This is a genomic window from Nakamurella aerolata, from assembly GCF_013002705.1.
GTDB classification, from domain to species: domain Bacteria; phylum Actinomycetota; class Actinomycetes; order Mycobacteriales; family Nakamurellaceae; genus Nakamurella; species Nakamurella aerolata.
The window spans coordinates 230,687-346,029 of sequence record NZ_JABEND010000004.1 but is presented as its reverse complement, the minus strand read 5'-3'; the positions used below and the strand labels follow the sequence as shown (position 1 = coordinate 346,029).

Annotated in this window: 80 protein-coding genes (2 of these 80 running past the window's edge); 39 read left to right on the top strand and 41 right to left on the bottom strand. The window is 70.0% G+C overall.

Going from position 1 to position 115,343, the window contains the following annotated elements; all coding sequences use genetic code 11:
• The 4 genes from HKD39_RS09910 to glpK form a co-directional block, all read left to right on the top strand.
• Window positions 1-2,650: the 3' portion of a ribonucleoside-diphosphate reductase subunit alpha gene (locus tag HKD39_RS09910; RefSeq protein ID WP_246232396.1), read on the top strand. It extends 413 nt beyond the left edge of the window; 2,650 of the gene's 3,063 nt are visible here — the last part of the coding sequence; its start codon lies off the left edge, out of view; its stop codon occupies window positions 2,648-2,650.
• Complete coding sequence (locus HKD39_RS09905; protein ID WP_212754363.1) at window positions 2,647-3,939, top strand: ribonucleotide-diphosphate reductase subunit beta; 1,293 nt, start codon at window positions 2,647-2,649, stop codon at window positions 3,937-3,939. The genes HKD39_RS09910 and HKD39_RS09905 overlap by 4 nt, the downstream gene beginning before the upstream one ends.
• 282 nt (window positions 3,940-4,221) lie before the next feature.
• Window positions 4,222-4,917 carry an MIP/aquaporin family protein gene (locus tag HKD39_RS09900; RefSeq protein WP_171199741.1) on the top strand — a complete coding sequence of 232 codons (696 nt, stop codon included), beginning with the start codon at window positions 4,222-4,224 and terminating at the stop codon, window positions 4,915-4,917.
• Window positions 4,918-5,018: 101 nt separating this feature from the next.
• Window positions 5,019-6,629 carry a glycerol kinase GlpK gene (gene glpK, locus HKD39_RS09895; RefSeq protein WP_171199685.1) on the top strand — a complete coding sequence of 537 codons (1,611 nt, stop codon included), beginning with the start codon at window positions 5,019-5,021 and terminating at the stop codon, window positions 6,627-6,629.
• Window positions 6,630-6,704: 75 nt separating this feature from the next.
• On the opposite strand, the gene HKD39_RS09890 is transcribed toward glpK, so the two are convergent.
• Window positions 6,705-8,255 carry an MFS transporter gene (locus HKD39_RS09890; RefSeq protein WP_171199684.1) on the bottom strand — a complete coding sequence of 517 codons (1,551 nt, stop codon included), beginning with the start codon at window positions 8,253-8,255 and terminating at the stop codon, window positions 6,705-6,707.
• A 177-nt stretch (window positions 8,256-8,432) separates the two neighbouring features.
• Here HKD39_RS09890 and HKD39_RS09885 point away from each other — a divergent pair, with 177 nt between their 5' ends.
• Entirely contained in the window at window positions 8,433-9,194 is a 762-nt protein-coding gene (locus tag HKD39_RS09885; protein ID WP_171199683.1) for a TetR/AcrR family transcriptional regulator C-terminal domain-containing protein, read from the top strand.
• 101 nt (window positions 9,195-9,295) lie between these two features.
• Here the strand turns inward: HKD39_RS09885 and HKD39_RS09880 are convergent, their stop codons facing one another.
• Window positions 9,296-10,192 carry a hypothetical protein gene (locus HKD39_RS09880; RefSeq protein WP_171199682.1) on the bottom strand — a complete coding sequence of 299 codons (897 nt, stop codon included), beginning with the start codon at window positions 10,190-10,192 and terminating at the stop codon, window positions 9,296-9,298.
• 208 nt (window positions 10,193-10,400) lie between these two features.
• Between HKD39_RS09880 and HKD39_RS09875 the strand changes: the two genes are divergently transcribed.
• On the top strand, window positions 10,401-11,849 hold the full coding sequence (locus tag HKD39_RS09875; protein ID WP_171199681.1) for a GuaB1 family IMP dehydrogenase-related protein: 1,449 nt from the start codon (window positions 10,401-10,403) through the stop codon (window positions 11,847-11,849).
• Window positions 11,850-11,871: 22 nt separating this feature from the next.
• Here the strand turns inward: HKD39_RS09875 and HKD39_RS09870 are convergent, their stop codons facing one another.
• Complete coding sequence (locus tag HKD39_RS09870) at window positions 11,872-13,293, bottom strand: NAD(P)H-quinone dehydrogenase (protein WP_171199680.1); 1,422 nt, start codon at window positions 13,291-13,293, stop codon at window positions 11,872-11,874.
• A gap of 113 nt (window positions 13,294-13,406) precedes the next feature.
• Between HKD39_RS09870 and HKD39_RS09865 the strand changes: the two genes are divergently transcribed.
• Window positions 13,407-13,883, top strand: coding sequence for a gamma-glutamylcyclotransferase family protein (locus HKD39_RS09865; RefSeq protein WP_171199679.1), 477 nt, complete (start codon window positions 13,407-13,409; stop codon window positions 13,881-13,883).
• A gap of 13 nt (window positions 13,884-13,896) precedes the next feature.
• Here HKD39_RS09865 and HKD39_RS09860 read toward each other — a convergent pair whose 3' ends face one another.
• Window positions 13,897-15,180 carry an amidohydrolase gene (locus HKD39_RS09860; RefSeq protein ID WP_343074664.1) on the bottom strand — a complete coding sequence of 428 codons (1,284 nt, stop codon included), beginning with the start codon at window positions 15,178-15,180 and terminating at the stop codon, window positions 13,897-13,899.
• Between the two features lie 113 nt (window positions 15,181-15,293).
• Here HKD39_RS09860 and HKD39_RS09855 point away from each other — a divergent pair, with 113 nt between their 5' ends.
• Genes HKD39_RS09855 through meaB form a run of 4 tightly spaced genes read left to right on the top strand, consistent with a single transcriptional unit; the run spans window position 15,294 to window position 21,928 of the window.
• Window positions 15,294-16,802 carry a glutamate-cysteine ligase family protein gene (locus HKD39_RS09855; RefSeq protein ID WP_171199677.1) on the top strand — a complete coding sequence of 503 codons (1,509 nt, stop codon included), beginning with the start codon at window positions 15,294-15,296 and terminating at the stop codon, window positions 16,800-16,802.
• Window positions 16,803-16,855: 53 nt separating this feature from the next.
• Window positions 16,856-18,685: a methylmalonyl-CoA mutase family protein gene (locus HKD39_RS09850; protein ID WP_171199676.1), complete on the top strand. Its 1,830-nt coding sequence runs from the start codon at window positions 16,856-16,858 to the stop codon at window positions 18,683-18,685.
• Window positions 18,682-20,877: a methylmalonyl-CoA mutase gene (scpA, locus tag HKD39_RS09845; protein WP_171199675.1), complete on the top strand. Its 2,196-nt coding sequence runs from the start codon at window positions 18,682-18,684 to the stop codon at window positions 20,875-20,877. Before HKD39_RS09850 ends, scpA begins: the two co-directional genes overlap by 4 nt.
• 19 nt (window positions 20,878-20,896) lie before the next feature.
• Window positions 20,897-21,928, top strand: a complete 1,032-nt coding sequence (gene meaB / locus HKD39_RS09840) for a methylmalonyl Co-A mutase-associated GTPase MeaB (RefSeq protein ID WP_171199674.1) — start codon at window positions 20,897-20,899, stop codon at window positions 21,926-21,928.
• Here the strand turns inward: meaB and HKD39_RS09835 are convergent.
• The 13 genes from HKD39_RS09835 to HKD39_RS20460 all read right to left on the bottom strand — a co-directional run bounded on the left by HKD39_RS09835 (window position 21,889) and on the right by HKD39_RS20460 (window position 37,427).
• On the bottom strand, window positions 21,889-22,701 hold the full coding sequence (locus tag HKD39_RS09835; RefSeq protein ID WP_171199673.1) for a serine hydrolase: 813 nt from the start codon (window positions 22,699-22,701) through the stop codon (window positions 21,889-21,891). The genes meaB and HKD39_RS09835 overlap by 40 nt on opposite strands.
• On the bottom strand, window positions 22,694-23,464 hold the full coding sequence (locus tag HKD39_RS09830) for a glutamine amidotransferase-related protein (protein ID WP_171199672.1): 771 nt from the start codon (window positions 23,462-23,464) through the stop codon (window positions 22,694-22,696). The genes HKD39_RS09835 and HKD39_RS09830 overlap by 8 nt, the downstream gene beginning before the upstream one ends.
• Complete coding sequence (locus HKD39_RS09825; protein WP_171199671.1) at window positions 23,461-24,570, bottom strand: ABC transporter ATP-binding protein; 1,110 nt, start codon at window positions 24,568-24,570, stop codon at window positions 23,461-23,463. The genes HKD39_RS09830 and HKD39_RS09825 overlap by 4 nt, the downstream gene beginning before the upstream one ends.
• Window positions 24,539-25,546, bottom strand: a complete 1,008-nt coding sequence (locus HKD39_RS09820; protein ID WP_171199740.1) for an ABC transporter ATP-binding protein — start codon at window positions 25,544-25,546, stop codon at window positions 24,539-24,541. Before HKD39_RS09820 ends, HKD39_RS09825 begins: the two co-directional genes overlap by 32 nt.
• Window positions 25,547-25,551: 5 nt before the next feature.
• Entirely contained in the window at window positions 25,552-26,496 is a 945-nt protein-coding gene (locus tag HKD39_RS09815) for an ABC transporter permease (protein WP_171199670.1), read from the bottom strand.
• The gene (locus HKD39_RS20465) at window positions 26,489-27,493 is read right to left on the bottom strand and encodes an ABC transporter permease subunit (RefSeq protein WP_171199669.1); all 1,005 of its coding nucleotides are present in this window, start codon (window positions 27,491-27,493) and stop codon (window positions 26,489-26,491) included. The genes HKD39_RS09815 and HKD39_RS20465 overlap by 8 nt, the downstream gene beginning before the upstream one ends.
• 29 nt (window positions 27,494-27,522) lie before the next feature.
• Window positions 27,523-29,280, bottom strand: coding sequence for a peptide ABC transporter substrate-binding protein (locus HKD39_RS09805; RefSeq protein ID WP_171199668.1), 1,758 nt, complete (start codon window positions 29,278-29,280; stop codon window positions 27,523-27,525).
• Between the two features lie 126 nt (window positions 29,281-29,406).
• Entirely contained in the window at window positions 29,407-30,165 is a 759-nt protein-coding gene (locus HKD39_RS09800; protein WP_343074663.1) for a response regulator, read from the bottom strand.
• Window positions 30,162-32,765, bottom strand: a complete 2,604-nt coding sequence (locus HKD39_RS09795) for a sensor histidine kinase (protein WP_212754361.1) — start codon at window positions 32,763-32,765, stop codon at window positions 30,162-30,164. The genes HKD39_RS09800 and HKD39_RS09795 overlap by 4 nt, the downstream gene beginning before the upstream one ends.
• Window positions 32,766-32,827: 62 nt before the next feature.
• Window positions 32,828-33,424: a potassium-transporting ATPase subunit KdpC gene (gene kdpC, locus HKD39_RS09790; RefSeq protein ID WP_171199738.1), complete on the bottom strand. Its 597-nt coding sequence runs from the start codon at window positions 33,422-33,424 to the stop codon at window positions 32,828-32,830.
• Window positions 33,425-33,535: 111 nt separating this feature from the next.
• Complete coding sequence (gene kdpB, locus HKD39_RS09785) at window positions 33,536-35,677, bottom strand: potassium-transporting ATPase subunit KdpB (protein ID WP_171199667.1); 2,142 nt, start codon at window positions 35,675-35,677, stop codon at window positions 33,536-33,538.
• Window positions 35,674-37,347 carry a potassium-transporting ATPase subunit KdpA gene (gene kdpA / locus HKD39_RS09780; protein WP_171199666.1) on the bottom strand — a complete coding sequence of 558 codons (1,674 nt, stop codon included), beginning with the start codon at window positions 37,345-37,347 and terminating at the stop codon, window positions 35,674-35,676. The genes kdpB and kdpA overlap by 4 nt, the downstream gene beginning before the upstream one ends.
• Complete coding sequence (locus HKD39_RS20460) at window positions 37,344-37,427, bottom strand: potassium-transporting ATPase subunit F (RefSeq protein ID WP_171199737.1); 84 nt, start codon at window positions 37,425-37,427, stop codon at window positions 37,344-37,346. The genes kdpA and HKD39_RS20460 overlap by 4 nt, the downstream gene beginning before the upstream one ends.
• Window positions 37,428-37,614: 187 nt before the next feature.
• Here HKD39_RS20460 and HKD39_RS09770 point away from each other — a divergent pair, with 187 nt between their 5' ends.
• From HKD39_RS09770 to HKD39_RS09750, 5 genes are all read left to right on the top strand, one after another.
• The gene (locus HKD39_RS09770; RefSeq protein WP_212754359.1) at window positions 37,615-39,225 is read left to right on the top strand and encodes a serine/threonine-protein kinase; all 1,611 of its coding nucleotides are present in this window, start codon (window positions 37,615-37,617) and stop codon (window positions 39,223-39,225) included.
• Between the two features lie 87 nt (window positions 39,226-39,312).
• The gene (locus HKD39_RS09765; protein ID WP_212754357.1) at window positions 39,313-40,155 is read left to right on the top strand and encodes a sugar phosphate isomerase/epimerase family protein; all 843 of its coding nucleotides are present in this window, start codon (window positions 39,313-39,315) and stop codon (window positions 40,153-40,155) included.
• The gene (locus tag HKD39_RS09760) at window positions 40,152-41,285 is read left to right on the top strand and encodes a Gfo/Idh/MocA family protein (RefSeq protein ID WP_212754355.1); all 1,134 of its coding nucleotides are present in this window, start codon (window positions 40,152-40,154) and stop codon (window positions 41,283-41,285) included. The genes HKD39_RS09765 and HKD39_RS09760 overlap by 4 nt, the downstream gene beginning before the upstream one ends.
• Before the next feature lie 16 nt (window positions 41,286-41,301).
• On the top strand, window positions 41,302-42,132 hold the full coding sequence (locus HKD39_RS09755) for a purine-nucleoside phosphorylase (RefSeq protein ID WP_171199665.1): 831 nt from the start codon (window positions 41,302-41,304) through the stop codon (window positions 42,130-42,132).
• Window positions 42,133-42,182: 50 nt separating this feature from the next.
• Complete coding sequence (locus tag HKD39_RS09750) at window positions 42,183-43,874, top strand: phospho-sugar mutase (RefSeq protein ID WP_171199733.1); 1,692 nt, start codon at window positions 42,183-42,185, stop codon at window positions 43,872-43,874.
• Between the two features lie 4 nt (window positions 43,875-43,878).
• On the opposite strand, the gene HKD39_RS09745 is transcribed toward HKD39_RS09750, so the two are convergent.
• Window positions 43,879-45,069: an META domain-containing protein gene (locus tag HKD39_RS09745; protein WP_171199664.1), complete on the bottom strand. Its 1,191-nt coding sequence runs from the start codon at window positions 45,067-45,069 to the stop codon at window positions 43,879-43,881.
• Window positions 45,070-46,219: 1,150 nt separating this feature from the next.
• Here HKD39_RS09745 and HKD39_RS09740 point away from each other — a divergent pair.
• Entirely contained in the window at window positions 46,220-48,088 is a 1,869-nt protein-coding gene (locus HKD39_RS09740; protein WP_171199663.1) for a DUF222 domain-containing protein, read from the top strand.
• On the opposite strand, the gene upp is transcribed toward HKD39_RS09740, so the two are convergent.
• From upp to HKD39_RS09725, 3 genes are read right to left on the bottom strand one after another with little or no spacing between them, the layout of a single operon-like run.
• The gene (gene upp, locus HKD39_RS09735; protein ID WP_246232384.1) at window positions 48,070-48,642 is read right to left on the bottom strand and encodes a uracil phosphoribosyltransferase; all 573 of its coding nucleotides are present in this window, start codon (window positions 48,640-48,642) and stop codon (window positions 48,070-48,072) included. The two genes, HKD39_RS09740 and upp, sit on opposite strands and share 19 nt — an antisense overlap.
• Window positions 48,643-48,677: 35 nt before the next feature.
• Window positions 48,678-49,895, bottom strand: coding sequence for a glycosyltransferase family 39 protein (locus HKD39_RS09730; protein WP_171199661.1), 1,218 nt, complete (start codon window positions 49,893-49,895; stop codon window positions 48,678-48,680).
• Window positions 49,892-51,064: a glycosyltransferase 87 family protein gene (locus HKD39_RS09725; protein ID WP_171199660.1), complete on the bottom strand. Its 1,173-nt coding sequence runs from the start codon at window positions 51,062-51,064 to the stop codon at window positions 49,892-49,894. Before HKD39_RS09725 ends, HKD39_RS09730 begins: the two co-directional genes overlap by 4 nt.
• 54 nt (window positions 51,065-51,118) lie before the next feature.
• Here HKD39_RS09725 and deoC point away from each other — a divergent pair, with 54 nt between their 5' ends.
• Genes deoC through HKD39_RS09710 form a run of 3 tightly spaced genes read left to right on the top strand, consistent with a single transcriptional unit; the run spans window position 51,119 to window position 54,531 of the window.
• Window positions 51,119-52,126, top strand: coding sequence for a deoxyribose-phosphate aldolase (gene deoC / locus HKD39_RS09720; RefSeq protein ID WP_171199659.1), 1,008 nt, complete (start codon window positions 51,119-51,121; stop codon window positions 52,124-52,126).
• 3 nt (window positions 52,127-52,129) lie between these two features.
• Entirely contained in the window at window positions 52,130-53,629 is a 1,500-nt protein-coding gene (locus tag HKD39_RS09715) for an aldehyde dehydrogenase family protein (RefSeq protein WP_171199658.1), read from the top strand.
• Window positions 53,626-54,531: an aldehyde dehydrogenase family protein gene (locus HKD39_RS09710; protein WP_171199732.1), complete on the top strand. Its 906-nt coding sequence runs from the start codon at window positions 53,626-53,628 to the stop codon at window positions 54,529-54,531. The genes HKD39_RS09715 and HKD39_RS09710 overlap by 4 nt, the downstream gene beginning before the upstream one ends.
• An 11-nt stretch (window positions 54,532-54,542) precedes the next feature.
• On the opposite strand, the gene HKD39_RS18785 is transcribed toward HKD39_RS09710, so the two are convergent.
• Window positions 54,543-54,872, bottom strand: a complete 330-nt coding sequence (locus tag HKD39_RS18785; RefSeq protein WP_212754351.1) for a hypothetical protein — start codon at window positions 54,870-54,872, stop codon at window positions 54,543-54,545.
• A gap of 213 nt (window positions 54,873-55,085) precedes the next feature.
• Here HKD39_RS18785 and HKD39_RS09700 point away from each other — a divergent pair, with 213 nt between their 5' ends.
• The 3 genes from HKD39_RS09700 to HKD39_RS09690 all read left to right on the top strand — a co-directional run bounded on the left by HKD39_RS09700 (window position 55,086) and on the right by HKD39_RS09690 (window position 58,032).
• Window positions 55,086-56,507 (top strand): FAD-dependent oxidoreductase, encoded by a 1,422-nt coding sequence (locus HKD39_RS09700; RefSeq protein WP_171199657.1) that lies wholly within the window; start codon window positions 55,086-55,088, stop codon window positions 56,505-56,507.
• The gene (locus HKD39_RS09695) at window positions 56,504-57,043 is read left to right on the top strand and encodes a YbaK/EbsC family protein (RefSeq protein ID WP_171199656.1); all 540 of its coding nucleotides are present in this window, start codon (window positions 56,504-56,506) and stop codon (window positions 57,041-57,043) included. The genes HKD39_RS09700 and HKD39_RS09695 overlap by 4 nt, the downstream gene beginning before the upstream one ends.
• A 794-nt stretch (window positions 57,044-57,837) precedes the next feature.
• Window positions 57,838-58,032 carry a hypothetical protein gene (locus HKD39_RS09690; RefSeq protein WP_171199655.1) on the top strand — a complete coding sequence of 65 codons (195 nt, stop codon included), beginning with the start codon at window positions 57,838-57,840 and terminating at the stop codon, window positions 58,030-58,032.
• 9 nt (window positions 58,033-58,041) lie between these two features.
• Here the strand turns inward: HKD39_RS09690 and HKD39_RS09685 are convergent, their stop codons facing one another.
• The 11 genes from HKD39_RS09685 to HKD39_RS09635 all read right to left on the bottom strand — a co-directional run bounded on the left by HKD39_RS09685 (window position 58,042) and on the right by HKD39_RS09635 (window position 84,259).
• Window positions 58,042-59,463: an RDD family protein gene (locus HKD39_RS09685; protein ID WP_171199654.1), complete on the bottom strand. Its 1,422-nt coding sequence runs from the start codon at window positions 59,461-59,463 to the stop codon at window positions 58,042-58,044.
• Window positions 59,460-61,823, bottom strand: coding sequence for a transglutaminase-like domain-containing protein (locus HKD39_RS09680; protein WP_171199653.1), 2,364 nt, complete (start codon window positions 61,821-61,823; stop codon window positions 59,460-59,462). Before HKD39_RS09680 ends, HKD39_RS09685 begins: the two co-directional genes overlap by 4 nt.
• Window positions 61,824-61,826: 3 nt before the next feature.
• Window positions 61,827-63,140 (bottom strand): DUF58 domain-containing protein, encoded by a 1,314-nt coding sequence (locus tag HKD39_RS09675; RefSeq protein WP_171199652.1) that lies wholly within the window; start codon window positions 63,138-63,140, stop codon window positions 61,827-61,829.
• A gap of 4 nt (window positions 63,141-63,144) precedes the next feature.
• The gene (locus HKD39_RS09670; protein ID WP_171199651.1) at window positions 63,145-64,110 is read right to left on the bottom strand and encodes an AAA family ATPase; all 966 of its coding nucleotides are present in this window, start codon (window positions 64,108-64,110) and stop codon (window positions 63,145-63,147) included.
• A 13-nt stretch (window positions 64,111-64,123) separates the two neighbouring features.
• Complete coding sequence (locus tag HKD39_RS20455; RefSeq protein ID WP_171199650.1) at window positions 64,124-71,308, bottom strand: fibronectin type III domain-containing protein; 7,185 nt, start codon at window positions 71,306-71,308, stop codon at window positions 64,124-64,126.
• A 153-nt stretch (window positions 71,309-71,461) separates the two neighbouring features.
• Window positions 71,462-78,613, bottom strand: coding sequence for a fibronectin type III domain-containing protein (locus HKD39_RS20450; protein WP_171199649.1), 7,152 nt, complete (start codon window positions 78,611-78,613; stop codon window positions 71,462-71,464).
• A 98-nt stretch (window positions 78,614-78,711) separates the two neighbouring features.
• Window positions 78,712-79,395 (bottom strand): FHA domain-containing protein, encoded by a 684-nt coding sequence (locus tag HKD39_RS09655; RefSeq protein WP_171199731.1) that lies wholly within the window; start codon window positions 79,393-79,395, stop codon window positions 78,712-78,714.
• Between the two features lie 189 nt (window positions 79,396-79,584).
• Window positions 79,585-81,138 (bottom strand): serine/threonine-protein kinase, encoded by a 1,554-nt coding sequence (locus HKD39_RS09650; protein ID WP_171199648.1) that lies wholly within the window; start codon window positions 81,136-81,138, stop codon window positions 79,585-79,587.
• 25 nt (window positions 81,139-81,163) lie between these two features.
• Window positions 81,164-83,083, bottom strand: coding sequence for an FHA domain-containing protein (locus tag HKD39_RS20445; RefSeq protein ID WP_171199647.1), 1,920 nt, complete (start codon window positions 83,081-83,083; stop codon window positions 81,164-81,166).
• On the bottom strand, window positions 83,080-83,913 hold the full coding sequence (locus HKD39_RS09640) for a protein phosphatase 2C domain-containing protein (protein WP_171199646.1): 834 nt from the start codon (window positions 83,911-83,913) through the stop codon (window positions 83,080-83,082). Before HKD39_RS09640 ends, HKD39_RS20445 begins: the two co-directional genes overlap by 4 nt.
• Window positions 83,914-84,031: 118 nt before the next feature.
• Window positions 84,032-84,259, bottom strand: a complete 228-nt coding sequence (locus HKD39_RS09635; protein ID WP_171199645.1) for a DUF5302 domain-containing protein — start codon at window positions 84,257-84,259, stop codon at window positions 84,032-84,034.
• Window positions 84,260-84,509: 250 nt separating this feature from the next.
• Between HKD39_RS09635 and HKD39_RS09630 the strand changes: the two genes are divergently transcribed.
• Window positions 84,510-85,985 (top strand): aminobutyraldehyde dehydrogenase, encoded by a 1,476-nt coding sequence (locus HKD39_RS09630; protein ID WP_171199644.1) that lies wholly within the window; start codon window positions 84,510-84,512, stop codon window positions 85,983-85,985.
• Window positions 85,986-86,077: 92 nt separating this feature from the next.
• Window positions 86,078-87,748, top strand: a complete 1,671-nt coding sequence (locus tag HKD39_RS09625; RefSeq protein ID WP_171199643.1) for a hypothetical protein — start codon at window positions 86,078-86,080, stop codon at window positions 87,746-87,748.
• A gap of 561 nt (window positions 87,749-88,309) precedes the next feature.
• On the opposite strand, the gene HKD39_RS09620 is transcribed toward HKD39_RS09625, so the two are convergent.
• Window positions 88,310-89,410, bottom strand: a complete 1,101-nt coding sequence (locus tag HKD39_RS09620; protein WP_171199642.1) for an adenosine deaminase — start codon at window positions 89,408-89,410, stop codon at window positions 88,310-88,312.
• Window positions 89,411-89,488: 78 nt separating this feature from the next.
• On the opposite strand from HKD39_RS09620, the gene HKD39_RS09615 reads away from it, so the two are divergent.
• Window positions 89,489-91,099: an LLM class flavin-dependent oxidoreductase gene (locus HKD39_RS09615; RefSeq protein WP_171199641.1), complete on the top strand. Its 1,611-nt coding sequence runs from the start codon at window positions 89,489-89,491 to the stop codon at window positions 91,097-91,099.
• 48 nt (window positions 91,100-91,147) lie between these two features.
• Here HKD39_RS09615 and HKD39_RS09610 read toward each other — a convergent pair whose 3' ends face one another.
• The 5 genes from HKD39_RS09610 to HKD39_RS09590 form a co-directional block, all read right to left on the bottom strand.
• Window positions 91,148-92,458 (bottom strand): thymidine phosphorylase, encoded by a 1,311-nt coding sequence (locus tag HKD39_RS09610; protein ID WP_171199640.1) that lies wholly within the window; start codon window positions 92,456-92,458, stop codon window positions 91,148-91,150.
• Window positions 92,455-92,907 carry a cytidine deaminase gene (locus tag HKD39_RS09605; RefSeq protein WP_343074662.1) on the bottom strand — a complete coding sequence of 151 codons (453 nt, stop codon included), beginning with the start codon at window positions 92,905-92,907 and terminating at the stop codon, window positions 92,455-92,457. The genes HKD39_RS09610 and HKD39_RS09605 overlap by 4 nt, the downstream gene beginning before the upstream one ends.
• Window positions 92,908-92,910: 3 nt before the next feature.
• Entirely contained in the window at window positions 92,911-95,496 is a 2,586-nt protein-coding gene (locus tag HKD39_RS09600; RefSeq protein WP_171199639.1) for an ABC transporter permease subunit, read from the bottom strand.
• The gene (locus HKD39_RS09595) at window positions 95,493-97,094 is read right to left on the bottom strand and encodes an ABC transporter ATP-binding protein (protein WP_171199638.1); all 1,602 of its coding nucleotides are present in this window, start codon (window positions 97,092-97,094) and stop codon (window positions 95,493-95,495) included. The genes HKD39_RS09600 and HKD39_RS09595 overlap by 4 nt, the downstream gene beginning before the upstream one ends.
• A gap of 150 nt (window positions 97,095-97,244) precedes the next feature.
• Complete coding sequence (locus tag HKD39_RS09590; RefSeq protein WP_171199637.1) at window positions 97,245-98,600, bottom strand: BMP family lipoprotein; 1,356 nt, start codon at window positions 98,598-98,600, stop codon at window positions 97,245-97,247.
• Window positions 98,601-98,853: 253 nt separating this feature from the next.
• Here HKD39_RS09590 and HKD39_RS09585 point away from each other — a divergent pair, with 253 nt between their 5' ends.
• Genes HKD39_RS09585 through HKD39_RS09575 form a run of 3 tightly spaced genes read left to right on the top strand, consistent with a single transcriptional unit; the run spans window position 98,854 to window position 101,156 of the window.
• Window positions 98,854-99,264, top strand: coding sequence for a hypothetical protein (locus HKD39_RS09585; RefSeq protein WP_171199636.1), 411 nt, complete (start codon window positions 98,854-98,856; stop codon window positions 99,262-99,264).
• Window positions 99,261-99,653: a succinate dehydrogenase/fumarate reductase transmembrane subunit gene (locus HKD39_RS09580; protein WP_171199635.1), complete on the top strand. Its 393-nt coding sequence runs from the start codon at window positions 99,261-99,263 to the stop codon at window positions 99,651-99,653. Before HKD39_RS09585 ends, HKD39_RS09580 begins: the two co-directional genes overlap by 4 nt.
• Window positions 99,654-99,689: 36 nt before the next feature.
• Entirely contained in the window at window positions 99,690-101,156 is a 1,467-nt protein-coding gene (locus tag HKD39_RS09575; RefSeq protein ID WP_171199634.1) for a D-alanyl-D-alanine carboxypeptidase family protein, read from the top strand.
• Window positions 101,157-101,225: 69 nt separating this feature from the next.
• Here the strand turns inward: HKD39_RS09575 and yhjD are convergent, their stop codons facing one another.
• Both yhjD and trpS read right to left on the bottom strand, forming a co-directional pair.
• On the bottom strand, window positions 101,226-102,551 hold the full coding sequence (gene yhjD / locus HKD39_RS09570) for an inner membrane protein YhjD (RefSeq protein ID WP_171199633.1): 1,326 nt from the start codon (window positions 102,549-102,551) through the stop codon (window positions 101,226-101,228).
• Window positions 102,552-102,589: 38 nt separating this feature from the next.
• Complete coding sequence (gene trpS, locus HKD39_RS09565; RefSeq protein ID WP_171199632.1) at window positions 102,590-103,639, bottom strand: tryptophan--tRNA ligase; 1,050 nt, start codon at window positions 103,637-103,639, stop codon at window positions 102,590-102,592.
• Between the two features lie 131 nt (window positions 103,640-103,770).
• Here trpS and HKD39_RS09560 point away from each other — a divergent pair, with 131 nt between their 5' ends.
• The 10 genes from HKD39_RS09560 to HKD39_RS09515 all read left to right on the top strand — a co-directional run.
• Window positions 103,771-104,364 carry a hemerythrin domain-containing protein gene (locus HKD39_RS09560; RefSeq protein ID WP_171199631.1) on the top strand — a complete coding sequence of 198 codons (594 nt, stop codon included), beginning with the start codon at window positions 103,771-103,773 and terminating at the stop codon, window positions 104,362-104,364.
• A gap of 64 nt (window positions 104,365-104,428) precedes the next feature.
• Entirely contained in the window at window positions 104,429-105,709 is a 1,281-nt protein-coding gene (locus HKD39_RS09555) for an aspartate aminotransferase type Ic (RefSeq protein WP_171199630.1), read from the top strand.
• A gap of 20 nt (window positions 105,710-105,729) precedes the next feature.
• The gene (gene xth / locus HKD39_RS09550; RefSeq protein WP_212754347.1) at window positions 105,730-106,584 is read left to right on the top strand and encodes an exodeoxyribonuclease III; all 855 of its coding nucleotides are present in this window, start codon (window positions 105,730-105,732) and stop codon (window positions 106,582-106,584) included.
• A gap of 57 nt (window positions 106,585-106,641) precedes the next feature.
• Window positions 106,642-108,813 carry an alpha-galactosidase gene (locus HKD39_RS09545; protein WP_212754345.1) on the top strand — a complete coding sequence of 724 codons (2,172 nt, stop codon included), beginning with the start codon at window positions 106,642-106,644 and terminating at the stop codon, window positions 108,811-108,813.
• A gap of 76 nt (window positions 108,814-108,889) precedes the next feature.
• Entirely contained in the window at window positions 108,890-109,360 is a 471-nt protein-coding gene (locus tag HKD39_RS09540) for an SRPBCC family protein (protein ID WP_171199629.1), read from the top strand.
• Window positions 109,361-109,532: 172 nt separating this feature from the next.
• Entirely contained in the window at window positions 109,533-111,431 is a 1,899-nt protein-coding gene (locus HKD39_RS09535) for an ABC transporter substrate-binding protein (protein WP_343074661.1), read from the top strand.
• A gap of 41 nt (window positions 111,432-111,472) precedes the next feature.
• Window positions 111,473-112,297, top strand: coding sequence for a maleylpyruvate isomerase N-terminal domain-containing protein (locus HKD39_RS09530; protein ID WP_171199628.1), 825 nt, complete (start codon window positions 111,473-111,475; stop codon window positions 112,295-112,297).
• Between the two features lie 99 nt (window positions 112,298-112,396).
• Entirely contained in the window at window positions 112,397-113,722 is a 1,326-nt protein-coding gene (locus HKD39_RS09525) for an enolase C-terminal domain-like protein (protein ID WP_171199627.1), read from the top strand.
• A complete protein-coding gene (locus HKD39_RS09520; protein ID WP_171199626.1) occupies window positions 113,719-114,729 on the top strand; it encodes an NAD(P)-dependent oxidoreductase in 1,011 nt (336 codons plus the stop codon). The genes HKD39_RS09525 and HKD39_RS09520 overlap by 4 nt, the downstream gene beginning before the upstream one ends.
• A 124-nt stretch (window positions 114,730-114,853) precedes the next feature.
• Window positions 114,854-115,343 carry the 5' portion of a phospholipase A2 gene (locus HKD39_RS09515; protein ID WP_171199625.1) on the top strand. The gene runs 89 nt beyond the window's last position, so 490 of the gene's 579 nt are visible here — the first part of the coding sequence; the start codon lies at window positions 114,854-114,856; the stop codon falls past the right edge of the window.

The following is a 115,343-nucleotide window of genomic DNA, read 5'->3' as shown; positions in this document are numbered from 1 at the left end:
CCGCGCCCCGCTCGACACCCAGCGGCTGGTCACCGTGATTACCGAAGCCTGCCAAGGACTTTCGGATGCGGATCCGCAGGCGGTGCTGACCGCGACCGACGCCACCGTCTACGACGGCATCAGCGTCAAGGAGTTGCAGCAGGCCCCGGTGCTGGCGGCCCGCACCCTGGTGGAGCGTGAACCGGCGTACTCGACGGTGGCAGCCCGGCTGCTCGCCGACAGCCTGCGCAGCGAAGCGCTGAGCTTCCTGTCCGGCAGCCCCGAGTCGGCCACCGCTGCGGACATGGCCGAGCGGTACCCTGGCTACTTCGCCGGCTACATCCAGCGCGGAATCGAGCTGGAACAACTGGATCCGCAGCTGGCCGAGTTCGACCTTGACGCGCTGGGCGCCGCCATCGAGGCCGAGCGCGATCTGGACTTCACCTACCTCGGCCTGCAGACCCTGTACGACAGGTACTTCCTGCACCACCGGGGCACCAGATACGAACTGCCGCAAGCGTTTTTCATGCGGGTGGCGATGGGTCTGGCCGTCAGGGAGATCGACAGGGACGCGGCCGCCATCGAGTTCTACCGGTTGCTGAGCTCGTTCGACTTCATGTGCTCGACGCCGACGCTGTTCAACTCGGGTACCACCCGGCCGCAGCTGTCGTCCTGCTTCCTGACCACCGTCGACGACGATCTCTCCGCCATCTTCGCCGGCATCCGCGACAACGCACTGCTTGCCAAGTTCTCCGGGGGCCTGGGGAACGACTGGACGCCGGTGCGCGGGATCGGCGCACACATCAAGGGCACCAACGGAAACTCCTCAGGTGTTGTGCCATTTCTGAAGATTGCCAACGACACCGCCGTCGCGGTGAACCAGGGCGGCAAGCGCAAGGGTGCGGTGTGCGCCTACCTGGAGACCTGGCACGTCGACATCGAGGAGTTCCTCGAGCTGCGCCGCAACACCGGTGACGACCGCCGCCGCACCCACGACATGAACACCGCCAACTGGGTGCCGGACGAGTTCCTGCGCCGGGTGGAGTCCGGCGAGCAGTGGACGCTGTTCTCTCCGGACGAGGTTCCCGATCTGCACGACCTGTACGGCACTGCCTTCGCCGAGCGCTACCGCGAGTACGAGGCCGCCGCCGATCGCGGCGAGCTGCGGGTGTTCCGCCGGGTTCCGGCGTTGGACCTGTGGCGCAAGATGCTCACCGCCCTGTTCGAGACCGGGCACCCGTGGATCACCTTCAAGGACGCCTGCAACCTGCGCTCGCCGCAGCAGCACGTCGGGGTGGTGCACTCGTCGAACCTGTGCACCGAGATCACCCTGAACACCAAGCCGGGGGTCGGACAGACCCGCGACGGCGCCGAAACCGCCGTCTGCAACCTGGGTTCGGTGAATCTGGCCGCCCACGTCCGGCTGCTGCAGGACGGCCCCGGGGCCGGCACCGTCGGCCTTGACACCGAGAAGTTGCGGCGAACGGTCACCACCGCGGTGCGGATGCTGGACAACGTCATCGACATCAACCTGTACACGATCCCGTCGGCACGCCGGTCGAACCTTTCACACCGGCCGGTCGGTCTCGGGCTGATGGGTTTCGCCGACTGCCTGTACCGGCTCGGCATCCCTTATGCCTCGGACGCCGCGGTGGCCTTCGCCGACGAGTCCATGGAACAGCTGTCGTACTGGGCCATCTCGGCATCGTCCGACCTGGCCGTGCAGCGCGGCCGCTACCCCAGCTTCGAGGGTTCGCTGTGGAGCCGGGGGGTGCTGCCGATCGACTCGATCGAGCTGCTGGCCGAGGCCCGTGGCGGCGAGCTGCAGCAGGACCGGACCCAGCGGATGGACTGGGATGCGTTGCGCAGCAAGGTGATCAGTCAGGGCATGCGCAACTCGAATGTGATGGCGATCGCGCCGACGGCGACCATCTCGAACATTGTCGGGGTGTCGCAGTCGATCGAGCCGACCTACCGCAACCTGTTCGTCAAGTCGAACATGAGCGGCGACTTCACGGTGATCAACGAGCATCTGGTCGCCGAGTTGAAGCGCCGCGACCTGTGGGACGAGGTGATGGTGGGTGACCTGAAGTATTTCGACGGTTCGCTGTGGGAGATCGACCGCATCCCGGCCGATGTGAAGGAGCTGTTCGCCACCGCCTTCGAGATCCACGGGTCGTGGTTGATCCAGGCGGCGTCGCGCCGGCAGAAGTGGCTGGACCAGGCGCAGTCGCTGAACCTGTACATCGCGGCGCCCAGCGGCCGAGACCTTGACGAGCTGTACCGGATGGCCTGGCACACCGGCTGCAAGACCACCTACTACCTGCGCTCCACCTCGGCGACGCACGTGGAGAAGTCGACCCTGCGCGGCACCGACGGCAAGCTGAACGCGGTGTCCGCCAACGCTTCCGCCGCGCCCTCGGCGAGCGCAGCGATGCCGAGCCCTGGCCCGATTGCCGCCACGCCGGCAGCCGCCGCTCCCTCGGCGAGCGCAGGCAAGCCGAGCCCTGGCCCAATCGCCGCGACGCCGGCCGTCACCGTTCCCGCGGCGAGCGCAGCGATGCCGAGCCCTTCGGCATCGGTTGCTGCATCCGACATTCCGACCGTGTTGCCCGGCAGCGACGTCGCTGCCTGCTCCATCGACAACCCCGATTGCGAGGCCTGCCAATGAGTTCCCTGTCGTGGGACGATCCCGTCACCGATGCCGCCGCCGGCGAAGCACCTGCTGCCCGGCCGACCGCGCCGGCCACCGGCTCGGACGCCACCGGTTCGACCAGCACCGGTTCGACCAGCACGGCGGACGGCGGGCTCGCCGTCTCCCCCGACGTCCCCGTCACCGCCACACCCCCCGCTGATTCCGCCGCCGACCCGGCCGAAACGGCCGAAACGGCCGACACCAGCGGCCTGGGCGACATCGACCGCAGCCTCGGCACCGCGGGGCGGGTGAACGTGTCGGAGAAGGCGATGATCAACGCTCGCGCCGACGTCAACCAGCTACTGCCGCTGAAATACGAGTGGGCGTGGGAGAAATACCTGGCCGGCTGCAACAACCACTGGATGCCGACCGAGGTGTCGATGCAGGCGGACATCGCCTGCTGGCGCTCCAGCGATCCGGCCACCGGTCTCACCGACGCCGAGCGGATGATGGTCAAACGCAATCTCGGGTTCTTCGCGACCGCGGAATCGTTGGTGGCCAACAACATCGTGCTGGCGGTGTACCGGCAGCTGACCAACCCGGAGTGCCGGCAGTATCTGCTGCGGCAGGCCTTCGAGGAGGCCGTGCACACGCACACCTTCCAGTACATCTGCACGTCGCTCAACCTCGAGCCCGGCGAGCTGTTCAACATGTACCGCGAGGTGCCGTCCATCACCGACAAGGACGCCTGGGCGCTGCAGTACACGAACTCGTTGGAGGACCCCGGGTTTCGCACCGGGACGCAGGAGTCGGACCAGGCATTCCTGCGCGACCTGATCGCCTTCTACGTGATCTTCGAGGGCATGTGGTTCTACACCGGGTTCGCACAGATCCTGTCGCTGGGCCGGCGCAACAAGATGGTCGGCATCGCCGAGCAGTACCAGTACATCCTGCGGGACGAGTCCATCCACCTGAACTTCGGCATCGACGTGATCAACCAGATCAAGATCGAGAACCCGCACCTGTGGACGCCGGAGTTCCAGGCCGAGGTGCGCGACATGCTGGCCAAGGCGTGCGAGCTGGAGATCTCCTACGGCCGCGACACCATGCCGACCGGCATGCTCGGCCTCACCGCCGAGCAGTGCGCGCAGTACATGCACTTCATCACCAATCGGCGGTGCGCCCAGATCGGCCTGGCTCCGCTGTTCGACGACACCGACAACCCGTTCCCGTGGATGAGCGAGGCCATGGATCTCAAGAAGGAGAAGAACTTCTTCGAGACCCGCGTCATCGAGTACCAGACCGGCTCGCAGTTGCAGTGGTAGGGCCGCATTTACATCCAAGCTACTGACCGGTAACTTAACGGCCGCACGCCCGGTTCCACCCATGGAGCCGAGCGTGCGGCCGTTTTCATTTCGTCCCCGCTCGACTAGCTTTGTGATGGTCGTCACCTCAGGGCACCGACGCGGACGATCCCGGCGCGGCGCCGCAACAACCCCAACGGCAGGGACGATCCCGGCCGTCCTGTACAGGAGGTCAGCGTGGATCAGGCCACGATCGGGCACATCTTCACCTACGAGATTCTCGGCACCGCGATCCTGCTGCTGATGGGCTGCGGTGTGGTCGCCAACGTCGCGCTGGCCAAGACCAAGGGCAACGCCGGCGGCTTCCTGATGGTCAACTTCGGTTGGGGCCTCGGCGTTTTCGCCGGTGTGTATGCCGCGTTCCCGACCGGCGCGCACCTGAACCCGGCCGTCACCCTCTCGCAGCTGATGCTCGGCAACATCGATTTCGGGCACGCGCTGGCGTACTGGGCGGCCGAGATGATCGGCGCCTTCCTCGGCGCGGTGCTCTGCTGGCTGGCCTACAAGCAGCACTTCGACGACGAGCCCGACCCGGCCAACAAGCTCGGCGTCTTCTCCACCGGTCCGGCGATCCGCAGCTACCCGTGGAACCTGGTCACCGAGATCATCGCCACCTTCGTGCTTGTCATCGTCATCCTGGTGCTCGGCGGCACCCCGGCCGCGATGATCGGCGCCCCGCTGGCCGTCGGCCTGCTGGTGGTCGGCATCGGCGCCTCGCTCGGTGGCCCCACCGGTTACGCCATCAACCCGGCGCGTGACCTTGGCCCGCGCATCGCGCACGCGGTGCTGCCGATCAAGGGCAAGGGCTCGTCCGACTGGAGCTACTCGTGGATTCCGGTGGTCGGCCCGATGGTCGGCGCTGCCATCGCCGTCGGCGTGTACAAGCTGATCGACGCGCAGGCGCTGATCGAGCAGATCCAGCGCGCCTTCAACGGCTGACCCCCGGCAAGGCGGCCCGCCGCCGCCACCGGCACACTTGATCATCCAGCAACAGCAAGCCGACAACCTCAGACAGCTGAACCGACAGCGAAGGGAACCCCATGGCTGACAAGGACTCTGCAAGCGACTCCGGAAAAGACCTGTCCGGCAAGTACATCGCCGCGATCGACCAGGGCACCACGTCCACCCGATGCATGATCTTCAACCACGAGGGCAGGGTGGTCGCCGTCGACCAGAAGGAGCACGAGCAGATCTTCCCGCAGGCCGGCTGGGTCGAGCACGACGCCAAAGAGATCTGGGAGAACACCCGCACCGTCACCGCCGGCGCGCTGGCCAAGGCCGACCTGTCGGCCTCCGACATCGCCGCGGTCGGCATCACCAACCAGCGCGAGACCGCGCTGGTCTGGGACAAGAACACCGGCGAGCCGGTGTACAACGCGATCGTCTGGCAGGACACCCGCACCGACAAGATCGTCGAGCGCCTTGCCGGGTCGGACGGTCAGGACAAGTACAAGGCCAAGGTGGGGCTGCCGCTGGCCACCTACTTCTCCGGCCCGAAGGTGGCCTGGATCCTGGAGAACGTCGACGGCGCAAGGGAAAAGGCGGAAGCCGGCGACCTGATCTTCGGCAACATGGACACCTGGGTGCTGTGGAACCTCACCGGCGGGCCCGACGGCGGCCTGCACGTCACCGACCCGACCAACGCCTCCCGCACCATGCTGATGGATCTCGACACCCTGGACTGGGACGCCGACATCGCCAAGGACATGGACATTCCGCTGTCGATGCTTCCAGAGATCCGCTCATCCAGCGAGGAGTACGGCCACGTCCGCCCGCGCGGGGTGCTGGCCGGGGTACCGATCGCCGGCATCCTCGGCGACCAGCAGGCCGCCACCTTCGGGCAGGCCTGCCTGTCCCCCGGTGATGCCAAGAACACTTACGGCACCGGCAATTTCATGCTCATCAACACCGGCACCGAGAAGAAGATGAGCAGCAACGGACTGCTCACCACCATCTGCTACAAGATCGGCGACCAGGACACGGTCTACGCCCTCGAGGGCTCCATCGCCGTCACCGGTTCGCTGGTGCAGTGGGTGCGCGACAACCTCGGCCTGATCCCGGCCGCGCCGGACATCGAGAAGCTGGCCAAGACCGTCGACGACAACGGCGGCGCCTACTTCGTTCCCGCGTTCTCCGGCCTGTTCGCGCCGTACTGGCGCTCCGACGCCCGCGGCGCCATCGTCGGGCTGACCCGTTACGTGAACAAGGGGCACCTGGCCCGCGCTGTCCTTGAGGCAACGGCCTTCCAGTCCCGCGAGGTGCTCGACGCGATGAACGCCGACTCCGGTGTCGACCTCACCGAGCTCAAGGTGGACGGCGGCATGGTGGTCAACGAGACCCTGATGCAGTTCCAGGCCGACATCATCGGGGTGCCGGTGATCCGCCCGGTCGTCAACGAGACCACCGCGCTCGGCGCGGCATACGCCGCCGGGCTGGCCGTCGGCTACTGGGAGTCAGAGGACGACATCCGCAACAACTGGGCGGAAGACAAGCGCTGGGACCCGCAGATCGACGACGCCGAGCGGGAAAAGCTGCTCAAGCAATGGAAGAAGGCCGTCACCAAGACCTTCGACTGGGTCGACGCCGACGTCAAGGAGACCGAGGACGCGGTGGCCGAAGAAGCGACCTCCGAAGAGGCGGCCAGCACATAGCAGCCAGATAGCTGTTGGTCAGCAGCGGCGGCGCCGGTCCTTGGGGATCCGCGCCGCCGCTGCTGCGTCCGGGCCTCAGCGGCCGGCGGTCTGCAGTTCCGCACTCGGGTCGGGCTTCGTCGCCGCCGGCGGGCGGCGCAGCACCAACCCGGCGACCACGGCCGCCACCACACCGGCGCAGACGCCGATCACCGCCGTCACCGACATGGCGCTGACAAACGATTGCTGAGCAGCGGCAGCCAGCGCGTCGTCACCGGTGGCCCGCGCGGTTTGCATGGCGGCGCCGACCGAGTTGCGCACCGCCGCAGGGGCGTCGCCGGGCATCTCGGACCGGAACACGGCGGTGAGGACGGTGCCCAGCACCGCGATGCTCAGCGCCTGGCCGACCTGCTGCACGGTGTCGTTGACCGCCGAGCCGACGCCGGCCCGATCTTTGGGCAACGACCCGAGCAAGGTGCCGTAAGCCGCCGGCCCCGCGATGCCGCTGCCGGCGCCGAGCACAACAAGGGCAACGGTGAGGGTGCCGTAACCATCGCCGGTGTCGATCAGCAGCAGCGAGGCAAATCCGGCCGCCAGCAACAACAATCCCGTCGATACCGCCACCCTGGCACCGAACTTCTTGTCGACAATCACGCCGACGCCGTTGAACGCCATGCCCACCACCACCAGCGGGGTGAGGGCGAGGCCGGCCCGCAGCGGGCTGAACCCGAGCACGAACTGCAGGTATTGGGTCAGCGCCAGCAGGATCCCGCCACTGGCCAGCGCGAGCAACACGATGGACAAGCTGGCGCCGGAAAAGTTGCGCTCGCGGAACAGGCTCATCGGCAGCATCGCGTTGGGCGCCTTGGATTCTCGGATGACGAACAACAACAGCAGCACAACAGCAGCCGCCAGGAAGGCCAGCACGGTGCCGTCCGCCCAACCCCGCTCGGACGCCTCGATGATGGCCCAGATCAGCGCCGCCAGACCCAGGGTCGAGGTGATGGCGCCGGGCACGTCCGGCGGCAACGCCGCACCTCTGGACTCCGGAATGATGATGAGTGCGGCGATGATGCCCACCGCGGCGATCGGCACGTTGATCAGGAAAACCGAACCCCACCAGAAGTGTTCGAGCAGAACACCTCCAAGGGTCGGTCCGGCCAGCGCACCCAGCATCAGCACGCTGCTCCAGATCGCTATCGCCTTCTTGCGCTCGGCGTCGCTGAACACCGTTGTGATGATGGACAGCGTTCCGGGCATCAGGAACGCGGCGCCAAGACCCATCACCGCTCTGGCGATGATCAGCTGCGTCGGATTGACCGCGAACGACGCGGCCAGCGACGCGGCACCGAACACCACAAGGCCCACCACCAGTCCGAGGCGGCGGCCGTGCCGGTCGGACAGGCTGCCTGCGGTGAGCAGCAGCCCGGCGAACACCAGGATGTAGGAATCCAAGATCCACTGGATCTGCGAACTGCTGGCGCCCAGCTCGCTGACCAGACTGGGGATCGCGACGTTCAGCACGGTGTTGTCGATCACCACCACCATCAGCGAAAGACACAGTGCAGCAAGGATCCACCACCGCCGTGGCGACTGCTGGACCTCACGGAGTTCGTCCGTGACCTGCTCGGGCTCTGACACCTTCATCACGCCTTCGATTCACTCGGGCAAGAGCCCAACGCCCTCGCACACTGTTCGAGTAACTCGCACACTGTACGTCTCTCGAACGCTGTGCGATAGAGTGAGGGCCGCGGTTTCGCGATGATCCGCGGCACAGCCGGGCTCGGCGCTGGATAACCTGGCAGCTCACCGAAGGGGGATCAGATGGCCAAGCAGAATCCGATCGCCTCGTCGTTCTGGTCGACACACCGGCCGGCGCGCAGCGACCGGCCGAGCCTTGACCGCGACCGCATCGTTGCCGCGGCCATCGAGATGCTCGACGAGGACGGCATCGACAAGCTGAGCATGCGGCGACTCGGCTCCCGGCTGGGATCCGGTGCCACCAGCGCCTACTGGCACGTCAAGAACAAGGACGAACTGCTCGACCTGGTGCTGGATGCCACCATGGGTCAGGTACCGCTGCCGACTGACAAAGACTGGATGGCGGCGCTGCGCAACTACGCGGCCGACCTGCGCCGGGTGGTGCTCAGCCACCCATGGTTGATCAACGTGTTCGGCTCCCGCGCGAACCTCGGCCCGAACGCCCTGCGGCTGTCCAACCATCTCTTGGGGGTGCTGTATGCCGCCGGTCTCAGCACCGCGATGGCCACCCAGGCATCATCGGCGGTCGGGGCGTTCGTACTCGGCGCGACCATGACCGAAGCGGCGTGGGTTGACCTGAAGAACCGCTCAGGGATGACGGAACAGCAGATGGAAGCGGCGATGACGGAGTTCTACGCCGACCAGCTCCCCGGAGCCCCGCACCTGCAACAGTGGTGGGCCGAGAACGACGCCTCCTTCGACGATCTGCGCCGCCGGAACTTCGAGATCGGCCTCGACGCGCTGATGCAAGGCCTTTCGCTGATGGTCAGCGCGGGCGGTGATGGACGACCCAGGCATCGGCGCACGCCAACAGGGCAGGGATGAGGCAGCTCAGCTCGCCCGGTTGTACCTCAGCTGCGTCCAGCGGCGGGAGCAGCCCAGTTTTCCGCCATTCGGCGCGACTGGACGCAGCTCAGGTACAAACGTCAGTTGGCACGTAGCAACGGTTCGGCGATCGGCCTGGCGAGTGCCAGCCCGCGGCGCACCTGACTCAGGAACTCCGCCTCGTTGTTGATCAGCTCCCACCCCGACGGCAGCACCAACCAGCCGGCCAGCGTCATGTCGCGCCAACGGATCCGGTCGTTGATGAACGACGTCCGTGTGTGGTGGAACTGAAAGCTGTCGAACTCCATCACGAACCGGACCCGCTTGCCCCGCAGGTCCGGTAGGTATTGCCTGCCGTTGAACAGGTATGGCTCGTTCGCCACCCAGTCGGTGATCCGGTTCCGCCGCAGGATCCGATGTGCTCGGCGCTCGAACTCGGAGAACGGACCGTAGGCGGAATCCTCGACAAGTCGCCGACGTTGCTTGTTGCCGTCGCGATCGGGCCACACCTGCAACACGTGTGACAGCTCGGCGGGGCGAACCGCCCGAGAGCGGAGGGCCCGATCGATAGGGTCGCCCCCGAGCGCACCCCCTGCCAGGTCGACCGCGGTGAACGCCGGCCTACTGACTCGCACCCCGTTACGCAACTCGATCAGTTCGGCGGGGATGACCCTCCGAGAGAACTGAAACCCCTCGTAGGGGCGACCGCTGAAACGTCGGTGCGCCACCGAGATGACGGGCACCTCCAACTCCGGCCAGAAGGTCAGCGCGGCCGCCGCCGCACCACAGATCACCGCATGCGGCTCGAATGCCATCACCGCCAACACCCTCGTGGTCAGACGGTCGGCAACCGCGGGCTCGACGTGGACGCCCGGCAGTAGCCGCCGTAACCGCCCGGTCCGCGACAGGTACTGCAGGTGGCGGTCGCGACGGGGATCGCGTCCGATTCGGTACACGCCGGCCGCGGCCAGCACGGAATCGAAATCGTCATACCCCACCCGGCGATTACACCCATCGAGTACCGCGGGCACCATGCCTGGTTCGAGAATGTGGACAACTGGACGGCCCGGGCCCTGATCGACTCGCGCGAGTTCGACGTGAGCTGCCCCGAGTGGACGAAAACTGCCTCGCATCGCCGCTTCTGCGTCACTGCAGGCAGCTCAGGTACAAACCGACACCGATCGAGGCACCTGGTTGACTGGGGGCATGCGATTTCTGAAGGAGCCACCGGCCTACGACCTCACCTACAACGACGTCTTCATGGTGCCCGGACGCAGTGAGGTCACCAGCCGGCTCGGGGTCGACCTGACCAGCACCGACGGCGTCGGCACCCCGCTGCCGTTGGTGGTGGCGAACATGACGGCGATCTCCGGCCGGCGGATGGCCGAGACGGTGGCCAGGCGCGGCGGCATCGCGGTGATCCCGCAGGATCTGCCCACCGCGGTGGTCGCCGAGCAGGTACGCAAGGTGAAGGGTTCACACCCGGTGTTCGACACCGCGGTGAGTGTCGCTCCCGACACCACCCTGGCCGAGACCCTGTCGCTGCTGCCCAAGCGCAACCACGGCCACGCGGTGGTGATCGACGCGGACTCCAGGGTGCTCGGCACCCTCAGCGAGGCCGACGCCTCGGGCGTCGACCCGTTCAGCCAGGCCCGTGACGTGATGACCACCGACCTGCTCACCGTCACGGAGGACACCGAGCCGGAGAAGGTGTTCGAGCAACTGACCGCCCGGCACCAGGAGCTGGCCCTGGTGGTCGACACCGAGAACGTGTTGCAGGGGGTGCTGACCCGCAAGGGTTGCCTGCGTTCCACCCTGTACTCCCCCGCCCTCGACCCCGACGGCCGGTTGATGATCGCCGCCGCGGTCGGCATCAACGGTGACGTCGCCCAGCGCGCCGAGCGCTTGCTGCAGTCCGGCGTCGACGTACTGGTGGTCGACACCGCGCACGGGCATCAGGCCAAGATGCTCGACTCGCTGAAAGCCGTTGCGGCGGTGCGGGATCAGGCACAGCGTCGCATCCCGGTGGTTGCCGGCAATGTGGTCTCCGCCGGCGGGACCAGGGAGTTGATCGACGCCGGCGCCGACGTGGTGAAGGTCGGCGTCGGGCCGGGCGCCATGTGCACCACCAGGATGATGACGGGCGTCGGCCGGCCACAGTTCTCCGCCGTGCTGGACTGCGCCGAGACCGCGCGCGCTGCCGGTAAGGCCATCTGGGCCGACGGCGGCGTCCGCTACCCGCGCGACGTCGCGCTGGCGCTGGCCGCCGGCGCCGGCAGCGTGATGATCGGCTCCTGGTTCGCCGGAACGCTGGAATCCACTGGTGCGCTGAAGGTCTCGCCGGACGGACGCCGCTACAAGGAGTCCTTCGGCATGGCATCGGCGCGCGCGGTGAAGATGCGTACCGCGTCGGCCGGCGAGTTCGAGCGAGCCCGCGCCGGCCTCTTCGAGGAAGGCATCTCCACCTCCAGGATGTACCTCGACCCGCAGCGACCGGGCGTTGAGGACCTGATCGACGCGATCGTCGCCGGGGTGCGCAGCTCGTGCACCTACGCCGGTGCCGGCAATCTCACCGAGTTCGCCGAACGCGCGGTGGTCGGGGTGCAGTCCGCCGCCGGCTTCGCCGAGGGCGCCCCGCTGCACAGCAGCTGGTAGGCCCGCGGCTCGGCTCTGCGGCTCAGGTCTGCGCGGCTGCTTCCGGATCGGTGGGCGGCTTCCAGAACATCAGCTGCCGGCCGAGTTCGGTGATGGACCCGGACATCGACGGGTAGACGCTGAAGGAATAGGCCAGATCCTTTGCGGTCAAACCGTTCTGCACCGCCACCGCGATCGGCAGGATCAGCTCTGATGCTTCCGGCGCCACCACCACGCCGCCGATCACGGTGCCGGTGGCCTCCAGCACGATCAGCTTGACGAAGCCCTCCCGGACGCCGGCCATCTTGGCGCGCGGGTTGCCGGACAGCGGGATCGTCATGGCCCGCGCTCCCGGCATTCCGGCGTCGACGTCGGCCTGCGAGGCCCCGACGGTGGCGATCTCGGGGTGGGTGAACACGTTGGCGGACACCGTGTTCAGCTTCAACGGCGGGACGCCCTCGCCGAGCGCGTGCCACATCGCGATGCGGCCCTGCATGGCGGCGACCGAGGCCAGCATCAGTACCCCGGTGCAGTCGCCGGCCGCGTAGATGCCGGGCACCGAGGTGCGGGAAACCCGATCGACCTCAACGAATCCGGCCTTGTCGGTGGCCACCCCGACCTGCTCGAGGCCGATGCCGGTGGTGTTGGGCACCGAGCCGACCGTCATCAGGCAGTGCGACCCGCGCACCTGTTCGCCGTCGGTGGTGGTGACCAGCACCCCGGCACCGTCCCGCCGTACCGATGCGGCGCGGGAGTTCTTCACCAGGGTCGAGCCGCGGGAGGTGAACACGTCCTCGATCACCGCGGCCGCGTCGGCGTCCTCGCTGGGCAGCACCCGATCACGGCTGGACACCAGCGTGACCGGCACTCCCATCTCGGTGTAGGCCGAGGCGAACTCGGCCCCGGTGACGCCGGAGCCGACCACCACCAGATGCTCGGGGAACTCCGGCAGTGCGTACACCTGCCGCCAGGTGAGGATGCGTTCGCCGTCCGGTTCGCAGTCGGGGACGACCCGCGGGGTGGCGCCGGTGGCGATCAGCACCACGTCGGCCTCAAGGGTCTCGGTGCTGCCGTCCGGCCTGGTGGCGAGCACCAGGTGCCGCGCCAGCCCCGGTTCGGCGTCGGCGAGCGCGGCGTGCCCGTCGATGATGCGCACGCCCTGGGCGGTGAGCTTGGCGCGGATGTCGGCGGACTGCGCCAGCGCCAGGCCGTTGACCCGGCCGTGCACCGCCGCGGCGTTCACCGACACGTCGGACACGTCGATGCCGAGCTCGCCGGCCCCGGTGACGGCGGTGCGGCCGCCGGCAGAGGCGATGAAGGTCTTGGACGGGACGCAGTCGTACAGCACCGAGTTGCCGCCAGGGCCCGACTCCTCGACAACGGTGACGTCGGCGCCGTACTGCACCGCGACCAGCGCCGCCTCGTAACCGGCCGGTCCGCCGCCCATGATCACGATCCGCGTCATGGCGTTAACCGTAGCGGCCGGACAAACCCGTCACGACCGTGACCGCGGCCAGGACCGGCCAGGCAGCGAGGTGATGTCGGCACCGTCCGGCGCACTGCCTAGCCTTGACGGTCATGGCGCTCTATGCCGCTTACGGCTCCAACATGGACCCCAGTCAGATGCTGCAGCGGTGCCCCAGCTCACCGCTGGCCGGCACCGGGTGGCTGCCGGGGTGGCGGCTGACGTTCGGCGGCGAGCACCTCGGCTGGGAGGGGGCGCTGGCCACCGTCGTCGAGCGCGAGCCCGACGACGCGCTGGCCGCCGGCGACCCCGGTGTCTTCGTGGTGCTGTACGACATGTCGGAGGCGGACGAGCGCGCGCTGGACTCGTGGGAGGGCGCAGACCTGGGGCTGTACAACAAGATCCGGCTCCGGGTGCACACCCTCGACGGCGACCGGCTGGCGTGGCTGTACGTGCTGGACGCGTTCGAGGGCGGGCTACCGTCGGCGCGCTATCTCGGCGTCATCGCCGACGCCGCCGAGGCGGCCAGCGCGCCGGCCGAGTACGCGGCGGAACTGCGCCGCCGGCCCTGCCGGTCCATCGGGAACTGAACCAACGCCGCGGTCAGCCGGTGCGGCCGGCGGCCGGCGGAAGTACCGCCGGTTCACCGGCGGCGGCCAGCACCGTGTGCACCAGGGTGCGCACCCCGACGGCGATGGCGCGCTCGTCGGCGCGGAACGCCGCCGAATGCAGGTCGGACTGCTGCCCTTCGCCGTCCCACACCCCCAGCCGGGCCAGGGTGCCGGGGGCGTGCTCGAGCAGGTCGGCGAAGTCTTCGGCGCCGGTCGACTGCTCGGCCTCCGTCACGGCGTCGGCGCCGAGCGCCGACACCACCCCGGCGCGCAGCAAAGCCGTTGTGTAGGCGTCGTTCTCGACCGGCGGCACCCCCCGTTCGACGCTGAGCTGGTACTGCACGCCGGTGGGTTCGAGAATGGCGCCGACCAACTCGGTGATCAGCTCGCCCGCGGTGTCCCAGGCGTCCCGGCGCATCACCCGCAGGGTGCCGCGCAGCACCCCGGACTGCGGGATGGCGTTCTCCGCCTCGCCGGCCCGGATCTGACCCCAGACCAGCACCGCGGCCGCCCGCGGGTCAAGGCGGCGGGTGAGCAGCAGCGGCAGGTTGGTGGCCAGCAGGCCGAGGGCGTTCACCACGTCGGCGGTCAGGTGCGGGCGGGAGGTGTGCCCGCCGGGTCCGCTCACCCTGATCTCGATGCTGTCCGCGGTCGAGGTGATCGGCCCGACCTTCAGGCCGACTTTCCCGACGGGCGTCCGCGGCTCGCAGTGCAGTGCGAACAGCAGGTCGACGTCGTCCACCGCACCCGCCTGCACCAGCGCGGCGGCGCCGCCGTCCATCGACTCCTCCGCCGGCTGGAACAGCAGCCGCACCCGCCCGACCGGGTGCGGCGCGGCGGCGAGCGCCAGCGCGGTGCCCAGCAGCACGGTGGTGTGCACGTCGTGTCCGCAGGCGTGGGCGGTGCCGGGAACCTCGGAGGCGAACGGCAGCCCACTGGCCTCCTGCAGCGGCAGCGCGTCGATGTCGGCGCGCAGCCCGATCAACGGGCCGGGGGCGTCCGGGTTCAGGTCGGCGACGAATCCGGTGCCGCCCGGCAGCCGCCGGCCGGTGATGCCGGCGGCGGCCAGCGCCTGCTCGATCCGGTCGGTGGTGCGGCGCTCGGCGAACGCCAGCTCCGGATGCCGGTGCAACTGCCGGCGGAACTGCACCAGCTCGCCGAGAGAATCCGACAGGTACCGGTCCAGCCAGTCGGGACCCCGCCCCGCCCCGAGATCGACGGGTGGCGCCGCGGTGGTGCGGGTGTCGTTGCGGGCGAGATCGGGTACTGCGGTCACGACCAGCGATGCTACTGCTCCCCGGCCGGCGCGGTGGACGCTCCGGCCGTCGCCTGGTTGCATGTGCGCTAACCCCGCTGGTCGGCGGGGCGGCCGGCAGACGGGAGCGCTTGATGGGTGACGACATCGCAGCCAGCACCTTCACCCGCGAACAACGGCTGCAGTACCGGCAGAAGGTGCGGCGCTGTCTCGACGTGTTCGAGCGGATGCTGGTGGAGCATCACTTCGACTTCGACCGGCCGCTCACCGGTTTGGAGATCGAGCTGAACCTGATCGACGCCGACGGCGACCCGGCGATGCGCAATACCGAGGTGTTGCAGGCGATCGAGGATCCCGAGTACCAGACCGAACTCGGCCGCTACAACATCGAGCTGAACGTGCCGCCCCGGCCGCTGCCGGGAAACTCCGCGCTGGAACTGGAATCCGAGCTGCGCCAGTCGCTGGATCGCGCCGACGCCAAGGCCGCGGACGCCGACAGCCGGATCGTCATGGTCGGCATCCTGCCGACGCTGGAGCCGGACGATCTCGACGGCGAGTGGATGAGCAACAACCCGCGCTACGCCGCGCTGGACGAGGCGGTGTTCGCGGCCAGGCGGGAAGACCTCGAGTTGGACATCGCCGGGTCGGTGACCACCAGCGGGCAACCGGCGGAGTCGCTGCGGATGTGGCACAGCACGATCGCCCCGGAGTCGGCCTGCACCTCGGTGCAGCTGCACCTTCAGGTGTCGCCTGCCGACTTCGCCGCGAACTGGAACGCCGCGCAGACCCTGGCCGGCCCGCAGCTGGCACTGGGCGCCAACTCGCCGTTCCTGTTCGGCAAGCGGCTGTGGGCCGAGACCCGGATCGAGCTGTTCCTGCAGGCCACCGACACCCGCTCGCCCGAGCTGCGCAACCAGGGGGTGCGGCCGGTGGTGTTCTTCGGCGAACGCTGGATCACCTCGATCTTCGATCTGTTCGAGGAGAACGTGCGGTACTTCCCTGCGCTGTTGCCGGAGACCACCGACGAGGATCCGGAGGCGGAGCTGGCCGCCGGGAACGCGCCAAGGCTGCAGGAACTGCGGCTGCACAACGGCACCGTCTACCGCTGGAACCGCCCGGTGTACGACGTCGTCGCCGGTCGCCCGCACCTGCGGGTGGAGAACCGGGTGCTGCCGGCCGGTCCCACCGTCGTCGACGTGATGGCCAACGCCGCCTTCTACTACGGCGCCATGAAGATGCTGGCCGCGGACGAGCGCCCGGTGTGGACCAAGATGAGCTTCGACGCGGCCAAGGCCAACTTCGAGGCCGGTGCCCGGCGCGGCGTCGACGCCACCTTCTATTGGCCCGGCTACGGCGAGGTCGCCTGGGACGAGCTGCTTCTGCGCCGGTTGCTGCCGCTGGCCTACGAGGGTCTTGACCGCTGGGGTGTCGCGCCGCAGGCGCGGGACCGCTACCTCGGCATCGTCGCCGAGCGCTGCCGACTGCAGCGCAACGGGTCGTGGTGGCAGTCGGAGACGGTGGCGGCACTGCAGAGCCGCGGCGCCAGCCGCGAGCAGGCCCTGCACCAGATGCTCGACCTGTACCTGCAGGGCATGCATTCCAACGAGCCGGTGCACACCTGGGAGGTACCGACCCGGCGTTAACCGCGGTTAGCCCGGGCGGCACAGCCGCGGGCAACGGTCGTAGGCTCGGCTGCATGCCGGAGCTGGAAACCCCTGGGGTCGCGACCGGGACCCGCGCCGAATGGGTCGCCGCCGCTGCCGCGGTGCTGCGCAAGTCGGGTGCGTTGCCGGCCGATGCGCCCGACGAAGCGGCAGCGCCGGACGGGGCCGGGCTCGACCAGGCGGTGCTGGCGCGGCTGGGGCGCCGGACCTTCGGCGGCACGCCGGTGACGCCGCTGGCCGGCGTGACCAGCACCGCCGCCGGTTACCGCCGGCTGGACGGGCGGGGCTGGCTCAACTGCGTGCCGCTGGCCGATCCCGACCCGGCGCAGGCGGCGGCCGCGCTGATCGCCGACCTTGAGGGCGGTGCGCAGTCCTGCTGGTTGACCGTCGGCGCGGCCGGCACCGCTCTCCCCGACCTGCCCGCGGTGCTGGCGCCGGTACTGCTGGACATCGCGCCGATCGAACTCAACGCGGTCGAACCGGTCACAGCGCTGCAGGCCGGGCGGGCCTTCGCCCGGATCCTGTCCGACCGCGGGGTACGCGCGCCCGGCGGCGGGCTGGGGGCCGATCCGTTCGGCCGCGCCATTCGCGCCGGCAGTCCCGAGGTGGACACCACGGAACTGGCAGAGATCGCTTCGCTGGCAACAGATCTCGGCCTGCGCGGCTTCGTCGCGGACGCCACCGTCGCGCACGAGCAGGGCGCCGACGACGGCTGGGAGCTCGGCTACCTGCTGGCCGCTGTCGCCGAATACCTGCGGCTGCTGGAGGCGGCGGGGATCACGCCGGACGTCGCCGCCGCGTTGCTCACCCTGCGGCTGCCCGCTACCGCCGAACAGTTCACCACCATCGCCAGGTTCCGCGCCGCCCGCGGGTTGTGGACCAGGCTGCTGGAGCTGGCACTGGAGCCGGCGACTACCGTGCCGGCGCCGTGGCTGCACGCGGTGACCAGCCGGATGATGACGACCCGGTACGACCCGTGGGTCAACATGCTGCGCGTCACCATCGCCGCGTTGGCCGCCGGCACCGGTGGGGCGCAGGCGGTGACGGTGCTGCCGTTCGACGCGGCGCTCGGGATCCCGGATGCGTTCGGCCGCCGGATCGCCCGCAACGTCAGTCACCTGCTGCTGGACGAGTCGCACGTCGCGGACACCGCCGACCCGGCCGCCGGCGCCGGCGGCATCGAGGCGCTCACCGAGCGGCTGGCCGCCACCGGCTGGGCCGCGTTCACCGAGATCGAGGCGGCCGGAGGGCTGTCGACGGCCGTCGCCGGCGGCCTGCTGGCGGAGCGCTTCGCCGCCCAGAAGGCGTTGCGCGCCAGCCGGATCGCCACCCGCGCCCAGCCACTGACCGGCGTCACCGAGTTCGCGCATGCCGGCGAGCAGTTGCCGCAGCGGCGGCCGAAGGGCAAGGCATGGCCGGAGCGCTGGGCCAGCCCGTTCGAAGCCCTGCGGGACGAACCGGCTCCGCGACCGGTGGCCTTGGTGGTGCTGGGAGCTGTTGCCTCGCACAGTGTTCGCGCCTCGTTCGTGCGGAACGCGTTGGGCGCCATCGGCAGCCCGCTGGCAGGCGGTGACGCGGCCACCGCCGACGTCGCGGCGGCCGTCGCCGGTTTCGACCCGGCGGCCGGTGACATCGCGGTGGTCGCCGGCAGCGACGCCGCCTATGCCGGTGCCGACCCGACGTTCGCCGGCACCGCAGCCGACGTGGTCACCGGGCTGCGCGAACGCGGCGCCAGGCTGGTGCTGATCGCCGGCCGGCCGCCCGCCGGCGTCGAGGTGGACGGCACCGTCGGCCTCGGCGGTGACCTGTTGCAGCTGGCCGGGTTGCTGCGTGGCACCGGCGTGACGGAGGTGCAGCGATGAGCGTGCCGAAGAGCTTCGCCGACGTGCCGTGGCAGCCCCCGAGCGCGGCCACCGGCGTCGCCGCCGAGCCGGGCGCCGGCCGCACCACGCCGGAAGGCATTGAGCTGCAACCGTTCTACACCGAGCGCGACCTCGCCGGCCTCGACGCACTGGACACCTACCCGGGGTTGCCGCCGTTCGTGCGCGGGCCGTACCCGACCATGTACACCACGCAGCCGTGGACCATCCGGCAGTACGCCGGGTTCTCCACCGCCGAGGAGTCCAACGCGTTCTACCGGCGGAACCTCGCGGCCGGCCAGAAGGGCCTGTCGGTGGCCTTCGACCTTGCCACCCACCGCGGTTACGACTCCGATCACCCGCGGGTGGCAGGCGATGTCGGCATGGCCGGGGTCGCCATCGATTCGATCTACGACATGCGGCAGTTGTTCGACCACATCCCGCTGGACCGGATGAGCGTGTCGATGACCATGAACGGCGCCGTGCTGCCGATCCTGGCGCTGTTCATCGTGGCCGGCGAGGAGCAGGGCGTAGCGCCGGAGCAGCTGTCGGGGACCATCCAGAACGACATCCTCAAGGAGTTCATGGTCCGCAACACCTACATCTACCCGCCGCAGCCGTCGATGCGGATCATCAGCGACATCTTCGGCTACACCGCCTCGCACATGCCGAAGTTCAACTCGATCTCGATCTCCGGGTACCACATCCAGGAGGCCGGAGCCACCGCCGATCTCGAACTCGCCTACACCCTGGCCGACGGTCTGGAATATCTGCGGGCCGGTCTGGACGCCGGTCTGGACATCGACGCCTTCGCCCCGCGGCTCAGCTTCTTCTGGGCGATCGGCATGCCCTTCTTCACCGAGATCGCGAAAATGCGTGCGGCCAGGGCATTGTGGAGCCGCATCGTTGCGCAGTTCTCGCCGAAGAACCCGAAGTCGCTGTCGCTGCGCACCCACTCCCAGACGTCCGGCTGGTCGCTCACCGCGCAGGACATCTTCAACAACGTGGCCCGCACCTGCATCGAGGCGATGGCGGCGACCCAGGGCCATACGCAGTCGCTGCACACCAACGCGCTGGACGAGGCGATCGCGCTGCCGACCGACTTCTCGGCCCGGATCGCCAGGAACACTCAGCTGCTGCTGCAACAGGAATCGGGCACCACCGGCATCATCGACCCGTGGGGCGGCTCGTACTTCGTCGAGAAACTCACCCACCAACTGGCCGACCTGGCCTGGGACCGGATCACCGAGGTGGAACAGGCCGGTGGGATGGCCGCAGCCATCGAGGCCGGCATCCCGAAGATGCGGATCGAGGAGGCGGCGGCCCGCACCCAGGCCCGCATCGACTCCGGCGCGCAGACCGTTGTCGGCGTCAACGCGTTCGGCGTGGACGAGGCCGAACCCATCGAGTTCCTGCGGGTGGACAACGCCGCGGTACGCGCCACCCAGTTGGCCAAGCTGCAGCGGCTGCGGGCCGAGCGGGACGACACCGCGGTGGCCGCGGCGCTGCAGGCGCTCACCAGCGCCGCGGGGCAGAGCGGGCCGGGCGCGGCAAACCTGTTGGAGCTGGCGGTGAATGCGGCCCGCGCCAAGGCCACCGTCGGCGAGATCTCCGACGCGCTGGAGCAGGTGTGGGGCCGGCACACCGCGGTGATCCGTACCATCTCCGGGGTGTACCGCGACGAGTCGACCGGCGCCGACAGCACCGACGCCGGCCGCGGCAAGGTGCAGGCCGTGCTGGCCGCGACCGCGGAGTTCGCCGAGCAGGAGGGCCGCCGGCCCCGGATCCTGATCGCCAAGATGGGGCAGGACGGTCACGACCGCGGACAGAAGGTGCTGGTGTCGGCGTTCGCCGATCTCGGCTTCGACGTCGACGTCGGGCCGTTGTTCTCCACCCCGGAGGAAGTCGCGCAGCAGGCGGTGGACGGCGATGTGCACATCGTCGGGGTGAACTCACTGGCGGCCGGTCACCTCACCCTGGTGCCGGCGCTGCGCGACGCGCTCGCGGCGCTGGGCCGGGACGACATCATGATCGTGGTCGGCGGGGTCATCCCACCGGACGACGTGCCGCGGCTGCACGAGCTGGGAGCGGCGGCGGTCTTCGGGCCGGGAACGGTGATTGCCGACGCCGCTCTGCAACTGCTGGATCAGCTGTCGGCGTCGCTGGCACACCATGGCCCCGCCGTCGCGCAGTAGCGCGCTAGCCCACCAGGCCATGAGCACCCCACCGCGTCGCGCTGCCAGGGCGTTGCCGTCGGCGGCCGAGCTGGCCGCCGGTGTCATGGCGGGCGACCGGACCGCGCTGTCCAGAGCCGTGACGGTCGTCGAGTCGACCAGGCCGGAACACCGCGAGCTGGCCAGGGAACTGTTGCAGCGCCTGCACTCCGCGCCCGGGCCCGCCGACCGGTCGGCCACCGTGCGGGTGGGGATCTCCGGGGTGCCCGGTGTCGGCAAGTCGACCTTCATCGAGGCGCTCGGCTCGCTGCTGACCTCGCGCGGGCATCGGGTGGGCGTGCTGGCGGTCGACCCGTCCAGCAGCCGCACCGGCGGGTCGGTGCTGGGCGACCGCACCAGGATGCCGCGGCTCACCGCCGACCCCCGCGCGTATGTACGCCCGTCGCCGGCGGCCGGGACGCTGGGCGGGGTGACCAGGGCCACCGCGCAGACCATCCCGCTGCTGGAGGCCGCCGGGTACGACGTGGTGCTGGTGGAGACCGTCGGGGTCGGCCAGAGCGAGATCGCGGTGGCCGGCATGGTCGACACCTTCCTGCTGCTCGGCCTTGCCCGCACCGGAGATCAGTTGCAGGGCATCAAGAAGGGCGTGCTGGAGATCGCCGACGTCGTCGCGATCAACAAGGCCGACGGCGACGCCAGACCGGACGCGGTGGCCGCCGCCAAGGAGCTCACCGCGGCGCTGCGGCTGGTCTACGGCCGCGGCGCGCCGTGGCTGCCGCCGGTGCTGACCTGCTCGGCGCTCACCGGCGACGACATCGACACCGTCTGGTCAACGGTCGGCAAGCATCGCCACCATCTCGGCGCGGAAGGCCTGAGCCGCAAGCGTTCCGAGCAGCAGTGGTCGCTGGCCCAGACCCTGGTCACCGACGAGCTGCTGGCCCGGCTGCGGCGCTCCCCCGCCGTTCGCGACGAACAGCAGCAGCTGCGCGCGCAGGTCGTGGACGGCTCGCTGTCCGCCGCGGCCGCCGCCGATCAGCTGCTGGCCGCGTTCGATGCGTCGTCCCGGCGCTGAGCCTTGGCCAGCGCCAGATCGGTGAGCGCGGCAATGCACTGCTCGCCCTGGGGTTCGTCGAACCCCCGGGTGCACACCGCGATCACCAGCGTCGTCGGGCCGGGCTCGCCGATGAAGGCGACGTCGTGCTGAATGCCGTCCACCCAACCGGATTTGCTGCCCCACCGGGTTCCGGTCGGCACCCTGGTGCCGATGACGCCGAGTTCCTGGCGGGACAGCATGTCGCACATCCAGGCCGTCCAGTGGTGATCGGCGAGCCGACCGCCCACCACGGCCTCCATCAGTTTCCCGAGATCGCGAGCGGTGATGACGTTGCCCGGCAGACCGGCCCGCGAGGCGGCCAGGTCGCTGAACTTGCGGTGTACCCCGCTGTTGACGGCGCCGGCGTCGGCGAGCACCTGGTTGACGGCGGGGAAACCGACAACGTCGTACAACAGGTTGGTGGCCTCGTTGGAGGAGACCACGATCATCCGCTCGGCCACCTCGGCCAGCGGCATCGGTGTTCCCGGCGGCGGCATCCCTGGGTCCTCGTCGCCCGGCAGGATCCGGAAGTCCGGGGCCCCCGCCACCAGGCTCGGGAACCTGTCGGTGCTGCGCACCGGCTGATCCAGTTGCAGCGCACCGGATTCCAGCCCTCGCCCCACGGCGGCGAGCACCGCCAGCTTGACGGTGCTGGCCGGGTAGAAGGGCAGGTTGGGGTCGCGCTCGGCCAGCACGTCACCGTCGGCGCGGCTGATCCGGAACGCGATCGCCGGCGTGGGGGTTTCAGTCATGGCGCGCCGCTGCCGCGTCCCGTACCGCCGCCTCCCGCGCCGTGACGGTGTCCCGCACGACCGCCGCGAACGCGTCGAACAGCAGGTGCGCCTGCGCCTGGTTGACGGCCGCGTCGGCGCGCGCCGTCGCGATCACCTGATCCGGGTCGAATCCGTCGGCGCGCATGGTGTCGGCATCCCACCGCGCCACCCGCTCGGCGTCCGCCTCGGGATGAAACTGTAGCCCCCAGGCCAGTTCTCCCACCCGGAACGCCTGGATCGGGCACGCGGCGTTGCTGGCGAGCAGCACCGCGTCCGGTGGCAGCGCGGTGATCCGGTCGCGGTGATTCTGGATCATCCGCAGCGGCGGCCGGCCGACGAACCCGCCGAGTAGGCCGTCGCCGGCGGCTCCGGGGAGCACGTCGATCCGGCAGGAGCCGCGCTCCCTCTCGCCGGTGTTCGCCGCCACCGTGCCGCCGGCGACGAACGCCAGCAGTTGCCCGCCGAGACAGATCCCCAGCAGCGGAATCCCTTGGGCCATGGCCTGTTCGGCCATCCGCCGCTCCGCCGGGAGCCACGGCGCTGCGGCGTCGTCGTCCGGCATCAACCCACCGCCGAGCAGGACGACGCCGGCGGCACCGTCCAGCGTGACCGGATCGGCCGGGTCGATGAGCCGCTCACCGTCGACCACCCGCACCCGCAGCCCGGCCGCGGTCAGCGCTTCGGTGAGCCTGCCAGGGCCGCTGCTGGCGGCGTTGCGCACCACCAGGACTTCGGGGGTCACCGCGCCGCCTCCGCTCGGGTCGTGTTCTCGGTCAGCTTCTCGGCAAAGTGGCAGGCCGCCAGGTGATCCGGCGGTCCCTGCGGCAGCAGCTCGGGACGATCGGTGCGGCAGACGGCCGGTACCGCGGCGGGCTCATCGATCGTCACGTCGGCGCTGTCGCTCGCGGCGCCGGCCACCAGCGGCGCCAGCCAGCAGCGGGTGTGGAAGCGGCATCCGGACGGCGGCGCCGCCGGCGACGGCACGTCACCGGACAGCACGATCTCCTCCCGCCGATGGCGCATCGACGGATCCGGCAACGGCACCGCCGACATCAGCGCCCTGGTGTAGGGATGCCTGGTCTGCTCGTACACCTCGGTCTCGGTGCCGCGCTCGACCACCGAACCCAGGTACATCACCGCCACCTCATCGGCGATGTGCCGTACAACGGCAAGATCGTGCGCGATGAACAGGTACGCCAGTCCCAGCTCGTCCTGCAGTCGCTCCAGCAGGTTGATCACCTGCCCCTGGATCGACACGTCCAGCGCCGAGACCGGTTCGTCGCAGATCAGGATCTGCGGTTTCACCGCCAGCGCCCTGGCGATCCCGAGGCGCTGCCGTTGCCCTCCGGAGAACTGGTGCGGATAACGGTTGACGTGGTCGGGGTTCAACCCCACCAGGTCGAACAGTTCCCGCACCGCGCGTGCCCGCCCGCCCTTGGGCACCAGCCGCGGGTGGATGGCGTAGGCCTCGCCGACGATCTCCCCGGCCGGCATCCGCGGGTTCAGGGCGGTGTACGGGTCCTGGAAGACCAGCTGGATGCGCCGGCGCAGCTCGCGTCGCTGAGCCCGCTTCATGGCCGAAACATCAATGCCGTCAACGAGAATGCGTCCGCTGGTGGGCTGCTCCACGCCGACCAGCACCTTCGCCAGCGTCGACTTGCCCGATCCTGACTCGCCAACCAGCCCGAGCGTCCGGCCGCGCCGCAACGCCAGGCTGACCCCGTCAACCGCCCTGACCTGCCCGACGGTGCGCTTGAACACAACGCCCCGCTTGACCGGGTAGTACTTGACCAGATCCTGAACCTCGAGCACCACGTCAGGACTCGGCGCGCTCGGCGGGTTTCCCATCGGCCATCACCTCCACGGCGAAGTAGCAGGCGGCGCTGCCGCCTCCCGGAAGCTCGGCCAGCGGCGGTGGCGGTGCTGCCCGGCACACGTCCTCGGCCCGGTCACAGCGCGGGTGGAACGCGCACCCGTCCGGCAGGTGCAGCGGATCCGGTGGCCGGCCGGGGATCACGTCCAGCTGCCTGCCCTTGTGATCCAACCGCGGGATGGCGCGCAGCAGCGCCCGGGTGTACGGGTGCGCGGGCCGGGAGTAGATCCGCTGTACCTCACCCTGTTCCACGGCTTTCCCGGCGTACATCACGGTGACGGTGTCGGCGACGCTGGCGACGACGCCGAGGTCGTGGGTGATCAGGATCAGCGCCATGTCCCGCTCCGCCTGGATCTCGGCCAGCAGCTTCATGATCTGCGCCTGCACCGTCACATCAAGGGCGGTGGTCGGCTCGTCGGCGATCAGCACCTCGGGGTCCATCGCCAGCGCCATGGCGATCATCGCCCGTTGCCGCATCCCGCCGGAGAACTGGTGCGGGTACTCCCGCGCCCGCTGCCGTGCCGCTGGCACCTGCACCAGGTCCAGCAGCTCCATGGCCCGGCGCCGGGCGTCGCGTCTGGTGAGCCCGTGCCGGGCGCGCAGCGCCTCGGTGAGCTGCCAGCCGACGGTGTACACCGGGTTGAGCGCGGCGAGCGCGTCCTGGAACACCATGCCGATGTGTTCGCCGCAGAACGCGCGGTGCTGTTTGCGGCTCAAGGTGAGCAGGTCGGTTCCCGCGAAAGTGATGCTGCCGGAAGGGATTCGCGCCGGTGGGCTCTGCAGCAGCCCCATCACGGCCAGCGAGCTGACGCTCTTGCCGCTGCCGGACTCGCCGACGATGGCCAGGGTCTGCCCGGCGTCCACCGCGTAGCTCAACCCGTCCACCGCGCGCACCACCCCGTCGGCGGTGACGAACTCGACGGCAAGGTCGCGGACCTGCAGCAGTGGCATTGTCGTCACCGCAGCTTCGGGTCGAGAGCGTCGCGGAGGCCGTCACCGAGAACCACCAGCGCCAGCACGGTGAGCACCAGGCAGCCGAGCGGGAACAGCAGCAGGTACTGGGAGTCGCCGGTGAACCGTTCGCTGCCGTTGGAGATGAGGATCCCCCAGCTGACGGCCGGCGGCCTTACCCCGATCCCGAGGAAGGCCAGCACCGCCTCGGTGGAGATCACCCCGGCGATGGCGGTCGGGATCAGCGCGGTGACGGTGCCGATCGCGTTGGGCAGCACATGCCGGACCATGATGCGCAGATCGGAGGCGCCGAGCACCTTGGCCGCCACCACATAGTCGAGGTTCTTGGTCTCCAGGACGTTGGCGCGCACGTAGCGGGTGTAGCCCATCCAGCCGAACGCGGTCAGCACCAGCGCCGGCTGCAGGATGCTGCCGAGCACACTGCTGCCGGTGTCGACGGTGCGGAACAGCGACAGCAGCAACAGCGCGGCCAGCAGCAGCGGGATCACCAGGAACACTTCGACCGCACGGGAAATCGCGGTGTCGACCCACCCGAGGTAGTAGCCGGACAGGGTGCCGAGGGTGACCCCGATCAGCACCGACAGCCCCACAACGATGAACGCCAGCAGCAGCGAGGGGCGGGCCCCGTACACCACCGAGGCGAGCAGGTCGCAGCCGGCGATGTCGGTTCCGAACGGGTGCGGGCCGCTGAACCACTGCGGCCGGATGCCGGAGTTGGAGATGTCGCAGCGCTGCGGGTCCTGCGAGGTGAAAAGGCGGGGGAATGCCGCCACCACGACGAAGAACAGCGCCACCAGCGCGGCGACGATCACCTCAGGCCGCCGCCGCAGCGTTCGCCAGGCGTTGGACCAGAGCGATCCGCCGCCCTGAACCCGGTCGACGGTCGCGGTTTCTTCCGCGACGAGCGCGGAGACGCTGGGATCACTCATAGCGGATCCTCGGGTCGAGGGCGGCGTAGAGCAGGTCGACGAGGATCATCACAACGATGGTGACGATGGCCAGCAGGCTGACGATGCCGACCACCAGCGACACGTCACTGTCGCGCACCGCCTTCCACAGCACCCCGCCCATGCCGTAGATGTTCATCACGCCCTCGGTGATCACGGCGCCGGCGAGCGCCTCGGTGAAGACGATGCCGACGGCGGTCGCCACCGGGATGGACGAGTTGCGGACGATGTGGAACAGCACCACATGGCGTTCGGTCAGGCCCTTGGACCGGGCGGTACGCACGTGCTCGGAGTTGTAGTTCTCCAGCTGGGCCGCGCGCACCAGCCGGATGAACGCGGCGGATCCGGTCAGCCCCAACAGGATTCCGGGGACGATGACGGTGATCATCGGGTGGTCGGAGGAGAAGGACGGCTTGAACAACAGGGCCACCGTGCTGTTGCTGCCGAAGGTGTCCTTCGCCCAGGTGTACAGCGGGACGGCCAGCACGTAGCGGTAGACCAGCAGCATCACGAACACCGGCAACGCGTCGATCATGATGGACAGCCCGCGGATGCCGTGGTCGGTCAGCCGGCCCCGCTTGCGCGCCGCGACCGACCCCAGGGTCATCCCGATCAACAGCCAGGTGATGGTCACCACCGCGAACAGCCGCAACGTGTTCGGCGCGGCGGTGCCGACGATGTCGGTGACAGGGCGGCCGCGCAGATCGGTGCCGAAGTCGCCGGTGAGGTAGTCGCCGAGCCTGGTGACGAACGGACCGAGGCACGGGTTGCCGACCTGCGCGTAGCAGGGGTCGCCGAGGCCGAACCGCTCGGCGACCGCCGCGTACTGAGCCGGGCTTGGCACCCGGTCACCGAAGAACGCCAGCGCCGGGTTCCCGTTGAGCTGGATGGCCCAGGTGGTCAGCAGGTGCAGCAGCAGGATCACCAGGAACAGGGTGAGCAACCCCTGCAGCAACCGCCGCGCCAGGTACCGACCCACGGCTCAACCCCTGGTGGCCGACGCCGGCGTCACTGCTTGATCTTCAGCAGCCGCAGCTCCACCGACCCGCTGAACGGGTCGAGCACCACGTTGTCCAGCCGCTCGGAGTAGAAGGCGACGTTCTGCGAGAAGCTGACCGGCACCGTCGGGAAGTCCGCGGCCAGGATCTTTTCGGCGTCCGCGTACTTGACAACGGCCTCGTCGAGGTTCGGCGCCGCGTCGCCGGCCTTGATGGCCTGCTCGAACTTGGCGTCGTAGAAGCCGAGGTTCTTGTTGCCCTTCTTCGCATCGCCACCGCCGTACACCGGCGCCAGGTAGTTCTCGTTGAGCGGGTAGTCCGGGAACCAGTTGTTGCGGAAGATCCCGGTGAACCCGCGGGAGGAGCGCCGGTCGAAGAAATCCGGTGTCGGGTCGAGCTTGTAGTCGATACCGAGGTTCAGCTTGATCGAATCGCCGATCGCCTTGAAGTACTGCTCGCTGGTCTCGTCCTTGCCGAGGTGAATGGTCAGGGTCTGGCCGGCCGGCCAGCCGCCGGCTTTCGCCAGCGCGGCCTTGGCGGCCGCCGGATCGAACCTGCACCATTCGCAGGTGCCGGCCTTGCCGCCGGGCACCCCGTCGGGCACCACCCAACTAGTGGCCGGAACCGCTTGTCCCGGAAGGATTTTCTCGATGATCGTCTTGCGGTCGATGGCCATCGAGATGGCCTTGCGGAATTCGATGTTGTCGTACGGCTTGCCCTTGTAGAGCGGGAAGCCGATGTAGGTGAGCGCGGCTCCCGGTGACTCCACCTTCCGGGACGAAAGGTCGGGGTCGGCGTTGGCCTGAGCCCACAGGGCGGGCGGCGGCGCGGACACGTCGATGTCGCCGGCCTGGAAGTCGGGCCACGACGACTTGCCGGCGTACTCGGTCCACTCGATGCCGGTGAACGCCGGGGATTCCGGCAGCGTGTAGCCGTCCCACCGGCTGGCCGTCAGCTTCTGCCCCTGATCCCACTGATCCACCTGGAACGGGCCGTTGCCGATCGGCTTCACGGCGCAGCCGGAGACATCGTCGATGCAGGCCTTGGCCACTGGGAAGAAGCCGGTGTAGCCGAGCATGGTGGAGAAGCCGGCGAACGGCGCGGTGAGGGTCACCTCAAGGGTGAGCGGGTCGACGATCTTGAGGCCGGACAGTTCTTTGGCGGTCGGCTCCTTGGTGACGGTGACCTTGCCGGCGTCGTCCTCCTCGTACTCACCCTGCATCGGCTCATAGCCGTCGATGCGTTCGAAGAAGTAGTTGTTGGCCACCGCGTTCGGGCCGTAGGCGGAGTAGTTCCAGGATCGCGCGAACGCCGCCGCGTCCACCGGCTCACCGTTCTGGAACGTCAGCCCGTCCTTGATCTTGATGGTCCAGACCTTGTTGTCCTTGGTCGCGATGTCTTGCGCGACATAGTTGTAGGGCTTGGACGTCTTCGGGTCGTAGCGCACCAGACCGTCGTAGATCACATCCAGCACGCCGATGTTGTCGCCGACGTTGGAGTCCATCGGCAGCAGGGTGTCGACGTCCTGGTTGAGCACCAGTTTGACCACGGCGTCGCTGACCTCGGCATCGTTGCCGCCCGCCGGCGCACCGGCGCCCGACCCGGCGGGGGCGGCACCGGAGCCGGCGCCCGACTGGCCCGAGCCGGCCGGGCCGGCCGCGGACGTGCCGGACGTGCCGGAGTCGTCCGACCCCGAACCGCAGGCGGTCAGGGTCAACGCCGCCACCGTTGCCACTGCGGTCACCGTCAACCGAACGTGTCTCGTCATCCGGCGAGCCTCCTTCTGGGCAGCATTGTTCTGGTTGGCCAGTATGGTGCCTTATCGGGCCGCTCCCGGGTAACCCCTTCACGCCGGTGTCGCGGTTTTGGTGCTAAATCTCCACGGTGCTGTGCGCTAGCCGGCGGCGTTCGGCGCCGGGCTCTCGAACCGGTAGCCGACGCCGGGTTCGGTGATCAGGTAGCGCGGATGCGCCGGGTCCGGTTCGAGCTTGCGGCGCAGCTGGGCGAGATACACCCTTAGGTAATGGGTTTCGTGCTCGTAGGCCGGACCCCAGACCTCGACCAGCAGCTGCTTCTGCGGTACCAGCTTGCCCCGGTGACGCAGCAGCACCTCCAGCACCGCCCATTCCGTCGGGGTCAACCGCACCGGAGCGCCCGCAGCATCGAGCACCCGGTGGGCGCCCAACTGAACGGTGAAGTCGGCGGTCTGCACCTCGTCCGCCACCGCGGTCCGGTCAGGGGCGGCGCCGGCCTGCCGCCGCGCCGCGACCCGCACCCTGGCCAGCAGTTCGTCCATGCCAAAGGGTTTGGTGACGTAGTCGTCCGCGCCGGCGTCCAGCGCCGCCACCTTCTCGGCGGAGGTGGAGCGGGCGGACAGCACGATCACCGGCACCGGCGTCCAGCCGCGAATGCCGTCGAGCACCTCGATGCCGTCGAGGTCGGGCAGGCCGAGGTCGAGAATCACCACCTGCGGATGCGCGTGCGCCACCGCGTCCAGCGCCGACTTCCCGTCGTGCGCCACCGTCACCTGATAGCCGTGCGCCTTCAGGTTGATGGCCAGGGCCCGCGCCAGCGCCGGGTCGTCGTCGACGACGACGATCCGTCCACCGCTGCTGCCAGCGGTGGTCCCGCCGGCCAGCTGCCCGCTCGTCACGAGCGCCCCTGGGCGGGCGGCAGCGTGATCACCATGGTGAGCCCACCTCCCGGAGTGTCCTCCACCTCGATGGTCGCATCGACCGCCTCGGCCAGCCCGCGGGCCACCGCGAGGCCGAGGCCGACGCCGGCGCCTGCCGGGGCGTCGCCGAGCCGTTGGAACGGCCGGAACATCGCCGGCCGGTCGGCCTCGGCGACACCGGCACCGTGGTCCACCACCCTGATCTGCAGCCGCGTCGCCGTGCCGTTCTCGGTGCCGGGCAGGCCGCTGGTCACTCCGGCAAGCACCCGCACCGGGGCATTCGACCCGTTGTGCCGCAGCGCGTTCGCGACGATGTTGGCGACCACCCTTTCCATCAGCCCGGCGTCGGTGTCGGCCAGCGGCAGGTCGTCGGGGATGCACAGTTCAACACCGGAGGTGGTGAGGCCGAGCAGCCCGCGGTGCACGATCTCGTCCACCGCGGCCGGCTCCCGGACCGGCGCGAGCACCCCGGTCTGCAGCCGGGACAGGTCGAGCAGGTTGGCCAGCAGGGCATCAAGCTGGTCGGCGGCCTGGTCGGTGGAGGTCAGCAGTTCCTGTCGGTCTCCTGGGCTGATCGGCAGCGCCGGGTCGAGCAGCGACGACACCGATGCCTTGATGGTGGCCAGCGGGGTGCGCAGATCGTGGGAGACCGCTGCCAGCACCGCGGTGCGCACCGCGTCGGTCTGCCGGAGCCGCTCGGCGCTGCCCGCCTCGGCGGCCAGCGACTGGCGCTGCAGCGCCACCATCGCTTGGCTGGCAACCACTTCGGCCAGTTCGCGATCGTCGGCGGCGAGCGGTCGCCCGATCAGGACCAGTTCGGCCGGGTCGGCGCCGGGGGCGCCGGCCGGGATCACCGCGCAGCCCGGCTCGTCCGGGTGCTGTGGGGGTGCCGGGGACTGCGGGTCGGCCGGGTCGGGCGGCTGCTGCGCCAGCGTCACCGCCGGACGGTTCCCGGTGGCCGGACGGCGCAGCTGCACCAGGCGCATCCCGAACGCCTCCCTTGCCTGCTGCAGCACCTCAGCGAGCGGGTCGTCCGCGGCGGCCGACCTGGTCGCCACCGCGGCCAGGAATTGTGCCTGTGCCTGTCGTTTGGCCGCCTCGGCGGCCCGCCGGCGGCTCCGGTCGACGATCGACGCCACCGTCACCGCCACCACCACGAACACCGCGATGGCAAACACGTTGGCCGGCTGGGCGATCGTCACCGACCCCACCGGCGGGGTGAAGAAGAAGTTCGCCGCCATGCCCGCCGTCAGTGCGCTCACCAGCGCGGGCAGCACGCCACCGATCAGCGAGGTGGCCAGCACTCCGAGCAGGAACACCAGCAGCTCGGTCGACAGATTCAGGCTGCCCCGCAACGGGAGTTGGGCCAGCGTCAGGGCGGCGGGCACCAGCACCGACGCCGGCCACGCCCACCAGCCGCTGCGGCCGGGCCGGCTCAGCCAGCCCCAGATCCGGCCGGTGCTCCGGCCGCCCGCGGCCTGGTGGGTCACCACGTGCACGTCGATGTCGCCGGAGTCGCGGACGATCGCCAGCGAGGTGGACGGCCGGACGATCCTGGTCAACGCGGAGTGCCGCGACATCCCGACGACGATCTGCGTGCTGTTGACGGCCTGGGCGAAAGCCAGGACGGCTGCGGGAATGTCGTCGCCCACGACGGTGTGGAAGCTGCCGCCGAGCGAGGTCACCAGCTGCCGCTGCCTTTCCAGCTCGGCACCGTCCGAACCGGAGGCCGCCCCCATCGCCAGCGATCCGTCGGCGCGCACCACGTGCACGGCCATCAGGTCGCGGCCGGCCACCCGGCCGGCGATGCGGGCACCGCGGCGCAGCAGCTGCGCACCCTCGCGGCCGCCGGTGAGTGCCACCACGATGCGTTCCCGTGCCGCCCAGGTGTTCTTGATGCCGTGCTGGGCCCGGTAGCTGGCAAGGCCCTCCTCCACCCGGTCGGCCACCCACAGCAGCGCCAGCTCGCGCAGTGCGGTGAGGTTGCCCTCGCGGAAGTAGTTGGCCAGCGCGGTGTCGACCCGCTCTGGCGGGTAGATGTGCCCGTGCGCCATCCGCCGCCGCAGCGCCTGCGGGGTCATGTCGACCAGCTCGATCTGTTCGGCGGCGCGGACCACCGCGTCAGGGACCGTCTCCTGCTGGGTGACCCCGGTGATGCCGGCGACCACGTCGTTCAGCGACTCGAGGTGCTGCACGTTGATGGTGGTGACCACCGAGATCCCGGCGTCCAGCAGTTGCTGCACGTCCTGCCAGCGCCAGGCGTTCGGGGTGCCAGGGGCGTTGTGGTGCGCCAGCTCGTCCACCAGCGCCACCTCGGGACGGCGGGCCAGCACGGCGGCGGTGTCCAGGTCGGTCAGCTCGACCCCCCGGTAGGTCTGCACCCGCCTCGGGATCACCTCCAGCCCGGCCAGCTGGTCCCTGGTGAACGACCGGCCGTGGTCCTCGACCACCGCCACCACGACGTCGGTGCCGCGGTCAGCGCGCCGCTGCCCCTCCTGCAGCATCGCAACGGTCTTGCCGACCCCGGGCGCGGCGCCGAGGTACACCCGCAGCGTGCCGCGGGCGGATCGATCTGGCACAGCGTTGTCTGGCACAGCGTTGTCTGGCACTGGGTTGTCTGGCACTGGGGTCACCGGTGCGGTCAGCCCGCCGTCGCGTCGCGAGCGGCCAGCCGCTGCAGCGCCAGGTTGAGCTGCAGCACGTTCACCCGTTCCGATCCCAGGATGCCCAGCGGCCGGCCGGTTACCTGCTCGGTCACCAACTGCCGCACCGCCTCCACCTCAAGGCCGCGGGCCTGAGCCACCCGCGGCGCCTGCAGCCGAGCGTATGCGGGGCTGATATCGGGGTCCAAACCACTGCCGGAGGCGGTGACCGCGTCGGCCGGCACCTGCTCGGGACGCACCCCGTTGACGCGGGCGATGTCGGCGCGGCGCCGGGTGATCTCCGCGGCCAGCTCGTCGTTGCTCGCGCCGAGGTTCGACCCGCCCGAGGCCATCGCGTCGTAGCCGTCGCCGGCGGCGGACGGCCGCGGCGTGAACCATTCCGGACCGTCGAACGACTGCCCGATCAGCGAACTGCCGACGATGCGGCCGCCGGCGTCGGCGACCAGCGAACCGTCGGCCCGGCCGGGCAGCAGCCGTCCGATGCCGAAAATCGCTGCAGGGTAGAGCACGCCGAGCAGCAGCGTCATCGCCAGCAGGAAGCGCACCGCGATGAGCAGCTGCCGTCCGGCGACCATCCCGGCGGCACCGGCCGCACCGGACGAGGTGCTGGTGGATTCTTCGGAAACCATGTCTGTCAACCGTTTTCGTTTCTTGATCGGTGTGTGAGGTCGGCTAGTGGGATCGGTTCAGCCGATGCCGGGGATGAGCGAGACCAGCAGGTCGATGAGCTTGATACCGACGAACGGCACCACCACCCCACCGACGCCGTAGATCAGCAGATTGCGGGCCAGCAGGGCACCGGCCGAGCTGGGCCGGTAGCTGACGCCCTTGAGCGCCAACGGGATCAGCCCGACGATCACCACCGCGTTGAAGATCACCGCGGACAGGATCGCCGACTGCGGGCTCGACAGCTGCATGATGTTCAGCTTCTGCAGCCCCGGGTACACGCTGGCGAACATGGCCGGCAGGATCGCGAAGTACTTGGCGATGTCGTTGGCCAGCGAGAAGGTGGTGAGCGCGCCCCGGGTGATCAGCAACTGTTTACCGATCTCGACGATGTCGATCAGCTTGGTGGGGCTGGAATCCAGGTCAACCATGTTGCCGGCTTCCTTGGCCGCCGCGGTGCCGGTGTTCATCGCGACGCCGACATCGGCCTGGGCCAGTGCCGGCGCGTCGTTGGTGCCGTCACCTGTCATCGCGACGATGCGCCCGTCCTGCTGCTCGCGGGTGATGTAGGCGAGCTTGTCCTCGGGGGTGGCTTCGGCGAGGTAGTCGTCGACGCCGGCCTCCCTCGCGATGCTGCGGGCGGTCAGCTGCGAGTCACCGGTCACCATCACGGTCCGGATCCCCATGGCGCGCAGCTCGGAGAACCGTTCTGCGATACCGGGTTTCACCACGTCCTTCAGTTCCACCACGCCGAGTGCCCTGCCGGTGCGGCCGTGCGGGCCATCGCCGGCCTCGGCCACCAGCAACGGGGTGCTGCCGGCGGCGGAGATCTCGTCGGCGGCGGCCAGCAGTTCGGTCGGCACCGTGATCTGCTGCTCGTCCAGCCAGCCGGCGACGGCTCCCACCGCGCCCTTACGGACCGCCGTGGGGCGGTGCGCGTCGGCCGGTAGGTCGACGCCGGACATCCGGGTGCGGGCGCTGAACTCGACGACGCTGCCGCTGTCGGCGAGCCGGTCTGCCCTGGCGAGGTCGGCGCCCTGTTCGGCGCACAGGTCGACAAGCGAACGGCCCTCAGGGGTTTCGTCGGCCAGCGACGACAGCAGTGCGGCATCGCGCAGTTCGTCGGCACTCACCTCGGGTGCCGGCACCAGCCTGGCCGCCTGCCGGTTCCCGTAGGTGATGGTGCCGGTCTTGTCCAGCAGCAGCGTCGACACATCACCGGCCGCCTCCACCGCGCGGCCGCTCATCGCCAGCACGTTGCGCTGCACCAGGCGATCCATCCCGGCGACGCCGATGCACGACACCAGCGCCCCGATGGTGGTGGGAATCAGGCAGACCAGCAGACACACCAGCACCACCAGCGATTGCGGGGAGCCGGAGTAGTCGGCCATCGGTTGCACCGCGAGCACCACCAGCAGGAACACGATGGTGAGCGCCGCCAGCAGGATGTTCAGCGCGATCTCGTTCGGCGTCTTCTGCCTGGCGCTGCCCTCGACCAGCGCGATCATCCGGTCGACGAACGACTGTCCGGGTGCCGTGGTCACCTTCACCACGATCCGGTCCGACAGCACCCTGGTGCCGCCGGTGACGGCCGAGCGGTCGCCGCCGGACTCGCGGACCACCGGCGCGGACTCGCCGGTGATCGCCGATTCGTCAACCGAGGCAACGCCTTCCACCACGTCACCGTCGCCCGGAATGACGTCTCCGGCCTCGCAGACCACCAGGTCGCCGATGCGCAACTCGCCCGCAGGGCAGGCCGTCTCGGCGCCGGCGGCGTCGAGCTTTCGAGCGGTGAGGGTGTCCCGGCCGGCCCGCAGGCTGGCCGCCTGCGCCTTGCCGCGGCCCTCGGCGACGGCGTCGGCGACGTTGGCGAACAGCACCGTCAGCCACAGCCAGATGGTGGCCAGCAACGCGAACAGGCTGTAGTCGGTGATGGTGAGCACCGTGCACAGCACCGCCCCGACCAGCACAACGAACATTACCGGGGTGCGGATCATGCTGCGCGGGTTGAGTTTTGCCAGAGCGGCCGGCAGCGCCTGCAGCAGCGCGGCCGGGCGGAACACCGAGCTGGACCGCACCCTGCGGTGCCCGGTCCCCGGCTGCGACGGCTGTCCGGTCGCCAGCGCCGTCAGGTCGTCGTTGGCGAGAGTCGGGGTGGTCATGACAATCCTTCGGCAACGGGCCCCAGCGCGAGGGCGGGAAGATAGGTCAGGGCGGCGACGAGAATCACCACACCGAAAAGCATTCCGGCGAACAGTGGCTTGCCGGTGGGCAGCGTGCCGGCGTCGTCGGGCTTGCTGCCCTGCCGGGCCAGCGAGCCGGCCAACCCGAGCACAAGGGCGATGCCGGCGAAGCGTCCGGCAAACATGCAACCGGCCAGCAGCAGGTTCCACATCGGCGTGTTCGCACTCAGCCCGGCGAACGCACTGCCGTTGTTGTTGGCGGCGGAACCGGTGGCGTACAAGATTTCCGACAGCCCGTGCGGGCCGGGATTGGCCAGCGTGTCCGTTGTGCCGGGGATCAACAGCGCAATGCCGGAGCCCAGCAGCACCAGCGCCGGGGTGACCAGCAGGTAACCGGCCGCGTACTTCATCTGGACCGCGCCGATCTGCTTGCCGAGATAGGTCGGCGTCCGGCCCACCATCAGACCGCCGACGAACACCGTGATGATCGCCAGGATCAGCATGCCGTACATGCCCGAACCCGTTCCGCCCGGCGCGATCTCACCGAGCAGCATGTTCAGCAGCAGCACGCCACCGCCGAGCCCCGAGTACGAGGAGTGCATGGAGTCGACGGCACCGGTCGAGGTCAGCGTCGTCGACACCGCGAACAGCGAGCTCCCCGGAATACCGAATCGCACCTCCTTGCCCTCCATGGCGGCGCCGGCGGCCTGCATGGCGACGCCGTTGTGAGCGGTCTCGGCCCACAGCACGGCCCCCAGCGACAGCGCCCACAGCACACCCATCACGGCAACGATCACGTTGCCCTGGCGGTGGTTTCCGACCATGGTGCCGAAGGTGCGCGGCAGCGAGAACGGAATCACCAGCAGCAGGAAGATCTCCACCAGATTGGTGAAGGCGTTCGGATTCTCGAACGGGTGCGCGGAGTTTGCGTTGAAGAAGCCGCCGCCGTTGGTGCCGAGTTCCTTGATGACCTCCTGGGAGACCACCAGACCGCCGGGGATGGTTTGCGTTCCGCCGTCGAGGGTTTGCACGGTCACCGGGTCGTTGAGGTTCTGGATCACTCCGCCGGCCAGCAGCACAACGGCGCCGATCACGGCCAGTGGCAGCAACAACCGCAGCGTCAGCCGGGTCAGGTCCACCCAGAAGTTGCCGAGCCGGCCGGTGGCCTTACGGATGAAACCGCGTACCAGCGCCGCGAACACCGCGATGCCGACCGCCGACGACAGGAAGTTCTGCACCGTCAGCCCGGCGGCCTGCGAGAAGTAGCCGAGCGTCGACTCGCCGCCGTAGGACTGCCAGTTGGTGTTGGTGACGAACGACACCGCGGTGTTCAGGCCCTGGTCCGGGCTCATTCCCGGCAGCCCGAGCGAGTACGGCAGCACCCGCTGGGCGGAGAGGATCAGCCACAACAGGCCGATCGACACCACCGAGAAGGCCAGCACCGAGGTGAGGTAGGTGCTCCACTTCTGATCGGCGCGGGGGTCGATGCGCAGCAGCCGGTAGAGGAAGCGTTCCACCCTCCAGTCCGGTTTCTGCCCGGCACGGGTGCCCAGCATGCGGGCGATGTAGTCGCCCAGCGGCCGGTGCACCAGCACCAGCGCGAGCACCAGCAGCAGGATCTGCCCAGCAGCGGCGAGCGCCGGCGTCATCCCAGACGCTCCGGCATGACCAGCGCGGCGATCAGATAGCCGAGCAGCAGGATCCCGATGATCCCGGCGACGATGAGCATGGACGCCTACCTCCGCCGGTCCCGCCGCCGCGGAGGGGTCCGCGGACTGTGGTGAGCGAACCGGCGCCGCCGACGCTAGGGGCCGGGCCCGGCCGGCCGGCCGGTTTAGACACCTTCTTGACGCCGGCCCCGGCGTTCTTGACGAGATCTTGATGCGGCGCCGATCGGTGCTGCGAGAATGTCCGGCATGGCCGGTCCCGAGTCAGCCGCCGAGGGCGAGCAGACCGCCCCGATGCAGCCGGATGCCCGCGTGCTGATCGGGCGTTACCGGCTGGAGTCGGTGATCGGTCGCGGCGCGATGGGCACCGTCTGGCGTGCCTACGACGACGTTGTGCACCGGCGGGTGGCGATCAAGGAGATCAACCTGCCGCACGGCATGCCGACCGGTGTCGCCGCGAACATCACCGACCGCACGCTGCGGGAGGCAAGGGCGATCGGTGCGCTGTCGCACCCGCACGTCATCACCCTGCACGACATCCTCACCGTCGACGGCCAGCCGTACATCGTGATGGAGCTGCTGCACGCCCGGTCGCTGGCGCAGCTGGTGACCCAGCTCGGGCCGCTGCCGCCGGAGCAGGCCGCCACCGTCGGAATCGCGGTGGCCAGCGGACTGATGGCCGCACACCGCTCGGGTATCACCCACCGGGATGTGAAGCCGGGCAATGTGCTGGTCGGTTATGACGGCAGGGTCAAGCTGACCGACTTCGGCATTGCCCGCACGCCCGACGATTCCTCGCTCACCGCAACGGGTTTGCTGCTGGGGTCACCGGCCTACATTTCGCCAGAGGTGGCCTCGGGCGAACCGGCCGGCCCGGCGTCGGACGCCTGGGGACTCGGCGCGATGCTGTTCGCGGCGGTGCAGGGCCGACCGCCGTTCGACCGCTCCGACCCGATCGCCACCCTCACCGCGGTGATGTCCGAACCGGTGCCGGACTGTCCAGCGGCCGGGCCGTTGGCACCGGTGATCTCCGGGCTGCTCACCAAGAACGCCGCCGAACGGATGACCGTCGCCCAGGCCCGCGCCGGGCTGGTACCCATCGCCGACGACCCCACCGGTATGGAGGCGGTGATCGGCACCAGCGGGGACGACGCCGACCGGACCGCGGCCGCCCCGTCACGGCCCAGCGTCGGCACCCTTTCCGAGCCCCGCGCGGCGGGGCCGGCGGTCGCCGCTGGTGGACCGGCTGTGGTGCCGCCGCCGCCGTGGGCGTCCACCGGCTCGGCCGGGCTGGAGCCGCTGCCGGCAGGCACCGGGACTGATCGCGACCGCAGGCCGCGCTGGCTGCTCCCGGCCGCGCTGGCGCTGGCGGTGGTGACCGGGCTGGCGACCTTCTTCGGGGCGCGGGCGCTGTCGGACTGGGGTCGCTCGTCGGCGGCCGCGGCGGCCCGGCCCGCCGCCCCGACAACGACGGGGCGCGCGGTCGAGTTGACCGGGAAACAGATCTCCGGCATCGACGCCTTTGCCAGCCCGAGCGGCAACATCATCTGCAGCATCGACGCCGACGGCGCGCGCTGCCTGATCAAGAAGGCCAACTACACCTCGACGGTGTGCACCGAGCATCCCGGCCGGATCTACGCCGAGCTGGGCGTCACCGGTCGGGGCGCGCAGCAGCCCTGCACCGACGCGAAGGTCAACGGCCTGCTGAACCTGCATCCGGTGACGGCCGCGTTCGGGAGCCTGCTGATCGGCCCCAACGGGGTGCGCTGCAACTCGCAGAGCGACGGCATCCGCTGTGTCAACAACGCCGGCGGCTACTTCCGCATGTCGCAGTACCGGTTCGACTCGGAACCCCTCTGACCCCGCTGCCGCATCGGTGCCGGCCCGGCCCGATACCGTGGTCGGCACGAGCAGGACCGCACCTCATCGCCTTGCGAAAGGATCATCGTGAACTCTGGCGTTCACTCCACCCCATCCGACTCCGCGGCACCGGGACTGGCCGTCCAGGCCTGGACCATCCGCGACGCGCTGGCCGAGGACGCCGCGGCGGCGTGTGCCCGGCTGGCCGAGATCGGCTATTCCCAGATCGAGCTGTTCGGCGTCACCGACCGGTTGGACGCACTGGTCGCCGCGACCACCGGCGCCGGCCTTTCGGTGCCGTCGATCCACGCCGGTCTGTTGTCGCTGCCCGACGACGCTGCCGTGGCCGAGGTCTTCGCCGCCGCGCAGGCGCTGGGTGCCGGCACCGTGATCGATCCCTTCTACAGCAAGGAGATCTGGACCGACGCGGACGAGGTGGCCGCGGCAGCGGAACGGCTGAACCGGATCGCCGCGCTGGGCGCGGCCAACGGACTGCAGATCGGTTACCACAACCATGATTTCGAGTTGTCATCGAAGCTGGGCGACCGGCCGGCGCTCGAAGTGTTCGCCGAGCAGCTGGACCCGCAGGTGGCCCTCGAGGTCGACACCTACTGGGCGCAGGTCGGCGGGGTGGACGCCCCCGAGTTGCTGCGCCGGCTGGGCGCCAGGGTCAAGCTGATCCACGCCAAGGACGGCGACCTGAGCCTGGACAACACGGCGCAGACGGCGCTCGGCCATGGCCGGATGGACGTACCGGCGGTCGCGGCCGCCGTTGCCGAGCTGGGCTCGGTGCACACCGTCGTCGTCGAGCTGGACGACACCTCCGGCGACATCTGGCAGGCCGTCACCGACTCGCTGCCGTACGCCCGGCAGACCTTCGGCATCGCGCCGGCCGCCGGTTCCGCCGCCGCCACCGGCGGGGCCGAGTGAGCCGGATCGTCGGCTCCGATCGGACCGGCCCGGTCGGGGTCGGGTTGATCGGCGCCGGCAACATCTCGGCGCAATACCTGACCAACCTGGTGCGGCTGCCGGACGTCCGGGTGGTGATCGTCGGCGACCTCGCTACCGAGGTGGCTGCCGCCAGAGCAGCAGAGTTCGGCATCCCGGAGCACGGCGACGCCGCCGCGGTGCTGGCGCACCCCGACGTGGAGATCGTCGTCAACCTGACCATTCCGGCCGCGCACGTCGCGGTGTCCCAGCAGGCCGTCGCCGCCGGCAAACATGTCTGGACGGAGAAGCCACTCGGTACCGAACTCGGCGCGGCCGCCGAGCTGCTGGAGCAGGCCGCGGCCGCCGGGGTGCTGGTCGGCTGCGCCCCTGACACCTTGCTGGGCAGCGGTTTCCGTGCTTCGCGGAACCTGGTGGAGGACGGCAGCGTCGGCACGGTCACCTCCGCCGTCACCATGATGCAGGGTCCCGGTCCGGAGTCCTGGCACCCCAGCCCAGAGTTCCTGTTCGCCCGCGGCGGCGGGCCGGTGCTCGACATCGGGCCGTACTACTTCACCGCCCTGGTGCAGCTGTTCGGCCCGGTACGACGGGTGATGGCGTTGGGCTCCACCGCTTTTGCCACCCGCACCATCGGCTCGGGGCCGAAGGCCGGGCAACAGTTTCCCGTCGAGGTGCCCACTGCGGTCAGCGCGCTGCTGCAGTTCGCCGACGGCGGTTTCGCCACCACGGTGTTCTCGTTCGAGTCACCGCAGTCGCGGCACGGCTTCGTCGAGATCACCGGAACCGACGCCACCTTGGTGGTGCCCGACCCGAACGCGCACGTCGGCGCCAGCACCGTGGTGATCGCCGACGGTGAGCCGCGCGAGGTGGACGCCGCCACCGCCAACGCCGGCGGCGACGTCGGACGCGGCGTCGGCGTCGTCGACCTGGCGCGGGCCATCCGCACCGGCAGCCCGCAACACGCCTCCGGCGAGCTTGGCCTGCATGTGCTGGACATCATGCTGAGCATCGAGCAGGCTGTCGCCAGCGCCGAGCCGGTGACGCTGACCACCACCACCAGCAGACCGCCGGCACTGCCGACCGAGTGGAACCCGGCGGCCAGCACCCTGTAACGAGGTAGGAGACACCATGAGCACTGGCGGAGCCGACGGCACCGACGGCGGGCTGGAGCAACGCCCCGCCACTGCCGAGGACGCGGCCGCGGCGCTGGCCAGGGCCACCGGGGTGCTGCACCACGATGTGGCGCTGGTGCTCGGGTCCGGCTGGGTGCCGGCCGCCGACGAGTTGGGAACCGCCAGCAGCGAGGTACCCGTGACCGACCTGCCCGGGTTCCGGGCCCCCGGGGTCGCCGGGCACGCCGGCACCATCCGGTCGGTGCCGGTCGGCGACAAGCGCGTGCTGGTGTTCCTCGGCCGCAATCACTATTACGAGAACCGCGACACCCAGGCGGTGGCGCACCCGGTGCGCACCGCGGTGGCCGCCGGGGCCCGCACGGTGATCCTGACCAACGCCGCGGGCGGTGTGCGGCAAGGCCTTTCGGTGGGGCAGCCGGTGATGATCTCCGACCACCTCAACCTGACGGCCGCGTCGCCGTTGGTGGGTGCGCAGTTCGTCGACCTCACCGACCTGTACTCCCCCCGGTTGCGGGAACTGGCCAGATCGATCGACCCGTCGCTGGAAGAAGGCGTGTACTGCCAGCTCCCGGGGCCGCACTTCGAAACACCGGCGGAGATCGCCATGCTGCGGTTGCTCGGCGCCGACCTGGTCGGCATGTCGACAGCGCTCGAGGCGATCGCGGTGCGGGCGGCGGGCGCCGAGGTGTTCGGCCTCTCGCTGGTCACCAACCTTGCGGCCGGTGTCACCGGGGAGCCGCTGAACCACCAGGAGGTGCTCGAGGCCGGCAAGGCCGCTGCCACCTCCATGGGTGCGCTGCTGCGGCAACTGATCGAGCGGGCCTAGCCGTGGCGTCGGGGGCTGCCGCGCTGCCGGCGCAATTACGGGACGCCGCCATGCGGTGGATCGCCGACGACCCGCATCCCGGTGATCGCGTTGAGCTGCAACGCATTCTGGCGGACGCAATGGGCGGCCGGCCGGAGGCCGTCGGCGAGCTGACCGACCGGATGGATGGTCCCCTTGCCTTCGGCACCGCCGGTCTGCGCGGGCCGCTGCGCGCCGGGCCGAACGGACTGAACCTTGCCGTGGTACGCAGAGCGGCGGCCGGGCTCGCCGGGTACCTGCGCGCGACCGGGTCGGGTGGCGGTCTTGTCGTTGTCGGTTTCGACGCAAGGCACCGTTCGGCCGAGTTCGCCGCCGATGCGGCAAAGGTCTTGGCGGCGGCCGGCTTTCAGGTGATCCTTGCGCCCGGACCGGTGCCGACTCCGGTGACGGCATTCGCGGTCCGCAGGCTCGACGCGGTGGCCGGCGTGCAGATCACCGCGTCCCACAACCCGCCGCGGGACAACGGCGTCAAGGTGTACCTGCAGGCCGGGGCGCAGATCGTGCCGCCCACCGACGCCGAGATCGAGCGCGCCATCGCCGCCGTCGGGCCGGCCGTCAGCATCGACACCGATGGCACCCCCCAACCCTGGCCGGACGCCATCGTCGAGGCCTACCTTCAACGCGCCGCGTCGCTCCAGAACGCGGCAAACCCACCCGCGGAGCCCGCGAACGCGGAACCCGGCGCCGAGTTGCGGATCGCGCTCACTGCCATGCACGGAGTCGGCGCGGCGATCGCAGCAGAAGCGTTGCGGCGTGCCGGTTTCACCGACGTGCAGCAGGTCGCGGCGCAACAGCAACCGGACGCCGACTTCCCCACCGTCAGCTTTCCCAATCCCGAGGAACCCGGCGCCACCGATCTGCTGCTGGCGCTGGGTGAGCACATCGGCGCCGATCTGCTGATCGCGCTGGACCCCGACGCTGACCGGTGCGCCATCGGGGCCCGCGCGGCCGACGGCTCGTACCGGATGCTCCGGGGCGACGAGACCGGCGCGCTGCTCGGTGATGCAGTGCTGGCGGACCTGGACCGGACGTCCCACCCTGACCCGCTGGTGGCCACCACGATTGTGTCGTCGTCACTACTGAAATCCGTTGCGGCCCAGCGGAACGCGCGGTACGACGAGACGCTGACCGGGTTCAAGTGGATCGTCCGCGCCGGTGACGGCAACGGCACCGGCCTGGTCTTCGGCTACGAGGAGGCGCTGGGACTGTGCGTCGACCCGGACGCGGTCCGGGACAAGGACGGCATCACCGCGGCGGTGCGTGCCGCGGGGCTGGCCGCCTCGCTGAAAAGCGTTGGCCGCACCGTGTTCGACGCGCTGGACGAGCTGGCCGTCCGCCACGGCGTGCACGCCACCGACCAGCTGTCGGTGCGGGTCGCGGAGCTGTCGGAAATCGCCGATGCCATGGCGCGCCTGCGTTCCGCGGCGGCCGGCGGCTCGCTGACCGAGCTGGCCGGCGCCGAGGTCACCGAGGTGACCGATCTGCTGCCCCGCACCGACGCCGTCGTCATCCGAACCTCGGGGCCCGACGGGTCGGACCGGGTGGTGGTGCGCCCGTCCGGTACCGAGCCAAAGCTCAAGTGCTACTTGGAGTCTGTGCGTCCGGTCGCCGAATCGGCAGCGCTGAGTGCCGCGAAAGCGGCGGCGGCGGAGCGACTGGTTCGGCTGCGGACCCGGATGACCGAACTGCTGGGGCTGGCGTAGCCGCTCACTTCTCCGTGGTCGGCGGCGGGTTGAGCTGGTGTCCCGGGCTCGAGGTCTTGGCCGGCGGCGCCGGGGTGTTCGGTGGCAGGGTGTGCACGGTCGGCACGCCGGGAGCTTCCTGCGCCGGCCTGATGACGTCATCCATCCGGTACGTGACGGTGACGCCGTCGCCGGACAGGATCAGCTTCTTGTCTTGCAGTTTCCAGCTGAGCGGGGTTTCCAGCCACTGCAGGTACCACTTCTCCTGCTCGCGCAGATCGGCGTCGGTGCAGTACATCTCGGTGCTGGCGAGGGCGCTGATCGTCATCGTGTCGGCGGAGAAGCTGACCTGCCCGGTGAGGCGGTTGCAGCCGGCGTCGGCGTTCATCCGGCCGGCGCTCGGGAAGCTGATCTTCAGCGGCTTGCCGGCCATGGTGCGTCCGGTGATCTTGACGGCCTGGAACACGATGCTCTGCACTCCCCTTGGTGCCAGCACCGGCTCGCCGGGCGCGATCATGCCGCCGCCGGACGACTGCGCGGGGACACCGGTGCTGCCCGACCCGGAGCCGGGCGCCGAGCTTGCGTCGGCGCCTGGGCCGCCGGGGCCGGCCATTACGTCGCCCCTGATCTTGTACGTCACGGTGACGCCGGCGCCGGAGAGCACGAGCGTGTCGTTGTCGAAGGTCCAGGTCAGCTTCTTGCTCAGCCAATCGGCGTACCACTGCTCCTGGTCCATGATGGCCTTGTCGGCGCAGGCCATCATCGTGGAGCTGAGCTGCCCGGCCGTGAAGGTCTTGTCGGTGAAGGTGGCGCGGCCGCCCATGGAGTTGCACCCGGCGCTGGCGCCCATGGTGTCGCCGCCGGGGAAGTCGAGCACCAGCGGTGCGCTCGCCGCGTCCCTGCCCTCGATCGTGATCGACTCGAAGCTCTTGCTCTGCAACTGGTTCGGGGTGGGCTCACCGGAGACCGGCGGCAACATGTCGCCGGACGGGCGGGAGCTGGCTGGGGGCATGCTCACATCCTCGCTACTGGTCTGCTGGCTGGACGGCTGCGCTGAGCCGGATTGCTGGTTCGTTGTCTGCTGGCTGGTGGTTGGCCCGCCGGCGGATCCGCTGCTGCCGGACGAACCGCAGGCGGTCAGCGTGAGCGTGGTGGCGGCAAGAATCGCGATTCCGGTGACCCGGACGCGAGCGAGTGGGATGCGGGGGGTGTGCATGATGCTCCTTCCAGTCTGCACCCTATGGGTTTTCGGGGTTCACCGAGTTGTTCGGGGTTCACCGAGTTGTTCGGGGTTCACCGAGTTGACGGAACGCCGGTGCTGCCGGGTTGCACGGGCCTGGCGGCGAACCAATCCGGGGAGAGGTGAGCCGAACTGTGGAGCGGTGAGTGGTGAGCCGAACCGGCGGCGCTGGCCGCAGGCGCAGGCGCTGGCAGCGCGAGTGGCGTGAGCAGCGCGGTCGGCGCGGTCGGCGCGAGCAGCCCGAGCAGGCGGCCCCGGTGCGAGCAGCGCGAGCGGCGCGAGCCGGTGCGAGCAGCCCGAGCAGCGCGAGCCGGTGCGAGCAGCCCGAGCAGCGCGAGTCGGCGGGAGCCGCCCGAGCGGCGCGAGCAGCGGGAGCCGGTGCGAGCGGACCGAGCGGCGCGAGCCGGTGCGAGCGGACCGAGCGGCGCGAGCCGGTGCGAGCGGACCGAGCAGCGTGGGCAGCCCGAGCGGCGGTCCCGGCCCGTAGCGCCCCGGCGCAGTGTGTCCCGAACCCAGGACGACCTGAGCTCCGCGCCTAGCGCAGCCTGAGCCGTGCCCAGGGTGAGCGCAGGCATCAGCGTCGTGCGCTCCGCGGCCCCACCTCGACTGCACCACCGCGACCGCGACACCGACACCGACACCGAACCGCGTTCGAAAATGAGTTCGAGAAAGTTTGCACTAGCTCTTGTGCAGTACGTTTGTTCGAGTTACGATGATGGGTATGGATCGCGACGTTGCCACCACCGGCCGGGGAGTCAGCCTGGCCGAGCAACGCCTGCTCCAGCTGAGCGCGACGGGTGCACCGCCGGACGATTCTGTTGCCTGCCACGTCGACGAGCTGCTAGCCGAGCTGGCGGCACTGCTGCCGACGTTAACGCCGCCGTCCGACAGCTCACCCAAACCAACCGACTCAACTGGGACGGCGGTTCCACCATCGGTCCCACCTGGCCGGTCCCGAACCCCCGCGCTGCCCAGCCCCGCCACGCTCTCCGACCCCACGTCACGCCCCGCGGACGACAGTGCTCCCCAACCAGGCGGCAGGCATGTCGATCAGCCGGCGCCGCCCGTTGCGAACGGCATGACTTGCCCACCACAGGCGCCGCCCGTGCACCCGCAGGCAGCCAGCGTGGGTCGCCGCACGCTCCCACAACAGTCCACCGCGGGCCAGGCTGCGCGCGATGAGGCCGCCGCCCGGCTCATCGACCGAATCCAGCAGCTGGAACGGCTGTCGGCGCAACTGTCCGGGGCGATCGCTACGGCATCATTGCAGTTCGCCGCGCTCGAGCGGGAACGGCAGCTGGCCGCCGGTGTCCGAGCCCGCGATCTCGGCCGCGGTACCGCCGAGCAAGTGGGCTACGCAAGGCGTATGTCGCCGGTCGCCGCCGCCCGCGATCTCGGCACCGCGGCTCGCCTGCGCGAGCGCTTCCCGCTCACCTTCGACCTGCTCCGCGCCGGCGCGGTGGCATGGCGGCAGTGCCAGATCGTCGTCCGGGAATCCTCCCACCTGGACGACGATCTGGCGCACGCCGTCGACGCCGGGCTGTCGCCGCTGCTCCCCGGCTGGAACCTGCGGCAGACCGAACGCGGTGTGCGCCAAGCTGTTTACGAGCTCGACCCGCACGGCGCCGTCGAGCGTCGGGGCAGGGCCGAGTCGGAACGCCGGGTCACCATCCGCCCGATGCCGGACACCATGACGATGGTGTCCGCCCTGCTACCGGTGGCTCAGGGCGTGGCCGCGCACGCCAAGCTCGCCGGCGCGGCGGCCCAGGCCATTGCCGACGGCGACACCCGAACCAAAGATCAACTGATGGCCGACCTCTTCGTTCAATCGGTTCTCAGTCATTCGGTGCTTGATCCTTCGGCGCTCGACGCCGGCAGCTCGCCGCCGGAACCAAAGCCCGAGCCAACGAGCCCCGCCGGGTCCAGGCCCGATCTCCCCGCTCCGAACACCACCGCCCCACCCCCAGGTACGAGTCCGAGCGACCTGCCCCAGCACGGCGCCCCACCACCGCCCGACACCGGATCGCGCGACCAAAACCGCTGCGCACCACCGCCCCACACCGGATCAAGCGCCGAGCACCGCGGCGCCCCACCGCCCGACACCGAATCACGCGACGAAAACCGCGACGCCCCACCGCCCGATGCGAGCAACCTGCACCAGCACGGCGCCGCCCCACCGCCCGATGCGAGCCCATGCCACCAGCATGGCGCCGCCTCACGGCCCGACGTCGGATCACTCGACCAAAACCTCGCAGATCCGATCGGAAACCACTGCACGTCAACCCACTGCACGCCAACAGATTCAGCGCCGGAAGACCCTGCAACCGACCGACCCGTGCCGAAAGAATGCGTGCCGACAGAACGCGCGTTGAACAGTCCCGAGCTGCCCGGCGTCGGCGTGGTCCTGAACATCACCATGTCCGCCGAGACCCTACTCGGGGCGAGCAACGGCGCCGGCTGGCTCGACGGTCATGGCCCCGTCCCTGCAGACCTGGCCCGCGAGATCGCGGCCAGCTCCGCCCACACCTGGGTGCGCCGGCTGCTCACCGACCCGACGACGGGCTCCGTCGTCGCCATCGAACGCCGGCGGCGGGCGCCGCGCGAGTTCACCGGCATGCTGCGCGAGCTGATCGTCGCCCGCGACCGCGAATGCCGGCAACCGTGGTGCGACTCGCCGATCCGCCACGCCGATCACATCGTCCCGCACGCCAAGGGCGGCCCGACCAGCGCAGACAACGGCCAGGGCCTGTGCGCCCGCGGCAACTACCTCAAGGAGCTGCCCGGCTGGGACAGCTGGCGCGAACCCGACGGCACCTACGTCAGCACACCGACCGGGCACGTCTACCGCACCATCGTCGCAACCACCCGCGGTCTGCCGTCCCGCACCGAGCAGGTCGCGACGGCCAGGCAACCCGCGGGCACCGTTCCACGGGCAGACGTCAACTTTCGCCGAATACCACTACGGATCGTCGATGGCTACCGCGGGCCGAACTGACGGTCCCCCGCGTCGCCGAGGCCGGGAACAATGAACGCCGAATCGTTCAGCCGCTCGTCCACCGACGCCGTCACCACCCGCACCGGCAGGCCCGACTCGGCCAGCGCCGTCAACCCCTCGGGGGCGCACAGTGCCGTCACCGCGGTGACGTCGGTGGCACCCCGGTCCGCCAGCAGCTGCACGGTCTGCACCAGCGACCCACCGGTGGCCAGCATCGGGTCGAGCACGAAAACCGGTCGCCCGGCCAGCGACGCCGGCAGCGACTCCAGATAGGTGGTCGGCTGGTGGGTCCGCTCATCGCGGGCCATGCCGACAAAACCCATCTGCGACTCCGGCATCAGCGTGTGTGCGGTGTCGGCCATACCGAGCCCGGCCCGCAGCACCGGCACCAGCAGCGGCGGGTTCGCCAGCCGCACCCCGGTGGTGCGCGCCACCGGCGTGTGCAGCGTGGTCTCCACCACCTCAAGATCCCTGGTGGCCTCGTAGATCAACATCAGCGTCAGCTCGCGCAGCGCAGCCCGGAAGGTGGCGTTGTCGGTGCGCGCGTCCCGCATGATGGACAGCCGGGACGCGGCCAGCGGATGGTCGACTACCCGGACGTCGAGGTCGCGCGGAGGCGTGGATGGCACCGCCATAGGTTACGCACCCCCACCACGATCGCGGCCAGCAACATTGCCCACGCCAGTAGACCGAGCCACAGCTGACCGGTGGTGTAGTCGGCCACCTTGGCCTCCCACCACGGCAAGCCGCCGCTCCACCTGGTGTACAGCCAGAACAACCAGCCGCCCGCCACCAGCTGGAACACCGCACCGATCCACGGTGCCAGCAACACCGCGGGCGCCACCCCCCACACCAGGTACTGGGTGCCGAAAGTCGGTGTCAGCAAACAGAATCCGGCCAGCGACAGCGCCACCACACCCGGCAGCACCGCCGAGCCGTCGACGCCGCGCCGCGCCAACAGCACCAGCAACCCCAGCGGCAGCAGCGCGCACAGCACCACCACAACGGTCCCGCCGCCGGCCACCGTCCGCCACACCTCCGGCCCCGCCACCCACACCGAGAGCCGGCCGACCCCCCAGCCCTGGTAATAGTCGGTACCGCCATAACCGAACACGTTGTGCAGCAGAATCCGCCCGTGCTGCAGCACCGCCGGCAGCCAGAACACCGCCGATGTCAACCCGGCGCCGGCCAGCCAGCGCAGCGCAACGCCGCGCCCCTGCCGCCAGGCCGCGAACAACAGCACCGGCCCGGCCACCAGCGGCACCACCTTCACCCCCACCGCCAGCGCAAAACACACCCCGGACCACGCCGCCGCCCTCCGGTCGGCCAGCAGGTACACCGCCGCCAACACCAAAGCCATGAACATCGGATCGGTGTTGCCGTGGAACCCGGAGATGATGATCAGCACCGGGCTCAGCGCCACCGCCAGCCCGCCGGCCAGCGCCGCCCGCTCGACGGTGCGCCGCCGCAGCAGCGCATACACCAGCAGCGCGGCCGCCACGTCGAAAAGACTCGACACCACCCGGATCGTCACTTCCGGCGCAATCCCGCTGTCCTGCAACCAGATCACCAGCTGCAGGTAGAAGCCGATCAGCGGCGGGTGGTTGTAGAACGACCAGCGCCCGTTCCACGGCGTCGTGTCGAACGGGAAGGCATAGATGTCCACCGGGCCGGTCTGCCTGGCAGCATCGACGAACGCCAGCCAGTGCCCGATGTCGTTGCTGCCCCAGGTGGTCAGCGCCAGCACCACCTTGACCACCAGCGCGGCCGACGCCGCCAGCAGCACCCAGCGGAATCCACGCGTCATGGGCGCACCAGCCGGCGCAGGCCCACCGCCGCACAACCCACCAGCACCAGCCACACCACCAGCGCCATCCAGACTTCAGCGGTGGTGAACGGCACCGAGATCGGATGGTTGTAGTCGACGAACTCGGTCCAGCGCGAATACATCTTCAGCAGGAACAACCCGGCGAGCACGTTGAACACCACCCCGCCGACCACCGTCAACAGCAACACCGGCGCGGCCGCCCACGCCAGGTACTGCACCCCGAACGTCGGCGTCAGCACCAGGAATCCGACCAGCGTCATCGCCACCGCCGGCAGCACGCGTCCCGGCGAGCGCCACACCCACCAGGCCGGCAGCAGCGCACAGAGCGCAACGATCAGCATCCGACCCGGACCCTCGATGAAGCCGGCAACGCCGTCCCAGCCCCACCACGTCACCAGCCGGTCGATGCCCCAGACATGGTTGTTCCAGCCCGCGTAACCCACCACATTGGCCAGCACCCCTGCACCCTGCAACGCCAGCGCCGGACCCCACCACAGCAGCGAGAACCCGGCGAGCGCCAACCCGAATCGCCAGAACGCCCGTGGCGACTGCCGCCAGGCCAGCACCAGCAGCACCGGCACCGCCACCACCGGGACGATCTTCACGCCGAGCGCCGCCGCCATCGCCAACCCGGCCAACACCGGCGCCCTGCGCACCTGCAGCAGGTACAGCGCCAGCAACGTCAACATCACGAACACCGGATCGGTGTTGCCGTGGAAACCGGCGATCAGAATCAGCGCGGGACTCAGCGCCACCGCAACGCCCCCGGCGGTGGCCCAGCCGAGCGAGCGCACCTGCCGCAGCAGGGCGCACACCACGAACGCGCCGGCCACGTCGATCACCGACGACAACGCCCTGATCGAGAACGACACCGGCACCCCGGCGCTCTCCAGCCACGACACCACCACCAGCACGTAACCCATCAGCGGCGGGTGGTTGTACGCGGTCTCCTCGAACGGCACACCGTAGATGCCGATCGGGCCGGAGCCAGGGATGTACGAGGTGAACGTCATCCAGTGCCCGATGTCGCGGCTGCCGAAAGTGGTGGCCGCAAACGTCAACCGGATCGCCAGACCCAGCACCGCGGCCACCGCGACCACCATCACGGCGGTGCGCGCGGGCGTTCGGCGATCGATTACGGACGTCACGCCGCGATGCTACGGGCCGGTCGGCGCAGACCCCGTTCGACCTAAGATGTGCCGATGACGTCCGCCCCCGTGAGCCAGGCGCTGCCGGCGCAGCTGGCCGAGGCCACCGCCGGAGAGTCGGCGTTGCGCCGCTTCCTGCACGGCCTGCCAGGTGTCGACCCGGTTGGACTCGAGTCACGCGCGGCCACCCTCGCCACCCGCTCCATCAAGAAGGCCAGCAAGCTCGCCGCCATCGACCTGGCCATCTCGATGGTCGACCTGACCACCCTCGAGGGCGCCGACACCCCGGGCAAGGTGCGTTCGCTGGCGGCCAAGGCCCGCCGCCCCGACCCCGACTATCCCGACACCCCGCCCGTCGCCGCGGTCTGCGTCTACCCCGACCGGGTCGCCGACGCCGTCGCCGCCCTCGGCCCGGCGGGCGTGCCCGGCGGCGGGAGCATCGGTATCGCTTCGGTCGCAACAGCTTTCCCGTCGGGACGCGCCGCTCGCGCCGTCAAGCTCGCCGACGTCCGTTCCGCGCTGGACGCCGGCGCCACCGAGATCGACATGGTGATCGACCGAGGCGCCTTCCTCGCCGGGCACTACGGCACCGTGTTCGACGAGATCGTCGACGTCCGCAGGGTGTGCGACGCGGCCAGCACACCGGACGGAAACCCGGTGCGGCTCAAGGTGATCCTCGAGATCGGCGAGCTCGGCACCTACGACAATGTGCGCCGCGCCAGCTTCCTCGCACTGCTCGCCGGCGGCGACTTCATCAAGACGTCCACCGGAAAGGTCTCGCCGGCCGCGACGCTCCCGGTCACCCACCTGATGCTGCAGGCGGTGCGGGACTGGTACCAGCTCACCGGCCAGCGCCGGGCCGTCAAACCCGCCGGCGGTATCCGCACCACCAAGGACGCCATCCGCTACCTGGTCGCGGTGCACGAGGTCGCCGGGCCGGAATGGCTTGACCCCTACTACTTCCGGTTCGGAGCGTCGAGCCTGCTCGGCGATCTGATTCTGCAGCGCCGCACCCAGCTGGAAGGCCACTACAGCGGCCCCGACTACGTCACGGTGGATTGATCGATGGCAGCACGTGCCGCACGCAAGACCGTCCCGGCCAAGAAGACGTTCACCGATTTCGGCGACTATGCACCGGCGCCGGAGTCGGCGGCGATCGGCCGGATCCAACCCAGATACCAGATGTACCTCGACGGCGCGTTCGTCGACGGCGGCGGGGCGGACCTGACCACCGTCAACCCCGGCACCGGCGAGCCGCTCGCAACGGTGGCCACCGCCGGTAAGGGCGATGTCGACCGCGCCGTCGCCGCCGCCCGCCGGGCGTACGAGCGGGTCTGGTCGACAATGCCCGGCGCCGAACGCGGCAAATACTTGTTCCGGATCGCCAGGGGCATTGCCGAACGCGCCCGCGAGCTCGCCGTCGTCGAGACCCTCGACAACGGCAAGCCGATCAAGGAGTCACGGGACGTCGACGTGCCGACCGCATCGGCGCACTTCTTCTACCACGCGGGTTGGGCCGACAAGCTCCGGCATGCCGGGCTGGGCGCCAACCCGACGCCCATCGGCGTTGCCGGACAAGTGATTCCGTGGAATTTCCCGCTGCTGATGGCGGCCTGGAAGATCGCCCCGGCGCTGGCCGCCGGCAACACCGTTGTGATCAAACCGGCGGAGACGACGCCGCTGTCGATCCTGGTGCTCGCCGAGATCATCGCCGACGCCGGCCTGCCCGAAGGGGTGGTCAACATCCTGCCCGGCGCCGGTGACGTCGGTGCCGAGCTGGTCACCCACCCCGGTATCGACAAGGTCGCCTTCACCGGCTCCACCGCCGTCGGCAAACAGATCCAGTCGGCGCTGGCCGGTACCGGCCGCCGGCTCACCCTCGAACTGGGTGGCAAGGCCGCGAACATCGTCTTCGACGACGCCCCGATCGACCAGGCCGTCGAGGGCATCGTCAACGGCATCTTCTTCAACCAGGGCCACGTGTGCTGCGCCGGAAGCCGGCTGCTGGTGCAGGAATCGGTCGCCGACGAGGTGATCGACAAGCTCGAGGACCGGGTCTCGACGCTGCGGCTCGGCGACCCGATGGACAAGAACACCGACATCGGCGCCATCAACTCGGCCGAACAGCTGGCGCGCATCACCGAACTGTCCGCCACCGGCGACGACGACGGCGCCGAACGCTGGACCTCGCCGTGCCCGGTCCCCGACCGCGGGTTCTACTTCCCGCCAACGGTGTTCACCAATGTGTCCCAGTCGATGCGGATCGCCAGGGACGAGATCTTCGGCCCGGTGCTGGCGGTGCAGACCTTCCGCACCCCCGACGAGGCGGTCAGCAAGGCCAACAACACGCCATACGGTCTGTCCGCCGGCGTCTGGACCGACAAGGGCTCTCGCATTCTCGGCATGGCCCAGGCCGTGCGAGCCGGGGTGGTGTGGGCCAACACCTTCAACCGGTTCGACCCCACCGCCGCCTTCGGTGGCTACGGCGAGTCCGGTTTCGGCCGCGAGGGCGGCCGCAGCGGGCTGGCCGCCTACCTGCAACCCGATGCGAAGGACCAGTTCTGATGAGCCGGTTGGACGTTGCCAAGACCTACAAGCTGTACATCGGCGGCAAGTTCCCGCGCAGCGAGAGCGGCCGCACCTATCAGGTGACCGATGGGGCCGGACGGTTCGCCGCCAATGCCGCCCAGGCCTCCCGCAAGGACGCCCGCGACGCGGTTGTGGCTGCCCGCAAGGCTTTTCCCGGTTGGCGCTCGGCCACCGCATACAACCGGGGCCAGGTGATCTACCGGATCGCCGAGATGCTCGAGGGTCGCCGGGACCAGTTCACCGAGCTGGTACGCGCCGGCAACACCAGCAGCACCGGCCAACGGGCCGTCGCCAAGGCGCACCGCGAGGTGGACGCCGCCATCGACCTGCTGGTGCACTACGCCGGCTGGACCGACAAGGTGGCCGCAGTGTTCGGCGGAGCCAATCCCGTTGCCGGGCCGTACTTCTCGTTCACCACACCGGAGCCGACCGGCGTGGTGGGGGCCGCCGCGCCGCAGCAGGACGCGCTGCTCGGACTGGTGTCGGTGATCGCGCCGATCATCACCAGCGGCAACACCGCCGTGGTGGTCGCCTCGCAGGATCGTCCGCTGCCAGCGGTGACGCTCGCCGAGGTGCTCGCCACCTCCGACCTGCCGGGCGGTGTGGTCAACCTGCTCACCGGCTCGGCCGCCGAGGTGATGCCGCACCTGGCCGCGCACGGCGACGTCAACGCGCTCGATCTGACCGGTGTTGCCGGCGACCAGCGCGCCGAGCTGGAACGCGCAGCGGCCGGCACCGTGAAGCGGGTCTTCGCGCCGCCGCCGGACGTCACCTTCAGCGCCGACCCCGGCACCGCCCGGCTGCGCGCCTTCCTCGAGCAGAAGACGGTCTGGCACCCCACCGGTGCGCTGTCGCTGGCCGGCGGCGGCTCGTACTGACTAGCGGCTGACTAGCGGCCGGCCGGGTACTGGTACTGCTGCTGGGCCGGCTGGTACTGCTGCTGCGGGAACTGCTGCTGCGCGTACTGCTGCGGCTGGAACTGCGGCTGCTGCTGGAACTGCTGACCGGCGAACTGCACCGGGGCCGGCCGCGGTGCCCGGCGGTTGACCTGGTCGATGACGATCAACGCGACGCCGAGCCCGGCCATCCCGATACCGAGGTAGGGCTGCGCACCCTCGGCCCACGACAGGATCTTGAACTGCAGGTCGATCAGCCGCAGTAGCGCCGATCCGGCACCGAAGATGATCAAAGCGATACCGATACGGGTCATCACGCGCATGGGGAGTGCCTCCTGGGCAAATGAGTGAGCAACAATGTTCGGGGACGCCAGCTCCGACGGGCCACGGCGGCGGCCGGTTCCCTCGCCCACCGACAGCACCGGCGAAGCTCAACTCCGCTTGAGGGTCAGCTCACATCGACACTGCTCAGCGCCGGTATGCCCAGCCGGTAACCTACAACCGAGCCGAATCTTCCAGACGTCAGAGAGCCATGCATGCCTGAGCAGCCCACCGATACCGACACCGCTACCGCCACGAACCAGCCGCTGCGGATTGCGGTGATCGGTGCCGGGCCCGCCGGCATCTACGCCAGCGACATCCTGACCAAATCGACCGACCCGGCGGCCGCCGGCGTCACCGTCGACATCTTCGACCGGCTGCCCACCCCGTACGGGCTGATCCGCTACGGCGTCGCTCCCGACCACCCGCGGATCAAGCAGATCATCGTTGCGCTGCACCGGGTGATGGAGAACCCGCGGATTCAATTCTTCGGCAATGTATCCGTCGGCACCGACATCAAGCTGGACGAACTGCGCCAGTACTACGACGCCGTGATCGTCGCGACCGGCGCCGAACGCGACCGCGATCTGCCGATCCCCGGCATCGACCTCGAACGCAGTCACGGCGCCGCCGACTTCGTCGCCTTCTACGACTCGCACCCCGACCGCCCGCAGACCTGGGACCTCAGCGGCGCCAAAGAAGTCGCGGTGATCGGCGTCGGCAACGTCGGCCTCGACGTCGCGCGGATCCTCGCCAGGACCGGCGATGAACTGCTGTACACCGAGATCCCCGATCACGTGCACGCGGTGCTGGCGAACTCCGCCGTCACCGACATCCACATGTTCGCGCGGCGCGGGCCGGCCCAGGCCAAGTTCACCCCGGTGGAACTGCGCGAACTCGACCACTCGCCGAACGTGCAGGTGGTGGTCGATCCGCAGGGCATGGAGTTCGACGAGGCCAGCGAACAGGCCATCACCTCGGCCAAGGCGCTGCGGATGGTGGTCGATGTGCTCAGCGAGTGGGCCCTGCGCGACGCCGACCCGAACGTGGGCCGCCGCATCCACATCCACTTCCTGGAGAATCCGGTCGAGGTGCTCGGCGCGGACGGCGCCGTCGTCGGGCTGCGCACCGAACGCATGGAGCTGGACGGCAACGGCGGCGTGGTCGGCACCGGCACCCACACCGACTGGCCGATCCAGGCCATCTACCGGGCCGTCGGCTACCGCTCCGAACCGATCAGCGACCTGCCGTTCGACGAGCGCACCCTGGTGGTGCCCAACGAGGCCGGCCGGGTGATCACCAGCAGCGGCGAGCCGCTGCCCGGTGTCTACGCCACCGGCTGGATCAAGCGCGGCCCGGTCGGGCTGATCGGCCACACCAAGTCCGACGCCGCCGAGACTGTCGGCCACCTGCTCAGCGACGCCCCCACCCTGCCGCGCGCGCCGCACCGCAGCCGCGACGACGTGATCGCCATGCTCGCGTCAAAGGGCTTGCAGGTCACCGACTTTGCCGGCTGGGACCGGCTGGACGAGCACGAACGCGGCCTCGGCGCCGCCGACCAGCATCCGCGCGAGCGCCGCAAGGTGACCAACCGTGCCGAGATGACAGACATCGCCAGACGAGGAAGCGGCGCATGAGGGCCACGACCCTCGGCTCGCTCCAGCTGACTCCGATCGCCGACGCGCTCGAACTGGTGGCGGCGCCGGTGCGCGAAGCCGTTGCCGCGCCCGGCTTTCCGCCGGCCTGGGTAGCGCCGATCGACGCCGAGCTGTCCGACACCGCCGAGTTCTGCCGGGCCTACGACGTGCCGCCGGCGGCCAGCGCCAACTGCGTCGTGGTCACCGGCAAGCGCGAGGGCCAGCAGCGCTGGGCGGCCGCTGTGCTGCTGGCCACCACCCGCGCCGAGGTGAACACCGTGATCCGGCGCCGCCTCGACGTGCGCAAGATCAGCTTCGCGTCGATGGCCGACGCCACCAGCCAGACCGGCATGGAGTACGGCGGCATCACCCCGATCGGACTGCCAGCCGAATGGCCAATCTTGTTGGACGCCAGGGTGATCGAAGCCGGCCCCGTGGTGATCGGATCCGGCATCAGGGCATCCAAGATCGTCATCGACGGTGCCGACCTGGCGAAGCTGCCCGGCGCCGAGGTGATCGACGGCCTGGGCCGCTGATCTCGGGCATTATGCTTCAGGGATACTTCCCGAAACAGTTCACCCTTTTGGCGGTGCCACGACTCACGACGGAGCGTAATCTCGTCACAAGAAGTTCTTGAGTAGAGAGACGACTTGAGGGGGAAACCATTTATCGACGAGGCGCAACGTCCCGCAGCTTTGCAATTTCAGGATGTGTGTTGGCAATCCTGATGGGCATTATGCCATCGCCCGCGACAACCGCCGTTCAGGCATCCGAAACGGCAACGGAAGCAACGCACACAGACATAGAGTCAGACATCACTAACATGGCGGTGTCATCTGTGAAGACGATCAAGAAGGTCCCGATTGGCGCCGCCATCGCCGTCAATGTTCGGCAGACGCTCTACGTCGAATCGACAGACTCGTCGGACACACCTTCGGGCGTCTGCACCGTAACGGTGCAGGTCAGCGACCCTTACCAATATCAAAGCTCGCCGAGGATCATCGCCGGCACAATCTGGGTGACGACTGGACCCCAATGTTTGCCGAAAACCTACACTCACGAACTGCACGCACGCGGCGCCACTCGCCCAAAGACGAGCATCACGAAGACCTTTCCAAACAATTCCCAGGCCGAGGCTAGCCTCATTAGATACGCGTGTCCGTTGACGCGATCAGAGACATGGTTTCACGGAGGCGGCACATCGGTAGACGAATCCGCAGTGTTGGGCTGCGATTACTAGCGAAATGATTATCCGTTGAGTTCTTCGAAACCAGACGATCGACTCAGCATACTCCGCGCGATCCTCAAAGCCGCCGAGTACCGGACCCTCGTGGACGACATCGTCGCGACAACCGCGGACGAATCCGAGAGATACCGCGCACTGAGTTCGGAGCCGCTGGGGTTTTCGCGCGTACAAGCTGATGCCGTGCTCCACTCGACCATCGCCTCCCGTTCACCGGAATCGATGGCCCGGGTACGGCGCGAGATCGAGCGCGAGGAAGCGGGCACCGCCGAGAACGGGTAGTGCGGGTAATCAGTCGAGCACTTCCAGCCAGCGACCACCGAACGCAATGCGATCGTGCGGTTCGGTGCTCGTCGGCTCGCCCGGCACGCAGGTGATCACCTCGCCGCCGGCGCGCACAATGCGGACGCCGTTGGTGGAGTGCCGGTCGATGACCGACAGAGCGCCGTCGGAAACCAGCAGGGCCAGATGGGTTTTCGACACCCCGCGCGACTCATTGCCAACCGCAAGCCTGCGGTCGACCTGCTCACCGTCCGCCGGCATCGGGTCGCGGCCGATCAGCACCATGCCCTCCACCGTGATCTCCGAGCCCGCGTCCCAGCGCAGCGTCACCCCGCGCTGGATCAGCGCGGCGGCGCGTTCCGGGCGGATGACGGTGTGGTGTTCTTCTGGTTCGTCGTCATCCTCTGGTGCTCTCGGCTCCGCCGATTCGCGTTCTGGCGCAGGGTCCGTGGGGTGGGGCCGCGGCTCGTGCCTCGCCGGCGGCTGCTCGGGTTGCTCAGCTCTCGGCTGCGCCGATTCGCGTTCTGGCGCAGGATCCGCGGGATAAGGCCGCGGCTCGTGCCTCGCCGGCGGCTGCTCGGGTTGCTCAGCTCTCGGCTGCGCCGATTCGCCGGTGGGCTCAGCGGGTTGCTTGGTGAGGGCGACGGTGGGTTCTTCGGCGGTGGGTTGCTCGAGGATGACGGTGGGGCCGTCGATGCCGGTGTCGCGGCCGGGAAGGACGACGGTGGGTTCGTCGAGGCCGGGACCGGAAAGTCTTTGCGGCTGCGGTGATATCGCGGTGCCGGCGCTGGGCGGGCCGAGCGGCGGCTCGGACGGGCGCTGCGCGAAGCCGGGCACCGACGTCACCGGGCCGGCCCCGGCCATCGGCGCTGCACCGGTGTTCAGCCAGGGCAGATCGTCGCCGGCCCGCTGGTGAGCGTCCACCACCCTGGTGTGGGTGGCCCGGTCCCACCAGGTCTGCTCGCGGCCCGAAGGATCCCAGCGGTAGGAGAACGCAGCCACCCCAAGGGTTCCGACCGTCATCAGCAGCCGCAGCAGCAGCCGCACCGCCATGGCGCCACCGCCGATCGGCGCACCGGAATGCTCATCGATCACCCGCAGCCCGGCGCCGGCCTTGCCGAAGCCCTGCCCGCCGGTGAGCCCAACAGCGAGCACCGCCAACACCGCGGCGCCGAGCAGCCCGACCCACACCTGCCACTGCAGATCCAGGAACACCGCGACAACGGCGGCGATCACCAGAACCAGGGCGGGCAGCGTCTCGGCCACCGCGGCCTTCACCCGCGAACCCACCGGGGCCGGGCGGATCCGGTCGAGCGCGGCGTTGCGCAGCGGCGTCGGCGACCCGCATGCCGGGCAACTCACCGCCATCGCATCGATCGGGACGCCGCAGGTCTGGCAGTACCTGGCGCCGCCGGAACCGCGCGGCGTCACCGGCCAGAACCCTTGCGCTGCCGATCGGCCCGCAGCGATCGCAGCGACAGCATCGCGCGCAGCCGCTGCACCGGGGTGTGCGCGCGGCGCAGCGATGCCAACTCACGGTCCACCGCGGCCCAGTACGCGTCGGCGGCCTGCTGCGGCACCGGATCGGGCGCGAACACCTGGGTGTCGGCGTCCCGGGCCAACAGCGCAACACCCGAGCCCCGGTCGGCAGCCGGCTGACCGGGCGCCGCCGCAGCCGGCGCCGACACCGGCGCCGCAGCCGACCGCGAACCCGCCGTCTTGCTGCCCGGCGGCCGGCTGTACCACTCCTTGGCGATCTCCGACCGCGTCGCGCCGGGACGCACCGTCCGGCCGAAATCCCGCGCCGAACCCATCAGATAGGTCCACCCACCGGCGATCCGCCGCTCCGGCGGGCCGGTGGCCAACCGCTTGCGGCGCCGGCGTTTCAGCAGCCAGATCACCAGCAGCGGCAACAGCACCAACAGCAACGCGCCGGCAATCACCAGCAGCAGCCACCACGGGAACGAGCTCGACGAGCTCTGCTGGCTGGTCTGTTCCTGTTGCGCCTGCTTGGATTTCGACGCCTGGCTCGGCTTCTTGGGCTGATCCTGAGTCTTCTGCTGCTGGGTGGTCGCCGGGATCGGCGGCGGCGGGTTCTGCAGGGTGTTCTGCGCAGCCGCGGACGGCGCCTCACCCGGCTTCTGGGTCGGCGGCGGCTTCTGCTCGCTGGGGTTAGGGTCCAGCGGCAACCAGCCGCGACCGCGGAACGGCACCTCGACCCAGGCCGTCATGTCCTTGCCGCGCAGCGTCACCGTGCCGGCATCGGTCGGCCGGAAGCCCATCACCACCCGCGCCGGAATCTTGCGCTCCCACAACATCAACGCCGCCGCCACCGAGTACTGCTCGGCATCGCCGTACATGGTGTCGTTGGTGAGCAGCGCCCTGATCCGGTCGGCGCCATGACCGCCCGCGCTCGCCGGCTCGCCGCTGGCACCGTGACTCCACCAGCCGTGCTCCTGGCTGGTGGCCGTCAACAGAGCCCTGGTGATGTCGGTGGGATCGGTGGAGTCACCGCCCCAGTCGTTGGCGCGCTGACGCACCTCGGTCGGCACGTTAGTCGCGGTGGGGATCGGCACGCTGGTGTCCACCTGCAGACCCTTGCTCGCCGAAAGATCGTCAAGGCCAACAGTTGTCGGCACCGAAGTGGCGAGCCGGTATCCATCGCCGTTCTGCAGATCGGGGCGCACCAGCGCACTGCCGGTGTCGCGGTTGTAGAACAGCCCCTGCTGCAGCTGGTTCGCCCTCGCCCCGGTGAACTTCAGCGAGCGCAGCTGCCCTGCGGTGAACACCCACGGACCCGAGTAGTCCTGCACCTGGACGGTCAGCTGGACCTGCTGCCCCGGCGTGTCACCGTCCGAGTTGAGCTGACCGCCGATCGGCGCGAACCGACCGGAGGCGTCGTTCACCGACATCAGCAGCCCGTTGTAGTCGGTCATCGTCGACATGCCGAGGAACAGGCCGCCCTTGGGCACCCCGCCCAGCACCACCTCGACGTCGTTCGGGGTCTTGCGGACATAACCGCGGTAGCTCTTCAGGGTGCTTTCGATCTTGGAGGCGTCGAACGGCGGCACCACCTCGGTACGCAGCACCGCCCGGTCCGCTGCCGGGGCCAGCACCGGGGTGAGCAGCGCACCGGCAGCCACCGCCGGGATCACCAGCAGCGCAAGAGCTGTCGGCCTGCGCAGCTCAAGTCCCGGCTTGCCGGACGCCCGCCGTCGCCACGCCGCCCACACCAGCCCGGCAAGACCCAGCGCGGTGCCCGCGATGGCCGGGGCCACCGCCGTCGTGGTGCCGAACGCGGCGGCGCCGATGCCCATCAGCACCGGCCCGAGCAGCGCCAGCAGCGGCACCGAGGTGCGCAGCGCCACCAGCACCGCCGCCGTTGTCAGCAGCAGCGCCAACAGAAACGCCGGCAGCAGCAGCGCGCCGAAATCTCCGACCGGCACCGCAATGGTCAGCATCTGCTTCCACGAGCTGATCACGCCCCTGGCCAACAACCTGGTCGACTCCAGGCTGGGCAAAACCCCCGCGGTCGCCACCGTCGGGGTCGCCGCGACCGGGCCGACCAGCAGATAACCGACCGCGGCGATCGGCAGCGTCATCCACCCCGGCCAGCGCAGCAACACCGGAACCGCGGCGGCGACGGCGCCGAGCAGCGCGCCCAGCCCGAGCGTCAGCAAATAGCGGCTGCCGCCGTAGGCCGGTCCGAAGGCCAACCCGGCACCGACCACCAACGCCGCCAACACCACGGCGTCAACGGCCACCCTGGGGCGGCTGATGTGCTGCTGCATGCCTCAGGCCGCCTTCAGCGAGCGCAGCGCCCGCGGCAGTTCGTCCAGCGAGCCGACCGTCGCCACATCGACCCGGCCCACCGTGCCCAGCGACAGCGCGGCACCCGACCGGACCTGCAGCGCCACCACCCGCACCCCGACGGAGAAGCCAGCGCCGGCATGCCGCAGCACCGGCGGGCTCACCGCACCACCGGTGATCATCACCGCCACCGACGCGTTCGGCACCGCGGACGACGCCAACTGACCTGCGCCGACAACGCCCGCGGTGGCCGGCTCGGCCTCCAACGCCGAGAACCGATCCAACAGCCGGCGCGCCGAAGCGCCGTGCAGCACCGCGGCGCCGGCGCACACCGTCACCGGGCGTTCCTCCGACATCGCTTGCACGCCAAGGGAAGCGGCGGCGCTGATCGCCAGCTCAAGATCGGCCGGAGTGTGGTACTCGTCGGCGGCCAGCGACAGCGCCACCGCCAGATGGGTGCGCCTGGTCTCCTCGAACTGCCGCACCATCAGCACGCCGGTGCGGGCCGAGGTGCGCCAGTGCACATAGCGGCGGTCGTCGCCGGGCACGTACTGCCGCAACTGGTGGAACGACACGTCGTTGCTGGAAAGCTCCCGAGTCGGTTGCCCCTCAAGGTCTTTCACCGAACCGGTGGCGGCACCGTGCAGCCGGGTGAGCTGCGGGTGCACGTACAGCTCGGTGACGCCGGTCCAGCGCACCTGGCGGCGCAGCAGGCCGAGCGGGTCGCCGCGCACCGAGGTGGCCGGGCCGACCCTGATCACCGCGCGCCGCTCGGTCGGAATTACGAACAGCTCGTCGTGGCTGCCACCGGCAGGCAGGCTCGGCACCCGGAACGACGCCAGGTTGCCGCCCACCGGCAACTCCACCCTGGCCGGCAGCAGCCGGTGGGTGCCGGTATTGCGGATGACGAGCTCGCCGGTGGCCCGCTCCCCGGCCACCACCCGACCCGACTGCAGCTTCACCTCGACGCCGTACGAGCTGCGGCCCACCAGGAACACCGACGCGATCAGCAGCAGCACCCCGGCCACCAGCGCCAACGCCAAGAACTCCGACCAGTTGGTCAGCCAGACCACCAGCAGCCCGATCACCACCGCGGCCGCCGCCACCAGCCCGAGCATCGTCACCGGGCCGGAGGCGCGGCGCAGCGGCTCGGCCACCAGCTGCAGCCGCTGCGAGAAGCTGCGCGAGCCGGTGTGCTCCGAGCCGGCGGCCGCAGCCGGATCGGCGTTCTCGGTGAGCTGGTGCCGCTGCCAACCGGTGGTGTCGGGCGGTGCGTCGCTCTGCGGTGGGGCGGTCAACGGCTCAGCGCCTGCGCTCCGGCGGTGCCACCTCGCCGAGGATACGATCCAGCACCGCGGGCACCGTGCTGCCGGAGAACTCCGCCTCGGCATCGAGCAGAATCCGGTGCGCCAGCACGGGTTCGGCCAAATCCTTCACATCGTCCGGCACCACGTAGTGCCGACCGTGCGCCGCCGCCCAGGTGCGGGACGCGCGGACCAGCGCAAGGCACCCGCGCACCGAAACACCCACCGTTGTCTCCGGGGTGCTGCGGGTGGCCTCGGCGATGCGGGCGACGTAGTCGAGCACCGCAGGGTCGGTGTGCACGGTCGCCGCCAGCTCGGCCATGTCCACCACCGCCGAGGTGGTGATCTTCGGATCCACCTGCCGCACATGGGATTTGGTGGTGGCACCGGCCAGAATCTCCACCGTGGCAGCGTGATCGGGGTAACCCAGCGAGGTTTTCATCAAGAATCGATCGAGCTGGGCCTCTGGCAGCTTGTAGGTGCCGGCCTGCTCCACCGGGTTCTGGGTGGCGATCACCATGAACGGGTTGCCGACGCTGTGACTCACCCCGTCGACGGTGACCTTGGACTCCTCCATCACCTCCAGCAGCGCCGCCTGGGTCTTCGGCGACGCCCGGTTGATCTCGTCCGCCAGCACAACAGAGGCGAAGATCGGGCCAGGGTGGAAATCGAACTTGCCCGACTTCTGGTCGTAGATCGTCACCCCGGTGACGTCGCTGGGCAGCAGGTCGGGGGTGAACTGGATCCGCGAGTTGGTGCCCTGCACGGTGGCGGCCAACGCCTTGGCCAGACTGGTCTTTCCGGTTCCGGGGAAATCCTCCAGCAGCAGGTGACCTTCGCTGAGCAGGCAGGTGACGGCCAGCGACACCGTGCGCGGCTTGCCGAGCACCGCCTGGCCGATGTTGCCCACCAGCGACGAGAAGGTCTGCGCGAACCACTGGGCGTGGTCGGGGGTCATGCTCATCTGGGTAAATTCCTCATCCCCACTGGAAGGGTGGACTGGTGACTGTCGCCGGACCGGTCAGGCGAACGGTGCCCTTGGTCCGCTGGTTTTGGCCGTAGTGCGCGCCGTCGTACCCGTGCACGTCGTTGGTGCTCCAGGAGCCGTTGCCGGACAGGTTAACGCTGTACTGCTTCCAGCAACCGGGGCCATTGTTGTCGAACTGGAAGCAGACGTTGTACGTGCCACCGGGCAAATTGCTGTAGTCCATCGCCAGGTAGTAGCAGGTACCACCACCCGTTTGACACGGCCGTGGGGCGCCGTGCTTCATGGTCACGCTCTCCTTGGGCTGCGGTGGCGGCGGTGGCGGTGGCGGGCAAGCTGCCGCGGTTCCGGTGGCCGAGGTGGCCTCCCCCGGACCGTGACCCTGGGCATCCTTGGCCGTCACCGTCACGGTCACGTCCTTGCCGCAGCTGGTCGGAACAGTCACGGAGCGGCCGTTGAGGTTTCCCTGGTCCACAGCGAAGGTGTATGCCCCGGTCCGCGGGGAGACCCCATTGTCGGCCGGGTCGTCCCAGCTGAACGTCACCGAATCCTGTTTCTGGCCGGTGACTCTCAGATTGTTGACCGGACCGATCGGGCCGTAGGGGTACTTGGCGGCGGTGGTGTTGGACTCGGCACCGGAGCCGCGCTGGTTCACCGCGCGGATCTTGAAGGTGTAGTTGGTGCCGTTTTCCAGGCCGCCCTTGTTGGCTGAGGTCGGCGCGTCGGACGCCAACGGTTCCCAGCCGCCGCCGTTCACCGAGACCTCGATCTTGGTGATCGGGTCGCCGCCGTCGGCGGTGGCTCCCCAGGTCAGCTTGAACTCGCTGTTGTTGCCGGTGGCGACCGCGTCCAGGTTGGGCGGAGCGGCCGGAACGTCGTACGGCTTACCGGGTTTCGGCGCTGAGGCCTCGCTGAAGTTGGACTTGTCCGCGTTGGTGTACTGCCGGACGGTGTAGCTGTAGTCCTGGCCGTTGGTCAGGCCGGTGTCGGTGAAGCTGGTGTTGGTGCCGTTGTACACCTGCTTGCCATCGCGGAACACCCGGTACTCGGCCAGGTCACGGCCGTTGGTGGGCGCCGGATCCCAGCTCACCGCCAGCTGGCCGGCCTTGGGCGACTCGACCGCTTTCATGCTTGGCGCGCTGGGCGGGCCGTACGGGTTGGCGGTCACCGACTCCGACGGCTGGGAGCACTGCAGGCCCTGATCGGGCGCCGCCGTGCAGGCGTAGACGGTGAACTTCGCGTCCTGACCGTTCTGCAGGCCGCTCACCGTCGCACTGGTCTGCTTGCCCACCGGCTGCTGATCACCACCGTTGACGGAGTAGGCGTAGTGGTCCAGCGGATAGCCGTTGGTGCTGCTGGGCGCCCCCCACGACAGCTCCACCACTTGGCTGTCACCGGTGGCGGTGGCCTTCGGACCGGTCGGCGCCTCGGGGGCGATGTAGGGCTTGACGGTCTTGGCGTCGCTGACGCCGGACTTGCCTGCCTTGTTCTCGGCCTGCACCGTCACTGAATAGTCGGAACCGAACTGCACGTCGGGAATGGTCGCCGAGGTGTCGGTGGTGGGCGCCAGCGACTTCGTGGCGCCGTCGACGGTGTACGTCACGGTGTACTCGGGCTGATCGCCGCCGGTGTCGCCGGGCTTCCAGTTCACCGAGATGGACCGGCTCTGGCCGGCGTCCTCGCTGCTGCTCACCGCGAGACCGGACGGCGTTTCCGGTTTGGTGGCAGGGGTTTCGGCGGCGGGCTCCGACCAGTCGCTCGGCGCATCTGCGCTGTTCTTGGCCTTTACCCGCACCGAGTACTCGGTGCCGTTGCTGAGGTTGTCGAACGACGTCGACACACCCTTCACGGTGCGTACCCCGCCACCGCTGGGGGCCGGAGAGATCTCAACGTCGTACCCGGTGATCGGCGAGCCCTCGTTCGCCGGCTCCTTCCACGCCACCTGCAGGCTGCCGTTGCCGTACTTCAGCGTCGGCCGGCCGGGCGGGTCGGGTGCGGCGTCGGGGCGCAGCACATCGGTGCTGCTGGACGGCTTCGACTGCCCCACCGCGTTCACCGCGGTCAGCGTGAAGCGGTAGCCGACGTTGTTGGTCAGGTCGGTCAGATTGCACGGCGATGCCGCACACTCGTGTCGATAGCCCTTCGATGCGTCCTGCACCAGGTAGCCGGTGATCGGTGAGCCGTTGTCGGCCGGCGCCGACCAGGTCAGCGTCACCTGCCGGCTGCCGAGGTTCTCCGCGCGCGGCACCTGCGGGGTGTCCGGCTTGCCCAGCACCTGCACGATCAGCGTTCCGGTCACCTGCCGCTGCTGGTCGCCGGTGGCGTCGGCGACGGTGAAGGCGATCTGCAGCTTGCGGCTGCCGGCCTTCGGCGTCACCGAGATGGTGCCGGCCGGGTCGAACGTCATCGAGTAGCCGTCACCCTGCTTCACCGAGACCAGCTTCAACGGCTTGTCCGGGAACGGGTTCGACGCGCCCTGCAGCACGTTGACCGACGCGGTCTGGCCCTCGTTGATGGTCTTGCTGACGTTGTCCACCTGGGCCAGCGGCTTGGTGCTGCCCACCACGGTCACCACGAAGTCGGCCTCGCCGGTCTGCCCGAGCCCGTCGGTCACCCTGACCGTCACGGTGCGGCTGGCGCCGCGCTTGACGTCCAGCCCGGCGCGCACCTGCAGCGCACCGCCCTGGATGCCGGCGGTGATGCCGGTACCGTCGTCGGCGGCGGAGACCAGCCGGTAGGTCGGCTGCTGGCTGCCCTTGCCGGCCGGGGCCGGCTGGTAGTCGGTGGCGTCGGCCAGCGCGACGGAATCGGCGGCGCCCGGCTCCACCCGCAGTTCAGCGCCCTGCAGCACCGGCGGGGCCGGCTTGGTCGGAATGATTTCCGCCGAGATGGCCTGCTGTTGCGGCCGCGACACCCCGTCGGTGACGAGCATGGTGAGCGCGGCGCCGCCGGACGCGTCCTCCGGCACCTTCCAGCGCAGGGTCTGCGCGTCGGTGCGGGTGACGGACCCGACGGTCGCGCCGACCGGGCCATCGGCAATGCTCACCTGCTGCCCCGGCGCGGCGCCGGTGAGGTACTCGGCGATGGCGACGTCGACGGTGGTGCCGGCATTCACCCGCAGCTGCTGGCCGGTCAGCTCCGGCCGGAACACCGGCGGCGGCGGTGCCGCGCTGGTGGTCGGCCTCGGAGCTTGCGAGCTGGGCGTCGTCTCGGCCGTGGTGTTGGCGGTGGTCTTGCTGTCGGCGGCGCGGCTGTTGGCGGCGGCCTTGCTGGCCGCGGCCCGGCTGGCGGCAGCCGCCTTGCTGGCGGCGGCGCGCTTGGCGGCGGCAGCGGCAGCGTCGTCGGCGTTGCCGGCGGAGTTGGGCGCGTCGTCGTTGCCGGCGTCGGTGCCCTCGGCGTCGCCGGTCTGCGGGGGCAGGTTCAGCTCGGCCCGTGACGGCACCACCAGCAGCGCCTCAGCGCTGCGCTTGTCGATGTTGGTCACCCGGTAGGCCAGCACCTGCCGGTCGTTGCGCACCGGCACCTTCACGGTCAACGGGCCGGCGATGGTCAGCAGGCCCTTGGAGATGGCCGGGGCGTCGGTCTTGAGGTCGTCGAGGGTGCCGCTCGGGTTGCTGACATACGGGTTCAGCACCACCTGCGCCGTCTTCTTGTCCGGCTGCAACTCCTTCGCGGTGACGTAAACGTCGTGCGCCTGCGGCGGCAGCAGCGGCGCCTTGGAGCTGACGTTCACCTGCACCGTCGACCGGGTGGTGCGTCCTGCACTGTTGCGCACCGACACCGTCACCGGCACCTGCTCCTCGCGGGCGCCGGCGGTGATCAGCAGCGCGGAGCCGGACACCCGCACGCTGAACTGCGGGTCGTGGTTGCCCTGCACCGACACCGCGTCCTTTGCGGTGAACTCCACCGGCAGCCGGGCCGGGTCGGTGACCTTGGACAGCACGTCGAAGGAGATGGTGCGCCCCGGCAGCACCGAGGCCTCGAGGTTCGGCAGCACCGGTGGCTGGGCGATCTTGGGTTGCGGCGCGATCACCACCTGCACGACGCCGGTGCTGGTCTCGCCGCCGGCGTCCTGCACGGTGTACTTGACGTTCTCCACGCCGGGTTTGCCGAATGCCCTGAACCGCAACGTGTTCGGGCCGGTGAGCGTCGGCATGCCGAGCTCTGGTGTCGATTCGATGCGGGTGGCCGACACCCAGTCGCCGTCCGGGTCGATGCCGTCCAGCGGGAGCGTGACATCGCCGCTGCCACCGGCGAAGGTGCGCAGCACCGTCGGCTGCGGGGTACGCGGCGCCGAGTTGTCGCCGGCCGGGAGGACGGTGATCACCAGGGAGGCGGAGTCGGTACTGCCCGCCGAGTTGGCCACCTCGTAGGTGGTGCGCACCGGGCGGCCGCCGACCGTCGGCCCGTCCCGCGGCGCCAGATACCGGATCGCCGCGTCCGTGGTGATCAGCATGCCCTGGTCCGGCTCGATCTGATCGGCGCGGAACGGCCGCGGCGTCACCGCAAGGCCCTGCGGGTCGGAGGCGTACCTTGCCATCGGCAGGTCGATCGGGTTGCCGGCCCGCACCGTCACCGAGATGTCTTTGGCGACAGGGCGACTCGGGGTCTGTTGCGCGGCGATGCCGATCACGTGCAGCCAGCCCTGCGCCGACGCCTCACCGGAGACAACGGTGTACGGCACCCAGGTCTGCCCGCCGGCCAGCCGGCCAGGAGACGACAGCCGCAGCAGGTGCATGTCGCTCTGCTGCACCACCAGCCCGGACTCGGCCGGCGCCTTCACCTGCTGCACGGCGACCGGCGGCCCGCTGGTGCTGGCCAGGTCGACGGTGGTGCTGCCGCCCTCGGGCAGGTACGCGACCTTGAGCTCGGGTGCCGGCAGCTCTGTGGTCTTCTTCGGGTCGGTGACGTCGACCCGGATGACGCCGCTGGTGGGGTCGGCGCTGCCGGCGCTCACCTGGAAGTCCAGGTAATAGGTGCCGGCGGTGGCCGCCGTCACCGTGGCCTGGCCGGTGGTCGAATCCATGGTCGCGGTGAGCCTGGCGTCGGCCTTCGGCGGTGCCAGCTTGCTGGGATCGACCTTGACCAGCCGCAGCTGTTCCTTGCCCGGCCAGAACACCGAATCCAGCACGTTGACGGTGATCGGGGTGTTCACCACGCCGCTGGCGCTGATCGGGTCGGCGATGGCGCGGGCGTCGGCGGCGTCGACCACCTCGATGGTGAGCTGCCCGGTCTCGCTGTTGGTGCCGTCGGTGACGGTGAACGCGATGCTCTTCTTGCCGCCGGTGCCGGAGTCGGTGACGCTGATGTTGCCGTTCGCGCTGAAGTTGACCAGATCGTCGCTGTTGCTGCTCTTGGCCTCGGTGAGCCACAGGTCGTCGCCGCTGGGCGAGATCCAGTCGGACAGCACGTTGCGGGTGACGGTGCCGCCGGCAACCATTTTGGTGCTGGACGGCCGAACCTTCTTGGGCGGCAACGGGTCTGCCCGCTGCGGCGTCACCGTGACGGTGGCCTGGCCGGTGTGCGAGGCGCCGTCGCCCGCGGTGTAGGTGAGCTGCACCGGCGCGTCGGCGTTCTCCGGCAGAGTGACCTGCAGGGCGGCGCCGCCGGCGACGGTGCTGGCGGTGACCCCCTTGGGCGCCTGCACCTTCGAGATGCGCAGCACCGCGCAGGAGGACTGGGCGTCGTTGTCGAGCACCGGCAGCACCCGCGGGCGGCCCGGCCGCACCCCGTACTCGTCGGGTTTCAGCGTCACCGGCGGCATGCCGGCCGCGCAGTCCTGCCGTTCGCTGGTGACCTTGCCGGCGGCGCCGGTGTCCTGCCCGTCGGCGTCGGTGTTCTCTTCCTTGGGCTGGCGGCGGATCTCGTCCCAGTTGTTGACCAGGGTCATCTTGTCGTCGAGCATCCACACCGCGCCGCTGCCGGTGTTGTTGAGCACCACGGTGTCTCGGTTCACTCGGAAGGTGACCTGGTCGGCGCCGGCCACGCCGGTGACGTCCTGGTTGCTGCGCTCGTCGCCGCACCAGGACAGGTAGTCGCCGGTGCTGCCGGACGTCGGCGCCCACGCCGCGCTGACGCAGCCGGCGACGTACACCGGGGCGACCGGCCGGCCGGGTCGGCTGGCCTCGGCCCTGCTGATGGCGCCGGTGGCCAGGTCGACGCGCAGCACCGCCCGGTCGGTGGCGACCAGCGCGAACCCGGCGTCCTGCGACGACTGCTGCAGGGTCAACGAACCGCCTGCGCTCTCGCCGCTGTTCGGCAGCGCAAAGCTCTTGCCCGGCAGCAGCAATCGGCGGGCCACGTGGTCGAGCACCACCGGCTGGTCGCCGACGGTGGCGATGGAGACCGGCGCCGGGTTGGCGGCGGTGGCGCCGGTGAGCGCGGCCCCGTCGGCGCCGAGCGGGCGGGTGAGCGGCTGGGCGGTCTTGGCCGGCAGGTCCGGCAGCGCGGGACCGGATCCGGCAACCGATGCCGGGGCGGCACTGCCAGGCGCGACCGCGGAACCGGACGGCTGCGGAGCCGTCGGCTGGCCCGGAGCGCGGGTGCCTGGCCGCTGCACCGTCGACAGCACGCCCTTGCCTGCAGCGGCGATGTAGGCGGTGTCGCCGGCCAGCGCGACAACCCCGCCGATCCGATCGGTGCTGTTGCCGGCAGCCGGCGGCAGGCTGGTCAGCTCACCGGCGCCCAGCCCGGTGCTGGGCAGCAGCCACAGCTTTCCGGTCTTCTGGTCGAGCACCGCAACGGTGGAGTCGGACACGGCCACCGACACCTGGTCGGGCAGCAGCAGCTTGCCGGACAGCGCGGCGTTCACCGGGTCGAGCACCCGCAGCTGGTGTTGTTTGGCGTCGACCAGCACCACCGTCGGGCCGGACTGCAGCAGCTGGAAATCGCGGGCGTCCGGATAGACAGGGGACTCGACGGCGGCGCTCTGCCGGTTCAGCGAACCGACCATCATCTCGTCGGACTTGGTGACCCATGCGGTCTGCGGCTGCGAGGTGACCGTCGTCGCGGCGTAGCCGGGCGAGCGGGTGGCCAGCGCGACCACCGCGGTGGCGACCAGCGCCAGCACGCAGATGACGGCCGTCACCACCAGCCCGCGGCGGTTGCGGGCAGGCGGCTGCTGAACGGCCCCGGCCGGCCACGACGGCGGCGCGGCGCCGCCGGGCTGCTGACTCACCGGCACACTCGACTCCTGGTTCTTTCGCTACGGGCCGGTCGACTCCGTCAGCGCACCGACTCCCCCATGTTGCTGCACGATCTCATAACAATGTGACGGGCGGGCGGCGTTGAGGCAAATCGCCCCTGCCACCGCCCATGGCGGTGGTCACCGTCACCTCTTGCGGACCCACGGCACCCAGTCGCTCTCGTACCTTGCCCCGGTGTCCCGGTTGACCATGGTGACCTTCGCCTGGGCGCCGTCGTAGAACCCGTACGCCGTCCAGTACTGGGTCGTCTTCGGGTCGATCGTGAACGTTCCGTCGCCGCCGAACCTGCCGTAGTACGGGCTCGGGTTGTGCGCGGGGCCGTTGCTGCGGAAGTTCCACGTCACCGCATAGCGGCCCTGCGGCAGGTTCTGATACTTCACCCCGGCGAAGTTGCAGCCGTTGGCGCAGTTGCCCCACTGGTTCCGGTACGTCGTGTACGCGCCCTCCACTGGCGTCACCGCCGACTTGGGCGGTGCGGGGGCGGCACCCGTCTTGTAGTTGTCGGCCGCCGAGGTCTTGCATTCACCACCTTCGACGCAGACCTTCACGGTGGCGCTGCCGGAGTCGCCGTAGCCGACGTCGTGCACGGCGCTGTCGCCCTTGGTCTCGGTGGTGGGAAAGGTCTGGTCGGCGAAGTTCTTGTTGGTGGAGTCGATCGACAGGGTGATGCCGGTGACCTTGCGGCCGTTGCCGCCGCCGGGCATCTCCCAGCTGAACTGGATGCGGTTGGGGCCGGAACCCTTGGGCCAGCTGTGCTGGATCGTCGGGGTGTTGAGCGGGTTGTAGACCGTCACCGACCTGGCGTCGGACGGGGCGCCGTCCTGCCGCTGGGCACGCCCGCCGACCACCCTGATGCGCACCTGTTTGGTGCCGCTGGTCATGTTCGAGATGGTGGCGCTGGTGCCGGAGCCGTCGACGGTCAACGGCTGCCAGCCACCGCCGTCCAGCGAGTACTGGTAGCCGCCGCCGGTCTGTCCGTTCATCGTCGGGGCGCTCCAGCCGAGCGTGATGGCGTTGGCGCCGCCGCTGGCACTGGTCAGCTTCGGCGCGCCGGGATTGGCGTACGGCGTTTCGTCGGCCGACCGCGGTTCGCCGGTGCCCGCGGCGTTCTTGGGTGCGACCTGCACCGTCACCTGCTGGCCGTCGGGCAGGCCGGTGATGGTCGCCGAGGCGCCCTGCACGGTCTGCGTCGGGTGCCCGGGAACCGTCACCAGGTAGCCGGTGACCTTGCTGCCGCCGTTGTCGGCGGGCGCATTCCAGTTCGCCACCAGCCGGCCGGGCGCGGCGTCGGGGTCGAGGGTGAGGTTCTCCACCGGTCCGGACGTCCCGTACGGGGTGACCGGGTCAGCGGCCACCGGCTCGCTGCACTCTTCGCCCTTGTCGCCGGACTGGCACACCGAAACTGTCGGTGTCACCGGCTGGCCGTTGGGGGCGTCGACCGTTGCCTGCCTGGCGGCCGGGTCGGTGATGGTCTGCGACGCCGGCAGCCCGGCGATGGTGAACGACTGCACGGGCAGCCCGGTGTCGGCCGGGTCGCCCCAGCTGACCTTCACCTTGCCGCGCTCTCCGGTGGGTTTGGCGGTGACGCCGGTGAGCTTGGACGGGAACCGGGTCGGCAACACTTGGTCGGACGTCGCCGCCGGCCCGTCGCCCTGACTGTTCTTCGGCGTCACCTTGACGCTGAACGCCTGTCCGACCTCGACGGCGAAGTCGGCGCTGAGCGGGTCGCCAGGGTTGACGATGACCGGATCGCCCGCCGGTTGCCCGTCGGAGTCCAGCCGCTGCGCGGTGTAGGTGATGGCGTCGTCGCCGTTGCCGTCGGCGGCCTTCCAGGTGGCGGTGGCGCTGTTGCTGGCACCGGCGTCCCGCGGGCTGGTGGCGATGGTGACGGCCGAGGGCGCACCCGGCTTGGCGGCGGGCGTGCCGTCGACGGTGGCTGGGTCGGAGGTTTTGTCGACGCTGTTCACCGCCACCACCGTGACGGTGTAGGCCTGGCCGTTGGTCAGCCCGGTGAGCTGGTGCGAGGTAGCGGCGGCGTCGACGCTGACGGTCGCCTGGCCGCCGTCCGCCGGGGTGATGGACAGCCGGTAGCCGACGATCGGCGCGCCCTTGGTGGTGGCCTTGGTCCAGCTCACGTCGAGCCGGCGGTCGCCGGCCTTGTAGGCGAGATTGCCCGGCTGCCCCGGCGCCACATCGGGGACGATCGCCGCGCTCGGATCGGATTTCGGGCCCTCGCCGGAGTCGTTGCTGGCCGACACCGTGAAGGTGTACTTCTCGCCGTTGGTCAACCCGCTGATGGTGCACTGCACGGTGCTGCCGGCGCTCGGTTCGCACGGCCATGTCCGGCCCGCGGCGTAGACGGTGTACTGCTTGATGGCGCTGCCGTTCTCGTCGGGCTTGCTGAAGCTGATGGTGGCGGCGCCGGCGTCCACCGATTCCTGTTGCGGCGCAGACGGTTTGCCCGGCGCACCGCGCACAACGACGGTCAAGGTGCCGGTGGCGGCGCGGGCCGGGTCGCCGGTGGCGTCCTGCACGGTGTAGTCCAGCGAGTAGGTGCCGACGCTGGCCGAAGTGACGGTCGCGACCTTGCCGGCGTCGTCGAGGGAGGCCTGCATGCCCTTCTGCGGCTGGCCAAGCGCGGTCACCTTCAGCCCCTTGCGGAACGGGTCGACGGCGCCCTTGAGCAGGTCGACCTGCTGCGGTTGACCGGCCTCGAGGGTGACGCTCTGGCCGGGCACGTACACCGGGGGTAGGGTGCTGCGGGTCACCGTCACCGGGATGGTGAGCACCTTCGACTGGGCGTCGGGCGCCTTGGGGGCGCTGACGGTGAACTGCACCTGCTGGTTGGTGCCGGGCGCGGCGTCGGGGGCCGCCTTGACCAGCACGCTGCCGGCATCGGGCTGGCTGACCGTCAGGCCGGGCACGGCGGGGTTGTCCACCGGGCTGAAGCGCAGCTGGTCGCCGGTGGTGCCGACGACGGTGACCAGGTCGGCCAGCGTGAGCCGGCGCTGTTCACCCGGCTGCAGTTCGACCGGAAGTTGGTTCGGCGTCAGCTCGACGGCCGGCCGTGGCGGCGCGCTGGGAGCGGTCGGGCTGGTGACGGGCGGCACGGTCGAGGCGGGCGGTGCGGCCGGGCCGGTCGGCCCGGTGGGCCCGGCGGTGGGCGGGGCAACCGTGCCGGCACCGGTGCCTGGGCTGCTGCCGCCGGTACGGGTACCGGCGGCGGAGGGGGTGCCGGCACCCTGCGTCCCGTTCTGGCCGCCGGCGGTGGTCGCCGGCGCCGAGCCCGCGGTGCCAGCACCGGTTCCGGCGCCGGTGGTCGGTGCCGCGGTGGCCTGCCCGCCGGTGGTCTGGGCGCCGCCGGTGGCGGTGCCGGCCCCTGCGCTGCCGGACGGCGGCGCGGTGCTGCCGACCGCCTGGGCGGCGCGCCGCTGCGGGGCGGCGGTGCTGCGGTCGGGGCGGCCGGTACTGGGGGCACCGGTGGCGGTGCCGGACTGCGGCGCCGACCCGGCCTGCTCGGCGGCGTCGAGCGGATTGCCCGGCCGCAGCTGCTGCGCCGCGGCCGGTGGCTCGGTGGTCACCTTGGGCAGCGCGGACGCCGGCGGGATCACCACGAAGGAGGTGGCGGCCTGACCGGCGTCGCCGGCACTCACCCGATACGGCAGCACCTGCCGCTTGTCGGTGATCGGCGCGGTGAAGGCACGTTTGCCCGCCGGCTGCAGCGGATTGCTGCCGGACGGCAGCGGGGCGGCGGCCAGTCGCAGGGTGTCGCGGTCGCCGCCGGGCAGGTCGACGGCACCGGCCAGATTCACGGTCGCGGCCGCACCGCGGACGTCGGCCGCTGTCACGTAGACGTCGCGGGCGGTCGGTTGCGGGGCCGGGGCCGACGCGCTGGCGCTCACCTGCAGGTAGCCGGACGAGGTGGCCTGCCGCGAGTTCTTGACGGTGTAGCTGAACACCCCGACGGCGCCGTCCTTCCCGGTCAGCTGCACCCGGCCGTCCGGACGCACGGTGGCGGTGATGCCGGAGCCCGCCGACTGCGGTTTCGGCATACCCACCAGCTCGACCGGCAGCCCGGCCGGGTCGGTCACCTGAGCCGCAATGTCGTACACCGCAGGGGTTTTCGACGAGATGGTGGTGTGCAGATTCTCGGTGAGCGGGGCCGCGACGGTACTCGGCGGGGGCATCACCACCACCTGCACCTGGCCGCTGACCGCCTTGCCCGCTGAGTTCACCGCGCGGTAGCGCACGGTGTCGGTGCCGGCTCGCGGCCCGGCCCGGTATCGCAGCGTGGTGGGTCCGGCGGCGTCGGCGGAACCGAGCTGCGGGCGGTCCACCGAGGTGAGCCAGAGCGGATCGCCGCTGGGGTCCAGGTCGGCCAGCGGCAACGCCACCGTGCCGGCGGAGTCGGTGTACAGCCGCAGGGCCGCGTCGGCCGGCTTGCCGAGTTGCTCACTGCCGCCGCGGCTGCCGGTGACGGTGATGGTGACCGGCGCGGTGGCGGTGCCGCCGGCGCCGATGACCCCGACCGGGACGGTGAAGGTGCCGGGCCGCGTCCCGGCCCGGTAACCCAGCCCGGTGCCGGTGGCGACCAGCATCCCGGGAATCGGACGGCCCTGGGTGTCGGTGGCCGGCGGGGTCTGCACGGTCAGCGGCTTGCCGTTGGGTTCGGTGGCGAACTGCGCTGCCGGGATGCTGAGCATGCCGCCGGGGGCCACCCTGGCGCTGAGCGGCCGTACCAGCGGTTTCGCGGCCGGAGCCGCCTGCTCGGTGGCGACCAGCCTGATGGTGCCGGTCGCGGTGTGCTGGCCGTCGGTGCCGGTGTACTTCACCAGCAGTCCCTCGGCCGGCAGCGGCGCCGCCGCCGAGAACACGCCAACCGACCCGGCCACAACGGCGGCCTTCACCGGAGCCCCCGCCGGCACCTCGATCGATTGCACCGCAACGGTTTTCCCTACCGGCGAGGTGAGCACACCGGACAGGTCGGCCGTCACGGACGAGCCGTCCACCGGCAGGTACACGTCGCGGCTGCCGGCGACCGGCCGGCCGTCGGACGTGCCTGTGCCGTCGGCGGTGTCGGCACCGACATCGACCCGCAGCCGGCCGTCGGTCTCGCCGCCGACGCCGGCCACCCGATAGCTGAAGTAGTAGCTGCCGGCCCGCTCCGGTCGCACCGTGACGGTGCCGGAAAGCTGGTCGGTCTCGGCAGGCACCGCATGTGGAGACACCGCGTCGGCATTACCGCCCGCAGCGGCGCTGTCCGGCGTCACCGACACCAGCCGCGGCGCCGACGAGTCCGGCATCCGCACCTTGTCGAGCAGGTCGATGCGCGTGGACCGGCCCACCTGCGCGGTGGCGAACACCGGCGCCGCCTCGGGGACGGCCTTGGCCGGCGCCACCACCTGCACCTGCACGGTGCCACGGACCGGTTCGCTGTCGCCGGAGGTGACCTGGACCTCGACGGTGCGCAGCCCCGGTTCGGCACCGGCGGCGACGGCGATCCGCAGCCGGCCGTCCGACCATTTGGCCGGGATGCTGATGTCGGCGGACTGCGGGTCGGCGGCCAGCAGCCGCAGCGGGTCGCCGCTGGTCGAGGTGAACCCGGCCAGCCCGTTGGCGGTGACGGTGCTGCCCGGCGTTGCCCTGACGATCGGGCTGCTTGCCTGCCGGGCCGGTCGCGATTTCTCTTTGCTGCCAAGCACTCTCACCTTGACCGCCGCGGTGCGGCGGGTGGTGCCGTCGCCGGCGACCTCGTAGCTGAAGGCCGGTGCCGCACCCGAGGCGTCGTCCCTTGCGGTGATCAGCAGCTGCTGGCCGCCGAACTTCTGTACCCGCAGCATCCTGGTGTCGACGTTGCCGATCCCGACGATGGTGGGGACGGTGCAGGCGTCCACGTCGTCGTTGGCGAGCACATCGAGCAGGTAGCTGCCGCCGGCGCGCAGGGTGAGCTGATCGTCGACGCCGCGCGGCACGGTGGCGCCGGCCTTACGGCAGTCGACCTTCGGCTGGTCGCCGGAGCCGACGGCGTCGCCGGCGCCGTTCTTGTCGGTCTGCTGCTGCCCGGCGGTGACGGCGCCGCGCAGCTCCGGCCATGAGTCGACCACCTCGGAGGCGTCCGCCGTCCAGACCTTGCCGCTGCGGACGTCGTTGAGTACCACCACGGTGCCGTTCACCCGGAACACCGGGGTCAGCTGGGCGTCGGCCTTCGGATCCACCTTGGGCAGCCGGCGGGCCACCGGATCGCGGCCGGCGCAGGCGGCAAGGTACGACGTCGCGCCGGTGCCCCAGGCCGCGTAGCTGCAGCCGGCCAGCCGCACCGGCGCGGCCGGAACACCTTGCGGCGCAGTGCTTCCCGCGCCAGGCGTGGTGTGGCCGAGCGCGTTGGGTTGGCCGCCGTCGAGCGGTAGCTGCCAGAGCGTGCTGCTGGTGCTCAGCAGCACGGCGGGGTCGTCCGGCCCGCTCTGTTGCAGGGCGAGCCCGGCGCCGGCGCCGGGCGCCGCGGCGGGTTCGGCGAGCAGCTGCGCCGGCAGCGGCAAGGCGCGGACCGCGGGCCCCGCGGTGCCCGAGCCAGGGGTGATCACCAGCAGTCGTTGGTGCGCAGGGTCGAGCGCCACCCCGGTGTCGCCGACCGCGGCCACCGTCACCCCGCCGGCCGGCGTCCTGGCGGCACCAGCGGGCGCGGCCGGGACGGTGAGCCGCTGCGGGCGGCCGGCGCCCTCCGGCCCGGTCGGCACCACCGTGACGGCGCCGGCGTCGGGGGAAACGGCGAACACCGTGCCGGACTCCCCCACGGCCACCCGGGATCCGGCCGGAACCGCGGCGGTCGGTGCCACCGAACCGAGCTGGCCGCGGCCGAGCTGGTTCAGCGGCCGCACCCACAGCGCGTCCTTCTTGGCGTCCGCGACGGCCAGCACCCCGGAGCCGGGAGTCTTGCCGGTGGCGTGGGTGCCGCCGATGGCCAGCGCGGCGCCGACGGGCACGCCGGTGTTGCCGCGGAGTTCGGCGTAGACGGGGTCGACGGTCTTGACGTAGCCGGTCTGCGAGTTCGCCACCAGCACGGTCTGCCCGTCCTGGTACAGCTGGTCGAAGTCGTTGTCGCCGACCACGACGCCGCTCTCCAGGTCACGGCTGGTCAGGTTGACCCTGGCGAGCATGCCGTCGGAGCCGCTGCTGACCCAGATGGGCCGGTCGGCCATGTCGGTCTTGGCGGCGGGGTAGCCGGTATCTTGCGCGACGGCGACCACCACACCGGCGCAGGCCAGCGCGGCGGCGGTCACGATGAGCAGGGGGCGGGGTAGCCGGATCATGGTGTGCTCGAATCAGCAGCCGCGTGCGGTTTCTCGAAGCCGACCGATCAGCACGCGGGGCGGCGTCGCTACAACGACTGATCCAGCAGCGGCAGGTCTTCCGGCGTCACCAGCCGGGACGCCACCGCATGCTCCACCAGCCGGGCCCGCCGGTTGGTGGCCAGCTGGCCGGGACCGCCGCGCAGGCCACGGACCCCGCGCCGGTCGAGCTTGTCGCACACGTTGTCGAGTTTGCGGTTGAATCGGGTCATCTCCCAACCGAGTCGGGCGGCGGCCTCCTTCGACGACGGCATTGCCGACGTCCCGGTGCCGTCGCGGCGCAGCAGCGGTTCCGCCAGCGCCACGATCACCGCCTTTTGCGAGTCGGTGAGTGCCACCGGCCCGATGGTGGTTTCCCCCGAGGTACTGCCGTCGACAGGTTCGACGACCTGGAAGGCCGGCTCGCTGCCGACCAGGGTGAGCTCGTACGTTGTCGGTCCCGCGGTGAACAGCACCGTGGTGTTGGCGAACACCAGCGGCAGCCGCGCCCCCGGCGCCAGGAAGGCCTGCACCGACCCGGCGGCATCGCTGACCGTCGCGGACAACTGACTGCCGGTATTGGTCAGCCACCAGAGCCCGTCGCCGTAGGCCACCTGCAGGAAGTGCCGGTGCAGGTAGGGATTGTCGTCGATCTGCAGGTCGCCGCCGCGGCCGATGGTGAAGGGCTTGTCCTGGTCGAGCTTGGACCACTCGCCGCAGAACTCGATGTGCATCGCGGTGGCTCCCGCAGCGCCGGCGGTTGCCGGGGCGGCCTGGTCGCCGCCGGCCGGTTCGCCGGTGGCCGGTCCGCCGGCGGGCGTCACCGCATCCTGCTGGTGGTCCATGGACACCCGGATGTCACCCTTCGCCCGCGAGGCCGTTGAACCCCGAACTACCGTTTCGGTCATCTGACCTATCTTCCCTCACGAGCACCTGTGCTCCGTCTCGGATGCTGTACCCGCCTTGCTCACTGCCTGTAGGTACAGGCAGGCGCTCGGCTTGGGGACCGTCACCGTAGTGTCCCGGATAGTTTTGTACCCGCCATCGGGCGAAGTGCTCCATCGGTAGAAGTCCCCATCGGCGAAGCCCTTCGGCGGCGCCCAGCTGAAAACGCTCTTGCCGTCCACCACCTTGACCGCCACCTTCGGTGCCGGCAGCACATCCATCGGGCCCTGCGGCGACATGCTCGGCAGCGCCGGCCCGGACGGGGGCGGAGCCGGGTCGTCACCGCCGTTCAGCGCCAACACCGCGACGACGGCGGCGACCGCCAGCACCGCAGCACCGCCCAGCCAGCCGAGCAGCGAGCTGGAACGACGCGCGGGCTGGGCCGGCGGAGGCGCCGAGAATTGTTGCGCGGCAACGACTGTGCCCGGGCCGGACCAGCCCGCGGCCGCGCCGCCCTGGCCCCCTTGGGGTGGCGCGAACCCGCCACCGCCGCCGGCGGCGGCCGTCCCCGGGTTGGCGAACTGCGGAACGCCGGACTGCTTGGCACCGGCCGCAGGCGCCTGCGGATGGATGACGGTCAGCGCCCGCACCCTGGTGGCGGGAGTGTCCCCCAGCTCCTCGGCGGCGTGCTGCGGATCCTCGTCAAGCACATCGATCGGCGTCGGCGACAACCGCAGCGACGCCTCCACCTGCTGCAGCGCCCTGGCGAAATCGAGCGCGGTGGCGAACCTGGCGCCGCGGTTGCGGTCCATGCCGCGGGTGATCACCCGCTCCAGCGCGTCCGGAATGTCGTCCCGGCCGATCGGCGGCAGCGGCGCGGTCCGGATCCGGTTCATCAGATCGGCCGAGGTGTTCGGCCCGCCGGGCCGGTCGAACGGCGACCGGCTGGCCAGCACCGTGTACAGGGTGGCGGCCAGCGAGTAGATGTCGGCGCGCTCGTCGCCGCCGTGCTCGGTGAACACCTCCGGTGCCGACCACGGGATGCTCATGCCGACCGAACCCGATTCGCCCGAGGGCCGTCCGGCCGGGCCGCGGACGCTGGCGCTCTGCACCGAGATGCCGAAGTCGCTGAGGACCGGATGACCGAAATCGGTGGTCAACACGTTGGCCGGCTTGATGTCTCTGTGCAGAATGCCGGCGCGATGCGCGGTCTCCACGGCGCCGGCCAGCCGGATACCGACCCGCAGCACCTCGGCGGCACCGAGCCGCTCCGACCGGTACCTGGCCGCCAGGTTGGGGCGCGAGCAATGCTCCATCACCAAGTACGGCCGGCCGTCGCGGGAGATTCCGGCCTGGTGGATGGTGACGATCGCCGGGTGGGTCGACAGCGCCGCCATCAGGTTGGCCTCGGCGTCGAACTGAGCGAGCAGTTCGGCGTCGGCGGCGCCCGGCAGCAGCACCTTGACGGCGACCGAACGGCGCGGCAACTGCTGCTCGTACAGGTACACGTCGGCGAAACCGCCGGAGCCGAGCAGTTTGCTGACGGTGTAGCCGGGTAGATCGGGCGGTGGTGCCGGGGGGCGGCGGCTCATCGACGCCACCGAGATCGCTGACGGCTCAACGCATGTCCCGCTGATCGCCGGGTTCGCGAACCTGCACGGTGACCCCGTCGCCCAGATCGATCTCCCAGCCCGGCTCCACCACGATCGCCTGGCCGGGGTGCAGCAGCTGGTCCGGCCGGTCCGGCGCCCGCACCACCGTTCCGTTGGTGGACTTCAGATCGGCCACCACCACGTGCCAGTCTTCGGCGCGCACCTCGACGTGGCTGCGCGAAATGTCTTGGTGCGGACTGGGAACGGTGACCAGCTGCGCCCCGTTACCGAGCGCGGCGGGGGCCCGGCCGATCACCACCGGCGCCTGCACAGCCACCCGCTGCCCGGTGGACAGCGCCAGGTCGGCCAGCACCGGCCTTTCGACCGGCTCCGGCCGGGTGTTCGCGATCGCCGCACCGCAGACCCGGCAGCTGGTGCTGAGCGGCGGGTTGGCATGACGACTGGCACACACCACCGCGTACACCTCGCCGGGTCCGAGCTCGACCGCGTCGTAGCTGTCGGTGATGTCGGGGTTGCCGGCACCCGGGTCGGAGCCGTTGCCCGCCGTGCCCGCCGCCAGGTCCGACGCCAGCTGCGAGAAGCCCACCTGGGTGTGGCCGTCGTGGTCGCCTTCCGGTTGCGGCGCAGGGGTTTTCGACAGGTCGGGGGTGTTCTGAGCGTTCTGGGGCCCGGCCGGCGGCAGCGTCGTCGCGATCGGCACGAACGGCGGCGGGGCGAACTGCGGCACCGACAGCGGCGGGAACGGGTTCGCCCGCGACATGTCCGGCGCCCGGCTCGCCGCGGGGCTCGCCGCCGGTGGCGCACCGGTGCTGGCATTGTGGTCGGCGCCGGCGTTGTCGTCGGGATCGGCCGGCAGGTCCTGCGTCGCGTCCGGATCTGGCTGCGGCGGGGGCTGCCGGCCGGCGAGCGCCGCCAGCGCCGCTGCCGCCGGGGCGGGCAGCTGCACCGGCATGGAGCCGGTGCGCTCGGCCTCAGACTCCTGCGCCGGCGCTGGCTCCGTTTCCGGCTCCTGCACGGGCTCGTCGGCAGTTGCCGGGTTCGCTGCGCTTCCCGGGTCTGCCGCTGGTTCTGGGTTCGCCGTTATTTCCGGGTTCGCTGCGCTCCCCGAGTCGACCGCTGGTTCCGGGTTCGCTGCGCTCCCCGGGCCTTCCGTTGGCTCTGGGTTCGCTGCGCTCCCCAGGTCTGCCGCTGGCTCTGGGTTCGCTGCGCTCCCCGAGTCGACCGCTCCTTCTAGATTCGCCGGTGTTTCCGGGTTCGCTTCGCTCCCCGGGTCCTCCGCGCCTTCTAGATTCGCCGTTGGTTTCGGGTTCGCTGCGCTCCCCGGGTCTGCTGCTGGTTCCGTAGCCTGCTCCGGCTGCGCTGGCTGCTCCGGTTGCGCTGGCTGTGCTGGTCGCGGCTGGGGGACGTCCCTGCGCAGCTGCCAGCACACCTGCCCGGCCCTGACCACACCGGTCGGCATCGGCAGCAGCTCGTCCGGCAGCGGCAGCGCGTCGGCGGACCCAGCGTCGGCGGGCGCCGGATCGGACGTCCCAGCGACGGCCGGCCCGAGGCGCACCAGCGCGGCGTCCGGCACCAGCTGCTCGCGCCAGCTGAGCAACCCGGCGGAATCGACCAGCACGTCACCGCCGTCGGCCGTGCGGACCGTCGCGGCAGCACCGGACTGCACCAGCAGCCGCACCGCGTCGTCGTCCTCGCGGCAGACCACCGTCACCGGGCGGTCGGTGCCGAGGACCCCGTCGGTGTACAGCAGCCCGATCAGCTCGGTGGCGTCGGCGCCGGCGCGGACCGCCGGCCACCACCGCAACGCGTCGGCCGGGTCACCGGCCAACAGCACCAACGCCCGCGGGCCGGCGACCAACCACTGGTCACCGGCCAGGTAGCCGACCTGCGAGATCGGATCCGTCGATCCGTCCGATGTACTCACCTACTGCTCCCTCTGCTTGCCGGTACCGGAAGCGCCGCCCACGGCATCGGCAAGGTGCTCTCGATGTCTTCCTCGAGAGGCTCGACAGGTAGCTCCCGTGGCCGGGTGTCTTCCGATGCGGCGGCGCCTGGCACTGCCAGTACATCAACCACCACCACCGTGACATTGTCACGGCCCCCGGCCCGCACCGCAGCAAGAACCAGCGCATCGGCCGCCAACTGCGGGTCGATCTGGCTTGCCAGCACGCTGTGGATCTGCGCCTCGGTGAGCTCGTTGGTGAGCCCATCCGAACACAACAGCAGCCGCTCACCCTCGCGGATCGGCAGCTGGAAGAAGTCCGGGTGGCTGTCGCCCACCAGGCCGATCGCCCTGGTGATGACGTGCCGCTGCGGATGCGTGCGCATCCCGGCCCGGTCGAGCTCGCCGGAATCCACCAGCTCCTGCACCACCGAATGATCCGTGGTGATCTGCTGCATGGTGCCCTGGTAGCAGGCGTAGGCGCGGGAGTCGCCGATGTTGAACGCCAGCCAGCGCCCCGGCTCGGCCACCAGCCCGACGACGGTGGCGCCGCCACCGCTGCCCTGCCTGATGCTGCGCCCGGCGCGGCGCACCCGTTGCGTCACCCACTCGCGGTCGCGGGGGTCGGCGGAGGTGTGGGCGCCGGCGAACTCGTCGATCACGGTGCGGGCCGCCACGTCTCCGGCCCGGTGCCCACCCATGCCGTCGGACACCACGAAGACGTCGGGAAGCGCCAACATGGCGTCCTCGTTGACCCGCCGCACCCGCCCCCGGTTGGTGGCACTGCCCCAGTTCACTTGCCCCGCTCGCACGCACTCACCCTCGGGTCCGGTCCCGACCACCGACATGTTCCGACCAACCTAGGGGCGGCGTCGAACCGGCTGCGATGGGGACCGGTGCCCATCGGCGCTGCGCACGCTGACCGGCCGGTCAGACCGATTTGCGGCGGAAGGTGCGGGTGGCCTTGTGATTCTCGGTGGCGTCGTTGACCTTTGCCCCGGAGTCCAGGTGGTTGCCGTGGCTCTGCCCGCCGGCCTGCTTGCGGGCCAGCGCTGCCGCCATCGCGTCCTTGGTCGACTTGCTCACCGGCGAGCCGCCCTCCGCGTCGGCGGCGCCGGCATCGGCGCTGTGCTGCTGCGGTTTCGGCTGCGACGGCATTCCCGTTCTCCTGACGTCTGGTGCCTGGCCGGCTGCTCGTGCGGCGCCGGCCCGGCTTCGGTCGTTGGGCCCCCATCATCACCCGGCCGCGGCTGGGCTGTCACGTTGATAACCCGTTCGCGCCCGACCCTCGCTGTGGAGCGGCCGCCGGCAATGGCAGGCTGGAGTCAGCCGCACACCAGCGCCGGTTCCGGCTACCCGCCGGGCGCGTTGGTGCCGAGACAGCGGCCCGACCTGGGGAGGCCACCACATGCCGACGGACACCACAACGAGCGCACCGCAACAGCTGCGGAACTTCTACGCCGGCGACTGGCACGCCGGCGCCGATGCCGGGATGGACGTCGTCGATCCGGCGACGGCGCAGGTGTACACCCATGCGCCGCTCTCCAGGCAGGCCGAGGTCGACGCCGCCTACAGCGCCGCCGCGAAGGCCTTCGACACCTGGGGGCACACCACCCCGGCCGAGCGCCAACTGGCGTTGCTGAAAATCGCCGACACGCTCGAGGCCAGGGCCGACGAGTTCGTCGCCGCGGAATCCCGCAACACCGGAAAACCGTTGGGGCTCACCGCGTCCGAAGAGCTGCCCCCGGCCGTCGACCAGCTGCGGTTCTTCGCCGGCGCCGCTAGGGTGCTCGAGGGCAAGTCGGCCGGCGAGTACATGGCCGGCTTCACCTCGTACACCCGCCGCGAACCGATCGGGGTGGTCGGCCAGGTGACACCGTGGAACTACCCGCTGATGATGGCGATCTGGAAGATCGCCCCGGCGCTGGCCGCCGGGAACACCGTTGTGCTCAAGCCGGCGGAAACCACCCCGGAGACCACCCTGCTGTTGGCCGAGTTGGCTGCCGAGTTTTTGCCGGAGGGCACCTTCAACGTGGTGACCGGCGACCGGGAGACCGGCGCGATGGTGGTCTCGCACCCCGCGGCCAAGCTGGTGTCGATCACCGGGTCGGTGCGGGCCGGCATGCAGGTGGCGCAGGCCGCAGCGGCCGACCTGAAGCGGGTGCATTTGGAACTCGGCGGCAAGGCGCCGGTGCTGGTCTTCGACGACGCCGACGTGGTCGCGGCCGCCGCCGCGATCACCGAGGCCGGCTACTTCAACGCCGGGCAGGATTGCACGGCGGCCACCAGGGTGCTGGCCGCCCCGGGCGTGCACGACGAGTTGGTCGCGGCGCTGGCCGAGCAGGCCCGCGGCACCGTCACCGGGCCGCCGTCCGATCCGGACGCCGCCTACGGGCCGCTGAACTCGGCGGCACAGCTGGAGAAGGTGTCCGGTTTCGTGGATCGGTTGCCGGACAACGCTTCCGTCGAGGCCGGCGGCAGCCGGCCGGACGGCCCTGGCTTTTTCTATTCCCCCACCGTTGTTTCCGGGCTGCGCAGCGGCGACGAGGCGGTGACCGACGAGATCTTCGGGCCGGTGATCACCGTGCAGAAGATGGTGGAGGGGTCCGCCGGCAGCTCGGCTGAGGAGGTGGAGGCGCAGGCCATCCGGCAGGCCAACGACACCCGGTACGGGCTGGCGTCTTCGGTCTGGACGGCCGACCACGGCCGGGCCCTGCGGGTGTCGAACGCCCTGAACTTCGGCTGCGTGTGGATCAACACCCACATTCCGCTGGTCGCAGAGATGCCGCACGGCGGCTTCGGGCACTCCGGGTACGGCAAAGACCTGTCGATGTACTCGCTGGAGGACTACACCAGGGTCAAGCACGTGATGAGCGCGCTGTAACGCCGGCCGGCTTCCCGGCACCGAACACTCAGACCCGATCGATAGGCTCACCCGGCACCCCGTCCGGGGACCAACCGAGGAAGGAACCACACGTGGCCGAGATCATCCCCATCCAGCTCGGGTTGACCGACGGAGTCGGGTTCACGCTGTGGGCGCCGCGCTGGGTCGAGGACGGCGAGGAGTGGGAAGCCTTCCTCGGCGGCACCATCGACCCGGACACCGGCACAGTGGTCGCGTCCGGAGTCGATGACGACGACGTGGACTCTGCCGCGGACATCGCTGACGACACAGCCGCTGAAGACGTGGTCACTGATGACCCAGCCGGCGCCGACGACGCTGAGGACACAGCCGGCGCCGATGACGCAGAAGCCGCCGCGTCATCGAACGACGCGTCATCGAACGACAAGGTGTTCGTGTTCCCGACTGCCGCGCACCTCGCGGCGTTCATCCGGACCACCGACGAGCACGATCTGTCCGACCACCCGGATTGGCCGCAGGCCAAGAAGGCACTGGCCGACGAGCTGCTGCCGGACGAGGATCACCGCTTCGACATCGTCGGCGTGATGGATCTGGTGGCCCAGCCGCCGGACACCTGGACGCTGGCCGAGCTGGCCGACACGGTGGCCATTCTGCGGTCGCTGGCCGAGGTCTGCGACCTGCCGGTGATCGAGGAGGTGCTCGACTCCTCCGACGGCTTCGCGCTGCTGGGACACGGACAGAGCGCCTTCATCGGCCGGCAGGGCGCGAAGCTGTGGGACGAGATCGGTCAGGTGGTCGCCGCTGATTGGGACAAGGTGGTGGAGGCGCTGGACGGCGCCGTCGCCACCCCGCCGGTTGACCCGGAAGCGTTGGAGCAGGCCAACACCGAGCTGTCCGCGGTGCAGGCGATCGTGTCCGACGAAGACGACGACGAAGACGATGAGCGCGACGCCGAGTTGATCTTCTGGGACGGCGTCGGCATCGACCCGGTACAGATCACCGTCGGTGAGCGCACCGGCTGGACGCTGCGCTGCTACCTGGACGAGCAACCGGTGTTCCTCGGGCCGGCGGGCCGGTCCGGCGCCAGCTCGACCAGGATCTACCTGTTCTCCGACCCCGCTGGGCTCGAGCAGTACCTGACCGAGTACACCGGTGCCTCCGACGCCGGCGACGGCGCCCAGCAGAACTCGCTGAGCGAGCTGGAGGCCTACGGCATCATCCGCAACGCCATCATCGAGGGTGACGCCGCGGTGCTGGCCGGGCCGGAAAACACTTACCAGCTCGACGGTTTGGGAGCTGCGCTCGGCGCCGGACCGGCCGAGGTGAACCGCCGCCAGCTGGCCCTGGCGACCGAGCTGCTGACCGACGCCGCCACCGCCCGCGGTGACTCCGAGACCACCGACGCGCTCGGCTCGGCCTCGCCGCTCGGCTACCTGGTGTCGGCCATCGCCAACCCCAGCCCGGACCGGCTGCCGCCCTCTCCCCCGTTCGAGGACGAGGCCGCCGCCTGGGACGTGCTGGTGGAGCGCTTCACCGGCACCGTCGAGTGGGACCCGTTCTCCGACTCCGATCCCGATCCGGCCCCCCTCGACCCAGCTCACTCGGACGGCGCATCCGGCTCAGACGGGGCGCCCAAGGCCGATGAGACCGCTGCTGCCCCCGACTCTCATTCAGTCGCCGACTCAGACTCAGACGCCGACTCGGACTCGGACTCGGACTCGGACACTGACTCTGATGCAGACGCCGACTCCGGCCGTCGCGGCTGGTTTCGCCGCAAGCGCTGACCGTCGCCCCGCGCGGGTGCGGGGCGCCATTTGACCGAAAGTGGCTTCTCGTCGGCGAAATCACCCCGTGACAGACCGTTTTCACGAACGAGAAGCCATTTTCGGCCAATTGGGTCGGCACACTTTGGAGCCGGCGCAGGGTGGAAGGCCGGCGCGATTCTGCAGCAGCGGCTGACCGGCAAGCGCAGCGCAGCCGGGCAGGCGCTGCGAAGCCCAGCGCCGGCCTTGCCACCCGGAGCCGGCGCGGCTGGTTCCGCCGCAAGCGCTGACCAACGCCCGCGGGCGGGTACCGGACGTCATTTGACCGAAAGTGGCTTCTCGTCGGCGAAAACACCCCGTGACAGGCCGTTTTGACGAACGAGAAGCCATTTTCGGCCAATTGGGTCGGCACACTTTGGAGCCGGCGCAGGGTGGAAGGCCGGCGCGATTCTGCAGCAGCGGCTGACCGGCAAGCGCAGCGCAGCCGGGCAGGCGCTGCGAAGCCCAGCGCCGGCCTTGCCACCCGGAGCCGGCGCCGCTGGTTCCGCCGCAAGCGCTGACCAACGCCCCAGCCAGGTTCAGCTAAGCGTTGATCAACTCGGCGTAGCCGGGTTTGATCACGTCGTTGATGATGGCGAGCCGCTCGTCGAAGGGCAGGAAGGCAGACTTCATCGCGTTCACGGTGAACCACTGCAGGGTTTCCCACGGGTAGTCGAAAGCCTCGACGAGGCCGAGCATCTCGCTGGTCATGGTGCAGCCGGACATCAGCCGGTTGTCGGTGTTCACGGTGACCCGGAACTTCAGGTCGGTCAGCAGCCCGATCGGGTGCTCGGCGATGGACGCGGCCGCACCGGTCTGCACGTTGGAGGTGGGGGCCAGCTCCAACGGGATGCGCTTGTCCCGCACGTACTGGGCCAGCAGCCCGAGCGCCGGCGCCTCACCGTCGCCGGCGGCAGCGGTGTCGATGTCTTCGACGATGCGCACGCCGTGCCCGAGCCGGTCGGCGCCGCACCATTGAATGGCTTCCCAGATCGACGGCAGCCCGAACCCCTCGCCGGCATGGATGGTGAAGTGGGCGTTCTCCCTGCGCAGATACTCGAAGGCGTCGAGGTGCCGGCTGGGCGGGAATCCCTTCTCGGCACCGGCGATGTCGAAACCGGCGACGCCCTTGTCCCGGAAAGCCACTGCCAGGGCGGCGATCTCGCGGGAGTGCGCGGCGTGCCGCATGGCGGTGAGCAGCGCCCGCACCACGATCACGTGCCCGCGCGCTGCCGCCGCCGCGGTGCCGCGGGCGAACCCCTCCAGCACCGCATCAATCACTTCTTCATGCGTCAGACCCTGCTCCACGTGCAGCTCGGGGGCGAAGCGCACCTCGGCATAGACCACGCCGTCGTCGGCGAGATCCTCGGCACATTCGGCGGCCACTCTGATCAGCGCGTCCCGGGTCTGTATCACCCCGACGGTGTGCGCGAACGTCTCCAGATACCGTTCAAGGGAACCGGAATGGGCGGCGCCGTAGAACCAGGTGGACAGCTCATCGACGTCGGTGGTCGGCAGCTTGTCGTAGCCGGTTTGTTGTGCCAGCTCGATCACGGTGGCGGGCCGCAGGCCGCCGTCCAGATGGTCGTGCAGCAGCACCTTGGGGGCGCGGCGGATGTTCTCTTCGGTCAGCGGCGCGGGCATACCCTCCAACCTATCGCGGGCACCTGCGCGGTCAGCGGCCCGCCGGCACCGGTCCGGTCGACGCGGCAGACTGGAGCGATGGCGGACTACCTGCAGGACATCGAGTTCGGGATCTTCCCCACCCCGGCGGCCGACCAGGTCGAGCAGACCGTCGCGCTGGCCGAGTTGGCCGACGCGGTCGGCATCGACCTGGTCGCCGTTCAGGACCATCCCTATCAGGGCAAGTTCGTCGACACCTGGACGCTGCTCAGCGTCATCGGCGCCCGCACCTCGCAGCTCAAGGTGGCACCGAACGTGGTGAGCCTGCCGCTGCGGCCGCCGGTGGTGCTGGCGAAGGCGGCCGCGACGCTCGATCTGCTGACGGCCGGCCGGGTGGAACTCGGTCTCGGCGCCGGTGCCTTCTGGGATGCCATCGAGGCGGCCGGCGGACCCCGGAGGACTCCGGGGGAAGCGGTGGACGCGCTGGCCGAGGCCATCGAGATCATGCGGGCGATGTGGGCCGGCGGCTCGCTCCGTTTCCCCGGAAAGCATTACCAGGTCAAGGGTTTGCACGCCGGCCCGGCTCCTGCGCATCAGATTCCGATCTGGATCGGCTCGTACAAGCCGCGGATGCTGGCGCTCACCGGCAGGCTCGCCGACGGCTGGGTGCCGTCGATGGGCTACGCCGATCCGCCGGCGCTGGCCGGGCTGAGCGCACAGATCGACGAGGCCGCCCTGCAGGCCGGCCGGGCTCCCGGCTCGATCAAGCGGATCTACAACGTCTTCGGGCAGTTCGGCCGCGGCAGCGGGCTGCTGCGCGGCACCGCTGATCAGTGGGCCGAGCAGCTCACCGAGCTGGCCGTCACGGTCGGGATGAGCACCTTTGTGGTGGGTACCGACGACCCGGACGACGTCCGCCGGATCGCCGCCGAGGTCGCCCCCGCGGTGCGCGAACAGGTGGCGGCGGAACGGGAACGGGTTGCCAGCCAGCCGGTGCCGATGCAGCCGCCGACGCCCGATGCCCCGGACGGCTCCGTCGGCAGCTCCAGCAGCGACGGCCCTGCTGCCGGTGTGCCGCCGCAGCGGCAGCGGATCACCGTGACGCCCACCCACGACGACGGCAGCCGGCTCACCGGCGAGCTGGAGTGGGACGAGCGGGCGCGGCCGCGTACCGACGGCGCGAGGGTCGACCAGAGCCAATTCACCGCCGAACAGCTGGCGGCACCGCAGCACCTGGTGGACATCCACGACGGCCTGCGCGCCGAGCTCGACCAGGTACGCGACGTCGTGCAGCAGGTGCGGCAGGGGCACCTGTCGGTGGGCCAGGCCCGTTCGGTGCTGAACACCATGGCGATGCGGCAGAACAACTGGACGCTCGGCGCCTTCTGCGAGTCGTACTGCCGCATCGTCACCGGGCACCACACCCTGGAGGATCGCAGCATCTTCCCGCACCTGCGCCGCGCCGACCCCGAGCTCGGCCCGGTGCTCGATCGACTGCAGGACGAGCACGAGGTGATCCATCACGTGCTGGACGAGCTGGACAGGGCGCTGGTCGGTTTGGTGGACGAGCCCGGCTACGGCGTGGCCGGCCAGGAAGCGCTGGATGCGTTGCAGCGCAAGGTGGACCTGCTCACCGACACCATGCGCTCGCACCTGGCCTACGAGGAGCAGGAGCTGCTGGAACCGTTGGCGCGCTACGGCTTTCAGTAGCCGACTGTCAGTTTCCCGCTGCTTGTTCCCGCTGTCAGTTTCCCGCTGTCAGCCGGCGCGAACGGTGTCGATCACCAGCGGCGGCCGCGGCAGCGGGTCGGCGCCGATCCTCGCCGCGCCGTCCAGCTCGGCAATGGCGGCGTCGAAGCGCTCCGGGGTATCGGTGTGCAGCTCGAACAGCGGCTGTCCCGCGGTGACGGTGTCCCCCGGCTTGGCCAGGCAGAGCAGCCCGGCGGCCGCCTGGACCGGGTCTTCCTTGCGGGCCCGGCCGGCGCCCAGCCGCCAGGCCGCGACACCGACCCGGTAGGCGTCAAGGTGTTGCAACACACCGGTTTCGGCGGCCGCCACGGTCTGGATGTGCCCCGGAACCGGCAGCGGGGCATCAGGGTCGCCACCCTGCGCGGTGACCATCGCGCGCCAGGCGTCCATCGCCTTGCCGGAGTCGAGTACCTGCTCAGGGTCGGCGTCCAGCCCGGCCTGGGCCAGCATCTCGGCGGCCAGCGCCAGCGTCAGCTCACGGACGTCGGCCGGGCCGCCACCGGCCAGTACCTCAAGCGACTCGGCCACCTCCACCGCGTTGCCGACGGCGCGGCCCAGCGGTGTCGACATGTCGGTGAGCAGCGCGGCGGTGGAAACCCCGTGCGCGGTACCGAGTTCCACCATGGTGCGAGCGAGTTCGCGGGCGTCGTCCAGGTTCTTCATGAAGGCGCCGGAACCGACCTTCACGTCGAGCACCAGCGCGTCGGTGCCCTCGGCGATCTTCTTGCTCATGATCGACGCGGAGATCATCGGGATCGATTCGACCGTCGCGGTGACGTCGCGCAGCGCGTACAGCCGCCGGTCGGCGGGTGCCAGCTCGTCCGACGCCGCGCAGATCACCGCGCCGACGTCGGTCAGCTGCGCCAGCAGCTGCTGCGGCGAAAGGCTAGCCCGCCAGCCGGCGATCGACTCCATCTTGTCCAGGGTTCCGCCGGTGTGCCCCAGCCCGCGTCCGGACAGCTGCGGCACGGCGGCACCGCAGGCCGCCACCAGCGGAGCCAGCGGCAGCGAGATCTTGTCCCCAACCCCGCCGGTGGAATGCTTGTCGACGGTCGGCCGGCCGGCCGCCGTCACCGCCGACAGGTCCATCCTGATGCCGGAGGAGATCATCGCGTCGGTCCAGCTGGCGATCTCCCTGGACGTCATGCCCCGCAACAGGATCGCCATCAACAGCGCCGACATCTGCTCCTCGGCGACCTGGCCTGCGGTGTAACCGGCGATCACCCCGTCGATCTGCTCGTCGGACAGCTCACCGCCGTCGCGTTTGGTGCGGATCACGTCCACCGCGGTGACGGAACCGGGAACTGACTGCTGGCTCATGCTGACCCTTCCTGGTGCTGGTGCGGCAGGAACTCGGGACCGAACGCGTCGGGCAGCACCCAGCTCATCGGCCGCGGGCCGGAGTGCGTGTCCAGCAAGCAGTCAGGGCCGCCGAACTCGTAGATCACCTGCCGGCAGCGACCGCACGGCATCAGCAGCTCGCCGCTGCCGGAACGGCAGGCCACCGCCAGCAGCCGGCCACCGCCGGTCAGCCGCAGTTGCCCGGCCAGCGTCACCTCGGCGCAGACGCCGACGCCGTACGAGGCGTTCTCGACGTTGCAGCCGCTGATCACCCGGCTGCCGGTGGCGCCGGCCACCAAAGCTGCCGCCCCGACCTGCAGCCCGGAGTACGGGCTGTAGGCCAGCGCGGCGGCGTCGATGGCCTGGTGCCGCAACGCCTCCCAGTCGATCGCGGCAGCGTCGACAGCGGCGGCAGCGTCTGAGGCCACGGCTCAGCCCACCCGGTACGGCTGGCCGTCGGCGGCCGGCGCCCGCACCCGCCCACCGGAGTTGGCCACCACCAGCAGCGTCACCACGTACGGCAGGGTGAGCAGCAGGCTGCCGTTGATCGGCGAGCCGGCTTGCTGCAGCAGCGCGGCCAGCTGGGTGGTGAAGCCGAACAGCAGCGCCGCCGCCACCGCACCCAGCGGGTTCCAGCGGCCGAAGATCACCGCGGCCAGCGCGATGAAGCCCATACCGTTGCTCATGTTCAGCCCGAAGGTGCCGATCGAGCCGGTGCCGAGCACCAGGAAGGCGCCGCCGAGACCGGCGACCAGGCCGGCCAGCCAGACTGCCCGGTAGCGGGTGCGCCGCACGTTGATGCCGACGGTATCGGCGGCGCGCGGGTGCTCACCTACTGCCCGCACCCGCAACCCCCACCTGGTGTGGAAGAGCCCGAACTGCGCCAGCGCGATGATCAGGTAGGTGGCGTACAGGAAGATGGTTCCCTGGAAGAAGATCTGCCCGATGATCGGAATGTCGCTCAGCAGCGGAACTTTCCAGATCGGGAACGTTGGCGGGTTGTTGAAGCCGTCCGGGTTCGGCGACAGCAGCTTGTTGAAGAAGAAGTTGGTCAGGCCCAGCACCAACAGGTTCAGCACCACACCGACAATCACCTGGTCCACGAAATACTTGATGGCAAGTACCGACAGCAACCCGGCGATCAACAGCCCGGCCAGCAGGCCGCCGATCGCGCCGAACCACATCGACGCGGTGACGGTGCCGATCACCGCGGCCAGGAAGGCACCGCCGAGCAGCTGCGCCTCGATGGCGATGTTGACAACACCGGAGCGCTCACCGATCACCCCGGCCAGCGCGCCGAGAATCAGCGGGATGGCCAGCGGGAACAACGCGCCCTTGAGCAGACCCGTTGCCAGGAACGGGTTACCGGTGCCGGCAATCGACCAGGTGATGAAGGCGAACACCAGCAGCACAGTGCACAGCGCGATCGCCCAGCGCGGCCCGATCACCTTGAGAATGCGCAGCACCCCGACGACGATCGCGGCAACACAGGCGATGATGATCCAGGTTCGCGCCGAGTAGGTCCAGGTCGGCAGCTGCACGGTGTCGCCGCGCAGCGAGAACTGCAGCGCCGCCTCACCGGACGTCCGGCGCGAGGTGGCGAACAGCACCAGCGCCAGCGCGGCAAGCAGCACCTGCATGCCACCGGCAAAAACGTTGCGCGGCAACCGGTCCTTCCGCACGTGCGTGACGGTGGTGACCAGGTTGGTGGTCGCGGTGTTCAGCGCGGAGCCGCCGAGTGCCTTGAACCGCACGATGGACTTCACCAGCATCGGCGCGGCAACGAACATCACGATCAGCGCCTGGATGACGGTGATGATGTCGATCGGGACCTCGACGCCGGCAGTGGCCTGCATGGTGGCGCCGCCCTGCTTCAGCGCGCCGAACAGCAGACCGGCACCGACGACGCCCCACGGCCGGCTGCGGCCCAGCAGCGCGACGGTGATCGCGTCGAATCCGATGTTGGACGAGATGCTGCCGGTGACCGAGTAGCTGGTGGCACCGCCGAGCGCCAAGCTGACACCGGCGAGGCCGGCCAAGCCGCCGGCCATCGTCATGGCGGTGATCGTCATACCGCCGACGCTGATCCCCGCGGTACGGGCGGCGGCGGGGTTGGCGCCGACCGCACGCAACTGGAACCCCAGCTTCGAGCGGGTGAGCAGCCACACCAACCACCCGGCCACCACGATGGCCAGCACGAACGACCAGTCGACCAGCACCCCCGACCCGAACAGCTTGGGGATTCGCGCGGCTTCGGCCACCGGCTTGGACTGCTGAGAGTTGCTGGGGTCAACCACCTTCGAGGTGGTGATCAACCAGGCAAGCGCGAACGTGGCTATCCAGTTCAGCATGATGGTGGTGATCACCTCATGCGCTCCGGTGCGGGCCTTGAGCCATCCGGCGATGAACCCCCACAGGACGCCGCCGGCAAGGCCGGTGAGCACCGCGAACGGCAGCAGCACGACGGCGGGCAGGCTGGTGAAGGTGAATCCGACGAAGCCGGAGCAGAACGCGCCGGCCATCACCTGGCCCTCGCCACCGATGTTGAAAAGGCCGGCCCGGAACGCGAGCCCGACGGAAAGGCCGCCGAGAATCAGCGGCGCCGCCTTGTAGAGGGTGCCACCGAGCGGAGCGAAGATGCCGGCGAACGTGCCGTCGTTGTCCGGGTTGTAGATGGCGCCCTTGAACAACGCGAAATAGGCGTCCCTGATGGACAGGAAGAAGTCGCGGAAGAACGGCCCTGGGTCGGAGAAGACATGGGTCAGCTCGCTGCGCACCACCTGGTCGGACAGCGCGATGATGACGCCACCGACGATCAGCGCCAGCACGATGGAGACCAGCGTCAGCAGCGCACCGGAGCCGCGGCGCGGCGCCCTGGCCAACGGGCTGCCGGTACCGCCACCGGTTGCCGGCGGTTCGGCTACCCCTGACGCGCCGGCCGATACCGCCGTTGCCCCAGCGGATTCGGAGCCCGCTGCCGAACCTGTTGGATCGTTGGGCTTGGTCGGCTCTGTCATGCTCCGCTCTCCTGGACGCCGCGCTCGGTTCGCGGTTCGGCTGGGCGCTCGGTGGCGGGCAGCTCCACCGGCTCGGCCAGGTGCTGGGGTTCCTGGCCGGGCTCGGTGACGCCAGCCATCATCAGGCCGACCTCGTCGCGGGTGCTGCCGCCCGGCAGCTCGCCGATGATGCCGCCGCGGTACATCACCGCGATCCGGTCGGCCATTGCCAGCACCTCGTCCAGCTCGCTCGACACCAGCACCACCGCGCTGCCGGCGTCCCGCTCGGCAACGATCCTGGCGTGAATCGCTTCCTGCGCACCGACATCGACACCACGAGTGGGCTGGCTGGCAACGAACAGTTGCAGTGGCCGCGACAGTTCCCTGGCCAGCACCACCTTCTGCTGATTGCCGCCGGACAGCGTCGTCGCCGGCGCGCTCGGGTTGGGTGGGCGGATGTCGAACTCGGCGATTCGGTGCTCGGCGTTCGCCTGCATGGCACCCAGCCGCAGCGAGGCGCCGCGGGCGAACTCCGCGTCACGGAACCGGTCGAGCACCAGGTTCTCGGCGACGGTGAACGAGCCGACCAGCCCGTCGTGCTGGCGATCCTCCGGCACGAAACCGACCCCGGACTCGAGAATCTGCCTTGGCCCGAGCGTGGTGATGTCCTTGCCCCCCAACGTGATGGTGCCGGCCTGCACCGGACGCAGCCCGAGCAGACACTCGACCAGCTCCTCCTGGCCGTTGCCCTGCACCCCCGCCAGCGCGACGATCTCGCCGGCCCGCACGGTCAGGTTGACGCCGCTGGCGGTGACGTGCCCGCGGTCGTCCGCGACGGCAACGTCGGCCAGCTCCAGTCGCTCGGCACCCGGCTCGGCCGGGGTCTTGGCGACCGTCAGCGATACCGACCGGCCGACCATCATCGATGCCAGATCCTGTTGCGACGCAGTGGGTTCGGCCTGCCCGACGACCTTGCCGCGGCGAATCACGGTGATCTTGTCGGCGATCTGCCGCACCTCGCGGAGCTTGTGCGTGATGAAGACGATCGCGGTGCCGTTGTCGCGGAGTTCGCCCATCACCCGCATCAGGTCGTCGATCTCGGTCGGGGTCAGCACCGCGGTGGGCTCGTCCAGGATGAGCACCTTGGCATCCCGCAGCAGCGCCTTCAGGATTTCCACCCGCTGCTGCACACCCACCGGAAGGTTCTCCACCATGGCGTCCGGATCGACCGAAAGCCCGTAGGTCTGGCTGAGCTCGCGCACCCGTGCTCTTGCCGCCCGCACGTTGAGGGTGCCGGCCGGGCCGGTGGGCTCGTCGCCCAGCATGATGTTCTCGGCCACCGAGAACACCGGTATCAGCATGAAGTGCTGGTGCACCATCCCGATGCCGGCAGCGATGGCGTCGCCGGGGCCGGTGAAGTGCTGCGGCACCCCGTCGAGCAGGATCTCGCCGGCGTCCGGCTGGTACAGCCCGTACAGCACATTCATCAAGGTGGACTTGCCGGCGCCGTTCTCGCCGAGCAGGGCGTGGATCTCGCCGGGATTGACCTCGAGGTCGATCGCATCGTTGGCCACCAGCGGCCCGAAGCGCTTGGTGATACCGCGCAGCTCCAGCTTCAACGCTGCTCCTCCCGCCGCCGGACGGCTGACTCACGGATGCTGCAAGTTTGATACCACGAAAAGCCGCCCGCCCGGTTCCGGCGCCGCTGGGACGCCGGAACCGGGCGGGTGTGACTGTGCTGCCGACGACGCGGCTGCTGAGTGCGCTGGCTACTTGGTGAGCTTCTTGGCGGCCGGCGAGTTGGTGGTGACCTTGCCGGAGGCCAGATCCTGCTCGAGGGTCTGCAGCTGGGTCTTCAACTCGGCGGGGACCTTGTCCTCGAAATCGTGGAAGCTGGACAGCCCGACACCACCGTTGGCCAGCGTGCCGAGGTAGTTGCTCGGGTCGAACTTGCCGCCGGCGGCCTGCTCGATGGCCACCTTCACCGCGCCGGTGATGTTCTTCTCGGCGGTGGCAAGGAAGACGCTCTTGTACTGCGGGGCCGATGTGTAGCCGTCGGCGTCCACCCAGATCACCGCGGTGTCACCGGCCGCCTGCGCGGCGGCGGCGGAGCCGAGTCCGGTGCCACCGGCGACCGGGAACAGCACATCGGCCTGCTGGTTGATGAAGTTGCTGGCCAGCTGCTTGCCCTTGTTCTGGTCGGTGAACGAGCCGGCGATGCTGCCGTCCTGCTTGGCCTCGTCCCAGCCCAACACCTTGACGTTCTTGCCGTTGTCGGCGTTGTACTTCTGCACGCCCTCGACGAAGCCGTCCATGTAGATGGTGACCGGGTCGATCTTGAGGCCGCCGTAGGTGGCCACCACCCCGGTCTTGGAGTAGCCCGCCGCCAGGTAACCGGCCAGCATGCCGGCCTGGGACGAGTCGAACTCAAGGCCCTTGATGTTGCTGCCGTTGCCGGCGAAGTCGATGCCGACGAAGTTCTGCTTGGGGTGGGTCTTGGCGGCGGCCATGGTGGCGTCGGCCATCAGGCCGCCGACCGTGAATACCAGCGAGCAGGAACCGGTGACCAGCGAGTTGATGTTGGTCTGGTAATCCGACTCGGACTTCGATGCCACGTACTGGCTGTCCTTGCCGCCGGTGACCTCCTGCAGGCCGGCCCACGCCGAGGCGTTGAACGACTTGTCGTCGATGCCCCCGGTGTCGGTGACCATGCACGCCTTGAAGTCGGCCGGGACGGTGACCGGTCCGCTCGGCGCGGTCTGCTCGCCGCCGGCCGCCGCGGAGCCCTGAGCGCCGGAACCAGCAGCACCGGAACCAGCAACACCCGAACCAGCAGCACCCGAACCAGCGGCACCGCCGGCGGAGCTCTGGCCGCCAGCACCGGCGGCACCGGAACCAGCAGCACCCGAACCAGCAGCACCCGAGCCGGCGGCGCCGCCACCGGTCTGCTCCGCGGTGGTCTGCCCTGTGGTGCCGGCGCCGGCCGAGGTGTTGCTGTCGCCGCCCTTGCTGCCGCAGGCGGACAGCGTCAGCGCCAGCACCGCGGTGCCGGCGATCGCGGCAGTGCGCAGGCTCTTGCCCGAACCGAATTTGATGGACACGCGGCGCAGGTCGCCCACGGTCATCACCATCCTTGTCTTCACCAATTGTCAAAAGCCTCGACGGCCATTGGAGCTACCGGCCAGCGGCCGCGGCCGGCGGTTGCCGGCACTGGGGGACGAGCGAGACTAACCGTAGGGACGGGCCGAAGGGAATCCTGGGCCGGCGGTAGCGACCCGATTGTTACGGCTGCGCCGGCGATCCGAGCGCCACCGGCGGCCGGGATAGGGCCGCGGTCGCGAAACCGGCAGCTGCCGAGCAGTCGTTAACCTTGGCGGTGTGTCCCCCACCCGCAACGCCCAACCCACGGCGTCCGGCCAGGTGCGGGGAGCCGGGCCGAACTGGCCGCGACGGGCCCACCGGCTGGCCCAGGTAGCCCTGTTCGCGACGGTGTTTCTGCTGGTCGTCGGCATGGTGCTGGCCCGGTTCGCGCCGGCCGCCTTCATGCGGCTGACCGCGCTGTACACCGAACTGCCGGTCGCGGTGCTGCAGTGGCTGCTGGCCAGCGGCGTCACCTACTTCCTGCTGGACAGCCTGCGGCTGCTGCTCGGCCAGCACTGGCCGGCAGCCGCCAGGTATCGCGGCGGCATCCTGCGCGTCATGCTCGCGCTGTGGCTGCTGCTGACGCTGCTGCTCGCAGTCACGGTGTTCTGGTATCCGGCGCAGCTCGCCTTCGGGAGCAACCCATGACCGGACCAGCGGGCGCCGCCACCGCCGCGGCTGCCACTCCCGCAGTCACCGCGCGCCGCACCCGCTGGCGCCGCTGGCTGGGTGGCCTGGCCGCGGTGCTGGTCACCGGCCACCTGGTGGCGCTGCATCTGTGGCCGCCCGGGGTGCTGGAGCTGGACTGGAACGCGCTCGCCGCCCGCTGGTCGCGGCCGTGGTGGCGGGCGTGGGACGTGCTGATGCTGCTCGCGGTGGGTGGCTACGGCGGCGTGCTGCTGGTGAATTGGTGGCGAGCGCCGGACGGGCGGTGGCGCCGCGAACGCACCGTCAACGCCGTCTGCTTCGCGCTGCTGTTGGTGGCGGCGACGGTCGCCGGGTTGCTCGCCGTGCTGACGTTCTCCACCCGGCTCTGACGTCGGCCGACGCTGACCCCGTTAGGCTCGCTGCCGATGATGACGCGCCCAGCCGCCGCCCCCCGTGGTCCGCACCGGCCACCGACCCGCCGGTGCCGGCGCCGCGCGGCCACCACTGCCGCGGCGCTGACGGCGGCCGTCGCCACAGTGCTGGCCGGCACCTTCGCGCTGGCACCTGCGGTGAGCACCGCCGCCGGCGCACCCGCGGCCAGGGCAGCGGCAACCGGAACCGCCGACTACACCAACCCGGTACTCCCGCCGACCGAGACGGTCACGACGCAGGACTCCAGCGACTGCGCGCGCCGGGTGAAACCCCCGGTGGCGCAAGACACCTCGGAGGCGGTGCCGTCCGGCTCCGCCTCCCCCACCCCGCCCCCGGTGCCCAAGCAGCCGGTCGGCGGCGAGCAGCTCGGCAAGTGCGGGGTGCTGGTGCCTGCTCCGAGCGCGCCGCTGCCACCCGACATCTCCGCGCAGGCCTGGCTGATCGCCGATCTGACCACCGGCGACGTGCTGGCCGCCAAAGACCCGCACGGCCGTTACCGTCCGGCCAGCACCCAGAAGCTGCTGGCGATGAACGTCTTCCTGCGCAACTTCAAAGACCTGAACAAGGTGGTCACCGGCACCACAGAGGACGCCGAGCAGGAGGGTTCGCGGGTCGGCATCGGGCCCGGCGGCAAGTACACCGTCAAGCAGCTGATGACGTACCTGCTGCTCGGCTCGGGCAACGACGTCGCGCATGCGCTGGCGGTGGCGAACGGCGGTGTCGACAAGACCGTCGCAGAGATGAACAAGCGGGCAAAAGCCTTGGGCGCCCTCGACACTCACGCCAGCACCGTCTCCGGGCTGGACGGGCCTGGCCAGATGACCTCGGCCTACGATCTGGCGCTGATCGCCCGATCGGACATGACGCTGAAACCGTTCGCCGAGCTGGATGCGACCAAGTACGCCAAGGTGCCCGGCTACGGCGAGTACGAGGCGTTCTCGATTCCCAACGAGAACCAGTTGGTCAGCAACTATCCCGGCGGGATCGGCGGCAAGACCGGGTTCACCGACGCCGCCGGCAACACCTACGTCGGGATCGCCGAACGCGGCGGCCGCCGACTGGTCGTCACCATGCTGGCCGGCACCCAATACCCCCGCAAGCAGTGGATGCAGGCGGCCTCGCTGCTCGACTGGGGCTTTGCGCTCGATCGCGGCGCCGCGCCCATCGGCCGGCTGGTGAACTCCGCCGCCGACGCGACCGCTGGCACCCCGTCGGCGGCACCGGAACCGAGCCGCACCGGGACCGTGCTGTCGGCGCCAAGCACCGTGCCGCGCAGCACCATGACGCTGCCAACCACCACGCCGACCCCGACCGTCGCCGCGGCCGAGACCGGCAGCGGCAGTTCGGGTTCGACGGTGGTGCTCTGGGTGGTGCTGGCCGCCGTGCTGCTGGCCGGCGCTGTCGCGGTGGTGGTCGGCCTTCGGGTCGGCGGCAGTCGCTCCAGCGACCGGCAGCAGTAGCCCGGCCGTTCAGCTGGGCGATCCGGCGCTGCCGGCCATGTGGTGATGTTGGCTATGTGGTGCTGCCGGCTATTTGGTGATGCCGCGCCAGCTCCGGGCGGCTTTCACCAATCGGGTCGGGCTGACCTTGCCGGTCGGCCGCAGGCTGGCAAGCAGCCGCTTGCGGTGACGGTCCGGGATGCGTTCGCCGGCAAGGTATCCGGCGGTGGCACCGACCGCGGTGCCGACGCCGACCAGGGCCGCCGCGGTGCCGCGGGAGACGTCCTCGTCGGCGAGCACCGGCGGACCGGGCACCTCGGGCAGCTCCGGCTCCGGCGGCCGCGGCGCGGTGCCGATCCAGGCGGCGACGAACAGGATCAGCCGTGCCACCAGGAAGAAGAAGAACAGCAGCACCAGGATCGAGCCGAACAGCTGGAACGCGGGCGATTTCGTCATCCGCGGCAGCAGGAACGTCATCGCGATCTTGGCGACCTCGAAGCCGACCGCCGCGATGATCGCGCCCTTGAGCACGGCGCCCTTGGGCGGGGTATAGGTGGGAATGCGCATCATCCGGAAGAACCAGACGAACACCACAACGTCCGCGACAACGGCCAGCAGAATCGGCACGACGGCGAACACCGGCTTCAGCCAGCCCACGTCGTCCAGGCCCAGCCAGCCGAGCACGGTGGACTGGGCGGCGCCGCCGACGGAGGTCAACACCACCGACACCAACAGCGCGACTCCCAGCCCGACCAGCGTCAGCAGATCTTTCAGCCACTGCACCACAAAGCTGGTCTTGCGCTTCTCCGCCTCGGTCTTCTCGAACTGCGGACGCCACTGCGCCTGCACGGCCGCCCTGACGTTCGACATCCAGCCGACACCCGAGTACAGCGCCAGCACGATACCGACGATGCCGACCGCGGCCCCGTTCTGTACCGCGGCGTCGATGATGTCGCTGGTGAACGTGCCTGGGATCTGTTGCCGCACATTCTCTTTGACGTTGTCGATCGCGGTCTGATTGCCCTTCAGCACGATGCCGAGCACCCAGAAACCGACCATCAGCAGCGGCAGGATCGACTGGAACGAGAAGTAGGTGATGGCGGCGCCGAACTGGCTGCCGAGCCGCTCACCGAAGCGCTTGCCTGCGGCGATCAGATGGGCGATCCACGGCACCTGCTGCACCCGCTGCGCGAACGACTTCGCCTGGTCGGCGACACCCTCGGCGTCGCCGACCAGCTCTTCGCTGTAGCGCACCGCAGCGCCCTGATCGGCCTCGCGCATGCGGTCGCGGTAGCTGCCGCCGTGGGCCAGATGGTCTTCGGCGGTGAGCGGATTGCGGGTGGGGTCCGGCTCGGAGATCTCCACTACCGCTACCGCGGTGTCCTGCTCCGGCCGGCGCCGGGTGGGTGCGGTCATCTCGGTGCTCCTTCGGTGAGCTCTCGGCGGGCCGCGAGTCAGCGACCAGCCGCCAGGAATCCGACCTTGTCATACACGTCGGCCAGTGTCGCGTCGGCCACCTGCCTAGCCTTGCCCGCCCCCTCGGCGAGGACCCGATCGAGCTCGGCAGGGTCGTCCATCAGCTCACCGACACGTTGCTGCAGCGGTGTGACGAAGTCGGTGAACACCTCGGCCAGCTCACCCTTCAGATCGCCGTAACCCTTGCCGGCGTAGCGGTTCTCCAGGTCGGGGATGGAGGTGCCGCTGAGCACCGACAGCAGGGTGAGCAGGTTGGACACCCCCGGCTTGTGCTCTTCGTCGTAGCGGATCTCGCGCTCGGTGTCGGTCACCGCGCTCTTGATCTGCTTGACGGACTGCTTGACCGGTGCCAGCAGGTCGAGCGCGCCGCCCGGCGACGATTTGCTCATTTTCGCTGCCGGCTCGGTGAGGTCGTAGATCTTCGCGGTCTCGGCCAGGATGTACGGCTCCGGCACCTGGAAGGTGCGGCCGTAGCGGGCGTTGAAGCGCTGCGCCAGGTTGCGGGTCAGCTCAAGGTGCTGACGCTGGTCTTCCCCGACCGGCACCTGCTGGGTCTGGTAGGCCAGGATGTCCGCCGCCATCAGCATCGGGTAGGTGAACAATCCGACCGAGCTGCGGTCGGCGCCGGAGCGGGCCGACTTGTCCTTGAACTGCGTCATCCTGCTGGCCTCACCAAAACCGGTGTGGCACTCCAACACCCAGCTCAGCTGGGTGTGCGCCGGCACCTGCGACTGCACGAACAGCGTCGACCGCCGCGGGTCGATGCCCAGCGCCAGCAGCTGCGCTGCCGAGACTCTGGTGCGGTGCCGCAGCGCCGCCGGGTCGATCTCGACGGTGATCGCATGCAGGTCGACAACGGTGTAGAAGGCGTCGTGCGTTTCCTGCATGGCCACCCACTGCTTGAGCGCGCCGAGGTAGTTGCCGACGTGGAAGGAGTCGGCGGTCGGCTGGATCCCGGACAGCACCCGTGGCCGGTGCCCACCGGTGTGGTTCTCTGCTGCGTTCTCGGCTGCGGTCTCGGCGCTCATGTTTCCCATACTTTCACCGCGCCGAGGTGTGACTGCGGGCAGGACGGGGAACAGGTGTGCCACAGCAGTACCGCCGAGATTCACGCCCAGGCGGATTCCCGCAGGGGCCACGCGAACGCCAAGGAGCAGCATTGGACATCTGTGACGAGATTCAGCGCCAGCACGACGAGCAGCGGCACGCCTTCGCCCTGCTGGAACAGTGGCCGCGCGAGGACACCAAGGGCCTGGCCGCCATCTGGCGCCGGTTGGCGATCTTGCTGGAGAACCACGCCGAGGCCGAGGAACGCTACTTCTACCCCGAGCTGCTCAAGCTCGGCACCGGGGCGGGCGACGCGCCGGACGTGGAGGAAGAGACCGAGGACGCGGTGCACGACCACAACCAGATCCGCAAGGCGGTGCGACGGGTGGACCGCGCCAAGACCGGCGGCAAGGCCTGGTGGACCGCGGTGACGGACTGCAACGTGGCCAACAGCGAGCACATGGCCGAGGAGGAGCGGCAGGACCTCGCCGACTTCCGGCAGCAGGCCAGCCTGGAACTGCGCAACGAGGTCGCCATCCAGTTCCTGCGCTACGAGGCGCTCAAGGGCGCCAGCGGCGAGCCGCCCAAGGACAAGGACCCGGAGAAGTTCGTCGAGCAGAACAAGCGCCGCGGCGGCAAGGTGTCAGCCAAGAAGAAGTCTGCCGGCCGGCGCCGCAACTCGGTGCAAGGCAGCGAAACCGAGTAAGCGCCCCCGCCGGCAACGCGGGCCGCAGCGGGTGGCGGGGGCGGCCCGATCTACGCTTGAGGGCATGACAGCCGCAGCCACAGCTCTTGACCTCGCCGCGCTGGAGCAGCAGTACGCCGAGCTCAAGGCGCAGAACCTGGCGCTCGACCTGACCAGGGGCAAGCCGTCGGCCGATCAGCTCGATCTGTCGAATGCGCTGTTGTCGTTGCCGGGCAACGAGTCCGAGGCCTGGCGAGCCGCTGACGGCACCGACACCCGCAACTACGGCGGGTTGTCCGGGCTGGCGGAGCTGCGCGCCATCTTCGCCGAGTTGCTCGGCGTGCCGGTGGACAACCTGATCGCCGCGGACAATGCCAGCCTGTCGTTGATGCACGACACCATCGCCTTCGCCATGCTGCACGGCATCGGCGGCGAGCAGCCGTGGGCCACCCATGCCGCGGAGTCCGGCCGGCCGGTCAAGTTCATCTGCCCGACCCCCGGTTACGACAGGCACTTCGGTATCTGCGAACACCTCGGCATCGAGATGATCCCTGTTCCGATGGGCCAGGACGGGCCCGATCTTGACCAGGTGCGCGCCCTGCTGGCGCAGGACCCAGCCATCCGCGGCATGTGGGTGGTGCCCACCTACTCGAACCCGGACGGGGTGGTCTACCCGGAGAGCGCGGTGCGCGAGCTGCTGGCGATGCCGGCCGCCCCCGACTTCCGGATCTGGTGGGACAACGCCTACGCGCTGCACCATCTCACCGACACCGAACACCCGCCGCTTGACGTGCTGGCGCTGGCGGAGGCGGCCGGAAATCCCGACCGGGTACTGGTATTCGCCTCGACCTCGAAGATCACCTTCGCCGGCGCCGGGGTCAGCTTTCTGGCAGCGAGCACCGGCAACCTGGACTGGTACCGCTCCCACGCCCAGTTCCGCACCATCGGCCCCGACAAGGTGAACCAGTTGCGGCACAGCAGGTTCTTCGCCGACGCCGACGGGGTGCGCGCGTTGATGCGTCAGCATCGTGACCTGCTTGCCCCCAAGTTCGCGTTGGTGCAACAGGTACTCACCGATCGGCTCGGGCCGGCCGGCATCGCCAGTTGGACCGTTCCCGAGGGCGGCTACTTCGTCAGCCTGAACGTCCCCGACGGGACCGCAGCCGAGGTGGTCAGGTTGGCGAAGGAAGCGGGAATCGCCCTCACCCCAGCGGGTTCGGCGTTCCCGTACGGCAACGACCCGAGGGACCGGCACATCCGCATCGCCCCCAGCTTCCCACCGGAGGCCGATCTGCGGCCGGCCATGGAAGGGCTGGCCACCTGCGTGCTGCTGGCGGCCGCCCGCGCCGGCAACCGCTCGTCCTGATCGACCCGGCACCGCTACTCGTGCTGCGCGTCGCCACCTTCAACGTCAACGGGATCCGCGCCGCGGTGCGCCGCGGCTACCTCGACTGGCAACAGCGCACCCGGCCCGATGTGGTGTGCCTGCAAGAGGTTCGAGCACCTGCGCCGGCCGTTCCACCCGAGGTGCACGCAGGCCGGCACTTCAGCTATCACGCCGGCAACCGGGCCGGCCGCAACGGCGTCGCGATCCTCACCCGGCAACCACCGCTGGCCGTGCGACGCGGTTTCGCTGAGCTGCCAGCCCGGGCCCGTCGTCCGACAACCCTTCCACCGCACGAGGATCCGGACGACTTCGACCCGCAGGGCCGCTACCTCGAAGTCGATCTGCCCGGGCTCACCGTTGCGTCGCTGTACCTACCCAAGGGCGACGTCGACGGCGAGAAGTATCTGCGCAAGCTGCGCTTCCTTGCGCTGCTGGAGCAGCGCATCGCGCTGATGATCCGGCGCAGCCGCCGCGGCAACCAGTACCTGCTCTGTGGCGATTTCAACATCGCTCCCGCAGAGCCCGACATCAGGTTCTGGCGCAAACACCGTGGCTCCGAAGGCTTTTTGCCGGCCGAGCGGGAATGGATCAACCGGCAGCTGGCGCCGGGCCGGCTGGTCGATGTGCTGCGAACGCTGCGGCCGGACGAGGTGGGACCGTTCACCTGGTGGTCGTGGCGCAGCACCACCTGGGCCGCCGACGCCGGCTGGCGCATCGACCACCAGTTGGCCACACCAGAACTGGCCCGCACCGCGACAGCCGCATGGGTGGACACCTCGGCCACCATGGCGGAGCGGATGAGCGACCACTCACCGATGGTCGCCGACTACACCTGGGTGGACCCACCGACCTGAGCGGCCCAGAGCCTCGATACCGTCAGGCGCACGCTCCCCCGCCGGAAGGACGACCGCATGCCAGAGCAGGTCTCGCTGCCGCTCATTTTCCCGACACCAGAGTCCGCATCATCCGACAGCGCAACCACCGTGGTGTTGGACGCGGACCCCAGACACCCGCAGGGGCTTCCGGTGCTGCGGCTGCTCGGTACCGCTGCCGAGGTGGCCAGTCTTGCTCCCGCCGAAGCGGCGGCGCTGGCCGGTCCCCACCGCGGGACGCCACTGCTCACCGAGCAGTACCGGCCGGACTACACCCGCCCAGGGCTCCGCGGTTTCCGACCGGGCACCGGCACGCTCCCCGCCGGCCGCGACTGGTCACCCATGCTGCAGACCGAGGCGATCACCGCCGGCGACGGGACGCTCACCATCGATGCGGTTGATCCGGTGGCCGGGCTGGCACTGCGGACCGAGGTGCAGACGCTGACCGGCGGGGCATTGCGGGCCCGGCACACGTTGCGCAACACCGGATCCGACCACTACCTGTTGCAGGGGCTCGAGGTGTCGGTGCCGCTGGCCGACGATCACATCGAGCTGCTCGACTTCACCGGCCGGCATCTGCGGGAACGGATTCCGCAGCGGCACCGGATCGCGGACGGGTTGTGGGACAGGCAGTCCCGGCTCGGCCGCCCCGGACTCGACTCCACCACGATGCTGGTGGCGGGTACCCCCGGGTTCGACTTCGGCAGCGGATCGGTGATCGCCGCGGTGGTGGCCACCAGCGGCAACTCCAGTCACGCGGTGCAGCGGGGCCCGTGGCAACCCGCCCAGCTGAGCGCCGGAGAACTGTTGCAACCTGGCGAGATCGACCTGGCGCCGGACGAGAGCTACACCACCCCGTGGGTGGTGATCGCCGCCCGCACCGACGGCCTTGACGGGTTGGCCGACGCCCTGCACCAGTGGCAGCGGAGTCTGCCGGCCCACACCGAACACCAGCCGGTGACGCTGAACGTCTGGGAGGCCGTGTACTTCGACCACGACCTTGCGCAGCTGCTGCGGTTGGCCGAACTCGCGGCTCAGGTCGGGGTAGAGCGCTATGTACTCGACGACGGCTGGTTCCACCTGCGCCGCAACGACTCGGCCGGGCTCGGCGACTGGTGGGTCGATCCCACCGTGTGGCCCGACGGGCTGACTCCGCTGATCGAGAAGGTGCATCAGCTAGGCATGCAGTTCGGGCTGTGGTTCGAGCCCGAGATGGTGAACCCCGACTCCGACCTGTTCACCGAACACCCCGACTGGATCCTGCAGACCGGCGACCGGACGCCCGTTCCCGAGCGGCAACAGCAGGTGGTCGACCTCACCAATCCCGCTGCCTGGCAACACATCAGAGATTCGATCGACAAGGTGCTGACCGACAACGCCGTCGACTACGTCAAGTGGGATCACAACCGCCCGCTGCTCGACGCCGGCAGCAACACCAGAGCCGGCGCGCCGGCGGCACACCGGCAGGCCGAGGCGTTCGCGGCGCTGCTGGCCGACCTCCGCGCGCGGCACCCACAGGTGGCCTGGGAATCCTGCGCCTCCGGCGGCGGCCGGATCGACCTTGCCGTGATCGAACAGGTGCAGCGATTCTGGACCTCGGACATGACGGATGCCCTTGCCCGGCAACAGATTCAGCGCTGGACCAGCCAGCTGATCGCCCCCGAGTACCTGGGTGCACACGTCTCGGCGCCGGTATCGCACCAGACCCGCCGGCAGCTGGGCCTGCCGATGCGGGCAGCCGTGGCCATGTTCGGCGCATTCGGTGTCGAGTGGAACATCACCAAGGCGTCGGAGGCCGAGCTGGCGGAGCTGGCCGAGTGGATCGCGCTGTACAAGACCTGGCGGCCGCTGCTGCACACCGGGCGGGTGGTGCGGTTCACCCCGGCCGAAGACCAGAACGTGCAGCTGAACGGCGTGATCGCCGCCGACCGGCGCAGCGCGCTGCTGGCCGTCGTGCAGTTGGACGAGTCGATGAGCAACCGCGGCACCAGCCTCAAAGTGCCAGGGCTCGATCCGCAGGCGCGGTACCAGCTGAGCTGGCTCGGCGGCCTCACGCAGCAGGCCGTCGGCGGTGAGGCACCGCACGCCGATCCCGCCGGCCCGACCGGCGGTGTCCCGGTCACCGGCGCCGTACTCGCCACTGTCGGTTTCTGGATGCCGCGGCGACTGCCGCAGACCGCGCAGCTCATCGAGATCCAGCAGCTGAGCTGACGACGGGCACTGCGAGTTGGGGTGCGCCGCGCCGGCGCCGTTGCGGCCGGGCCTCGAGCGCGGCACGATGGTGGCCATGGCTGACACGCAGAACAGCAAAGTTGTTGTGTCCCGGACGATTCCGGCATCCGCATCGGACATCTTCGACATTCTGAGCGATCCAGGCAAACACCAGTCCTTCGACGGATCAGGTTTCGTCCGCGGAGCGGTGAAGCCCCAGCGCATCTCGGGTACCGGGCAGGTGTTCCGCATGGACATGACCGGCGATCACATGGGCGGCGACTACCAGACCGACAACACCGTCGTCGGCTTCGACCAGAACAAGCTGATCGCCTGGAAAACCGCACCAGCCGGCACCGAACCTCCTGGCTGGGAATGGGTGTGGGAGCTCACCCCCAACGGCCCGGACTCCACCGACGTCCAGCTCACCTACGACTGGTCACAGGTCAGCGACCCCGAGCTGTTGAAGAAGGTCAATTTCCCGCTGGTCACCCCGGAACAGCTGGACGGTTCGCTGGAAAAGCTCAGCGAAGCGGCGGGCAACTGACCGACCCGACGGTCGTCACTGCTGTGAGTCACCGTGTTTCCAACAGGTGACATCTTGAGAATGTCTGTGCGGACCATAGTTTTCCGGGCCGGGGCCGCGTAGCCTCCTGCGAATCGATGTGCTGTGCACCGCACACCCGTGCGGCGCCATCCGAGCGATTCGGAGGTCGGCAGTGCGCTTCTCCAGCTCCTTCAGTGCCGTCAGGGCGGTCAGTGCCCTCAGTGCCCCCGGTGCCCTCAGCGCCCGCGGTACCAGCAGCGCCCGCGCCGCGGTGACCGGCCGGCACAGCAGGCTCGGTATGACGGCGATCGGCGTCAGCGCGATGCTGATCGTCTCCGGTTGCGCCGCTTCGCAGCGGGACGCCGGCAACTCCACCGGCGCCGCGACCGGGCAGAACGCCGGCCAGAACACCGGTGCCGCGGGCAGCGGCGGCGACACCGGCGGCGCCGGAACCGCCCAGACCTCCGTCGTCGTCGACACCACCGGCCAACCGTCAGATCCCAACGGCACCTTCACCTTTGCCGCGGCCGGCGCCCCCGAATCGTTCGACCCGGTGTGGGCCACCGACGGCGAGACCTTCCGCATCACCCACCAGCTGTACGAGGGTCTGTTGGAGACCAAGGCCGGTTCCGTCGAGGTCGGGCCTGGCCTGGCCGAGAAGTTCACCGCCAGCGACGACGGCAAGACCTGGACGTTCCAGCTGCGCAAGGGCGTCACCTTCTCCGACGGCACCAAGCTGGACGCCGATGCCGTCTGCTTCAACTACGACCGGATGTTCTCCGAGACCGGGGTCGCCCAGACCCAGGCGCAGTTCTGGGCCGAAAACATGGGCGGTTTCAAGGGTCAGAAGGATGCCGACGGCACTCCGGTGCCGAGCCTGTACGGCGGCTGCCAGGCCAAGGACGCGTCCACCGTCGTCATCACCATGACCCGCTTCTCGTCGAAGCTGCCGGCGGTGTTCGCCGATTCCACCTTCGTGATCCAGTCACCCACCGCGCTGAAGAAGTACAACGGCGACGGCATCGCATCCACCGGCGATTCGTTCAGTTATCCCGCCTACGCCACCGCGCACCCGACCGGCACCGGGCCGTTCGTCTTCGGCTCGTACGACAAGACCAACAACCAGATCACCTTGCTGCGCAACGACAAATACTGGGGACCCAAGGCCAAGGTGGCCAAGCTGGTGTTCAAGGTGATCCCGGACGAGACCGCTCGCAAGCAGGCCCTGCAGGCCGGCACCATCGACGGCTACGACCTGCCGAACCCCGCCGACTGGGACGACCTGCGCTCAACCGGACACAAGATCGACATCCAGCCGGCGTTCAACATGCTGTATCTGGCAATGATGCAGCGCAAGACCGCTTCACCGCTGAACGACCTGCGGGTGCGGCAAGCCATCGCCTACGCGCTGAACCGCGATCAGATGGTGCAGTCGCTGATGCCCGAGGGCGCCTACGTGAACAACTGCTTCTTCCCGAAGCTGGCGCCGGGCTGCCCCGACCCGGTACAGCCCACCTACAGCTACGACCCGGACAAGGCCAAGCAGCTGCTGGCCGACTACGGCAAGCCGGTGACGCTGAGCTTCTGGTGGCCGACCGAGGTGACCCGCCCGTACATGCCCGATCCGAAGAGCATCTTCACCCAGTTCTCCCAAGACCTCGAGGCCGTCGGCATCAAGCTCAAGGTGGTGAGCAAACCGTGGAACGGCGGCTATCTGGACGGGGTGAACGCCCACACCCCCGACCTGTACCTGCTGGGGTGGACCGGCGGCTACCCCAGTCCTGACTCCTGGCTGTCCTCGTTCTGGGGACCGCTGCCCAACGACTTCGGCACCGAGAGCACCCCGCAGGGGGCGGAACTGTCCAAGGCGGTCGCCGCCGCAGACTCCATCCCCGATCCGAAACAGCGGCAGCAGGCCTACGCAACGCTCTCCAACAAGATCTCGTCGACCTACCTGCCAGCGGTGCCGATCTCGTCGTCACCACCCGGCATCGTCGTCGCCAAGAACGTGCAGGGACTGGTGCCGAGCCCGACAACGGACGAGCGATTCAACACCGTCTACAAGAACTGAGCCGCCCGGCCTGGCGCACGGCGCTTGGGTAGGTTTGTGGTGTGTCAGAGCCGTCGTCACAGCCCCCGTCTTCACCGGCACCGTCTTCACCGGCACCGCCGTCACAGCCAGCGCCGGACCGGCCGCATGCCAGCACCGACAGCGTCGACCTGCTGGTCGCCGCGCAGTGGGGCGCGCTGCGCGGTTGGCTGCAAGGCATCTCGCCGGCGCAACGCCAGCAGACCAGTGTGTTGTTCGGGTGGTCCGTCGACGACGTGATCTCCCACCTGGCCAGGACGCTCGACGCCATCGCCGCCCTGCGACCGGCGCCGGCCGGGACCGGCGCAGGGACCGATCCTGGTGCGGAGGCGGAAACCGTTGCGGCGCAGGACGAACCGGCCCGGCCAACGCTGACGGTGCCGCAGTTCCTGTCCGGTTACAGCGCCGGCGCCGACGACAACGCCGAGCGCACCAGAGCGGCCGCCGCGGCCTCGGCGGCGGACCGGCTCGGCGAACTCGACGCCGCCTGGGGGCAGGCGCAGCGCACCCTGGCGGCGCTGGGCCAGTACGACCCGACGGTGACGGTGACCGGCGGCACCATGCGGCTCACCGACTTTCTGCAGACCAGGCTGATCGAGCTGGTGGTGCATGCCGGCGACCTGCACCGGAGCCTGCCGGAGGTGGCGGCCCCGCCGCTGTTGCCGGCCGCGGTGGAACGGGTCGAGCAAACCCTGCGGCAAGGGTTCGAGGCCAAGGCCGGGGTGCTCGGCGCCGACACCGAACTGCGCCGACTACCGGCGGACGAGTTCATCCTGGTGGCGACCGGTCGGGCCGAAGCGCCGGAACGGATCCCGGCGGCGGTGCGCGGCGAGCTGCCGCTCTGGTGACGCCGCCGGCGGCGCCGCGGGCTGCCCGGCGCCCACTCCGTGCCTCGGCGCCGCAGTCCGTGGATTGACGTGAAACCTGATTTCGCGAAAGCTGGGCGGGTGCGTATCACCGATCTGCGGCCGGTCCTGCTGACCGGCCCCATCTCCGACGACCCCTCCATGCTCGAGTTCCGCACGCTGCGCAGCGCGGCCCTGGTGGAACTGCACACCGACGCTGGCGTCGTCGGTGTCGGCGAGACGTATCTCGGCTATCACCTGCCGCAGGTCGTCGCTCCGCTGATCGAGTACTACGCCCCGATTCTGCGCGGCCAGGCACTGGACGATCCTGCTGATATCGCCGCGCTCAGCAACGCCATGGCCACCTGCGGCCAGTTCTGGGGACGGGTCGGCGTCGGGCCGACCGTGATCAGCGCCGTGCAGGGCGCCATGTTCGACGCGCTCGGCAAGCTGCGCCAGGTACCTGCGTACGAGCTGCTCGGCGGCGGCCGGCACGACCGGCTGCTTGGCTACGCCACCGGCGGCGCCAGCAACTGGCCGATGGATGCCTTGAAGCAGAAGGTGGATCGCTACCTGGACGCCGGTTTTCGCGCCTTCAAGCTGGGGGCCGGGCGGTTCGTCACCGAGCCGGACGGTTCGCGTCGGCAGATCAGTGTCGGCGACTCCCCGGCGCACACCGCGCAGCTGGAGGCCGACAAGGTGGCGGCCATCCGCGACTACGTCGGCCCTGACGTCGGCATCATGCTGGACGCGCACATGGGATTCCGCAGCGAAGGCAGCCGCTGGAACCTGGAGACCGCGACCGCGGTGCTCGACGCCGTTGCGCCCTACCAGCTGATCTTTTTCGAAGAAGCCCTGCCGTACAACGGATCCGACGGGCTGACCGGCCCGCAGGCGTACGCGGAACTGACCGCACGCACCGCGACACCGGTGGCCGGCGGCGAACAGCTCACCACCGCCGTCGAGTTCGCGCCGTTCGCCGGCTCGGACGGCTCGGCAGGATCCGCGGCGGCACCGGCCAGCTTCGACATCGCCCAGCCGGACGCCGCGTGGCTGTCGATGACCGACTTTGTCGCGGTGGCAACGGCTTTCGCCGCCCGCGGCGCCCGGGTGGCCAGCCACGCCTGGTCCGGCGGCGTCGGGGTGATGCAGAACCTGCATGCCGCCTTCGCCTGCGCGAACACGGCGGTGGTGGAGATCCCGCCGCTCGGCGGGGCGCTGCACACCCGGCTGTGGGGCGACAGCCTGCGGCTGGACGCCGACGGCTATGTCCTTGCCCCCACCGAGCCGGGCCTTGGGGTGCGGCTGGACGACGCCGTCAAGGCCGAGTTTCCGTTCCGCCAAGGCTACGAGGAATGGGTGGACGTGCCGGGCAAGATCATGCCGACCTCCGACGACGAAGCATCGCGGGCGGGGTCCACCCGATGAGCGACACTGCGCTTGCGCTGTCGGCGATTCCAGGGGTTCCGGTGCCATCGGTACCCGGCTGGGAGGTGGTGCAGATTCCGCCCATCTCCCCCGCCGAGCCGCTGCCCGCAGCGGTCGCTGAGCAGGCCGCGCGGGCAACGGTGGTGCTGTCGGACGTCGCGCCCGCCGACTCCAACGCGATGACGAGCCTGCGCTGGTGGCAGCTCGGCTCCGCCGGCTACACCCAGCTGGCCGGGCACCGATTCCCGGAGCGCGGGGTGCGGGTCAGCAACGCCAGCGGCGTCAACGACATCCCGATCGCCGAATGGTGTCTGCTGATGATGCTCAGCCTGGAGCGGGACCTCCCCGCCATCCTGGCCCAGTCGGACCGCAGGGAGTACCAACGCCCGCAACTGTTCCAGTCCGAACTCCGCGGCCGCCGCGTCGGCATCGTCGGCTACGGCGGTATCGGCCGTGAGGTCGCCAGGCTGGCAACGGCTTTCGGGCTGGACGTGTCGGTGATGAACCGCTCGCCCATCGGTCCGGCACCGCTGCGTTTCGCACCAGCCGGCACCGGCGATCCGGACGGCACCCTGGAGGTGCACCGGTACCCGATGGGCGACTGGGCACCGTTCCTCGCCGATCTCGACTACCTGGTGCTCACCGTGGCCCTGAACAGCGCCACCAGGTCGCTGATCGGCGCGGCGCAATTGAAGTTGTTGCCGCGCACTGCTTTTCTGCTCAACCCGGCGCGGGGCGCGCTGGTGGACGAACGCGCGCTGACCGACGCTCTGGAGTCGGGCGAACTGGCCGGTGCCGCCCTCGACTCGCACTACCGGGAGCCGCTGCAGCCCGACGACGCGACCTGGTCGCTGCCCCGCACCATCATCACCCCGCACGTCTCCGGTTCCACCGGCAGCCCGCAGTACCTGCCAAGGGTCGGTGAGTTGTTCGCCAGCAACCTGGCCCGCTTCCGCGACGGCCGGCCGCTGCTCAACCAGGTGCCGCCGGGCGACCTGCCGAACTGACCGAACCGCAGTACCCAGCCCAGTTGGGCTCGCCTACCGATACGAATTCCAGACGAGTGGGCGCACGGTGTATTGACATCCGGGGGAACGGCTCCCCGGCGTCAAACCGAAGGGGTGTTGTGTGATGTCCACAATGAAGATGGTCAGCGGTGACCGGCCCACATCCGTTGCCAGGGACCGACAACGATCGTTGGTCGCCAGAGTGATGGCGGTGCTCACCGCGTTGCTGCTGACTGTCACGGTGGCACCGGCAGCCGGGGCCCGACCAGCCCCGGAACCACCTGGCGGCCTGTCACGAGTCATGGTGCTGAAAATTGTCTACACCGTCGCGTACCAACCGGTCGGAACAAGCTCGTACGGCTATTGGTACGGCATCGCCGGGAGGCAGATCGACTGGTCAACCGACGGCTGCAGCGTGCCTTCCTGGGTGATGGCGAGTGTTCCGGGGGCTTCGTACTACGCGAAGCTGCTGCGTCCGTCGTGCGTACGGCACGACTTCGGCTACCGGAACTACGGAAAGGTGCACCGCTACCAGATGACAGCGGTGCGTAAGACGTCGATCGACAATCAGTTGTACGCCAACATGAAGCGACAATGCGCTTCACAACCGGGTC

Excerpts from the sequence above, each read along its gene's own strand:
- HKD39_RS09905 (WP_212754363.1), top strand. The coding sequence starts at position 2,647 with ATGAGTTCCCTGTCGTGGGACGATCCCGTCACCGATGCCGCCGCCGGC.
- HKD39_RS09900 (WP_171199741.1), top strand. The coding sequence starts at position 4,222 with ATGGGCTGCGGTGTGGTCGCCAACGTCGCGCTGGCCAAGACCAAGGGC.
- glpK (WP_171199685.1), top strand. The coding sequence starts at position 5,019 with ATGGCTGACAAGGACTCTGCAAGCGACTCCGGAAAAGACCTGTCCGGC.
- HKD39_RS09890 (WP_171199684.1), bottom strand. The coding sequence starts at position 8,255 with ATGAAGGTGTCAGAGCCCGAGCAGGTCACGGACGAACTCCGTGAGGTC.
- HKD39_RS09885 (WP_171199683.1), top strand. The coding sequence starts at position 8,433 with ATGGCCAAGCAGAATCCGATCGCCTCGTCGTTCTGGTCGACACACCGG.
- HKD39_RS09875 (WP_171199681.1), top strand. The coding sequence starts at position 10,401 with ATGCGATTTCTGAAGGAGCCACCGGCCTACGACCTCACCTACAACGAC.
- HKD39_RS09870 (WP_171199680.1), bottom strand. The coding sequence starts at position 13,293 with ATGACGCGGATCGTGATCATGGGCGGCGGACCGGCCGGTTACGAGGCG.
- HKD39_RS09865 (WP_171199679.1), top strand. The coding sequence starts at position 13,407 with ATGGCGCTCTATGCCGCTTACGGCTCCAACATGGACCCCAGTCAGATG.
- HKD39_RS09855 (WP_171199677.1), top strand. The coding sequence starts at position 15,294 with ATGGGTGACGACATCGCAGCCAGCACCTTCACCCGCGAACAACGGCTG.
- HKD39_RS09850 (WP_171199676.1), top strand. The coding sequence starts at position 16,856 with ATGCCGGAGCTGGAAACCCCTGGGGTCGCGACCGGGACCCGCGCCGAA.
- scpA (WP_171199675.1), top strand. The coding sequence starts at position 18,682 with ATGAGCGTGCCGAAGAGCTTCGCCGACGTGCCGTGGCAGCCCCCGAGC.
- meaB (WP_171199674.1), top strand. The coding sequence starts at position 20,897 with ATGAGCACCCCACCGCGTCGCGCTGCCAGGGCGTTGCCGTCGGCGGCC.
- HKD39_RS09835 (WP_171199673.1), bottom strand. The coding sequence starts at position 22,701 with ATGACTGAAACCCCCACGCCGGCGATCGCGTTCCGGATCAGCCGCGCC.
- HKD39_RS09825 (WP_171199671.1), bottom strand. The coding sequence starts at position 24,570 with ATGGGAAACCCGCCGAGCGCGCCGAGTCCTGACGTGGTGCTCGAGGTT.
- HKD39_RS09820 (WP_171199740.1), bottom strand. The coding sequence starts at position 25,546 with ATGCCACTGCTGCAGGTCCGCGACCTTGCCGTCGAGTTCGTCACCGCC.
- HKD39_RS09815 (WP_171199670.1), bottom strand. The coding sequence starts at position 26,496 with ATGAGTGATCCCAGCGTCTCCGCGCTCGTCGCGGAAGAAACCGCGACC.
- HKD39_RS09805 (WP_171199668.1), bottom strand. The coding sequence starts at position 29,280 with ATGACGAGACACGTTCGGTTGACGGTGACCGCAGTGGCAACGGTGGCG.
- kdpC (WP_171199738.1), bottom strand. The coding sequence starts at position 33,424 with ATGGTCGCCGGACGGCAGCTGCTCATCGCGGTGCGCTTCCTGCTGGCG.
- kdpB (WP_171199667.1), bottom strand. The coding sequence starts at position 35,677 with ATGACCACCCCGACTCTCGCCAACGACGACCTGACGGCGCTGGCGACC.
- kdpA (WP_171199666.1), bottom strand. The coding sequence starts at position 37,347 with ATGACGCCGGCGCTCGCCGCTGCTGGGCAGATCCTGCTGCTGGTGCTC.
- HKD39_RS20460 (WP_171199737.1), bottom strand. The coding sequence starts at position 37,427 with ATGCTCATCGTCGCCGGGATCATCGGGATCCTGCTGCTCGGCTATCTG.
- HKD39_RS09770 (WP_212754359.1), top strand. The coding sequence starts at position 37,615 with ATGGCCGGTCCCGAGTCAGCCGCCGAGGGCGAGCAGACCGCCCCGATG.
- HKD39_RS09755 (WP_171199665.1), top strand. The coding sequence starts at position 41,302 with ATGAGCACTGGCGGAGCCGACGGCACCGACGGCGGGCTGGAGCAACGC.
- HKD39_RS09750 (WP_171199733.1), top strand. The coding sequence starts at position 42,183 with ATGCGGTGGATCGCCGACGACCCGCATCCCGGTGATCGCGTTGAGCTG.
- HKD39_RS09745 (WP_171199664.1), bottom strand. The coding sequence starts at position 45,069 with ATGCACACCCCCCGCATCCCACTCGCTCGCGTCCGGGTCACCGGAATC.
- upp (WP_246232384.1), bottom strand. The coding sequence starts at position 48,642 with ATGCGGGACGCGCGCACCGACAACGCCACCTTCCGGGCTGCGCTGCGC.
- HKD39_RS09730 (WP_171199661.1), bottom strand. The coding sequence starts at position 49,895 with ATGACGCGTGGATTCCGCTGGGTGCTGCTGGCGGCGTCGGCCGCGCTG.
- deoC (WP_171199659.1), top strand. The coding sequence starts at position 51,119 with ATGACGTCCGCCCCCGTGAGCCAGGCGCTGCCGGCGCAGCTGGCCGAG.
- HKD39_RS09715 (WP_171199658.1), top strand. The coding sequence starts at position 52,130 with ATGGCAGCACGTGCCGCACGCAAGACCGTCCCGGCCAAGAAGACGTTC.
- HKD39_RS18785 (WP_212754351.1), bottom strand. The coding sequence starts at position 54,872 with ATGCGCGTGATGACCCGTATCGGTATCGCTTTGATCATCTTCGGTGCC.
- HKD39_RS09700 (WP_171199657.1), top strand. The coding sequence starts at position 55,086 with ATGCCTGAGCAGCCCACCGATACCGACACCGCTACCGCCACGAACCAG.
- HKD39_RS09695 (WP_171199656.1), top strand. The coding sequence starts at position 56,504 with ATGAGGGCCACGACCCTCGGCTCGCTCCAGCTGACTCCGATCGCCGAC.
- HKD39_RS09680 (WP_171199653.1), bottom strand. The coding sequence starts at position 61,823 with ATGCAGCAGCACATCAGCCGCCCCAGGGTGGCCGTTGACGCCGTGGTG.
- HKD39_RS09670 (WP_171199651.1), bottom strand. The coding sequence starts at position 64,110 with ATGAGCATGACCCCCGACCACGCCCAGTGGTTCGCGCAGACCTTCTCG.
- HKD39_RS09655 (WP_171199731.1), bottom strand. The coding sequence starts at position 79,395 with ATGCACATCGAGTTCTGCGGCGAGTGGTCCAAGCTCGACCAGGACAAG.
- HKD39_RS09650 (WP_171199648.1), bottom strand. The coding sequence starts at position 81,138 with ATGAGCCGCCGCCCCCCGGCACCACCGCCCGATCTACCCGGCTACACC.
- HKD39_RS09635 (WP_171199645.1), bottom strand. The coding sequence starts at position 84,259 with ATGCCGTCGCAGCCGAAACCGCAGCAGCACAGCGCCGATGCCGGCGCC.
- HKD39_RS09630 (WP_171199644.1), top strand. The coding sequence starts at position 84,510 with ATGCCGACGGACACCACAACGAGCGCACCGCAACAGCTGCGGAACTTC.
- HKD39_RS09620 (WP_171199642.1), bottom strand. The coding sequence starts at position 89,410 with ATGCCCGCGCCGCTGACCGAAGAGAACATCCGCCGCGCCCCCAAGGTG.
- HKD39_RS09615 (WP_171199641.1), top strand. The coding sequence starts at position 89,489 with ATGGCGGACTACCTGCAGGACATCGAGTTCGGGATCTTCCCCACCCCG.
- HKD39_RS09610 (WP_171199640.1), bottom strand. The coding sequence starts at position 92,458 with ATGAGCCAGCAGTCAGTTCCCGGTTCCGTCACCGCGGTGGACGTGATC.
- HKD39_RS09600 (WP_171199639.1), bottom strand. The coding sequence starts at position 95,496 with ATGACAGAGCCGACCAAGCCCAACGATCCAACAGGTTCGGCAGCGGGC.
- HKD39_RS09590 (WP_171199637.1), bottom strand. The coding sequence starts at position 98,600 with ATGACCGTGGGCGACCTGCGCCGCGTGTCCATCAAATTCGGTTCGGGC.
- HKD39_RS09580 (WP_171199635.1), top strand. The coding sequence starts at position 99,261 with ATGACCGGACCAGCGGGCGCCGCCACCGCCGCGGCTGCCACTCCCGCA.
- HKD39_RS09575 (WP_171199634.1), top strand. The coding sequence starts at position 99,690 with ATGATGACGCGCCCAGCCGCCGCCCCCCGTGGTCCGCACCGGCCACCG.
- yhjD (WP_171199633.1), bottom strand. The coding sequence starts at position 102,551 with ATGACCGCACCCACCCGGCGCCGGCCGGAGCAGGACACCGCGGTAGCG.
- trpS (WP_171199632.1), bottom strand. The coding sequence starts at position 103,639 with ATGAGCGCCGAGACCGCAGCCGAGAACGCAGCAGAGAACCACACCGGT.
- HKD39_RS09555 (WP_171199630.1), top strand. The coding sequence starts at position 104,429 with ATGACAGCCGCAGCCACAGCTCTTGACCTCGCCGCGCTGGAGCAGCAG.
- HKD39_RS09545 (WP_212754345.1), top strand. The coding sequence starts at position 106,642 with ATGCCAGAGCAGGTCTCGCTGCCGCTCATTTTCCCGACACCAGAGTCC.
- HKD39_RS09540 (WP_171199629.1), top strand. The coding sequence starts at position 108,890 with ATGGCTGACACGCAGAACAGCAAAGTTGTTGTGTCCCGGACGATTCCG.
- HKD39_RS09520 (WP_171199626.1), top strand. The coding sequence starts at position 113,719 with ATGAGCGACACTGCGCTTGCGCTGTCGGCGATTCCAGGGGTTCCGGTG.